Source organism: Arthrobacter sp. 05T423, from assembly GCF_056396245.1.
In genome coordinates this window covers 55,130-167,372 of sequence record NZ_JBFTLC010000003.1, presented here as the reverse complement: position 1 = coordinate 167,372, position 112,243 = coordinate 55,130, and the positions used below count along the sequence as shown (strand labels likewise).

At 66.6% G+C, this 112,243-nt stretch carries 103 protein-coding genes, 1 tRNA gene, 1 other RNA gene and 1 pseudogene (2 of these 106 cut by a window edge); 51 read left to right on the top strand and 55 right to left on the bottom strand.

What is annotated here, in order from left to right:
* The 8 genes from AC1DFE_RS04610 to AC1DFE_RS04575 form a co-directional block, all read left to right on the top strand.
* On the top strand, positions 1-709 hold the 3' portion of the coding sequence (locus AC1DFE_RS04610; RefSeq protein WP_476904770.1) for a mannitol dehydrogenase family protein. Its footprint begins 704 nt before the window's first position; 709 of the gene's 1,413 nt are visible here — the last part of the coding sequence; its start codon lies beyond the left edge, outside the window; its stop codon occupies positions 707-709.
* 203 nt (positions 710-912) lie between these two features.
* Entirely contained in the window at positions 913-2,736 is a 1,824-nt protein-coding gene (gene uidA / locus AC1DFE_RS04605; RefSeq protein WP_476904726.1) for a beta-glucuronidase, read from the top strand.
* Positions 2,737-2,792: 56 nt separating this feature from the next.
* A complete protein-coding gene (uidB, locus tag AC1DFE_RS04600) occupies positions 2,793-4,181 on the top strand; it encodes a glucuronide transporter (RefSeq protein ID WP_476904725.1) in 1,389 nt (462 codons plus the stop codon).
* A 32-nt stretch (positions 4,182-4,213) separates the two neighbouring features.
* Complete coding sequence (gene manD, locus AC1DFE_RS04595; protein ID WP_476904724.1) at positions 4,214-5,443, top strand: D-mannonate dehydratase ManD; 1,230 nt, start codon at positions 4,214-4,216, stop codon at positions 5,441-5,443.
* On the top strand, positions 5,440-5,976 hold the full coding sequence (locus AC1DFE_RS04590) for a gluconokinase (RefSeq protein ID WP_476904723.1): 537 nt from the start codon (positions 5,440-5,442) through the stop codon (positions 5,974-5,976). The genes manD and AC1DFE_RS04590 overlap by 4 nt, the downstream gene beginning before the upstream one ends.
* Before the next feature lie 90 nt (positions 5,977-6,066).
* On the top strand, positions 6,067-7,329 hold the full coding sequence (locus AC1DFE_RS04585; protein ID WP_476904722.1) for an FAD-dependent oxidoreductase: 1,263 nt from the start codon (positions 6,067-6,069) through the stop codon (positions 7,327-7,329).
* Between the two features lie 10 nt (positions 7,330-7,339).
* Positions 7,340-7,921: an orotate phosphoribosyltransferase gene (gene pyrE, locus AC1DFE_RS04580; protein WP_476904721.1), complete on the top strand. Its 582-nt coding sequence runs from the start codon at positions 7,340-7,342 to the stop codon at positions 7,919-7,921.
* Between the two features lie 154 nt (positions 7,922-8,075).
* Entirely contained in the window at positions 8,076-9,125 is a 1,050-nt protein-coding gene (locus AC1DFE_RS04575) for an alpha/beta fold hydrolase (RefSeq protein WP_476904720.1), read from the top strand.
* Here the strand turns inward: AC1DFE_RS04575 and AC1DFE_RS04570 are convergent.
* The gene (locus tag AC1DFE_RS04570; protein WP_476904719.1) at positions 9,122-9,952 is read right to left on the bottom strand and encodes an HAD-IIA family hydrolase; all 831 of its coding nucleotides are present in this window, start codon (positions 9,950-9,952) and stop codon (positions 9,122-9,124) included. The genes AC1DFE_RS04575 and AC1DFE_RS04570 overlap by 4 nt on opposite strands.
* Positions 9,953-10,004: 52 nt before the next feature.
* Here AC1DFE_RS04570 and AC1DFE_RS04565 point away from each other — a divergent pair, with 52 nt between their 5' ends.
* The 3 genes from AC1DFE_RS04565 to AC1DFE_RS04555 all read left to right on the top strand — a co-directional run bounded on the left by AC1DFE_RS04565 (position 10,005) and on the right by AC1DFE_RS04555 (position 12,495).
* Entirely contained in the window at positions 10,005-10,691 is a 687-nt protein-coding gene (locus AC1DFE_RS04565; RefSeq protein ID WP_476904718.1) for a TrmH family RNA methyltransferase, read from the top strand.
* 350 nt (positions 10,692-11,041) lie between these two features.
* Positions 11,042-12,061, top strand: coding sequence for a class II fructose-bisphosphate aldolase (gene fbaA, locus AC1DFE_RS04560; protein ID WP_476904717.1), 1,020 nt, complete (start codon positions 11,042-11,044; stop codon positions 12,059-12,061).
* Between the two features lie 2 nt (positions 12,062-12,063).
* Positions 12,064-12,495: a DUF3151 domain-containing protein gene (locus AC1DFE_RS04555; protein ID WP_476904716.1), complete on the top strand. Its 432-nt coding sequence runs from the start codon at positions 12,064-12,066 to the stop codon at positions 12,493-12,495.
* A gap of 137 nt (positions 12,496-12,632) precedes the next feature.
* Here the strand turns inward: AC1DFE_RS04555 and AC1DFE_RS04550 are convergent, their stop codons facing one another.
* Both AC1DFE_RS04550 and AC1DFE_RS04545 read right to left on the bottom strand, forming a co-directional pair.
* Positions 12,633-13,265 (bottom strand): uracil-DNA glycosylase family protein, encoded by a 633-nt coding sequence (locus AC1DFE_RS04550; protein WP_476904715.1) that lies wholly within the window; start codon positions 13,263-13,265, stop codon positions 12,633-12,635.
* A 221-nt stretch (positions 13,266-13,486) separates the two neighbouring features.
* The gene (locus AC1DFE_RS04545) at positions 13,487-14,698 is read right to left on the bottom strand and encodes a cobalamin-independent methionine synthase II family protein (RefSeq protein ID WP_476904714.1); all 1,212 of its coding nucleotides are present in this window, start codon (positions 14,696-14,698) and stop codon (positions 13,487-13,489) included.
* A gap of 405 nt (positions 14,699-15,103) precedes the next feature.
* Between AC1DFE_RS04545 and AC1DFE_RS04540 the strand changes: the two genes are divergently transcribed.
* The 5 genes from AC1DFE_RS04540 (at position 15,104) to AC1DFE_RS04520 (ending at position 19,339) form a co-directional block, all read left to right on the top strand.
* Positions 15,104-16,393 (top strand): adenylosuccinate synthase, encoded by a 1,290-nt coding sequence (locus AC1DFE_RS04540; protein ID WP_476904713.1) that lies wholly within the window; start codon positions 15,104-15,106, stop codon positions 16,391-16,393.
* A 251-nt stretch (positions 16,394-16,644) separates the two neighbouring features.
* Entirely contained in the window at positions 16,645-17,184 is a 540-nt protein-coding gene (locus AC1DFE_RS04535; protein ID WP_476904712.1) for a hypothetical protein, read from the top strand.
* Between the two features lie 103 nt (positions 17,185-17,287).
* Entirely contained in the window at positions 17,288-17,836 is a 549-nt protein-coding gene (locus tag AC1DFE_RS04530; RefSeq protein ID WP_476904711.1) for an RNA polymerase sigma factor, read from the top strand.
* Positions 17,833-18,612: a hypothetical protein gene (locus tag AC1DFE_RS04525; RefSeq protein ID WP_476904710.1), complete on the top strand. Its 780-nt coding sequence runs from the start codon at positions 17,833-17,835 to the stop codon at positions 18,610-18,612. Before AC1DFE_RS04530 ends, AC1DFE_RS04525 begins: the two co-directional genes overlap by 4 nt.
* A 301-nt stretch (positions 18,613-18,913) precedes the next feature.
* A complete protein-coding gene (locus AC1DFE_RS04520) occupies positions 18,914-19,339 on the top strand; it encodes a CoA-binding protein (RefSeq protein ID WP_476904709.1) in 426 nt (141 codons plus the stop codon).
* A gap of 27 nt (positions 19,340-19,366) precedes the next feature.
* Here AC1DFE_RS04520 and AC1DFE_RS04515 read toward each other — a convergent pair whose 3' ends face one another.
* Entirely contained in the window at positions 19,367-20,395 is a 1,029-nt protein-coding gene (locus AC1DFE_RS04515) for an isopenicillin N synthase family dioxygenase (protein ID WP_476904708.1), read from the bottom strand.
* Between the two features lie 45 nt (positions 20,396-20,440).
* On the opposite strand from AC1DFE_RS04515, the gene AC1DFE_RS04510 reads away from it, so the two are divergent.
* From AC1DFE_RS04510 to AC1DFE_RS04490, 5 genes are all read left to right on the top strand, one after another.
* Positions 20,441-20,845: an MmcQ/YjbR family DNA-binding protein gene (locus tag AC1DFE_RS04510; protein ID WP_476904707.1), complete on the top strand. Its 405-nt coding sequence runs from the start codon at positions 20,441-20,443 to the stop codon at positions 20,843-20,845.
* Positions 20,838-21,386: a DUF1990 family protein gene (locus tag AC1DFE_RS04505; protein ID WP_476904706.1), complete on the top strand. Its 549-nt coding sequence runs from the start codon at positions 20,838-20,840 to the stop codon at positions 21,384-21,386. The genes AC1DFE_RS04510 and AC1DFE_RS04505 overlap by 8 nt, the downstream gene beginning before the upstream one ends.
* Positions 21,387-21,399: 13 nt before the next feature.
* On the top strand, positions 21,400-22,023 hold the full coding sequence (locus AC1DFE_RS04500; protein WP_476904705.1) for a hypothetical protein: 624 nt from the start codon (positions 21,400-21,402) through the stop codon (positions 22,021-22,023).
* Positions 22,024-22,085: 62 nt separating this feature from the next.
* The gene (locus AC1DFE_RS04495; protein ID WP_476904704.1) at positions 22,086-22,403 is read left to right on the top strand and encodes a putative quinol monooxygenase; all 318 of its coding nucleotides are present in this window, start codon (positions 22,086-22,088) and stop codon (positions 22,401-22,403) included.
* Between the two features lie 23 nt (positions 22,404-22,426).
* On the top strand, positions 22,427-22,720 hold the full coding sequence (locus AC1DFE_RS04490; RefSeq protein ID WP_476904703.1) for a DUF503 domain-containing protein: 294 nt from the start codon (positions 22,427-22,429) through the stop codon (positions 22,718-22,720).
* Between the two features lie 81 nt (positions 22,721-22,801).
* Here AC1DFE_RS04490 and purL read toward each other — a convergent pair whose 3' ends face one another.
* The 3 genes from purL to purS are packed head-to-tail and all read right to left on the bottom strand — an operon-like array spanning position 22,802 to position 26,152.
* On the bottom strand, positions 22,802-25,129 hold the full coding sequence (gene purL / locus AC1DFE_RS04485; protein WP_476904702.1) for a phosphoribosylformylglycinamidine synthase subunit PurL: 2,328 nt from the start codon (positions 25,127-25,129) through the stop codon (positions 22,802-22,804).
* Positions 25,129-25,899 (bottom strand): phosphoribosylformylglycinamidine synthase subunit PurQ, encoded by a 771-nt coding sequence (gene purQ / locus AC1DFE_RS04480; RefSeq protein WP_476904701.1) that lies wholly within the window; start codon positions 25,897-25,899, stop codon positions 25,129-25,131. The genes purL and purQ overlap by 1 nt, the downstream gene beginning before the upstream one ends.
* 1 nt (position 25,900) lies before the next feature.
* Complete coding sequence (gene purS, locus AC1DFE_RS04475; protein WP_003798434.1) at positions 25,901-26,152, bottom strand: phosphoribosylformylglycinamidine synthase subunit PurS; 252 nt, start codon at positions 26,150-26,152, stop codon at positions 25,901-25,903.
* Positions 26,153-26,439: 287 nt separating this feature from the next.
* Between purS and AC1DFE_RS04470 the strand changes: the two genes are divergently transcribed.
* Together AC1DFE_RS04470 and AC1DFE_RS04465 are read left to right on the top strand one after the other, a co-directional pair.
* On the top strand, positions 26,440-26,700 hold the full coding sequence (locus AC1DFE_RS04470; protein WP_476904700.1) for a hypothetical protein: 261 nt from the start codon (positions 26,440-26,442) through the stop codon (positions 26,698-26,700).
* A gap of 124 nt (positions 26,701-26,824) precedes the next feature.
* Positions 26,825-30,124, top strand: coding sequence for a S8 family serine peptidase (locus AC1DFE_RS04465; protein WP_476904699.1), 3,300 nt, complete (start codon positions 26,825-26,827; stop codon positions 30,122-30,124).
* 197 nt (positions 30,125-30,321) lie between these two features.
* On the opposite strand, the gene AC1DFE_RS04460 is transcribed toward AC1DFE_RS04465, so the two are convergent.
* The 3 genes from AC1DFE_RS04460 to AC1DFE_RS04450 are packed head-to-tail and all read right to left on the bottom strand — an operon-like array spanning position 30,322 to position 32,310.
* The gene (locus AC1DFE_RS04460) at positions 30,322-30,714 is read right to left on the bottom strand and encodes a serine protease inhibitor (RefSeq protein WP_476904698.1); all 393 of its coding nucleotides are present in this window, start codon (positions 30,712-30,714) and stop codon (positions 30,322-30,324) included.
* Positions 30,711-31,667, bottom strand: coding sequence for a 3-methyladenine DNA glycosylase (locus tag AC1DFE_RS04455; protein ID WP_476904697.1), 957 nt, complete (start codon positions 31,665-31,667; stop codon positions 30,711-30,713). Before AC1DFE_RS04455 ends, AC1DFE_RS04460 begins: the two co-directional genes overlap by 4 nt.
* Positions 31,668-31,671: 4 nt before the next feature.
* A complete protein-coding gene (locus AC1DFE_RS04450) occupies positions 31,672-32,310 on the bottom strand; it encodes an SSI family serine proteinase inhibitor (protein ID WP_476904696.1) in 639 nt (212 codons plus the stop codon).
* A gap of 240 nt (positions 32,311-32,550) precedes the next feature.
* Here AC1DFE_RS04450 and AC1DFE_RS04445 point away from each other — a divergent pair, with 240 nt between their 5' ends.
* The 3 genes from AC1DFE_RS04445 to AC1DFE_RS04435 all read left to right on the top strand — a co-directional run bounded on the left by AC1DFE_RS04445 (position 32,551) and on the right by AC1DFE_RS04435 (position 35,751).
* The gene (locus tag AC1DFE_RS04445) at positions 32,551-35,010 is read left to right on the top strand and encodes a S8 family peptidase (protein ID WP_476904695.1); all 2,460 of its coding nucleotides are present in this window, start codon (positions 32,551-32,553) and stop codon (positions 35,008-35,010) included.
* 204 nt (positions 35,011-35,214) lie between these two features.
* Positions 35,215-35,409 (top strand): hypothetical protein, encoded by a 195-nt coding sequence (locus AC1DFE_RS04440; protein ID WP_410557714.1) that lies wholly within the window; start codon positions 35,215-35,217, stop codon positions 35,407-35,409.
* A gap of 132 nt (positions 35,410-35,541) precedes the next feature.
* Entirely contained in the window at positions 35,542-35,751 is a 210-nt protein-coding gene (locus AC1DFE_RS04435) for a hypothetical protein (protein WP_476904769.1), read from the top strand.
* A 95-nt stretch (positions 35,752-35,846) separates the two neighbouring features.
* On the opposite strand, the gene AC1DFE_RS04430 is transcribed toward AC1DFE_RS04435, so the two are convergent.
* The 5 genes from AC1DFE_RS04430 to AC1DFE_RS04410 form a co-directional block, all read right to left on the bottom strand.
* Positions 35,847-37,205, bottom strand: a complete 1,359-nt coding sequence (locus AC1DFE_RS04430; RefSeq protein WP_476904694.1) for an aspartate kinase — start codon at positions 37,203-37,205, stop codon at positions 35,847-35,849.
* A 115-nt stretch (positions 37,206-37,320) separates the two neighbouring features.
* A complete protein-coding gene (gene recR / locus AC1DFE_RS04425) occupies positions 37,321-37,920 on the bottom strand; it encodes a recombination mediator RecR (RefSeq protein ID WP_476904693.1) in 600 nt (199 codons plus the stop codon).
* A 128-nt stretch (positions 37,921-38,048) separates the two neighbouring features.
* A complete protein-coding gene (locus AC1DFE_RS04420) occupies positions 38,049-41,603 on the bottom strand; it encodes a DNA polymerase III subunit gamma and tau (RefSeq protein ID WP_476904692.1) in 3,555 nt (1,184 codons plus the stop codon).
* 32 nt (positions 41,604-41,635) lie between these two features.
* Positions 41,636-41,732, bottom strand: an RNA gene (ffs, locus tag AC1DFE_RS04415) — signal recognition particle sRNA small type.
* Positions 41,733-41,818: 86 nt separating this feature from the next.
* Complete coding sequence (locus AC1DFE_RS04410) at positions 41,819-42,142, bottom strand: hypothetical protein (protein WP_476904691.1); 324 nt, start codon at positions 42,140-42,142, stop codon at positions 41,819-41,821.
* Between the two features lie 155 nt (positions 42,143-42,297).
* Between AC1DFE_RS04410 and AC1DFE_RS04405 the strand changes: the two genes are divergently transcribed.
* Positions 42,298-42,385: transfer RNA gene (locus AC1DFE_RS04405), tRNA-Ser, on the top strand.
* A gap of 63 nt (positions 42,386-42,448) precedes the next feature.
* Here the strand turns inward: AC1DFE_RS04405 and AC1DFE_RS04400 are convergent.
* Positions 42,449-43,357: an oxygenase MpaB family protein gene (locus AC1DFE_RS04400; protein ID WP_476904690.1), complete on the bottom strand. Its 909-nt coding sequence runs from the start codon at positions 43,355-43,357 to the stop codon at positions 42,449-42,451.
* A gap of 283 nt (positions 43,358-43,640) precedes the next feature.
* On the opposite strand from AC1DFE_RS04400, the gene AC1DFE_RS04395 reads away from it, so the two are divergent.
* The 5 genes from AC1DFE_RS04395 to AC1DFE_RS04375 all read left to right on the top strand — a co-directional run bounded on the left by AC1DFE_RS04395 (position 43,641) and on the right by AC1DFE_RS04375 (position 49,790).
* Positions 43,641-44,828, top strand: coding sequence for an FAD-dependent monooxygenase (locus AC1DFE_RS04395; RefSeq protein WP_476904689.1), 1,188 nt, complete (start codon positions 43,641-43,643; stop codon positions 44,826-44,828).
* 162 nt (positions 44,829-44,990) lie between these two features.
* Positions 44,991-45,401 (top strand): hypothetical protein, encoded by a 411-nt coding sequence (locus tag AC1DFE_RS04390; RefSeq protein WP_476904688.1) that lies wholly within the window; start codon positions 44,991-44,993, stop codon positions 45,399-45,401.
* 110 nt (positions 45,402-45,511) lie between these two features.
* Positions 45,512-46,504, top strand: a complete 993-nt coding sequence (locus AC1DFE_RS04385) for an MIP/aquaporin family protein (protein ID WP_476904687.1) — start codon at positions 45,512-45,514, stop codon at positions 46,502-46,504.
* A 152-nt stretch (positions 46,505-46,656) separates the two neighbouring features.
* Complete coding sequence (locus tag AC1DFE_RS04380; protein ID WP_476904686.1) at positions 46,657-48,210, top strand: M23 family metallopeptidase; 1,554 nt, start codon at positions 46,657-46,659, stop codon at positions 48,208-48,210.
* A gap of 668 nt (positions 48,211-48,878) precedes the next feature.
* Positions 48,879-49,790, top strand: a complete 912-nt coding sequence (locus AC1DFE_RS04375; protein WP_476904685.1) for a phosphodiesterase — start codon at positions 48,879-48,881, stop codon at positions 49,788-49,790.
* A gap of 107 nt (positions 49,791-49,897) precedes the next feature.
* Here AC1DFE_RS04375 and AC1DFE_RS04370 read toward each other — a convergent pair whose 3' ends face one another.
* Both AC1DFE_RS04370 and AC1DFE_RS04365 read right to left on the bottom strand, forming a co-directional pair.
* Positions 49,898-51,484, bottom strand: coding sequence for a stealth conserved region 3 domain-containing protein (locus AC1DFE_RS04370; protein WP_476904684.1), 1,587 nt, complete (start codon positions 51,482-51,484; stop codon positions 49,898-49,900).
* A gap of 163 nt (positions 51,485-51,647) precedes the next feature.
* Positions 51,648-52,577: a Cof-type HAD-IIB family hydrolase gene (locus tag AC1DFE_RS04365; RefSeq protein WP_476904683.1), complete on the bottom strand. Its 930-nt coding sequence runs from the start codon at positions 52,575-52,577 to the stop codon at positions 51,648-51,650.
* A gap of 148 nt (positions 52,578-52,725) precedes the next feature.
* Here AC1DFE_RS04365 and AC1DFE_RS04360 point away from each other — a divergent pair, with 148 nt between their 5' ends.
* The gene (locus AC1DFE_RS04360) at positions 52,726-53,025 is read left to right on the top strand and encodes a type II toxin-antitoxin system VapB family antitoxin (protein WP_043417724.1); all 300 of its coding nucleotides are present in this window, start codon (positions 52,726-52,728) and stop codon (positions 53,023-53,025) included.
* Positions 53,018-53,692, top strand: coding sequence for a LytR C-terminal domain-containing protein (locus AC1DFE_RS04355; RefSeq protein WP_476904682.1), 675 nt, complete (start codon positions 53,018-53,020; stop codon positions 53,690-53,692). The genes AC1DFE_RS04360 and AC1DFE_RS04355 overlap by 8 nt, the downstream gene beginning before the upstream one ends.
* 30 nt (positions 53,693-53,722) lie before the next feature.
* Here AC1DFE_RS04355 and AC1DFE_RS04350 read toward each other — a convergent pair whose 3' ends face one another.
* Both AC1DFE_RS04350 and AC1DFE_RS04345 read right to left on the bottom strand, forming a co-directional pair.
* Positions 53,723-54,373, bottom strand: coding sequence for a TetR/AcrR family transcriptional regulator (locus AC1DFE_RS04350; RefSeq protein ID WP_476904681.1), 651 nt, complete (start codon positions 54,371-54,373; stop codon positions 53,723-53,725).
* Positions 54,374-54,518: 145 nt separating this feature from the next.
* Positions 54,519-55,238, bottom strand: coding sequence for a DsbA family oxidoreductase (locus AC1DFE_RS04345; protein WP_476904680.1), 720 nt, complete (start codon positions 55,236-55,238; stop codon positions 54,519-54,521).
* 167 nt (positions 55,239-55,405) lie between these two features.
* Between AC1DFE_RS04345 and AC1DFE_RS04340 the strand changes: the two genes are divergently transcribed.
* Positions 55,406-56,452, top strand: coding sequence for a glycosyltransferase family 4 protein (locus AC1DFE_RS04340; RefSeq protein WP_476904679.1), 1,047 nt, complete (start codon positions 55,406-55,408; stop codon positions 56,450-56,452).
* Between the two features lie 90 nt (positions 56,453-56,542).
* Here AC1DFE_RS04340 and AC1DFE_RS04335 read toward each other — a convergent pair whose 3' ends face one another.
* From AC1DFE_RS04335 to AC1DFE_RS04275, 13 genes are all read right to left on the bottom strand, one after another.
* Positions 56,543-57,019, bottom strand: coding sequence for a heme-degrading domain-containing protein (locus AC1DFE_RS04335; protein WP_476904678.1), 477 nt, complete (start codon positions 57,017-57,019; stop codon positions 56,543-56,545).
* Entirely contained in the window at positions 57,012-58,049 is a 1,038-nt protein-coding gene (locus tag AC1DFE_RS04330; RefSeq protein WP_476904677.1) for a Gfo/Idh/MocA family protein, read from the bottom strand. The genes AC1DFE_RS04335 and AC1DFE_RS04330 overlap by 8 nt, the downstream gene beginning before the upstream one ends.
* Positions 58,046-58,969: a TolB family protein gene (locus AC1DFE_RS04325; protein WP_476904676.1), complete on the bottom strand. Its 924-nt coding sequence runs from the start codon at positions 58,967-58,969 to the stop codon at positions 58,046-58,048. The genes AC1DFE_RS04330 and AC1DFE_RS04325 overlap by 4 nt, the downstream gene beginning before the upstream one ends.
* On the bottom strand, positions 58,969-59,829 hold the full coding sequence (locus AC1DFE_RS04320; RefSeq protein WP_476904675.1) for a 3-keto-disaccharide hydrolase: 861 nt from the start codon (positions 59,827-59,829) through the stop codon (positions 58,969-58,971). The genes AC1DFE_RS04325 and AC1DFE_RS04320 overlap by 1 nt, the downstream gene beginning before the upstream one ends.
* An 81-nt stretch (positions 59,830-59,910) precedes the next feature.
* A complete protein-coding gene (locus AC1DFE_RS04315) occupies positions 59,911-60,912 on the bottom strand; it encodes a sugar phosphate isomerase/epimerase family protein (RefSeq protein WP_476904674.1) in 1,002 nt (333 codons plus the stop codon).
* A gap of 2 nt (positions 60,913-60,914) precedes the next feature.
* Positions 60,915-62,138, bottom strand: a complete 1,224-nt coding sequence (locus AC1DFE_RS04310) for a Gfo/Idh/MocA family protein (protein WP_476904673.1) — start codon at positions 62,136-62,138, stop codon at positions 60,915-60,917.
* Positions 62,139-62,146: 8 nt separating this feature from the next.
* Positions 62,147-63,271 carry a Gfo/Idh/MocA family protein gene (locus tag AC1DFE_RS04305; RefSeq protein WP_476904672.1) on the bottom strand — a complete coding sequence of 375 codons (1,125 nt, stop codon included), beginning with the start codon at positions 63,269-63,271 and terminating at the stop codon, positions 62,147-62,149.
* The gene (locus AC1DFE_RS04300; RefSeq protein ID WP_476904671.1) at positions 63,268-64,020 is read right to left on the bottom strand and encodes a sugar phosphate isomerase/epimerase family protein; all 753 of its coding nucleotides are present in this window, start codon (positions 64,018-64,020) and stop codon (positions 63,268-63,270) included. Before AC1DFE_RS04300 ends, AC1DFE_RS04305 begins: the two co-directional genes overlap by 4 nt.
* 57 nt (positions 64,021-64,077) lie before the next feature.
* A complete protein-coding gene (locus tag AC1DFE_RS04295; RefSeq protein ID WP_476904670.1) occupies positions 64,078-64,971 on the bottom strand; it encodes a carbohydrate ABC transporter permease in 894 nt (297 codons plus the stop codon).
* Positions 64,971-65,945 (bottom strand): carbohydrate ABC transporter permease, encoded by a 975-nt coding sequence (locus AC1DFE_RS04290; RefSeq protein ID WP_476904669.1) that lies wholly within the window; start codon positions 65,943-65,945, stop codon positions 64,971-64,973. The genes AC1DFE_RS04295 and AC1DFE_RS04290 overlap by 1 nt, the downstream gene beginning before the upstream one ends.
* Positions 65,946-65,955: 10 nt before the next feature.
* On the bottom strand, positions 65,956-67,260 hold the full coding sequence (locus tag AC1DFE_RS04285; RefSeq protein ID WP_476904768.1) for an ABC transporter substrate-binding protein: 1,305 nt from the start codon (positions 67,258-67,260) through the stop codon (positions 65,956-65,958).
* A gap of 111 nt (positions 67,261-67,371) precedes the next feature.
* Positions 67,372-68,202 carry a hypothetical protein gene (locus AC1DFE_RS04280; protein ID WP_476904668.1) on the bottom strand — a complete coding sequence of 277 codons (831 nt, stop codon included), beginning with the start codon at positions 68,200-68,202 and terminating at the stop codon, positions 67,372-67,374.
* Positions 68,199-69,302, bottom strand: coding sequence for a Gfo/Idh/MocA family protein (locus AC1DFE_RS04275; RefSeq protein WP_476904767.1), 1,104 nt, complete (start codon positions 69,300-69,302; stop codon positions 68,199-68,201). The genes AC1DFE_RS04280 and AC1DFE_RS04275 overlap by 4 nt, the downstream gene beginning before the upstream one ends.
* 170 nt (positions 69,303-69,472) lie before the next feature.
* On the opposite strand from AC1DFE_RS04275, the gene AC1DFE_RS04270 reads away from it, so the two are divergent.
* The 4 genes from AC1DFE_RS04270 (at position 69,473) to AC1DFE_RS04255 (ending at position 73,938) form a co-directional block, all read left to right on the top strand.
* Positions 69,473-70,696 (top strand): ROK family transcriptional regulator, encoded by a 1,224-nt coding sequence (locus AC1DFE_RS04270; RefSeq protein ID WP_476904667.1) that lies wholly within the window; start codon positions 69,473-69,475, stop codon positions 70,694-70,696.
* A 77-nt stretch (positions 70,697-70,773) separates the two neighbouring features.
* Entirely contained in the window at positions 70,774-71,868 is a 1,095-nt protein-coding gene (locus tag AC1DFE_RS04265) for a Gfo/Idh/MocA family protein (protein ID WP_476904666.1), read from the top strand.
* 1 nt (position 71,869) lies between these two features.
* Positions 71,870-72,619, top strand: a complete 750-nt coding sequence (locus AC1DFE_RS04260; protein ID WP_476904665.1) for a ThuA domain-containing protein — start codon at positions 71,870-71,872, stop codon at positions 72,617-72,619.
* A gap of 125 nt (positions 72,620-72,744) precedes the next feature.
* Entirely contained in the window at positions 72,745-73,938 is a 1,194-nt protein-coding gene (locus AC1DFE_RS04255; RefSeq protein WP_476904664.1) for an MFS transporter, read from the top strand.
* A 209-nt stretch (positions 73,939-74,147) separates the two neighbouring features.
* On the opposite strand, the gene aceB is transcribed toward AC1DFE_RS04255, so the two are convergent.
* Together aceB and aceA are read right to left on the bottom strand one after the other, a co-directional pair.
* Positions 74,148-75,818 carry a malate synthase A gene (gene aceB, locus AC1DFE_RS04250; RefSeq protein WP_476904663.1) on the bottom strand — a complete coding sequence of 557 codons (1,671 nt, stop codon included), beginning with the start codon at positions 75,816-75,818 and terminating at the stop codon, positions 74,148-74,150.
* A 311-nt stretch (positions 75,819-76,129) separates the two neighbouring features.
* Positions 76,130-77,446 carry an isocitrate lyase gene (gene aceA / locus AC1DFE_RS04245; RefSeq protein ID WP_476904662.1) on the bottom strand — a complete coding sequence of 439 codons (1,317 nt, stop codon included), beginning with the start codon at positions 77,444-77,446 and terminating at the stop codon, positions 76,130-76,132.
* A gap of 164 nt (positions 77,447-77,610) precedes the next feature.
* On the opposite strand from aceA, the gene AC1DFE_RS04240 reads away from it, so the two are divergent.
* Positions 77,611-79,125 carry a helix-turn-helix domain-containing protein gene (locus AC1DFE_RS04240; RefSeq protein WP_476904661.1) on the top strand — a complete coding sequence of 505 codons (1,515 nt, stop codon included), beginning with the start codon at positions 77,611-77,613 and terminating at the stop codon, positions 79,123-79,125.
* Between the two features lie 71 nt (positions 79,126-79,196).
* Here AC1DFE_RS04240 and AC1DFE_RS04235 read toward each other — a convergent pair whose 3' ends face one another.
* Positions 79,197-79,544, bottom strand: a complete 348-nt coding sequence (locus tag AC1DFE_RS04235; RefSeq protein WP_476904660.1) for a hypothetical protein — start codon at positions 79,542-79,544, stop codon at positions 79,197-79,199.
* Positions 79,545-79,927: 383 nt separating this feature from the next.
* On the opposite strand from AC1DFE_RS04235, the gene AC1DFE_RS04230 reads away from it, so the two are divergent.
* Positions 79,928-81,676, top strand: coding sequence for a pyruvate dehydrogenase (locus AC1DFE_RS04230; protein WP_476904659.1), 1,749 nt, complete (start codon positions 79,928-79,930; stop codon positions 81,674-81,676).
* A 117-nt stretch (positions 81,677-81,793) separates the two neighbouring features.
* Here AC1DFE_RS04230 and AC1DFE_RS04225 read toward each other — a convergent pair whose 3' ends face one another.
* On the bottom strand, positions 81,794-82,150 hold the full coding sequence (locus tag AC1DFE_RS04225; RefSeq protein WP_476904658.1) for an iron chaperone: 357 nt from the start codon (positions 82,148-82,150) through the stop codon (positions 81,794-81,796).
* Positions 82,151-82,532: 382 nt separating this feature from the next.
* Here AC1DFE_RS04225 and AC1DFE_RS04220 point away from each other — a divergent pair, with 382 nt between their 5' ends.
* Genes AC1DFE_RS04220 through AC1DFE_RS04210 form a run of 3 tightly spaced genes read left to right on the top strand, consistent with a single transcriptional unit; the run spans position 82,533 to position 83,093 of the window.
* Positions 82,533-82,691, top strand: a complete 159-nt coding sequence (locus tag AC1DFE_RS04220; RefSeq protein ID WP_476904657.1) for a serpin family protein — start codon at positions 82,533-82,535, stop codon at positions 82,689-82,691.
* A gap of 19 nt (positions 82,692-82,710) precedes the next feature.
* Positions 82,711-82,899 (top strand): hypothetical protein, encoded by a 189-nt coding sequence (locus tag AC1DFE_RS04215; protein ID WP_476904656.1) that lies wholly within the window; start codon positions 82,711-82,713, stop codon positions 82,897-82,899.
* Positions 82,896-83,093 carry a hypothetical protein gene (locus AC1DFE_RS04210; RefSeq protein WP_476904655.1) on the top strand — a complete coding sequence of 66 codons (198 nt, stop codon included), beginning with the start codon at positions 82,896-82,898 and terminating at the stop codon, positions 83,091-83,093. Before AC1DFE_RS04215 ends, AC1DFE_RS04210 begins: the two co-directional genes overlap by 4 nt.
* 38 nt (positions 83,094-83,131) lie before the next feature.
* Here AC1DFE_RS04210 and AC1DFE_RS04205 read toward each other — a convergent pair whose 3' ends face one another.
* The 4 genes from AC1DFE_RS04205 to AC1DFE_RS04190 are packed head-to-tail and all read right to left on the bottom strand — an operon-like array spanning position 83,132 to position 87,151.
* The gene (locus tag AC1DFE_RS04205; protein ID WP_476904654.1) at positions 83,132-83,986 is read right to left on the bottom strand and encodes a hydroxymethylpyrimidine/phosphomethylpyrimidine kinase; all 855 of its coding nucleotides are present in this window, start codon (positions 83,984-83,986) and stop codon (positions 83,132-83,134) included.
* Positions 83,987-84,031: 45 nt separating this feature from the next.
* Positions 84,032-85,063: a TAXI family TRAP transporter solute-binding subunit gene (locus AC1DFE_RS04200; RefSeq protein ID WP_476904653.1), complete on the bottom strand. Its 1,032-nt coding sequence runs from the start codon at positions 85,061-85,063 to the stop codon at positions 84,032-84,034.
* Positions 85,056-86,486 (bottom strand): HAMP domain-containing sensor histidine kinase, encoded by a 1,431-nt coding sequence (locus AC1DFE_RS04195; protein ID WP_476904652.1) that lies wholly within the window; start codon positions 86,484-86,486, stop codon positions 85,056-85,058. Before AC1DFE_RS04195 ends, AC1DFE_RS04200 begins: the two co-directional genes overlap by 8 nt.
* Positions 86,483-87,151 (bottom strand): response regulator transcription factor, encoded by a 669-nt coding sequence (locus tag AC1DFE_RS04190; protein ID WP_476904651.1) that lies wholly within the window; start codon positions 87,149-87,151, stop codon positions 86,483-86,485. Before AC1DFE_RS04190 ends, AC1DFE_RS04195 begins: the two co-directional genes overlap by 4 nt.
* A gap of 333 nt (positions 87,152-87,484) precedes the next feature.
* Here AC1DFE_RS04190 and AC1DFE_RS04185 point away from each other — a divergent pair, with 333 nt between their 5' ends.
* Both AC1DFE_RS04185 and AC1DFE_RS04180 read left to right on the top strand, forming a co-directional pair.
* Entirely contained in the window at positions 87,485-88,888 is a 1,404-nt protein-coding gene (locus tag AC1DFE_RS04185) for an MFS transporter (RefSeq protein WP_476904650.1), read from the top strand.
* Positions 88,889-89,065: 177 nt separating this feature from the next.
* Positions 89,066-89,362: pseudogene (locus AC1DFE_RS04180) on the top strand (VUT family protein); the annotation flags it as partial.
* Between the two features lie 126 nt (positions 89,363-89,488).
* Here AC1DFE_RS04180 and AC1DFE_RS04175 read toward each other — a convergent pair.
* From AC1DFE_RS04175 to AC1DFE_RS04150, 6 genes are all read right to left on the bottom strand, one after another.
* Positions 89,489-90,463, bottom strand: a complete 975-nt coding sequence (locus tag AC1DFE_RS04175; RefSeq protein WP_476904766.1) for a type IV toxin-antitoxin system AbiEi family antitoxin domain-containing protein — start codon at positions 90,461-90,463, stop codon at positions 89,489-89,491.
* Positions 90,464-90,608: 145 nt separating this feature from the next.
* Entirely contained in the window at positions 90,609-91,937 is a 1,329-nt protein-coding gene (gene tgt / locus AC1DFE_RS04170) for a tRNA guanosine(34) transglycosylase Tgt (protein ID WP_476904649.1), read from the bottom strand.
* 33 nt (positions 91,938-91,970) lie between these two features.
* Positions 91,971-92,696: an SRPBCC family protein gene (locus AC1DFE_RS04165; protein WP_476904648.1), complete on the bottom strand. Its 726-nt coding sequence runs from the start codon at positions 92,694-92,696 to the stop codon at positions 91,971-91,973.
* A gap of 81 nt (positions 92,697-92,777) precedes the next feature.
* Positions 92,778-93,926 (bottom strand): DUF6707 family protein, encoded by a 1,149-nt coding sequence (locus tag AC1DFE_RS04160; RefSeq protein WP_476904647.1) that lies wholly within the window; start codon positions 93,924-93,926, stop codon positions 92,778-92,780.
* Between the two features lie 85 nt (positions 93,927-94,011).
* Positions 94,012-94,551 (bottom strand): NUDIX hydrolase family protein, encoded by a 540-nt coding sequence (locus tag AC1DFE_RS04155; protein ID WP_476904646.1) that lies wholly within the window; start codon positions 94,549-94,551, stop codon positions 94,012-94,014.
* Between the two features lie 142 nt (positions 94,552-94,693).
* Positions 94,694-95,422, bottom strand: a complete 729-nt coding sequence (locus AC1DFE_RS04150; RefSeq protein WP_476904645.1) for a VOC family protein — start codon at positions 95,420-95,422, stop codon at positions 94,694-94,696.
* A 120-nt stretch (positions 95,423-95,542) separates the two neighbouring features.
* Here AC1DFE_RS04150 and AC1DFE_RS04145 point away from each other — a divergent pair, with 120 nt between their 5' ends.
* Positions 95,543-96,151 carry a YdeI/OmpD-associated family protein gene (locus AC1DFE_RS04145; protein ID WP_476904644.1) on the top strand — a complete coding sequence of 203 codons (609 nt, stop codon included), beginning with the start codon at positions 95,543-95,545 and terminating at the stop codon, positions 96,149-96,151.
* A gap of 127 nt (positions 96,152-96,278) precedes the next feature.
* A complete protein-coding gene (locus AC1DFE_RS04140) occupies positions 96,279-98,009 on the top strand; it encodes a glycoside hydrolase family 32 protein (RefSeq protein WP_476904643.1) in 1,731 nt (576 codons plus the stop codon).
* Positions 98,010-98,110: 101 nt separating this feature from the next.
* On the opposite strand, the gene AC1DFE_RS04135 is transcribed toward AC1DFE_RS04140, so the two are convergent.
* The 4 genes from AC1DFE_RS04135 to AC1DFE_RS04120 all read right to left on the bottom strand — a co-directional run bounded on the left by AC1DFE_RS04135 (position 98,111) and on the right by AC1DFE_RS04120 (position 103,351).
* On the bottom strand, positions 98,111-99,274 hold the full coding sequence (locus tag AC1DFE_RS04135) for an ABC transporter ATP-binding protein (RefSeq protein ID WP_476904642.1): 1,164 nt from the start codon (positions 99,272-99,274) through the stop codon (positions 98,111-98,113).
* A complete protein-coding gene (locus AC1DFE_RS04130) occupies positions 99,271-100,863 on the bottom strand; it encodes an ABC transporter permease (RefSeq protein WP_476904641.1) in 1,593 nt (530 codons plus the stop codon). Before AC1DFE_RS04130 ends, AC1DFE_RS04135 begins: the two co-directional genes overlap by 4 nt.
* Positions 100,864-100,867: 4 nt before the next feature.
* Positions 100,868-101,914 carry an iron ABC transporter substrate-binding protein gene (locus AC1DFE_RS04125; RefSeq protein WP_476904640.1) on the bottom strand — a complete coding sequence of 349 codons (1,047 nt, stop codon included), beginning with the start codon at positions 101,912-101,914 and terminating at the stop codon, positions 100,868-100,870.
* 138 nt (positions 101,915-102,052) lie between these two features.
* Positions 102,053-103,351 (bottom strand): glycoside hydrolase family 76 protein, encoded by a 1,299-nt coding sequence (locus AC1DFE_RS04120; protein ID WP_476904639.1) that lies wholly within the window; start codon positions 103,349-103,351, stop codon positions 102,053-102,055.
* Positions 103,352-103,493: 142 nt separating this feature from the next.
* Here AC1DFE_RS04120 and AC1DFE_RS04115 point away from each other — a divergent pair, with 142 nt between their 5' ends.
* Positions 103,494-104,312 carry an SDR family NAD(P)-dependent oxidoreductase gene (locus AC1DFE_RS04115; protein WP_476904638.1) on the top strand — a complete coding sequence of 273 codons (819 nt, stop codon included), beginning with the start codon at positions 103,494-103,496 and terminating at the stop codon, positions 104,310-104,312.
* A gap of 47 nt (positions 104,313-104,359) precedes the next feature.
* Positions 104,360-105,574, top strand: coding sequence for an acyl-CoA dehydrogenase family protein (locus tag AC1DFE_RS04110; RefSeq protein ID WP_476904765.1), 1,215 nt, complete (start codon positions 104,360-104,362; stop codon positions 105,572-105,574).
* A gap of 96 nt (positions 105,575-105,670) precedes the next feature.
* On the opposite strand, the gene AC1DFE_RS04105 is transcribed toward AC1DFE_RS04110, so the two are convergent.
* Complete coding sequence (locus tag AC1DFE_RS04105; RefSeq protein WP_476904637.1) at positions 105,671-106,489, bottom strand: DUF1684 domain-containing protein; 819 nt, start codon at positions 106,487-106,489, stop codon at positions 105,671-105,673.
* A 168-nt stretch (positions 106,490-106,657) separates the two neighbouring features.
* On the opposite strand from AC1DFE_RS04105, the gene ppc reads away from it, so the two are divergent.
* Complete coding sequence (gene ppc, locus AC1DFE_RS04100) at positions 106,658-109,468, top strand: phosphoenolpyruvate carboxylase (protein ID WP_476904636.1); 2,811 nt, start codon at positions 106,658-106,660, stop codon at positions 109,466-109,468.
* Positions 109,469-109,637: 169 nt separating this feature from the next.
* Here ppc and AC1DFE_RS04095 read toward each other — a convergent pair whose 3' ends face one another.
* The 3 genes in view from AC1DFE_RS04095 to AC1DFE_RS04085 are tightly spaced (each overlapping or abutting the next) and all read right to left on the bottom strand, a layout consistent with a single transcriptional unit that may run on beyond the window.
* Positions 109,638-110,435: an ABC transporter ATP-binding protein gene (locus AC1DFE_RS04095; protein WP_476904635.1), complete on the bottom strand. Its 798-nt coding sequence runs from the start codon at positions 110,433-110,435 to the stop codon at positions 109,638-109,640.
* A complete protein-coding gene (locus tag AC1DFE_RS04090; RefSeq protein ID WP_476904634.1) occupies positions 110,428-111,558 on the bottom strand; it encodes a FecCD family ABC transporter permease in 1,131 nt (376 codons plus the stop codon). Before AC1DFE_RS04090 ends, AC1DFE_RS04095 begins: the two co-directional genes overlap by 8 nt.
* Positions 111,551-112,243: the 3' portion of an ABC transporter substrate-binding protein gene (locus AC1DFE_RS04085; protein ID WP_476904633.1), read on the bottom strand. The gene runs 441 nt beyond the window's last position; the window shows 693 of its 1,134 coding nt (coding positions 442-1,134); its start codon lies off the right edge, out of view; the stop codon is at positions 111,551-111,553. Before AC1DFE_RS04085 ends, AC1DFE_RS04090 begins: the two co-directional genes overlap by 8 nt.

Here is a 112,243-nt window from a genome sequence, read left to right as displayed (position 1 = left end):
CGGCTACCGCGACACCTCGCCGGTGGTGGCCGAGCCCTTCGCCAACTGGGTGCTCAGCGGGGACTTTCCCGGAGGCCGGCCACGATGGGAGGATGCCGGTGCCGTCTTCGTGGCGGACATCGAGCCCTATGAAAACCGCAAGCTGTGGCTCCTGAACGGGGCACACTCGCTGCTGGCGTACGCGGGACAGTTGCGAGGCCACACCACTGTGGCCGAGGCCCTGGCCGACCCGCCGTGCCGCGCGGCCGTGGAACGGTTCTGGGACGAGGCGGAAAGCAACCTGCACGGGCCGGAAGGAAACGGGCCGGACCTGCAGATTCCCGCCTACCGCGACGCCCTGCTGGCCCGCTTCGGCAACGCGCGCATCGCCCACCACCTGGCGCAGATCGCCATGGACGGCAGCACCAAGCTGCGGATGCGGGCGGTGCCGGTGCTGCAGGCCGAGCGTGCCGCGGGCAGGTCCGGGGCCGCAGCCGCCCTCATGATCGCCGCCTGGATGGATTTCACCGCCGCCGCCGCAGCGGTCCACGATCCACTGGCGGACAAGGTAGCCGCGGCAAACCGGCTCGCCTGCATGGAGGGAAGCAGCACAGAGCGCGTCCGTGCCCTGCTCGCCCTGGTGGACCCGGCCCTGGCCGGGGACGCCGCCGTCGTAAGCCTGGTGGAAGATCTGCGCGGAACGTTCGGGGAGCCGGCTGTCTCCCTGTAGCGCCTGCGCACAAGCGGCACTGCCCGGCCCCCGGACTCTGGGGAGCCGGGCAGTGCTGTTTCCAGGCAGCCTGCCGGGCAGCTGTTTTGTAAAAGATTCAAGGAATATTTGGCAACCGCTTGCCATTCGATTGCCAAGTGACTAGCATTACAACTAGAACCCCGCACGGCTCAGTCCGCAAAGACGCGATAGGACCCACAAAAATGCTCAAGCCCCAGGCAAACGAAACCCGCGAGCTGATCAACCTCGACGGTATCTACCGCTTCAAGGTGGATTTCGACCGCGCCGGGCACCGGCAGGAATGGTTCAAGGCCCCGCTGGCCACCAACCTGGAAATGGGTGTTCCCGCCAGCTACAACGACGTCTTCCCGGACAGGGCCATCCGCGACCACGTGGGCTATGTCTGGTATCAGCGTGAGGTACGTGTGCCGCGCGGCTGGGCAGGGGAGCGCATCCACGTTCGCCTGGACTCCGCCACGCACGAGGGCATGGTCTGGGTCAACGACATCCTCGTGGCCGAGCACACCGGCGGCTACATGCCCTTCAGCGCAGACATCACCGAGCACGTCGCGGCCGGCCAAGCGTTCCGGCTCACCATCGCCGTGAACAACGAACTCACCCAGGCCACCATCCCGCCGGGCACCATCACCGTCACGGAGGACGGCCGCAGGCAGCAAAGCTACCTCCACGATTTCTACAACTACGCCGGCCTGCACCGCAGCGTCTGGCTGTACAGCACGCCCAGCGTCACTGTGGAGGACATCACCGTGGTGACCGGCTTCGAAGGCACCGCCGGCAGGGTGGATTACCGCATCGCCACTGCGGGCGGCACCGGCGGCGAAGGCGTGTTGGTCACGCTCAGGGACGCCGACGGCGCCACGGTGGCTACCGCTGAAGGTGCCGCAGGGACCCTGGCGATTGACGGCGTCGTACTTTGGAAGCCCGGCGCCGCCTACCTGTACAGCCTGGCGGCAGAAATTTACGACGACGGCCGGCTGGCAGACACGTACACCCTGCCGGTGGGCGTCCGCACCGTCGAAGTCAGCGGCAAGGAGTTCCTCATCAACGGCGAACCGTTCTACTTCACCGGCTTCGGCATGCACGAGGACCACGTGACCGTGGGCAAGGGCCACAGCAACGCCCAGATGGTCAACGACTTCCAGCTCCTGGACTGGGTGGGCGCCAACTCGTTCCGCACCTCGCACTACCCCTACGCCGAAGAGGTCATGGAGTTCGCCGACCGGCACGGCATCGTGGTCATCGACGAGACCGCGGCCGTAGGACTGCACCTCGGATTCGGGGCCGTGTTCGGCGGCATCGCCAAACCCACGTACGTCGACGGAGGCGTGGACGCCAACACCGCCGCAAACCACCGCCAGGCCATCACCGAGCTCGTCGCCCGGGACAAGAACCATCCGTCCGTGGTGATCTGGTCCATCGCCAACGAGCCCAACGGCTCCGAGGAAGGCGCCCGCGAGTACTTCCAGCCGCTGGCGGAACTGACCCGGGAGCTGGATCCCACCCGTCCCGTGGGCTACGTCAACGTCATGTTCGACACCCCCGAGAAGGAAGTGCTGGCCGACCTCTTCGACGTGCTCATGCTCAACCGCTACTACGGCTGGTACCTCCACAACGGTGACCTCGAAACCGCCGAACAGGTCCTCGAGAAGGAACTGCGGGAATGGGAAGCCAAGTACGGCAAGCCCATGATCATGACCGAGTACGGTCCGGACACCATGCCCGGCTTCCACTCCATCTACGAACAGCCGTGGAGCGAGGAATACCAGGCCGCGTTCCTCGCCATGTACCACCGCGTTTTCGACCGCGTGGACGCCATGGTGGGGGAGCAGGTGTGGAACTTCGCGGACTTCCAGACCTCCAACGGCATCATGCGCGTGGACGGCAACAAGAAGGGTGTGTTCACCCGGGACCGCCGGCCCAAGCCCGCTGCCTTTGCCCTCCGGCAGCGCTGGACGGCGCTCGCCGGCACCAAGAACGTCAGCAGCAAAACCCTCACGAACCCCTAACGCTTTCCACATTCTTGCGCCGACCCCGGGCCGGCATCGGGTAAAGGAGCCCACTCATGAAAAAGCTGAACAAGCTCAGCATCATCGGCTACGGAGCCGGCGACGCCGCCAACAACCTCGCTTTCACCACCGCCACCATGTTCCTGCTGGTGTACTACACGGACGTCGCCGGAATCTCCGCGGCAGCGGCCGGGACCCTGCTCCTGGCCGTGCGTGTCTTCGACGCCTTCGCCGACGTTTTTGCCGGCCGGTTCGTGGACCGCTCGTACAGCAAACGGTTCGGCAAATTCCGGCCGTTCATCATGTTCGGTTCCATCCCGCTCCTGCTGCTCAGCGTGGCCACGTTCTCGGTGCCGCAGATCGGTGAATCGGGCAGCCTGCTGTACGCCTACGTCACCTACGCCGCCCTCGGCCTGGCCTACAGCCTGGTCAACATCCCTTACGGATCGCTGGCTGGCGCCATGACGCAGGATCCGGGGGACCGGGCCAAGCTCGGCTCCGCCCGCATGATCGGCGCGCTGCTGGTGGGCTCGTCCCTGGGTATCTTCGTGGCACCGCTGATCAAGCCGGGGGCCGCCGATCTGCAGGCAACGTTCACCAACCTCACGCTGGTGTTCGTGGTGATCGGCGCCGGCCTGTACTTCTTCACCGCCCTGACCGCCAAGGAGCGGGTGCACCGCGCCGTTCCCAACGTCACCTTCAAGCAGAGCATGGACACGCTCAAAGGCAACAAGCCGCTCCTGATGCTATGCCTGAGCTCCTTCTTCTTCCTCACCGGCTACCTTGCCCTGACCTCGGTGCAGCTGTACTACCTGCGCGACGTCCTGGGCAGGCTGGACCTGTACCCGGTGCTCTCCATCATCCAGCTGGTTCTGACCTTCGCGCTGTCGGCCTTCATGCCCAGGTTGGTCCGGACCGTCGGCAAGAAGCGCGTCTACATCGTCTCGTCGCTGGTCTCGGCAGCGGGCGGCGCCATCGTCTTCTTCACGCCGGCCAGCCAGGTGTGGATCGGCTTCTCCGGCCTGGTCATCAGCGTGACAGGTGTCCTCGCGGTGAGCATCGTGGTGTGGGCCCTGGAGGCCGACACCGTGGAGTACGGCGAATGGAAGACCGGCGTCCGCACGGAGGGCATCACCTACGCGCTCTTCTCCTTCACCCGTAAGACCGGCCAGGCCGTAGGCGGCGCACTCGCCGCGTATGCGCTGGCCTTGGGCGGCTACAAGTCCGGCGCCGCCCAGGCCGCGGACGCCGTGTTCGGAATCCAGGTGGCGGCCGGTGCGCTGCCCGCCGTCATGACCCTGCTGGGGGTGCTGGTCATGGCCAAGTACACGCTCACGGACGCCATGCACGCCCGGATCCTGGCGGACATCACAGCCCGCCGTGAAAGCGGCGATGCCCCCAAATCGCCCGGTGCCGCCCAGCAGCTCGCAGCGCCCACCAACTGACCTCTGACCCAGTCCATCCGAAAGGACCTGTTGTGAAAATCATTGCCGCGGAAGTCTTCGTGACAAGCCCCTCCCGTAACTTCGTGACCCTGCGGATCACCACCGAGGACGGTGTGACCGGCATCGGTGACGCCACCCTGAACGGGCGCGAGCTCGCCGTGGCCGCGTACCTGAAGGAGCACGTGGCGCAGCTGCTGATCGGGAAGGACCCGCACCGGATCGAGGACACCTGGCAGTTCCTGTACCGGTCCTCGTACTGGCGCCGCGGCCCGGTAACCATGGCGGCGATCGCCGCTGTGGACATGGCGCTGTGGGACATCAAGGGCAAGCTGGCCGGCATGCCGGTCTACCAGCTGCTCGGCGGGGCGTCCCGCAACGGACTGCGCGCCTACGGGCACGCCTCCGGTTCGGATATCCCGTCCCTGTTCGATTCGGTCCGCGAGCACCTGGAACTGGGCTACAAGTCGGTGCGGATCCAGACCGCCGTGCCCGGGATCAAGGCCGTGTACGGGGTGGCCGCGCAGGCCCAGGCCTCGGGGGAGCGGTACGACTACGAACCCGCCGGCCGCGGCACGTTCCCGGTGGAGGAGGACTGGGACACCCGCGCCTACCTGCGCCACCTGCCCACCGTGTTCGAGGCCGTCCGGAACGAGTTCGGCCCGGAACTGCCTTTGCTGCACGACGGCCACCACCGCATGACGCCCATCCAGGCTGCCAAGCTGGGCAAAGCACTCGAACCCTATGACCTGTTCTGGCTCGAGGACTGCACCCCGGCGGAAAACCAGGAAGCACTCCGGCTGGTCCGCCAGCACACCACCACCCCGCTGGCCATCGGTGAAATCTTCAACACCGTGTACGACTACCAGACCATCATCAAGGAACAGCTGATCGACTACGTCCGCGCGGCATCCACCCACTTCGGCGGCATCAGCCCGCTGAAGAAGGTCATGGACTTCGCCGCGCAGTACCAGATCAAGTCCGGCTTCCACGGCCCCACCGACATCTCCCCGGTCGGGTTCGCCGCGCAGCTGCACGTGGGCCTGGCCATCCACAACTACGGCATCCAGGAATACATGCAGCACTCGGACAAGACCAACGAGGTCTTCGAACAGTCCATGACCTTCACCGACGGCTACCTGCACCCGGGCGACAAGCCCGGCATCGGCGTCGAATTCAACGAGGAAGCCGCGGCCGCGTACCCGTACCAGCAGGCCTACCTGCCTTACAACCGCCTCGTCGACGGAACGGTCCACGACTGGTGAGCGGGTTCGCCCCGGCCGGCGGCCTCCGCGTGATCGTCATGGGCGTGTCCGGCTGCGGCAAGACCACAATCGGCGACCTCCTGGCCCGCGAGCTGGGGGTCCGGTTCCTGGACGGCGACTCGCTGCACCCGGTTGAGAATGTCACCAAGATGGCCGCCGGCACGCCGCTGACCGACGGGGACCGCTGGCCCTGGCTCGCGATCGTGGGCCGGGAACTGGCGGCCGCCGGCCCGCACGGGCTGGTCCTCGCCTGCTCGGCGCTGCGGAGCAGTTACCGGGACGCGATCCGGGAGCAGGCGCCGGACACCGTGTTCCTGCACCTGCACGGCAGCAAAGAGGTTCTGACCGCGCGGACCGAGGGACGGACCGGCCACTTCATGCCGCCCGCCCTCCTCGACTCGCAGTTGGCCACCCTCGAACCGCTGACGGCAGAAGAGGCGGGCGTGGTGGTGGACATCGCCGCACCTGTGGGCACCGTTGTCGAACAGGCGATGTCCGGTCTCGCCCGGTTCGGGGTCCGCGCAGCGAGCTAATCACAAGGCGGCAGCAGGGAGCGGCGAAGAGGCTTAAGTGTCCGCTTGCGCTCTGTTCGCATGTGGGCGGGGAGGCGTACCGTATGGCTCATGGAGAGTACAGGGTGCGCGGTGGTGGGCGGCGGGCCAGCCGGCATGATGCTGGGCCTCTTGCTGGCGCGGGCCGGCGTCGAGGTCACCGTCCTCGAAAAGCATGGAGACTTCCTCCGGGATTTCCGCGGCGACACCGTCCATGCCTCCACCATCCGGCTCATCGACGAACTCGGCCTCGGCGCCGAGTTCCGTGAGCTGCCGCAAAGCCGGCTGCGGAACGTCGCCTTCCCGACGCCCGGCGGCGGCCTGGTCACGCTGGGCAATTTCGCCGCGCTCCGGCCGCCGTACAACTACATTGCCATGATGCCCCAGTGGGACTTCCTGAACTTCCTTGCCCGCGCAGCCGAGCAGGAGCCCACGTTCACGCTCCTGATGGAGCATACGGCGACGTCCCTGATGTCCGACGGCGGCCGGGTCACCGGTGTCCGGTACCTGACCAAGGACGGCACGGAAGGTGCGCTCCGCGCGGACCTGGTGGTGGCCACTGACGGCCGGCACTCGGTGCTGCGGCAGGCGGCCGGCCTGAGATCTAAGGAATACCCGGTGCCTTTCGACACGTGGTGGTTCAAGCTCCCGCGCGCTGAATCGGAACAGGGGGAGGTAGCCGGGATTGTTCCCGCCTTCGGTGACCGCGCCGGCGTAATCGCCTTGTTCCGGGACACCTACTACCAGATGGGCTACTTTGCCCAGAAAGGCTCCGGAGCCCATATTCAGAGCGAGGGAGTGGAGCGGTTCCGGGAACGCATCGCCACGCTCCGGCCTGACCTTGCCGACCGGGTCGGTTCCATCCGGTCCCTGGACGACCTGCACTGGCTGGATGTCCGGCTGGACCGCCTGCGGCGCTGGTACGTCGACGGGCTGCTGTGCATCGGCGACGCCGCGCATGCGATGTCCCCGGCCGGCGGCGTCGGCATCAACCTGGCCATCCAGGACGCCGTGGCGGCAGCGGCCCGGCTTGCCCCTGCGTTGCTCCGCGGGAACGTCACCGTGCAGGATCTGGCGGCGGTGCAGCGGCGGCGGCTGCTGCCGACCCTGATCATCCAGTCTGTCCAGCGCTTCATGCACCGGGGCGTCTTTGTCCCGCTCTTTACCGGCAAGAGGTCCGGGGCGCCGCCGGCGGCGATGTACCTCGCCCAGCATGTGCCCGTCCTGATGCGGCTGCTGCCCCGGATGATCGCGATCGGACCCCTGCCCGAGCACGCGCCCGCCTTTGCCCGGCGCGTGGGCGCGGGGCCCGGCAAGGCAGCCGGCACCGACTAAACTGGAGCCCATGACTGCCACCCCGGACTCGCTTTCCAACTCCGCCGCCCGTGCCCGACTTCTGGAACTGATCAAGGAGCTCGCGGTTGTCCGCGGCAAGGTCATTCTGTCCAGCGGGGCCGAAGCCGACTACTACATCGACCTGCGCCGCATCACCCTTCACCACGAGGCCTCCAAGCTGGTGGGCCAGGTCATGCTGTCCCTGATTGACGACGCCGGCATCGACTTTGAGTGCGCCGGCGGGCTGACCATGGGCGCCGACCCGGTGGGCACCGCCGTCATGCACGCCTCCTCTGAGGCCGGCCGGGCAATCGACGCGTTCGTCGTCCGCAAGGCCCAGAAGTCCTACGGCATGGGCCGCCAGGTGGAAGGTCCCTCGGTCGAGGGCCGCAAGGTCCTGGTGCTCGAGGACACGTCCACCACCGGCGGTTCGGCCCTGACCGCCGTCGAAGGCGTTCGCAACGCCGGCGGCAACGTCGTGGCTGTCGCCGTCATCGTGGACCGCGACACCGGCGCCAAGGAAAAGATCGAAGCCGAAGCCGGTGTGCCGTACCTGTATGCGTTCAGCAAGGACGAGCTCGGCCTGAGCTGAGCTCCGCCTACCCTGATCGGGGGGCGGTAGCGGATCCTGGAGCGGACGACGGCGGGAGGCCCCGCCGTCGTCCGCTTGCTTTTTGGGTCGCAAGGCGTTGGGTCTGGGCCCGGCCGCTTGTGCTGCCCCGCTGGAGTGTGCCTAGGGTAGTTCAGTGCCATATGAAGGGGCCGCTGGCCAGACGGGCCAGCAGACGGCGCCGGGCTCAGAGGCTGCCCGGCTGCTTCGGCGCGCCGCCGAGCTGAAACGCTTCTCCCGCCGCACCTTCCTCACCGGCACCGGCGCGTCCGCCGTCCTCGCCGCGGACATGCTATTCACGCGGCAGGTGCAGGAGGAGAGGCAGGTCCACAAGATCCTCGTGGTCGAGGATGACTTCGCGCAGAGCTACTTCCCCCACGCCAGCTGGATCCTGTTCCCTGGCTACAAGACCAGCTGGGAAGAGGCCCAGTGGATTCTCAACTCGCTCCGCGGCAGCCTCCGGCTGCGCGGCCAGCTCGCGGCGGCCGGGTACTCGAACCTTGGGCTGGACATTGACCAGCTGGTCATCGCCGTGATCGAGCATGTCCGGGCGCACAACCTCACCACGCTCTACTTCTACGGCCACAGCTTCGGCGGCATGGTGGCGACGCAGGTGGCCGCCCGGCTGCTGGAGCTGCACGGTGTCAAAGTCGAGCTGATCTTGCTCGACTGCAGCCCCTACAGCAAGTTCGATGTGCTGGACCAGAGCTGGTTCGACGGCGTGGTGTTCCTCTACGAAAGCGGGTTCCGGGTTCCCTCCGTGCTGCGCGGGGGCTACGAACTGGGGGAGCGGGTGGTCCACAAGGACGAGCGCACGTGGCGCCAGGTCCTCGACCAGACGCTGGAACAGCTGTCCCCGATCGCCCCTTCCAGCGTACTGATCCAGACGGAATCCGCCTACATCTACCACTTCGACGCCACGCGCTTCGCGGGCCAGATCGGGGATACCCGCATGGCCTACATCGGAAATCCCAGTGACCAGACCGTCAACTACCGGACGGCCCGCGATTCCTGGGCGCACACGTTCGCCGCCAACATGGTCTCGGCCGACCGGCAGACCACCGGGGCGCTGCCGGCACACGCGAGCCCGGGCTGGAACCCGTTCGTGTACCGGCCCATCATCGAGGACCTGGAGAACCAGATCTTCCCGCTGCCCGGAGGCGGCGGGAAGATGACCCCGTTCTAGATCTGGTTTTTGAGGTCCGCCACGGAGGTCAGCACCTGGTTGGGGCGGAACGGATAGGAGGCGATTTCGTCGCGCTGCGTGATGCCGCTGAGCACCAGCACGGTGTGCAGCCCGGCCTCCATGCCAGCGATGATGTCGGTGTCCATGCGGTCGCCGATCATCGCGGTGGTCTCCGAGTGCGCATCGATCTGGTTCATGGCGGAGCGGAACATCATGGGGTTCGGTTTGCCCACGATGTACGGTTCGCGGCCTGTGGCCTTGGTAATGAGAGCGGCGATGGCGCCCGTGGCGGGCATCGGGCCGTCCTTGGACGGGCCGGTGGCGTCCGGGTTGGTGGCGATGAAGCGCGCACCGGCCAGGATCAGCCGGATGGCCATGGTGATTGCCTCGAAGGAGTACGTCCGGGTTTCACCGAGCACCACGAAGTCGGGGTTCTGGTCCGTGAGGATGAAGCCGGCCTCGTGGAGCGCCGTCGTAAGCCCTGCCTCGCCGATGGTGTAGGCGCGGTTGCCGGAGTCCGAGCCCTGCACCTGGTCCTTCAGGAACTGCGCCGTGGCCAGGGCCGACGTCCAGATGTTCTCCTCCGGTATTTCCAGGCCGGAGGCCCGCAGCCGTGCGGCGAGGTCGCGCGGCGTGAAGATTGAGTTGTTGGTCAGCACCAGGAAGCGCTTTGAGGTGTCCACCCAGCGCTGGATCAGTTCGGCGGCGCCGGGAACGGCCTGGTTCTCGTGCACCAGGACGCCGTCCATGTCGGTGAGCCAGCACTCAATGTCCTGGCCACTGCGGTACACGGCCGCCGATGTCTTTACCTTGTCCGCTTCTGCCATGTCATTCCTTCGCCGAGAGGTTTGCGTTCGGAGCCCAGTCTAGTGTTGAGGGGTGACGCAAACGCCCGGGACACCCGAACCCCAACCAGACCAATCCCACCCGGAACAGAACGGGACGCCCGAACCAAAGCCGGAGGTCGGCGTCGGGCCCTGGGAGGGCGAATGGCCTGCGGGCGACCACTGGGATCCTGACCTCCTGACGGACGGCGACCGCCGCAACGTCGTGGACAAGTACCGGTACTGGAAGCACGAGGCGATCGTCGCGGACCTGGATGCCAAACGGCACGACTTCCACATCGCCATCGAGAACTGGCAGCACGACCTAAACATTGGGACCGTGGTGCGGACCGCCAACGCGTTCCTCGCCAAGGAAGTCCACATCATCGGACGACGCCGGTGGAACCGCCGCGGGGCGATGGTCACCGACCGCTACCAGCACGTCCGCCACCACCCCACCGTGGATGACTTCGTGGCCTGGGCGCAGGGGGAGGGACTGGCCATCATCGGGATCGACATCTTCCCCGATTCCGTGCCGCTGGAAACCTACGAGTTGCCGCAGAAGTGCGTGCTGGTGTTCGGGCAGGAAGGTCCGGGGCTGACTCAGGAGGTCCACGAGGCGGCGGAGGCCACGCTGTCCATCGAGCAGTTTGGCTCCACCCGATCCATCAACGCGGGCTCGGCTGCGGCTATCGCCATGCACGCCTGGGTTCGCCGGCACGTGTTCGGCCAGCACGTCTGACTGCGCCGAGACCCGCACCGAGGCCAAGGACTTGGTCAGGGTTTCGCGGGGCATCCGGATGCCCCTCGGCGCAGGCCGGCCTGCCGTCATGGCTTGAGCGGGACTGGCGCATCGTCGGCAAGGTCCGGGCAGCGTTGCAGCGCCGCGGCTGGCGCGAGATGACGCTTCACGGCAGCCTTTGCGTCCGAGACTGCCGTGAAGTGCCATCTCGGTGCCAGCTGCAAGTGTTACCGGCCCCGGGTGACGCGAACCACGGCCCCTGCCAAGAAATGGCTAGGATGGTTCCTAGCCGACGAGGTTCACTCCAGGGTCAACGAAACCCACAGACGAAATTCGATTTAGGAGTCAGCATGCCCATTGCAACCCCCGATATTTATGCCGACATGATCGACCGCGCCAAGAAGGGCGGCTTCGCGTTCCCGGCCGTCAACGTCACCTCTTCGCAGACGCTCAACGCGGCGCTGCGCGGTTTCGCCGAGGCCGAGTCTGACGGCATCGTGCAGGTGTCCACCGGTGGTGCGGCGTACTGGTCCGGTGCCTCCACCAAGGACATGGTTGCCGGGTCGCTGGGCTTCGCCGCGTTCGCCCGCGAGGTGGCCAAGAACTACAACGTGAACATTGCGCTGCACACGGACCACTGCCCGAAGGACAAGCTGGACGGTTTCGTCCTGCCGCTGCTGGCCGCTTCCGAGGCCGAGGTCAAGGCCGGACGCAACCCGCTGTTCAACTCGCACATGTGGGACGGCTCTGCCGAGACGCTGGAGGAGAACCTGCGCATCGCCCGTGAACTCCTCGAGCGCACAGCGGCCGCCAAGATGATCCTCGAAGTGGAGATCGGCACGGTCGGCGGCGAGGAGGACGGCGTCGAGAACGAGATCAACGAGAAGCTGTACACCACTGTGGATGACGCGCTGGCCACGATCGAGGCCCTCGGTGCCGGTGAGAACGGCCGCTACATCACGGCGCTGACGTTCGGCAACGTGCACGGTGTGTACAAGCCGGGCGGGGTGAAGCTGCGTCCGGAGATCCTGAAGGACATCCAGGCCCAGGTCGGTGCCAGGATCGGCAAGGAGAACCCGTTCGACCTCGTTTTCCATGGCGGTTCGGGTTCCTCGGACCAGGAGATCGCGGACGCGGTGTCCTACGGCACCATCAAGATGAACATCGACACGGACACCCAGTACGCGTACACGCGTCCCGTGGCGGACCACATGCTCCGCAACTACGACGGCGTCCTGAAGGTCGACGGCGAGGTGGGCAACAAGAAGCTGTACGATCCGCGCGTCTGGGGCGCCTCCGCCGAGGCCGGCCTCGCAGCCCGCGTCGTCGAAGCAACCCAGCAGCTCGGCTCCGCCGGCAAGACCTTCTAGCCATGTCGGACGAGTTCCGCAGGAACCTCATGGGTCCTGAGCCCACGCTCCTGCCTGCCGAGACCGAGGTCTACGCGCAGCTGGAGTCGGGACAGGAAGCCCTGGACCTCGTGGAAAAGCACCCCACGTCGTCGCTGTTGTGGGCCGTGCTGGCCGAGGAGGCGTGGGCGGAGGGCCGCACCATCGACTCGTATGCCTATGCGCGGGTCGGCTACCACCGTGGCCTGGACTCGCTCCGCCGCAACGGATGGCGGGGCGTCGGGCCCATCCCGTGGGAGCACGAGCCCAACCGCGGCTTCCTGCGGGCGCTCTACTCGCTGGGCCGCGCGTCCGCCGCCATCAACGAGGCAGAGGAGCCTGAGCGCATCGAGAAGTTCCTGAACGACTCGGACGCCGGGGCCAAGGCTGCCATCGAAGGCGAGAACCTCAACTGAATTAAATACGACGGCGGGCGGTCACCTTCTCCAAGGAAGGTGGCCGCCCGCCGCTGCTTGAGTTGGGCCCACCCGCCTGGCAAGCTCGGCAAGGGAACGTTCCGGGCGGTGGCCCAAGCCCAATCAGCGAGTGCCTGTCAGCTGGCCTTCTGCAGGCCGGTGCGGGCCATGGCGTCGGCATAGGCAACCTGCATCTCGTCCAGGTACTGCTTCTGCCGCTCGGGGCTTCCGGCGAAGGATCGGCCGCTCAGCGAACGGACCTTGTAGGTCTTGAGCCCCCGACGCCACAGCAGCGGGACTTCGGTCTTCAGGAGCAGCTGGGCAAGGCGGTTGGCTTCGGTGCCGTGGGCCACGATGACCGAGGCACGGGGGACCAGGGCCAGAAATTTCAGCAGCGGCTTGAGGCCGGCCTGGATCTGGTCGGGGGTGAACTTGCCGTTCGGCTCATCCGGCGTGTGCCACGGGTGCACGTTCCACGGCATGATGTACTCCGGCCGCAGGCCAAGCTTCCACTGGAGGCCCAGCATGCGGGTGGCGGCGTCGTCGTCGCCCGGCATGATGAAGCCGGTGGGCGACGCGGCGCCGATGTTGGAGAAGAGGCTGATGATGCGGCATTCATCGACGTCGTGCGCGGGATCGACGTACGGCACCTGGGTGCCCGGCTTGGCGCTCTGCAATGTATCGCAGAGCTCATTGACAGCGGCAACGTTGGGCTCGTAACGGCGCCTTAGAAGCTGTTCATGGAAGGATTCGGTAGCCAGAGCGGTCATATGGTGCTGTGTCTCCTGCAGGTGGGTCGCGCCGCCGCGCCGCAGTCCGGCACGCCGCAGGCATGCCGTGTGCGGCGTGGTGAAAAATGAGGTGTGGACCGGTACACTGACCGGTCCTTCCCAGTTTAGCAAGACGTCCGAACCGCAACGCCCCGCCCCCGCGCGCCGCCGTGGCGGACTCGCGCGGGGAGGGGCCTGCAGGGCAGTAAATGAGGGCTAAATCACTTCCAGAGCCGTTTGGTGGCGATGCGTGCGCCTTCTCCAAGAGCCTCGAGTTTTGCGACGGCGATCTGTGGGTGGACTCGGCCGCCGAGGCCGCAGTCGGTGGAGGCGATCACGCTCTCGCGTCCCACGAGGTTGGCGAAGCGCTCGATCCGGTCTGCCACCAGTTCCGGGTGCTCCACGACGTTGGTGGCGTGCGAGACGACCCCCGGAATGATGACCCTGCCCTCGGGGAGCTTCGTGTCTTCCCAGACGCGCCATTCGTGCTCGTGCCGCACGTTGGCCGCCTCGAACGAGTAGCCGCCTGCGTTGATCTGCAGGACGGAGCTGATGATGTCGCCAAACGGAATGTCCGTGGTGTGGGGGCCGTGCCAGGATCCCCAGCAGACGTGCAGCCGGATCTGCTCCTCCGGAAGGTCGCGGAGGGCCCAGTTGGTGGCCTCGACCCGGAGCTGGATGAACTTGAGGTAGTCCTCGAGGCTGGGCTCCGGGTTGATCTGGTCCCAGCTCTCCGCCAGCGACGGGTCATCGAGCTGAACGGTCAGCCCGGCGTCGATGATGGCCTTGTATTCCTCCCGCATGGCGTCGGCGCAGGCGTAGACCAGTTCCTCTTCGGTCTTGTAATAGTCGTTGGCAACCCGTGCGCAGGAGCCTGGGGACAGCGACGCAACGAAACCCTCGGTGAGGCCGGCTGCCTGCATGCCGGTTTTGAGGTTGGCGATGTCCGAGGCCACGAGGTCCTGCCCGGTGTAGGTCAGCGGACCGGCGATCTTGGGCTGTGCAACGCTCTTGCGGTGGGCGAGGATCCCGGAGGAGGGGTCGCTGTAGGCGTCGTTGAACTTCTGCCTGTCCCGGCGGTCCGGGAAGGAGGTCAGGACGATCTTGCCCGGCGTGGAACGGTGCACCTCGGCATCGGCCCAGCGATCCACGTCGGTGGGCTCGAGGCCGCCGAGACGGGCGAACGAGTAGTTCCACCAGGCGCCGTAGTCGACGCTGCTGGACATCGCGTGCCCGTATTCGCCGTCGTTGGGGATGTCGATGCCCAGGTCCTTTTGGCGCTGGACGATGTCCACCACGGACGTTTCCAGAAGGTCCAGGAACTCCGGCGTGATTCCGTCGGCTTCCTTGGCTGCGTTGGCGGCGATGAGTTCCGGGGTGCGGGGCAGGGATCCGGCGTGGGTCACTCGGATGTGATCGGTATTCAGTGACAAGACAGGGTTCCTTTCCATCGGTCCTGGCAGTAGCACCTTTATGGACGGCAGGGGCGCGGGGCGCTGCCTTTCGTGGCAAGGTTGCTGCGGCGTCAGCGATCCAGGTCTCTCGGCCGCTCGGGATGGTTCACTCTCACTCAAGTCCGGGGTGCGAGGCAGAGGCAAATCGCGGGCGGAATGTGTCGCCGGAATCTGCCGCACGGGTGAAACACCAAAAGCCATACTTTTGACACCCATCCGCTAAACTTGGGTGGTAAGAGCCCCGGAACTCTTGCGTTCGTTCCCCGGTCAACGCCGCGGGTTCGGACGACGAATTCGGGGCATTCTCATGAACGGCGCCGACCTCCGGTTGAAGCACCTCGGTGATCAAGCCGGGCCAGGCCCGAACGAATGGGGGAGGATCCCATGCCAGCAATCGTGATCGTCGGAGCCCAGTGGGGCGACGAAGGAAAAGGTAAGGCCACCGACCTGCTTGGCGGCCGCGTCGACTACGTAGTGAAGCCGAACGGCGGCAACAACGCCGGGCACACCGTCGTCGTAGGCGGTGAGAAGTATGAGCTCAAGCTCCTTCCGGCCGGCATCCTCAGCCCCAACGCCGTCCCCATCATCGGCAACGGCTGTGTCGTCAACCTCGAGGCACTTTTCCAGGAGATCGACGGACTTGAGGCCCGCGGAGCGGACACCTCGAAGCTGCGCGTCTCCGCCAACGCCCACCTCGTGGCCCCGTACCACCAGGTGCTGGACAAGGTCACCGAACGCTTCCTCGGCAGCCGTGCCATCGGCACCACCGGCCGCGGCATCGGACCCACCTACATGGACAAGGTTGCCCGCCTGGGAATCCGTGTCCAGGACGTTTTCGACGAGTCAATTTTGCGCCAGAAGGTCGAAGGCTCGCTGCGCCAGAAGAACGAGCTGCTGGTCAAGATCTACAACCGCCGCAGCATCGAGGTGGATGAAGTGGTCAACTACTTCCTCTCCTTCGCCGAGCGCCTGCGCCCGCTGGTCATCGACAGCACCCTGGTGCTGAACTCGGCACTGGACGAGGGCAAGGTGGTGCTCATGGAGGGCGGCCAGGCCACCTTCCTCGACGTGGACCACGGCACCTACCCGTTCGTCACCTCGTCGAACCCGACAGCGGGCGGCGCCTCCGTGGGTTCGGGCATCGGCCCCACCCGCATCTCGCGGTCCATCGGCATCATCAAGGCGTACACCACCCGCGTCGGCGCCGGCCCGTTCCCCACGGAGCTCTTCGACGAGATGGGCATGTACCTGCAGAAGACCGGCGGCGAGTTCGGCGTCAACACCGGACGCCCGCGCCGCTGCGGCTGGTACGACGCCGTCCTGGCCCGCCACGCCTCGCGCGTGAACGGCTTCACCGACTACTTCGTCACCAAGCTGGACGTTCTCACCGGCATCGAACAGATCCCGGTGTGCGTGGCCTATGACGTCGACGGCGTCCGCCACGACGAAATGCCCATGACCCAGACGGAGTTCCACCACGCCAAGCCGATCTTCGAGTATTTCGAAGGCTGGACCGAGGACATCACCGGTGCCCGCACTCTGGCTGACCTTCCGGAGAACGCCCGGAACTACGTGCTGGCCCTCGAGAAGCTGTCCGGCACGCGCTTCTCCGCGATTGGCGTCGGCCCGGACCGCGACCAGACCATCGTGGTCAACGACCTGATCAACGACTGACGCCGGAAGCTCCGGCAACTAGAAACTCAACAAGCAGTTCCCGACGGCGGCGGATCACCTCACGGTGGCCCGCCGCCGTCGTCGTTGTTCCGTTCTTTTTTGGGGGTGATCACGCCCGTCCGAAAAAAGTTTCCGGGACCGCGTAACCTGCCGGGCCGCCGCTGCGATTACGTATATGTAAGCGCCGGGCAGGAGGTTGTCCCCCATCGGCCTCGGGCCCGGCCTTCAATCAACCAAAGGATTTTTTTCTGATGAAGAGTGTTAGCAAGACCACCAAGATTGCTGTCGGCGCCGCCATCCTCGCTGTTGGAGGTTTCTCCAGCATCGGACTGGCCAACGCTGCCCAGGTATCCAGCTCGCAGCATGCAGCGGTGTCCCCCGCTACGCCCGCCACGCCGGCCGTTCCTGCCACCCCCGAGGTTCCGGCAGTACCCGCCGTCCCGGCCACGCCGGCCACCCCGACGGTTCCGGCCGTCCCGGCCGCCAAGGCCAAGGCTGCCGGCGAAGCTGCGGACGCAGCCGACGCCGCAGTGGAAGCTGACAAGAACAACGCCGCCGCCACCGCCAACGTCTCCGCGGGGGACAAGGCTGCAGGCGTCAACGTGAACGCTGCAATCCCCGCCACCCCCGCTGTTCCCGGCGGCGCCGGCGTTCCGGCCACGCCGGCCGTTCCTGCCACCCCGGCTGTGCCGAACGTTGCGGACCACGTCGCCAAGCCGGCCGTGCCGTCCGTCGCTGCAGACGCTGACGTCAAGGCTGACGCTGCTGCCGACCTGCCCGCCGGCAAGTAATACACAGCACGCGAAACAGGTCGTCCCCCGAATAGGGGCCTGAGGTGTGCGGCGGCTAGGCTTACTACCGCCGCACACCTGCAGTAAAGGGAAGGACAGCTCCTTGGCAGCTCAGCTGACCGATGACGAATTGTCAGCAGCCCTTTCTGGCGACCCCTCCGGCTTCAGCGCCGTCTACAGCGTCATTTCCCCCGCCGTCCTGGGCTACTTCCGGGCCCGCGGCGTGGATGACGCCGAAGCCCTCACCCAGGACGTCTTCGTCGATGTCCTCCCCAAGCTCAGCAACGTCAGGGGCGGCCACTCAGGCCTGCGGACATTCATCTTCTCCGTGGCCCACGCCCGGCTCGTGGACTACCGCCGCCGGTCCGCAAGAACGCCGCAGCTCACCGAATTCGATCCGCTCCAAGATGACCGGCTGTCGAATTCCGCCGAGGACGAGGTCCTTGGTTCCCTCGGTGGAGTAACTTCTGCACTGTCCATGCTCAACGATGACCAGCGGGAAGTGCTGGTCCTGCGGATCGTCGCGGACCTTTCGGTGGAACAGGTGGCCGGCATCATGGACAAGACCCCCGGGGCCATCAAACAGCTTCAGCGCCGCGGACTCATAGCCCTCCGCGAACTCGTCAAGGAAAAGGACCACGCAGCATCATGAGTGTCACGCCGGCAGGCCGCGAAGAAGGAGCGATCCAGGCGATCCTCCTGGATTCCGGGCTCGAAGACGACGCCGATCTCCGCAGGTCCCTCGAAGAACTGCGCGGGTTCGCCCAGGACTCCGCACCCGAACCGCGCGCAGATGTCGCCGCACTACTCACTGGCGGGGCATCCTCGGAGGGCATATCAGCCCACGACGCAACCGTTCCAGGCCCCTCCATGCGGCGCGCATCCAACGTTGCCAGCCTGGAACTGCACCGCCGCAACCGGCAGCGGCGGATGGGCATCGTGGTGGGCGCCGCAGTGGTCGGTGCCATGGGGCTTGGGGCCGGCGCCGTCGCGGCCTCCAGCGAGGACTTCCGCAATAGCGTGGGCCATGCGGTCGTGCAGATCTTTCAGCCTGCCAGCGAGACTACGGCGCCAACGCCAGTGCCCACATCGCCAGCCGATATTCCGGCGGATCCGGCGCCAACTGTTGCTGCACCCAAACCATCGGTCACGGGAACGACTGTTTCGCCGTCGGCACCTGCGACGCCGGCCCCAGCGGGTCCGACGTCCTCAAATACTTCGTCAAACCCATCGGGAGCGAGCGGTTCCGCAGCTTCCCACGGAGCGGCGAAGAGCCAGACACCGACGCCCGGCCGCCCCAGCCAGCTGCCCACAGTCCCCGGAACGGGCGCCGCTCCCAAACTTCCGGCCAAGCCTCTGCCGGCAGTGCCCACACTGCCGGCCGCCGTACCGACCGTCCCGGCCAAGCCGGTCCCCGGCACACCCTAGAGGTAGCAGCCGAGTTTTTGTGCATTTGTTGGCCCCAAACGGCCGCTGAAGTCGCGGTACGTGGACAAAAACTCCCTGCGGACCCGGCCGCTTAGACGGGCCGTACGTGCGGCAAAGAAGTTTTTGAAAAAGTTTCGGACTCGGCGTAACCCTTTGGGGCGCCCCGTCGATTACCCAAGTGAGAGTGCCGGGCCGGAAGTTGTCCCCCATCAAATTCCAGCCCGGCATTTTTATGCCCTCTCCCGCCCGCATCCGATTATTCGGAAATGCTGCGAAATCACCGCAGGCGTAGAGTTGGGCCATGGCTCAAGAAAACGATCCGGCGGACATTGACCGACTCATGCGAACGAAGGGCACCTGGGCAATTGTCGGCCTGACGCGGAATGAATGGCGCTCGGCGTATGACGTCTCGCTGTATGTCCGTGACCGCATGGGCATGGAGATCATCCCGGTCAACCTGCCGGGCGACGACGTGCACGGGGAGAAGGGGTACCGGTCCCTCACCGAGATTCCGGCGGCGAAGCATCCGATCGACGTTGTGGACTGTTTCGTCAATTCGCAGAAGGTCGGGGCAGTCGTCGACGAGGCCATCGCAGTCGGCGCCAAGGCAGTGTGGCTGCAGCTTGGTGTGTTCGACGACGCAGCCGTTGAGCGCGCGAAGGCCGCCGGGCTGGACGTCGTCGTGAATTCCTGCCCGGCCCGCGAAGGGTGGCGCGTGGGCATTTAGCCCGGCAGACTTGGGTGAAGGCGCGTGTTAGGGCTTCATCAGCCCAGGATAGTGTCGCTCGGTGACATCAGGGTGGGCGCGCATCCGGCCCTTGAGCATGTTCAGGCCGAACGAGGCAAGCATCGGGTTGGACGGGTCGTCTGAAATGCCGCGCGCCTGCGCCTTGAGTTCTGCCGGGAGGGGTACCGGATCGATCACGGCATCAAGCCGGGGTGACCAGAAGAACGGCACGGAGTAACGGTCCACCCCCGGCGGCGGAGCCTTGACCCGGTGGATGGTGGCGGCCAGATAGCCCTCGGTGGCCACTTCAAGCATTTCGCCCAGGTTCACCACCAGCGCCTCAGGCGTGGGTTGCACGGGGACCCACGCGCTGGCGCCCGGCGGCAGCACCTCAAGCCCGCCCACCTCATCCTGGAGCAGGAGCGTCACAAATCCGTAGTCCGCGTGTGAGCCGACTCCTTGGTCCCCGGCCGCTTCCACAACCCCGCCGACGTAATGGACCAGCTTGCCCATCCAGGCCGGGGCGTCCCTGAAAGGTTCGTCGAAGTGGTCCTCCGGCAGCCCGAGGGACACGGCGATGGCCCGCATCAGCTCGGCCCCCACCCCGGACATGAGCTCGGCCCAGGCCATCGCCGCCTGCTTCAGCTCCGGCATTGACTCATCAGGCCACACGTTGTTCCCCTGGAGAAGCCAGTACGGCTGCTCGGACGGATAGTCCTTTACGGGCTCCCGGTTGGGGGAAAAGTCGATCTGCTCGCGAGCATCCGCCCTTCCCTGGGTGACCTCCGTGCCCATCCGGGTGTAGCCGCGGAAATGCGGGGACAGACGGTTGTCGAGCTTCATGCGTTCTTCGAGGGGCAGATCGAAAAAACGCTTGATGGTCGCCAGCAGCTCCTCGGCCTGGCCGGGGGCACCGCCATAGCCGATGACCTGGAAGAACCCGACCCGGTGCGTGGCATCGCGGAGTTGCTCAATGAATTCCGGACTGAACGAACCGTCGGACCGGCGGGCGGAGCCGAGATCCAGTACAGGTATGGTCTCCTGGACAGCTGCCATGTTCGCAGACTAGCACCGCCCCGAAAGGGTTTGTAGGCTCGCTGCATGGATCCATCCGAACTGAGAACAATCTGCCTGTCTTTTCCGGGCGCCTTCGAGGATTTCCCGTTCGGCCCCGAAACGTCGGTCTTCAAGGTCAGGGCGGCGGTGTCCGGCGGGACGCGGCAGGAGGCCAAGATGTTCGCCGCATCCGCCATGGATCCGGACGACTGGTCGGTGAGCCTAAAGTGTGAGCCTGCCCTGGCAGAACAGCTCCGGGCCGTTCATCCGGAAATCACCGGGGCTTGGCACATGAACAAGACGCACTGGAACGGCGTCCGGTTGGATGGGGCCCTCCCGGACGACATGGTCCGGGACATGGTGGAGGACTCTTACGACCTCGTGGTCGCCTCGCTGAGCCGGAACCAGCGGGAGCAGCTTGGCTGGGCCAGACAGGTGGGACATGACTGAAAAGCGGCTGGCCCGTGGTTCCCTCAACTATGCGCAGATCGGCGCCACCGAGCACGGCGGGTCACCGGCAGGCTACCGCCGCGTGGCATCCCGCACCTTTCTCGGAGAAGGGGCCGGCGTCTACCGCCGCGTTGCCGCCGGGATTCTGGCCTGGGAGCTGCAGCGGAGATCTGGCCTTCGGGTCCGGACCGAGTCCGACGTCGTCGTTCCCGGCGCGCGCGTGGTGAGCGGCTTCGGCATCGGGCCCTTCCGCCTCAACGCCCCCTGTGAGGTGGTGTGGGTGCACCGTCCCGTGCCGGGCGGCGGACCGCAGTCCGCCGGCTTCGGTTACGGCTCCCTGCCGGGCCATCCCGTGCGGGGCGAGGAGTCGTTCGAGGTGGAGATCGACGCCCTGGGCCGGGTCTACCTCGGCGTTACGTCGTTCAGCCGGCCGTCCAACTGGTTCTACGCGGCGGGCGGCGCGCTGGCCCGCCGAGCGCAGCGCCTCATGACTTCCCGATACATTGAAGGTGCACGCCAACTCGCCGCAGGTGAAAGCTGATCAGGAGAGGTACATGCTGGACCAAAAGAGCCTTGACCTATTGTGGAACTTCGAGGATCCGAAGCTGTCCGAGCAGCGTTTTCGGGATGCGCTGGCTGACCCCCGGTACGACGCCGACGAGCGGGCCGAGCTTTCCACGCAGCTGGGGCGGGCCATCGGCCTCCAGGGCCGCTACGAAGAGGCCGATGCCCTGCTCGACTCGATTGACGGGGACGAGCCGACGGTTGGTGTCCGCGTTCTGCTGGAGCGGGGGCGGGTCCTGAACTCGAGCGGGCACGCGGCCATGGCGGTGCCACTGTTCGAGCAGGCGGCCGAGCTCAGTGACCATCTTGGCGAGGAGTTCCTGGCCGTGGACGCGCTGCACATGCTGGCTATCGCAGACTCTGCCCACGCGGAGCTCTGGACCCGGAGCGCGCTGGAGTACGCCTCCACTGTCCGCGATGAGCGCACCAAACGCTGGATGGTGGCGCTGCACAACAACCTGGGCTGGACGCTGCACGGCGCGGGCCGGCTCACCGAGGCACTCGTGGAGTTCCAGCTCGCCGAGCAATGGGCGGAACGGGTCGGGACCTCGGCCCAGCAGAAGTACGCCCGCGAGGCCATCGAGGAGTGCGAGCAGGCGCTGTCCGCCCACTGACTGCGCGCCCCCGGTGTCCGGCTCGATTGGGCTCTAAACCACCCACCAACGGAAGGAATCCCGTGATATTTATTGTCGTCAAGTTCAAGGTCAAGCCGGACTGGTCCGACAAGTGGCTCGGCCTCGTTGCCGGCTTCACCGAGGCCACCCGTCAGGAGCCCGGCAACCTGTGGTTCGACTGGTCCCGCAGCGTGGACGACTCCAACGAGTTCGTCCTCGTCGAAGCGTTCAAGGACGATGCCGCCGGCGACCACGTCGACAGCGCCCACTTCAAGAAGGCCATGGCAGACATGCCGCAGGCCCTCGCTGAGACCCCGCGGATCATCAGCCGCCAGCTCGACGGCGAAGGCTGGGACTCGATGGGAGAACTCACCATCTGAGCCCCAGTCGATAGCATTACGGCATGTGGATCGGCTGGATTGAGTTCGACATCCTCCTCGGCGACGTGCACAGCCTCAAAGAGAAGCGCTCAGTCGTGCGGCCGCTGCTGGCCGAGGTCAAACGGCGCTATGACGTCTCCGTGGCCGAGGTGGGGGACCACGAACAGTACCGCCGGACGAGGATCGGCGCCGGGCTTGTCGCCGCGGACCGGGCGCACCTCGTGGAGGTGCTCACCGCCGTCGAACGCTTCGTGGCCTTCCGCCCCGAACTGGAACTGCTGAGCGCCCGGCAGCGTGAGCTCCACAGCGAGGATTAAACCAACGCGGGGTCACTTCGCGCCCAATCCCGGGGGATTATTGGGCGGGAAGTGAGCCCGCGTTGGTAGTTCCTGGCCCTGTTAGCCGAAGTACTTCGGCAGGGTGGCCTGGTGGGCTTCGCGGAGTGAGTCCAGCGACAAGGTGTCCACGCCGTTGATCTCCAGCTGTCCGCTGGCTGCGTCCACCACGCCGATGCGCAGGTGCTCGAAGCCGCGGGCGGTGCACATATCCTTGAAGCGGACCTCCTCGGAGCGGGGAACGCTGACGACGGCGCGGCCCTGCGTCTCGGAGAACAGCGCAGTGAACAGGTCAACGCCGTCCCGGTCCAGGACGTCCTGCAGCGCGATCCGGGCGCCAACGCCGTAGCGCAGCGACGCCTCCACGAGGGCCGCGGCAAGGCCTCCCTCGGAGAGGTCGTGGGCAGAGTCCACCATGCCGTCGCGGGACGCGTTGATCAGGATCTCGCCCAGCGCGCGTTCGGCCTCGAGGTCAACCTTGGGAGGCAGTCCGCCGAGGTGGCCGCGCAGGTTGGACCATTCCGAACCGTCCAGCTCAGCTGCCGTGGTGCCCAGCAGGTAGATGGCCGCGCCGTCTTCCCGCCAGCCCGACGGCGTGCGGCGGGCGACGTCGTCGAGCTTGCCCAGCACTGCCACCACCGGAGAGGGGTGGATCGGCGTGGTGCCGGTCTGGTTGTACAGCGAGACGTTGCCGCCAGTGACCGGGATGCCCAGCACCATGCAGGCATCGGAGAGCCCGCGGATAGCTTCGGCCAGCTGCCACATGACGTCCGGGTCCTCGGGGGAACCGAAGTTCAGGCAGTCGCTGACAGCCATCGGCACGGCGCCGGAGGTGGCCACGTTGCGGTAGGCCTCGGCCAGCGCAAGCTGGGCGCCGTGGTACGGGTCCAGGTAGGTGTAGCGGCCGTTGGCGTCGGTGGCCAGGGCCACACCCAGACCGGATTCCTCGTCCACGCGGACCACGCCGGCGTCGTCCGGGAACGCCATGGCGGTGTTGCCGCCGACGTACCGGTCGTACTGGTTGGTGATCCAGGACTTGTCGCACATGTTCGGCGAGGCAACGAGTTCGGTGACGGCCTTGGCCAGTTCCGCCGGGGCGGCGGGGCGGCCGGCGTCCTGCACGGAACCGGTGAATTTGTCGGCCTGGACGCCGTCCTGCCACTCCGGGCGGGCAAACGGGCGGTCGTAGACCGGACCGTCGTGCGCCACGGTGCGCGGGTCGACGTCGACAATGACTTCGCCTTCCCACGTGATGATCAGGCGGCCGCTGTCGGTCACCTCACCCAGCCAGGCGTACTCCACGGCCCACTTGCCCATGACGGCTTCGAACGCGTCGACGTTCTCCGGCGTCACCACGGCCATCATGCGTTCTTGGGACTCGGACATCAGGATCTCGCCCGGGGTCAGGGTGGGGTCGCGGAGCAGGACAGAGGTCAGCTCGACGTTCATGCCGCCGTCGCCGTTGGAAGCGAGCTCGGACGTGGCGCAGGAGATGCCTGCGGCGCCGAGGTCCTGGATGCCCTCAACGAGCGAGCCCTTGAACAGTTCAAGGCAGCACTCGATCAGGACCTTTTCGGCGAACGGGTCGCCCACCTGGACGGCGGGCCGCTTGGAGGGCTTGGTGTCGTCGAAGGACTCGGAGGCGAGCACGGAGGCGCCGCCGATGCCGTCGCCGCCGGTGCGTGCACCGAACAGCACCACCTTGTTGCCCTTGCCGGAGGCGTTGGCGAGGCGGATGTCCTCGTGGCGCATGACGCCCACAGCCAGGGCGTTAACCAGCGGGTTGCCCTGATACACGGAGTCGAAGACCATCTCGCCGCCGATGTTCGGCAGGCCCAGCGAGTTGCCGTAGCCGCCAATGCCCGCGACCGCGCCGTGCATGACGCGGGCGGTGTCCGGGTGGTCGATGGCGCCGAAACGCAGCGGATCCATCACGGCGACCGGGCGGGCGCCCATGGAGATGATGTCGCGGACGATGCCGCCGATGCCGGTGGCGGCGCCCTGGTACGGCTCAACGAACGACGGCGAGTTGTGGGACTCAATCTTGAAGGTCACGGCCCAGCCGTCGCCCAGGTTGGTGACGCCGGCGTTTTCGCCGATGCCCACCAGCATGTCCTTCTTCATTTCGTCGGTCACCTTCTCGCCGAACTGGCGCAGGTGGTTCTTCGAGGACTTGTAGGAGCAGTGCTCGCTCCACATCACGGAGTACATGGCGAGTTCCGCGCCGGTCGGGCGGCGGCCCAGGACCTTGACGATCTCGTCGAACTCGTTGCGCTTCAGGCCCAGCTCGGCCCAGGGAAGCTCGGTGTCCGGCGTCTTGGCCGCGTTCTCGACGGTGTCGATGTTGAACTTCTTGGTCTCGGTGATCGAGCTTGAAGAGATCTCGGTCATTAGTTCGCTCCCACAATCTTGTTCAGTACCGAGGTGAAGAGACCGAGTCCCTCGGTGTCGGACCCGCCGATACCGTCCAGCGATTCGGGACCGAAGCCCACTTCCACGGCGTGCTCCGGGTGCGGCATGAGGCCCACCACGTTGCCGGCGGCGTTCGAGATGCCTGCAATGTCGCGGCGCGAGCCGTTCGGGTTGAAGCCCACATAGCGGAACACCACGCGGCCCTCGGCCTCGAGGGCGTCCAGGGTCTTCTCGTCCGCGATGTACTGGCCGTCCTGGTTCTTCAACGGCACCGTGATCTCCTGGCCCGCGGCGTAGTCCGCGGTCCAGTAGGTGCTGTTGTTCTCCACCCGCAGCACCTGGTCGCGGCAGATGAACTTCAGGTGGTCGTTCTTGATCATGGAACCGGGCAGCAGGTGCGACTCGGTCAGCAGCTGGAAGCCGTTGCAGATGCCGAGCACCGGCAGCTTGGCGTCCGAGTTGGCGGCGTCGATGATCTTGGACATCAGCGGGGCGAAGCGTGCGATCGCGCCGGCGCGCAGGTAATCGCCGTAGGAGAATCCGCCCGGGAGAATGACGGCGTCGACGTCGCCCAGTTCGGAGTCGCCGTGCCAGAGCTCCACGGGCGTGCCGCCCGCGAGCCGGACAGCACGGGATGCGTCGCGGTCATCCAGGGTTCCGGGGAAAGTGACGACGCCGATCTTTGCACCTGCGAGGCGCGGCTCGGCGGCGACGGCGACTGCCTCGCCGATCAGGGGAAGTTCAGTCATCTCAGGCCTCGACGACCTCGACGTTCACGACGTCCTCGATCACGGGGTTGGACAGCAGGGTCTCGGCGGCATCGCGGGCCTGGGCCAGGATGTCCTCGGTCACCTCGCCGTCAACGGTCAGTTCGAAACGCTTGCCCTGGCGTACAGAGCTAAAGCTGGTGAAGCCCAGGCGGGGGAGTGCTCCCACGATGGCCTTCCCCTGCGGGTCCAGAATCTCGGGCTTGGGCATGACGTCGACAACGATCCGGGGCATCCGGTAACTCCTGTGCGTGTGCATTGGGTAAGGGCGCAGCGGAGTGGTGCCGTCTCACGCCGTTCCTGAAGGTGCCTGGCTGGTTCAAATGGCACGGCATTCAAATGCATGACATTTAAATCGGCACGGCATTCTTTTGGCACGGTATGGACGGGCGCTCCGCGAGCTTGCATGCCTATTCTACCGGCCGCAGCGCCCCACTCCGTATTCGGTGCGGCGGACGCCGGAGTGGGGGAAGGACGACGCCGGCTCTGGCCCGCCGCGGGCAGGCTCAGTAGGATTGCGGAATGGCTGAGAAACCGAAATCCGTCCTGTTGCCGGTGATGGCCGTTGCCGTATTTGCAGGCCTCGGGAGGATGGTGTTCCAGAAGATCAAGGCCGACCGTGCGGCCCGCCAGAACGCTCTTGGGCAGGAAGGTGTCGGCCACGGCCGCGTTGGCCGGGGCACTGTTGGCCGGGGCACTGCCGGGCGGGACCGGGTGGCCGGACCCGTGGACGAGAAGACTCGCCAGTGGATCAGCGAGGTGGTCCGCACGCCGCGGCAGTAGGCCGCCCGCGACCGGTCAGATACTTTCACTTGCCAGCGGCGGGTGCCCTTCCGGGCGCCCGCCGCTGTTTGTGATGGCGCTGTCGAACGGAATGACAAAAAAGTAAATTCCCGGTTTGTGCGCTATGTCATATGCGGCTCTCAGTAGGTACTGTGGGGATCGGTCGACGATTGCTGGGATCGACAGGACCTGTCATCTTCACGTGTCGTTGCCGCCTGCGCCCGGCAATGTAGCCGGGGCTGTTCCTTATGAAAGGTTCAAACCACTCGTGAAATCAGCAGGAAAAAGCTTCTTCCGAAGCCGGGGGGCCCGGAAAGCGGCGGCACTGGTTGTCGGCTTGCCTTTGCTCCTATCGTCAGCCGGCGCGCTGCCGGCAGCCGCGGCGCCGTCGCAGCTGGCGGCCCCCGCCGCACAGCAGAAGAAAGTCCAGCCCAATGAGTACTCGGCCGGCCGTTACATAGTGGTCCTGTCGGAAAAGCCGGCGGCCACTTACGAGGGCGGCACGCCGGGCCTGCAGGCCACAAAGCCGCGGTCGGGCCGCAAACTCGACGGGAACCGGGCAGAGGTGCGCAAGTACCAGGCCCACCTGGAGGCGAAGCAGTCCGCGCTGGCCGAGCAGGAAAACGTGCAGATCAGGCGTAAATACACGGCCGCGCTCAACGGATTCAGTGCCACGCTGACCGCCGACCAGGCCGTGAACCTGGCGAAAAACCCCGGGGTCCTCGCGGTGGCACCCGACACCCAGCAAGCCCCCGACTACTCCACCACGGACTTCCTCAAGCTCAGCGGCGCCAAGGGCACGTGGAATAAGCAGTTCGGCGGCAAGGCGGGCGCCGGCAAGGGCGTCGTAGTGGGCGTCATCGACTCCGGCTACACGCCAGGCAGCCAGTTCTTCGCCGGCAAAGCGGTTGCACCGCTCAAAGGCAACCCGCAGGTAGGGGTTCCCTACCGCACCGGCGGGGGCAAGATCGCGATGCTGAAGGCAGACGGCACCACCTTTGAGGGCGAGTGCCAGAAGGGCGAAAAGTTCAACGGACAGGCCTGCAACTCCAAGGTCCTGAGTGCCAGGTACTTCTCCGACGCCTTCGAGGATTCCGTGTCCAAGCAGGACCGGGCGCCCGAAGAGCTGATTTCGCCGGTGGATGTGGGAAGCCACGGAACCCACACGGCAAGCACCGCCGCCGGCAACGCCGACGTGGAAAGCTTCGTCGACGGCCGCAGCTTCGGCCTGACCGGGGGCATCGCGCCGGCCGCCAAGCTTTCCATCTACAAGATCTGCTGGGAGGACAACGATCCCAACACCGGCGGCTGCTACACCTCGTCCGCCGTCGACGCCATCAACCAGGCCGTGCTTGATGGAGTGGACGTCCTGAATTATTCGATCTCGGGCACCACCTCCACCACCACGGACCCGGTGTCCATGGCGTTCCTCTCCGCCGCCTCAGCCGGCATCTTCGTGGCCACCTCTGCGGGCAACTCGGGACCCGAAGCCAGCACCGTGAATCACGGCGAGCCGTGGGTCACCACCGTGGCGGCCAGCAGCTTCTCCCAGGAACTGCAGGGCACCGTGGAGTTCTCCGACGGGAGCAAGTTCCGCGGCGCCAGCATCATGAACCGTGAGGTTGCCGGCGCAGGCGTTGTGCTCGCCGCCAACGCAGCATCCGCACAGGCCGCCGACCCTGCCCTCTGCGCCCCCGGCTCACTCGATCCCGCCAAGATCGCCGGCAAGGTGGTGGTCTGCGACCGCGGCGTCTACGACCGGGTCGCCAAGAGCGCCGAGGTTGCGCGTGGCGGCGGGGCCGGCATGATCCTCGTCAACCTGACGCCATCATCGCTCGACGCCGACAAGCACTCCGTCCCCACCGTGCACGTGAATCCTCCCGCCACGGAGGCCATCAAAGCGAAGGTGACGGCGAACCCGGCCATCAAGGTTTCCCTGGTCAACAAGGACACCACGGGACTGCCCGCCGAGGCACAGCCGCAGATCGCCGGGTTCTCCTCCCGTGGACCCCTCCTCGCTACGGACTCCGACCTTTTGAAGCCTGACGTCGCCGCGCCGGGAGTCGCAGTCCTGGCCGGCGTCTCGCCGATCGGCGCTGGGGGCGACGAGTTCGGATTCATGTCCGGCACATCCATGGCCTCACCCCACGTGGCCGGCTTCGGTGCCCTTATCCTGGGCAAGAACCCGCAATGGTCCCCTGCCGCGGTGAAGTCCGCCATGATGACCACCGCCAGCGACATCAAGCTCGCGGACGGCAGCAAGAACACGGACGTCCTCGCCACCGGCGCGGGGCAGGTCGATCCCGCCCGAGTCCTGGATCCGGGGCTGGTGTACGACGCCACCGCCGACGACTACCTGCGGTTCATCCAGGGAACCGGCATGGACCTGGGCATCAAGGACCTTGGCAGCACGCGGCCCCGGGACATGAACGTTCCATCCTTCTCGCTCGGAAACCTGGCCGGCAGGATCGAGGTCATCCGCACGGTGACAGCGCTCACGCCAGGCGTGTACAGCGCCAAGGCCAGCGTGCCGGGGGTGAAGGTCACCGTGACGCCGTCTATCCTGTCCTTCAACGCGGCCGGTGAGAAGCGGACGTTCAAGGTGGCCTTCGAAAACCAAAGCGCCAAACTGGCTGAGTTCGCCACGGGTTCGCTCACGTGGCAAGGGGCCAAGAAGACTGTGACATCACCGATTGCGGTCCGGCCGCAGTCTGTGGTCGCTCCCAAGAACATCGCGTTTACCACCCAGGGGGCGGACGGTACCGGGAACATCAGCATCGTCTCGGGCTCGAACTCGCCCACGAACGTGACGCTCGACGGGCTGTCGAAGGCAGACTCCTCGGCCATCGAGCTGGTTCCCGGGCCCTTCCGGTACGAGGCGGACGCCTCGAACTTCGTCAAGACTGTTGAAGTGCCGGCCGGAGCCCCCTTGGCCAAGTTGTCCGTGATTTCGGCGGATGAGAACGCTGACTTCGACATGGTGGTCATTGCCCCGGACGGGCAGGCCATTGTGGTCGCCACTTCCTCGGCGAGCGAGTCTGTTTCGATTCCCAACCCTGCTGCCGGTACTTACCAGATGTTCGTGAATCTCTACGACAGTCCCAACCAACAGGCAACCAAGGCATCGGTGGATGCTGCGGTCCTGGGGGCGAATGAGGGCAACGCCACCGTGACTCCTGATCCCGTCCGCCTCACGAATGGGACCACCGGCAAGCTCGCCCTCACCTGGAAGAACCTGGCGCCCGGCTCGTACATTGGACGGATCACCTTCGACGGGGCCAGTTCCCCGACGTTCGTGAACGTCGTGGTGGCGGAGCGCGGCGCCGTCGGGGTTGCACCGGCTTCGGAAGATCCGAAGAAAATGAAGGAACAGGGGAAGGTCCAGAACGAGGACCTGACGCGGTCACCGGATAACTCCGTCTAGGAAGGTCCCGGAACCGGGTTCCCGGCAGGGCCCCAAAGCGAAGGCCGGCGGGCGTGGCGCAATAAGCCAAAGTCCCGCCGGCCTTGGCCGTGCGCTGGTTGGAGTTTTTGTCCAGATAATGGCCGCTAAACGCCCCGCAAGTCGCGATATGTGGACAAAAACTCTTCCTGGGCCGCGGCCAATGATGTCCGGGCGGCTCAGACGGCGCCGGTGGACCCGGCCACGCCGCCCAGCAGCGGGGACAACGCCCGCCACCTGGCAATCTCACAGCCGTCCGTCAAGGAAAACCGGGAGTTCACCGTGCGGCCGTTGAAGGTGCCGGTGACCACGGCAACCTGGGGGCCGCCGTACTGCTGGGTGCACAGCTTGGGTGGGCCCGGTTCCGGGAAAAAAATCCGTTCGCCGAAGCGGACGACGGCGGCCATCGCCGCCGGGGGATCCGGCAGCGTGGATTCGACCAGTTGGCCGGAACGGCTGACGAGGACGAAGACTTGCTCCGGTCCGCCCGGCGCGTGGCTGAGGGCGACGGTCAGCTCCAGTTCCGCGTCCACTTCCAGGTCCGGGTCCGGGGATCCAGATGCACCGCTCATCGTTCCGCCTCCGGACCGAGGCCCTCGAAGAGCGGAGCCAGCGCGGACATCATCCGCCCGCGCAGTGCCTGGGCCTCGGCCGAGAATGCCCGCTGTTGCTCCACGTACGCCGCCTTGCCAGCAGGCGTCTCAATCGGAATGGCCGGGTAACCCCAGCCGGTGAGGTCGTAGGGGGAGGCCTGCATATCCATCACACGCACCCGCCATGACAACTCGAAGCAGTCCATGACGAGTTCGCTCGGCAGCGCCGGAGTGAGCTTGTATGCCCACTTGTAGAGGTCCATGTTGGCGTGCAGGCACCCGGGCTGCTCCATGGTCCTCTGGTTCTCCCGGCTGGGGGACAGCTCGTTAAGGGGCACAGCGTCAGGTGTGTAGAACCGGAACGCGTCGAAATGGGAGCAGCGGATCCTGTTATCCTCAACCACCTTGTCCGTGCCCGCGCCGCCGAGCCGCAGCGTGAGGTACTCGTGGCGCAGCTCGAACTTCTCCTGCCGATAGACCATGGCCCACTCATGCAGGCCGAAGCAGCCGAACTGAGCCGGCCGTGCGGCGGTGCCAGCGAGGATGATCCGGGCAAACAGGACTGCTTCGCGCCGTTCTGACAGGAAAGCCTCCCTGTCGAACGCCACTGCGGTGCTGCCGGGCGGCAGGCCCGCCCGGGCGAGTTCACCGCCGTCGAGCGCCCTGTAGTACTTCCAATCCTGGCGGGCGGCAGCCGCCGTTCCGCAGAGCACCACACCGTCTCCGGGATGCCACCGCAGCAGCTGGCCGGGTTTCTGCGTGTAATACGTGAAGAGGAAATCCTCCACGGGATGCTTCCGCCCGGTGGAGCGGCGGCCAAGGTAGGGGTCGGCGTAGCGGCGCGCCCGGCGCACATGCGCAGCTTCCCGTTCCCGCCAGTCGGCAGGGGAGAGGACCCGGGCAACGGGAATCGTCAATGCGGTGCCTGCCATGGTGCTAAAGCGCCCCGCCTGCAGCGCCGAGGATGTCCTTGGCGGCGTTCCAGGCTCCGATCTGGCAGCCGTCCCGCAGGGCAAAGGAAGTCTCCACCGGGGTGCCATTAACTTCGCCGGACACACTGGCCACTTGCGGACCTCCGTACTGCTGGGTGCAGGAGATGCCCTTGGGCGGGGTGGCCCGGTTCAGGATGGCTGCGTTGTTCTTCAAGGCCGAGCACGCTGCGGCTGCGTTGGGATGCTGGCTCTCTGCCATCGCTGTGCCGCCCTTGCAGACCAGCGTGTAGTTGACGGCCTTTCCGTCCTTCGCGGCTTTGACCGTGATGGACAGCTCGGCATCGCCGGCACCGGATCCGGACGGCAACGGAGAAGCGGAAGGGGGTGCCGGCGCAGGGACCGTCGTTTCGGCGTCGGGCGGTGTACTGCTGGGCGCCGGGGTACCGGGAGTGCCCGTGCCTGGCGTCTCCGTGCCCGGAGTTCCGGTGCCGGGGGTCTCCGTGCCCGGAGATGAGGTCCCGGGCGAGCCGGTGGTGGCCCCGGGTGAGGCCGAAGGCTGGCCCGTTCCGGTGTTCGGGGTGCAGGCCGCGAGACCGCCCGTCGCAGCGAGGGCGAGCAGCACAGAAATCAGTTGCTTGCGCATGCCGGGTCTCCTCAAGTTTTTCCCATTCTACCGTCGGGGGCGCCCGCGGTCCGGAACGGAGGGATAACGGTACCCGGCAATTGCTAACGGAAGGGTATCGATTCTTCGGGGCGTCCGCGGTATCTTTTCTGACATCAACCGGTGCGCGGCACAACCATATATTGATGACGCCCAGGGGGGCAGAGCGTCCAGTTCGTGGGACCGACGGTCTACAGGTCCTGAACCAAGGAAGGCATCCCCATGATCCCTCATCAATCCACTACCCGCCCCGGACGCAGCAGGCTGCCGGCTGTTTTCGCCATAGGCCTTGCCATGGTCATCGGCCAGGGCCTGGCCGCGCCCACGGCCGCCGCTCCGGCGCCGGCCACGGCCCAGCCTGCAGCTTTCCAGCCAACCGCAGCCCAACTGGCCGCAGCCCGGACACCAGCATCCTCGCCGCTCGACGACGACCACTACATCGTGATGCTCAAGGACAAGCCGCTGGCCACCTACTCCGGCGGAGTGGCCGGCATCCCCGGCACGGCGGTGCCGAAGGGAAAGAAGCTGAACCCCTCCGGCCCCAACTCGCGCAAATACGACGCCCACCTGAAGGCCAAGCAGCGGCAGGCGGCGGCATCCACGGGTGTGACCATCAACAGGAGCTACACCCTGGCGCTCAACGGCTTCAGCGCCGTCCTGTCCGCGGCGCAGGCCAAGGCGCTCGCCGGTGACCGCGACGTGCTGGCGGTGGTCCCGGACAGCATGCGCAAGCCGGACTACTCGAGCACCGACTTCCTCGGGCTGCCCGGCGGCGACGGCGTGTGGGACCAGCAGTTCGGCGGCACGGACGAGGCTGGCAAGGGCATCGTCGTGGGCATGGTGGACACCGGCTACACACCCGACAACCCGTTCTTCGCCGGTGACCCGGTCGATCCGCTGTCCGGCACACCTGACGTTGGCGAACCGTACCGCCTGCAGGGCAACGTGATCGCGATGCGGAAGGCCAACGGCGGCACTTTCGTGGGCGACTGCGTGGCCGGCGACGGGTTCGACGGCACCGAGTGCAACAGCAAGGTCATTGGCGCCAGGTTCTACGACAAGGCGTACAAGGCAGCGGTCCCCCCGCAATTCCGGTCCCCGAGCGAGAAGTTCTCGCCGCTGGACGTTAGCGGCCACGGGTCCCACACCAGCAGCACCGCGGCAGGGAACAGCGGTGTCACACAGACGGCAGGGGGCCGGGACTTCGGCAAGAGCTCAGGCGTTGCGCCGGCGGCCAAGATCGCGGTCTACAAGGTCTGCTGGGAGGGTGCCATTCCCGAGGCTACGGGGTGCGTCGAGTCGGATATTCTCAACGCCATCCAGGACGCCGTCCTCGACGGCGTAGACGTGCTGAACTTCTCCATCTCGGGCAACAACAACTCCACTGTCGACGCCGTTTCACTCGCGTTCCTTAACGCCGCGGCCGCAGGGATCTTTGTGGCCGCTTCCGCCGGCAATTCCGGCCCGACGGCCTCGACCGTCAACCATGCCGGCCCCTGGATCACCAGCGTGGCCGCCTCGACGTTTGACAACACGCTGCGCGGAACCGTGGAACTGTCGGACGGCAGCAAGTTCGCCGGCGCAAGCGTCATGGGCAGCGAGGTGGACTCCAAGCCGATCGTGCTGGCCGTGGACGTCAAGGCGGCCGCCGCCCTTGCCACAGATGCGGCGCTGTGCGCGCCGAACTCGCTGGACCCGGCCAAGGTTGCGGGCAAGATTGTGATCTGCGACCGCGGCGTCGTGGCCCGCGTTGACAAGAGCGCCGAGGTCAAGCGCGCAGGCGGCGTTGGCATGGTCCTGGTCAACCTGACCCCGGGCTCGCTCGACGCCGATCTGCACAGTGTGCCCACGGTGCATGTGGGCGACCCGAAGGTCAAGGTTTTGGTGGCGGCAACTCCGGGCATGACGGCAAGCCTCAAGGCGACCGACACCACCGGGGCGGAACCCCCGCCGGTGCCGCAGATCGCGGAGTTTTCTTCGCGCGGCCCCACGCTGGCCGCCAACGGAGACCTGCTCAAGCCTGACGTTGCGGCTCCCGGCGTGGCAGTACTGGCCGCTGTTTCACCGATCGGCTTCAAGGGCGAGAACTTCGGCTTCCTGTCCGGCACGTCAATGGCGTCGCCGCACATCGCCGGCTCGGGAGCGCTGCTGCTGGGCAAGCACCCGAAATGGTCCCCGGCGGCTGTGAAATCCGCCATCATGACCACCGCCTACGACCTGGTCAACGCAAAAGGCGCCGACGTGCATGACGTTTTTGCCCAGGGCGCCGGCCATGTTGATCCCGCCCGGTTCGACTCCCCGGGCCTCGTCTACGATGCCGGCATCAGCGACTGGATGGGCTTCCTCCAGGGACAGGGAATCAACCTTGGCGTGGCACCCATCGCAGCCAAGGACGTCAACCTTCCCTCCGTGGCGCTTGGGGCCATGTCTGGCAGCCAGACGGTCACGCGCAGGGTCACCGCGGTGACGGCAGGAACGTACAGTGCGGCGATCACCCTGCCAGGCATTACCGCGACCGTCAGCCCGGCAGAAGTGACGCTGGCCGAGGGCGAAAGCGCCACGTTCACCATCACATTTACCACCGCCGGGGCTCCCCTGAATGCGTACTCCACCGGATCCCTGACCTGGACGTCAGGAGATAACACGGTCCGGTCGCCGGTGGCGGTGCGGCCGGTGCCGTAGTGCAACTCCTCCCCGGACGGACGACGCCGGGACTCACCGCTCGTGGTGAGTCCCGGCGTCGTGCTTCAGCTGCTGGGGGCAGTCGGAGCTGTGCTGCAATTCGAGCGATCGTTAGTGCACGAATCGTTCGTGTATGATTGACGGTGGCAGTAGTCCCGAAATGGAGTGGATACCGTGGCAAAAGAGAACGGCGCGCAACGGTTCATGCGGGCTACCGGCAAGCTCAGGGCGGTCTTCGGCCCCGCCAACAGGAGTTCGCTGGTGCACGACATGACGGAGGAGAACCGCAGGCTGCTCGCCCAGCGTGAGGCCGAGACGCAGCAGTGGGAAACCATTCACCGTCCGGACGGCAGCACCTACGTGGTGCCGCGCAACCCCGACGACAAATCCCTGCGCTAGCAGCCGGTGAGTTGGCCTCGCTGAACCAGTGCCCGGCGCGGGTTCTTTTTTGGTGTCCCGGCGTAAAATGAGGGCACTGGCAGTCGAAGGGCAGATGCTCTCCGCCTTCAAGCAGGGAAGGGGGTGGAACTTGTGGCACATGTGCTTGCTGGCTTCATGAACCTGACGGACCGGCTCCGGTTCGTATTCGGCCCTGCCGCCGTAGGCGATTCAGCTACGCCGGTGGTTCACCTGCATGACGATTATGAGCACGCTTCCGAAGATGACTTGGCCCAGTTCGAGGTCGAGACTGACTCAGAGGGGCACCACTACGCTGTCCGCAAGGGCGACCAGGATAAGTGACCATGCCCCCAATGAAGTGAAGAAGCCCGGTGCGCGTGAGCGTACCGGGCTTCTTTCTGCACTGGCTGGAACAGTGCGTGGCCTAGCGGCGTGGTTCAGCGGCCGGTGCCGCCGTAGACCGTGGCTTCTGACTCGCTGTCCAGGTCGAATGCCTTGTGGATGGCACGGACGGCGTCATCGAGCAGGTCTGCATGGGTCACTACCGAAATGCGGATTTCGGAGGTGGAGATCATGTTGATGTTGATGCCCGCGGCTGAGAGGGCCTTGAAGAAGGTGGCGGAAACGCCCGGGTGGGAGCGCATGCCGGCGCCGATCAGCGACAGCTTGCCGATCTGCTCGTTGTACTCGATGCTTTCGAACCCGACCTCGGATTGCGCGGCACGGAGGGCGGCCAGGGCGTCGGCGCCCTCGACGATGGGCAGGGTGAAGGAGATATCAGTCCTTCCGGTGCCGTGCGTGGAGACGTTCTGGACGATCATGTCGATGTTCGAGTGTGCGTCCGCGATGACCTGGAAGATCGCGGCAGCCTTGCCGGGAATGTCCGGAACACCTACAACGGTGACCTTAGCTTCCGAGCGGTCGTGTGCAACACCGGAGATGATTGGCTGCTCCAAGGCAACTCCCTCTTGAGTCGTGATCTTGTCATCGGCGCCGGGCAGGACCCAGGTGCCTTCGTTCTGGCTGAACGAGGAACGGACATGCAGCGGCACGCCGAACCGCCGGGCGTATTCGACGCACCGGAGGTGGAGGATCTTGGCCCCGGAGGCGGCCAGTTCCAGCATCTCCTCGCTGGAGATGCGTTCGATTTTCTGGGCTGACGGAACGACGCGGGGGTCCGCCGTGTAGATGCCGTCAACGTCGGTGTAGATCTCGCAGACGTCAGCCTCGAGGGCGGCGGCAAGGGCTACTGCCGTCGTGTCCGAACCGCCGCGGCCGAGGGTGGTGATCTCGTTGGTGGAGCGGCTCATGCCCTGGAAGCCGGCGACGATGGCAATGTGCCCCTTGTCCAGGGCGGTGCGGATCCGGTGCGGGTCGACGTCGATGATCCGGGCCTTGCCGTGGATGCCGTCCGTGATCATGCCGGCCTGGGAGCCCGTGAAGGACTGCGCGGACGCACCGAACTTGTTGATGGCCATGGCCAGCAGCGCCATGGAGATGCGCTCACCGGCGGAGAGGAGCATGTCCATCTCGCGGGCCGGGGCTGAATCGGTGACCTGGGCGGCAAGGTCAAGGAGCTCGTCGGTGGTGTCACCCATCGCGGAGACGACGACGACGACTTCATTACCGGCCTTCTGGGCGTCGACCACGCGCCTCGCCACGCGCTTGATGCCGTCAGCGTCAGCCACCGAGGAGCCGCCGAACTTCTGCACAATGAGCTGCGTGGTGACAGCAGTATCTGCGGGCAGCTCCTGCGGCCGCTGTTCAGTTTTCACGTCGGTACTGGGCATACTCATGCGTGCACCCTCACTGGATCAAATTGGAGTTCTGGAGGCCAGGCGGCCCTACGGCACGGCGGCATACCCAGTTTATCGCTGTGGTCCGTCCGCTGGAGAATTGTGACCCCTGCAGTCAGCTGAGGGCGTTCCGGCGGCCCTCGAAGGCCCTGCCCAGGGTGACCTCGTCCGCATATTCGAGGTCCCCGCCAACGGGCAGCCCGGAAGCGAGCCGCGTCACTGCGATCCCGATGGACTGCAACATCCGTGCAAGGTAGGTGGCCGTCGCCTCGCCCTCAAGGTTCGGGTCCGTGGCGATGATGATCTCCTGGACCGCACCGTCACTGAGCCGGTTGAGGAGCTCGCGGATCCTCAGCTGTTCCGGGCCCACCCCGGCGATCGGGTTGATCGCTCCTCCGAGCACGTGGTACCGGCCCCGGAACGATCGGGTGCGCTCCACCGCCAGCACGTCCTTGGATTCCTCCACCACACAGATGATCGAGGGGTCCCGCCTCGGGTCGCGGCAAATGTTGCACAGTTCCTGCTCGGTCACGTTCCCGCAGGCGGCGCAGAACTTGACCCGTTCCTTGACGGTGGTGATCGCCTCCACCAGCCGCTTCATATCCTGGGGGTCTGCCTCCAGGATGTGGAACGCCAGACGCTGCGCGGACTTCGGCCCCACACCGGGGAGGCGTCCGAGCTCGTCGATCAGCTCCTGAACTGCACCCTCGTACACTATTCCTCGATTGCTTGGTTGAATGGTGGCCGGCGCTTACCAGATGGGGCGCCGGGACGTCGGGGGCGGCCTGCCGTCCCCGGCCCCTCGCTTAGGCCGGGAGCCGCGTCAGGCCGCGGAGCCGCCGCCTAATACCGGGGCACCAGCGGGCTGCCGTCCAGTGACCGTTCTTCGATAAGCTTTCCGCCCAGAATACGCTCGACGGCGGCGCGGCCAAAGACGCCCGACTCCTCGATGGTTTCGTCATCCGCGCTGGGGATGTCCTGCACGTATGCCGCCGGTTCCTCGACGCTCCGGGCAGGCACCTTGGCCCGGCCCGCCTCAGCCTCCGGACTATTGGACAGCCTTTGGTAGAGACTCATCTTGCCCCTGGCGGGGGCCTCGGCTGCCGGTGCCGGGGCGGTGGGTCGGGCGGCGGCAACCGCGGGTCCGGCCTGCACCGCGGGTCCGGCCTGCACCGCGGGTCCGGCCTGCACCGCGGGCGCCGAGCCCGATGCGAACACCGGAACCCGGACCTGGGCGGCGTCCTTGGCCGCGGTCACGGCCGGCGCCCGGACACCCTGGGTTGGCGTTGGTGCCCCGTACTCCTGGGTGGCAGCCGCCGGGGTGGATGCCATGGCGTAGGCGGGTGCGAACTCGGGGGCACCGCGCTCGGCAGTCTCCGGGGCGCTCTCAACCGGGGCGCTCACAGCCACGGGGCCCGCAGCCGGGGCGCTCTCAACCGGGGCCGCGGGGCTCTCAGTCAGGGCATGGGACGGCTGGTGTCCGGCCGCGATCCCGCCGGTGTTCGGCGGCTGGGCGGCCGCGGGCGGATAAACAGGCGCAGCGGGCCTGGTCGCCTCCTCGTCGCGTTGGTCGGCAGCCGGGCCAGAGTACTTGCCCACGTTGCTGTCAGACCCGAGAAGCCACACGCCGGGTGTCTGCTCCACAGCGCGGGACCACGGATCAGCCGAGGCTTCGGGAGCCGGCTGGCGTCCAGCGGGTGACGGATCAGGAGTTCCCGCACGAGATTGCGGCGCCGGCGGCGCGGACTTAACGGCCGGACGGGCCGCCGGTGCCGGCGAAGGTTCAGAGCGGGCCTGCGACTGGCGCGAGGGCTCCCAATCCATGGGAGGTTCTTCGTCCAGCGGAGGCGCGTCCTCGTCCAGCGGAGGGCCCCAGTCATCGTCCGGATAGGAATAGTCACCGGCCTGCTGCTCCGGGCCGCGTGCCGCAGCCTGCACGGATGCGGAGGCGGGTGCAGCCGGCTGGGGGGCGGGAGCCTGTGAGGCCATGGGCTGCGTGGCAGTTGGCTGTGGGGTGGGCTGGTCGGAGGAAGCGGGCGGGGCATCGCCGAATGCTCCACCAGCGCCCTGGACGCCGCCGACGGATGCGGCGGGGGCGGCCGTGTCCGGCCGGGACCCCGTAATCGTTGGCCCGGACCACGTAGGCGTGGAGACTTCCGGAGCCTCCGGCGCTGAAGGCGAGGCATGCCCAGCCGCGGGCGCGCCGGACGAAACTGGCGGCGCCACAGTACCTGCGGCCACGGGATCTGCCGCCGCAGCGACTGTTACAGGAGGGCGCGCCGCGGAGGGGTCCGCCTGTCCGGAGCCTGATCTTCCAGAGCCACCCGGGGTGGGGGCCAGGCCCCAGTCCGCGTCAGTGGTGGTGGCCGGAATGTCCTGGCTAGTAAGCGCTTTTGGGTTTGGCTCAGAGCTCGCTGAGCTGCCGGCGCCTGCCACGGCGGTGATCTGGCAGTCGATGCCGATCGTCTTATGGATGGCCTGGCGCAGATTTTCGGAGTGGTCGGCCCTGCCGAAGGCGCCGGCCAGCCCGGAGGTGCTGAAGACGAGGGTCAGGATCTGGCCGTCGAACTGGCCCACTTGGGCGTTTGGTTCCACGAGCGCCCACGTGCTCCGCTTGATCTTTGCCAGGGTTTGCAGGACCTCGGGCCAGGCACGGCGCAGTACCTCCACGTCGCCCCCTGCCTTGGCGGGAGCTGTGGCGGGGGGCGCCTGCCGCTCGGGGGAGGACGGGGCGGGTGCCTGCGGCGCTGCCTGCGCTGATGCCGGCTCCGTGCGCTGAGCCGGTTCCGGCCGCCGGGCGGCCGCCGCTGCCGGCGAAGCCGCGGGACGCTGGGAGGCAGATTCCCGGCTCTCACTATGTGAATCCGGGGCCGGCCGGCGGTCACGTGCTGCGGCGTCATCCATGGGCCAGTCCCCGGTGGTGATCCGGGGCGAGGCCAGTGCTTCCCGTCCAGAAGTCCCCTGCGCGGCCGCTGCACCCGGAGCCGCGGCTGAGGCCTGGATGCTGGGCGCGCCCTGTATCTGCGGCGCCTCTATCTGCGGGGCGCCTAGTGCCGGAGCGGACTCGGGAGCCGCTTCAGTGGGAGCGGCCGGAGCAGAGGAGGCGGCCGGAGCATAGGACGCCGGAGCGCCCTGGGCCGGAGCGCCCTGCGCAGGCGCGGCAGAGGGCGCAGCCGGGGAAACCGGGGCGGGCGCAGCCGGCGTAACGGCAGCGCCCGCGTCGGACCCGGCATAGTTCAGGCGCCGCTCCACGCGGTCGATCCGGGCAGCGATGCCGCGTTCGGTCTGCTCGGAGCTGGGCAGCAGGATGCGGGCGCAGAGGAGTTCCAGGTGCAGACGCGGCGACGTGGCCCCCGTCATCTCCGTCAAAGCGGTGTTGGTGACGTCGGCTGCACGCGAGAGCTCAGCCGCGCCAAGGTTGTGTGCCTGGTTCTGCATCCGGGCAATCTGGTCGGCCGGCATGCCGCGAAGGATTGCCTGTGCGCTTTCGGGCATGGCCTGGACGATGATGAGGTCGCGGAAGCGCTCCAGCAGATCCTCCACGAAGCGGCGGGGATCGTGGCCCGTCTGAATGACGCGGTCCACGGCCCGGAAGACCGTGGCGGAATCGGAGGCGGCGATTGCTTCGACGACGTCGTCCAGCAGCGAGGCATGCGTGTAGCCGAGGAGCGCTACCGCGAGCTCGTAGTCGAGGCCGTTGGGTCCGGCGCCCGCCATGAGCTGGTCCAGCACGGACAGAGAGTCACGGACTGAGCCCGCACCGGCACGAATCACCAGCGACAGCACGCCGGGGGCTACCGGGACGTTTTCCTGGTGGCAGAGCTGCTCGAGGTACGCCATGAGCGGCTCCGGCGGCACCAGCCGGAACGGGTAGTGATGCGTGCGTGACCGGATGGTCCCGATGACCTTGTCTGGCTCGGTGGTGGCGAAGATGAACTTGATGTGTTCCGGCGGCTCTTCGACGATTTTCAGCAGGGCATTGAAGCCCGCCGAGGTGACCATGTGGGCCTCATCGATAATGAAGATCTTGTAGCGGTCCCGCACCGGAGCGTACGTGGCCCGTTCGCGGAGGTCACGGGCGTCGTCCACGCCGCCGTGGCTGGCGGCATCGATCTCGATGACGTCCAGGGAGCCTGCTCCGCCGCGGGCCAGTTCGACGCAGCTGGGGCAGACGCCGCACGGGGTGTCCGTGGGGCCCTTCGCGCAGTTGAGGCAGCGGGCGAGGATGCGGGCGGAAGTGGTTTTGCCGCAGCCACGCGGGCCAGAGAAAAGGTAGGCGTGGTTGACGCGGTTCTTGCGCAGGGCCGTCATCAGCGGCTCCGTGACATGTTCCTGCCCGATAACGTCCGCGAACGAGTCGGGCCGGTATCTGCGGTAAAGGGCAGTTGTAACAGTCACAGGGAAAACCTACCTATAGGGACTGACATTAAATAAGAGACCCCTCATGCACCCGCCAGAGCCCATCTACCCTTGCTACCTTCCGGTCCTGGGGGAGTTCAACAGGATGACGCCACATGAGGGGCCGTCAGATACTTTACCCGAAATTTGGACGAGGCCCGAATCGGCTCCGGTACGCCGGCTGAGGGCGCCGGCGAGGTCTCACCGGCACCGTCTCATCGGTACCCATCCACGGGCCAGCTCATGAACGCCGGCTCCTCATAGGGGTGCGTTGCCCGCAATGCCAGCACGACGGCGTCGAGCACGTCCTCTTCCACGATGCACTCGATCCGGACCTCGGAAACCTCCTCCGGCACGCCTGCCGTGCCGATGTAGGGCCGGGCGCCGGGCAATGGCGTGAAGCGCCCCGTGCCGGGCGATGTGAAGGAGCAGTGCGAATAGTCGCCCAGCCGGCCGGCGCCGGCGTCTCCGACAGCGGTGAGTACCGCGTCGGCGTGGGAATCAGGAACATAAACCACGAGCGCATGCAGCTGGGACATGGCACCATCCTGCCATTCAGTTCCGGGTCTTCCGGCCCTCAGCCGCCCTGGCGCAAAGCCCCTGACGATGCCCCGCGACCGTCCCGGATTCGGCCGATTGGGAGATGCCGGAAAGTTCAGGTATTCTAGTATCTGCTTTTGGTTCAAGAGCAGCTGGAGAATTCGCCTAGCGGCCTATGGCGCACGCCTGGAACGCGTGTTGGGTTAACGCCCTCGGGGGTTCAAATCCCCCATTCTCCGCCACGGAAAACCCGGTCCTGACTGTGTCAGGACCGGGTTTTTTGTTTCCCCGAGTTGCGGTAGCGGTTACGTCACGCCCAACCTCTGAAGCCGCTCCCCGGCTGCGAGCCGGCTTGGGCTGGCCGGACCCAGTGCGAGACGGACGACGGCGAGGGTGGCCCGGGCGGTCAGGCCCACCGGCAGCGGCAGGGGTCCCAGCCGGGCAGTATGCAGCCCCAGCAGGCGCCGGTATTCAGGCTCCAGACTCAGGACGGCGGCTTCGAACAGCACGCGGTAGCCCGGCTTCAACAAAGGGTGAAGGGGCGGATGCCGGATGAACGCAACTGTGTCGGCGACCCGTTCGTCGCAACGAAGAGTGCCGGCGGCAAGCCGCTCTTCGAGCTCCTGGACGAGATCGGCTTTGCTGGCCGGCGGGAACTCCACGCCCATGAGCCTGCCGGCCTGCGCCCATTCGCGGACGTAGGCGTCGGGGCCGCCGGGAATGGACCCGCCCCACAGTTCGTGCGCGCGGAGAAACGAGTCCGTGAATGTGATGTGCACCCAGCGGAGCAGTTGCGGATCGTTGGCGGAGTACTTCCTGGCGGTGCCGCCGCCGTCGACGTACTTTCCGGATACGGACTCGTGCAGCCGGACCACCCTTGTGGTTGCCGCCTGGGCTTCGGCCGTGGACCCGTAGGTGAGGGCGTGAATCCATGCTGTGGTCCGGGCCAGCCGGCCCAGCGTGTCCTCACGGAAATTTGAATGGTCGTGCACTCCCGCGAGGACGCCAGGGTGAAGAGTCTGCATCAGCAGGGCCCGGATGCCGCCGATGATGGTGGGCACGCCGCCATGGACGGCCCACACGGCAGAGCCGGGCAGGAAGTACCCGGCGTCGTCACCCAGGGCAAACTTCCGGGCCCAGTCCGGCAGTGCATCCGGGCTGCCCGTCAGCGTGCGCTTCAGTTCCGCCTGCCATTCCTTCAGGAAATTCCGCATGTTCCATTCTCGCGCGCCAGAGCCGGACGAATAAGTGGGGGAGCCGCCTCATTTTTCGTCCGCGCCCGGACTTGCCGGCCACATCGGGGGATCCAAGTAGTGGGCGTACCGCCGCTACAAGTCGAGTAGTCCATACGCTTGTTGCCCAAAGCAACCGGTTGATAAGGTGGCAATCTGCAGCGGGTACTGGACGGATTGTAGCCATGGAAGATACTTCGGCGGTGGGTTCGGGTCCTCAAACGAGGCGAGTTCGCCGTCGTCTTTCGTCCGAACGGTTCCGGACGTGAAAGCCATCGTCGTCGGGGCAGGCATCGCAGGGCTCGTAGCAGCACGCCAACTGGGACTTGCCGGCTGGGATGTCGACCTTCTGGAGAAGTCCCGGGGGCCCCGTCCCGACGGTTACATGATGGACTTCTTCGGGCCCGGTGTAGAGGCATCTGAGAAGATCGGGCTCTATCCGCGCTTGGCCGCGGCGGCCTACCACGTCGAAGCAGCTGAGTACGTCGACGACACCGGACGCACCACCTCACACCTCGATTACGGGAAATTTTCCCGCTTTGCCGGCGGAGCAGTCCTTACCCTCCTGCGCCCCGACATGGAACGCGCGGCCCTGGCCGCCCTGGGCGATGTTCCATCAGGCCGTATCCACGTTCACTACAGCGCGCCTGTCTCACGTGCATGGACCGATGGTGACGGCGGACACGTGAGCGTCAGGGGTTCCGCGGACGCCTGGCGCGGCGCAGACGTCCTCATCGGGGCAGACGGCATCCACTCGGAGGTACGCAACGGCGTATTCGGCCCCGAACGCGACTACCTGCGACCTCTCGGCATGCGCGCTGCCGCGTTCATCGCTTCCGACGTCCAGCTGCACGAGCGCTTTCGTAACCGTTTCATGCTTACCGACAGCATCGGCCGAATGGCGGGGTTCTACAGTCTTCGTGCGGACGAGGTGGCGGTCTTCCTGGTCTACAGGGACACGGCAGGACCCTTGGAGGACGTAGGGGCTCAGACTCTCCGGGAGAGGCTACGGCGCGAATTCAGCGGTCTCGGCGCCTCGGTAGACCAGCTTTTGGAACTCTGCCCGGAGCATCCGTACGACGACGTTGTGGCACAGGTCGTCATGCCAAGCTGGCACACGGGGCGTGCGGCATTAGTCGGCGACGCCTGCGGAGCGGTGTCGCTCCTGGCGGGCCAGGGCGGCTCCCTCGCGATTGCAGGGGCCACACTCCTTGGCGAAGTCCTCGGTCCTGTGGCCTCACCACAGGGCATCGCGCCTGCCCTCCATGCCTTCGAACAGCGTTGGCGGCCGGTGGTCGAAGTCGCACAGGCTTCCGGGAGGCGCGCTGCCTCGACCTTCCTCCCCGCCGGCCGTGCCCAGCGCTTCCTTCGGCGGTGGATCATCCGGGCCGCCGACGTGCCGGGAATCGACCGTCTGGTGGCCCGGCAGATCATCCGCACGATCGCCAAATAATGTCAGCCCGGGCTGGCGCCGGCATGTGTGGCCCCGGGCGGTGCACTCTTCCCGAAAGGCGGCCTCCGGCAGGAGCCGGCGGCCTGTTGCGACTCGCTGCACCTCGATAAGATAAAAGTACGCTTTTGGTGGTGCAGCGATTCGTCAGCGAAAGGCAAGATCATGACGGACAGCAGCGAATTTGAAGATCCTACGGATGAATCGGCTCCTGAGGTAAAACCCGAGGAACCCGAGCTCCGCGGCAGGTACGTCAAAGGCGACTACGGTGCCGCCGGGGTCGAACGCGGCCGCCATGCGGACGACGAGGAGGGCCAGTACAGCCAGGGGGACTTTGGCGAGGCCGGCAGGGAGGGCGGCCTGCCCGAACCGCTCGGCAGCAAAGCCAAGGAAGCCGGCCGCTTCGTGCGAGGCGACTATGACGCAGCAGGGGCCGCCGGTCCGAGAACAGCCGAATCCGAGATAGGCCGGTACACAGAAGGCGATTACGGGCGCGAAGGAACCGTTGGCCCCACGCGCAAGGCCGCCAAGGGAGCGGATAAAGCCCCCGGGCCAGACGAGGAACCCACCGCATAGTGGTTTCCCGCCGGTACCGGCCTTACGCCTTCCGCGCCCTGCCAAAGACTCGTTTTACCCGTTCACGATTCTCCGTATCGTGAACTTGCGGCCGAAGGAGGCCCTTTCAAATGAGTGAGATCAGCCCGATAAGAACTGCGGTCAGGAATGGCAGCGGCCTCAAACAACTCGGTGGCACGTGGGGTGAGGTACTCGCGGAGTTCCTCGGCACGTTCGTGTTGATTTCCTTTGGCGACGGAGTGGTAGCAATGGCCGTCGCCAGCCTGCCGGGTTCTGGACGGACGGCGACACCGACAACGATCTTCATGGCCGCAGGCGACTGGCTGCTGATTACATGGGGATGGGCGCTGGCCGTCGCTCTTGCGGTTTATGTGGCCGGCGGGGTCAGCGGTGCCCACATCAACCCTGCCGTGACACTGGCTTTTGCGGTCCGCCGGAAGTTTCCGTGGAACAAGGTTGGTCCGTACATCGTGGCCCAGGTGGTCGGTGCCTTCGCTGGAGCCGCTTTGGTGTACCTCACCTACCATGACGCCATCGACGCCTTTAACAAGGCTGCGGGTACGGGCAGGGCCGATCCTAAGGGGCTGGCCACGTATTCGATTTTTGCCACGTTCCCGGCGCCGTATTTCAACGGCAACCCGACCGGACCGCTGATCGACCAGATTGTCGGTACGGCTTTTCTGGTGATGTTCGTCGTGGCCATCATCGATTTGCGCAACACTGCCGTTAAGGCCAACTTGGGCCCGTTCATGATAGGGCTGGCGGTGGCGGCCATCGGCATGTCCTTCGGCGCGAACGCCGGATACGCCATCAACCCTGCCCGCGACTTTGGCCCGAGGTTGCTGGCCTGGCTCGCCGGCTGGGGACAGACGGCGTTGCCCGGCACTGTTGACGGGGCCTTCAGCTGGTACTTCTGGGTCCCGATTGTGGGTCCGCTGATCGGCGGAGTGATTGGCGTGCTGATTTACGACTGGTTCATCGGGGACGTACTCTACGCCAAGGCGCGGTTGGCGGAGCCCACACCGCCAGGCCGCGCCGGTGACCAAACAACAGGTGACCAAGCGCCGCCGACTGCGGAACAAGGAACTGCGGCCGAAGCTTAAGTGCAGTCCTCGGAATTCCGATAAATAGCCTATAAAACCAGAGCGCGTGGCCCCCCAGTTTTAGGGGTTTCGCCGTGCTTGGGCCTGTGGCCACAATGGAGGACACGCTCGTCGAGATAGGAGTTTGGCGGGTACCAATCCAGGAGAATTCTGTGGCAAATCATGGGGGACACAAACACGCACCGAGGGTGATCGGCCCAGGCCGGATCGCCCTGCGGAGCCTTTCCGCGGCGGTGGTTGTTGGCTTCTCCGTCTTTGCCTTCGGATTCCAGGGTCCGGCCGCCTCCATCCAGCAGCCCGTGGCAGCTGCAATCCCGGTTGCTCCTCCATCCGGCGTCGTCGGGCCGGAACTCCTCGATCCGGACACCACTCCGCCCGGCTACGCCATCAGCGGCTCCGGTATCGCGGCGCCGGTGAAGGCCCCCACAGGCCGCACCGTGGCCGACACGACCGTCAACGCGAGCAAGGCAAGCAAAGCCAAATCTCCCGGAGTAGCCTCCACCGCGCTTAAGCGGCCCGGGGCAGGTTTCCTGATGGCACCCCTGGAAGTGCTTAATCCCAGCTCCCCGTTCGGCCAGCGGCGCAGCCCGATCACCGGCGAACTGGGAGAGTTCCACTGGGGCCAGGACTTCGCCGCGGCCTGCGGCACCCGCGTCTACGCTGCCGACTCGGGCGTGGTCCGGGCCGCGGGCTGGCACCCCTGGGGCGGAGGCAACAGGGTGGAGATCGACCACGGCAACGGCCTGATCACCACGTACAACCACCTGCAGGGCATCGCCGTCGAGAAGGGCGACCACGTGCGGGTAGGCGAGATCATCGCAGAGGTGGGCACCACCGGATCCTCCACCGGATGCCACCTGCATTTCGAGGTCATCAAGAACGGACAGCACGAGGATCCGATGAAGTGGACCCTGCTGCCCATCCGGCAGACCGACCAACTGACACCCGCCGTGTTCACCAGCTTCGAAGGGGGCGCCGTCAGCACTTACGGGTGGGCGATCCCCAACATCCCCGGCAACATCGGGCCCGGCAACACTGCTGACGGCCTGACGCCGGTAACTGCAGCCGCGGTTGCCCACCCGCGCCGCGCACAGACAGCTGCGGCGCGGCCCACGTTGCTCTCCAGTGCGTCGTCCTCCGGTCCGTCGACCTCCCGTCCGCCGGCAACGCCGACTCCGACGCCGACCCCCACCCCGACGCCGAAGCCGGCGCCGCCCGTGACGGCCAAGCCCAAGCCAACGCCCAAGCCGACGCCCACGCCGGCTCCGGCGCCGACCCCGACACCGCCGGCCCCGACACCGCCGGCCCCCACGCCGACACCGACTCCCACTCCGCCTGTTGACGCGGCTCCCGTTGACCCGGTTCCAACGGACCCGACACCCACCGAACCGCCAGCCCCCGTCGATCCGCCGCCAGCCGACCCGACGCCCACCGATCCGGCCGTGCCCTCCGCCCCGATCCTGAATTCCGAACCGGCCCCAACGGAAGCCGCGCCCGTCGGGACCGCCCCTGTGCCCGCTACCGATCCGGTTCCCACGCCGGCAGCCACCGAAACCACGGTTCCGGCCGTGCCGGCACCGGCGCCCACCTCGGTACCGGCGACCCCGACTTCGCCAGGTGTCTCGCCCACTCAGGCCGCGGACGCGGCGGCGGCGAAGGCAGCAGCAGAAGCAGCTCCAACGGCGGAGCCCGCGGCGGCGCCGTAAGAGCTGGCGAGCGGCCGCCGTCGGGCTGTTCGTGTCTGGTAAACCCAAAAGGTAGGAGGTCCAGGGAATGCAACGGAGTACACAGCCGTTGTTATTAGTGACAGCCATGCACCCGGCGAGAGAGCACGATGTGACTTCCCTCCAAAAGATTCCGCCGGCACCCGACGGAACCCATCCGGGTTCCGGACGCCCTGTAGGCGATGCGGTGCAGGCGGCGGATACGTCCCCAGACTGCGGATGTACGGGCTGTACCGGATCCGCCGGACGGCTGGCCTGCCCGGCGCCCCCGCGCGCCGTCGTCCTTCTTTCTAACGGCCCCCGGCAAGGTAGGCCGGGCACGTTCCGGAAGAGTATTCCACCCGGAACGGCCAGGGGCAGTTCCCCATTCTTCTCTGCGGCGAAACTGCCGGGCACATAGCCCACTGTCCGTCAGGGACTGGCGGAATGCGGCAACCCAAACAAAGCGCGGCAATTAACGCAGCGGCCATCGGGGGAAGGCCGTGTAAGGAAACGAAAGCGAGGAAGGTAGCCCGAAGGCGGCGGCGGTGTTGTAATTTTTCGACATGCCACCTCCCGTTTCCCCTTAGTTTGCTTCTTATCTGGTTGGATGGAACGTACTGAGAGGGACACAGGAGGCGCCCCGCTTCCTAACTACCACGAAGGCAGCAATGGAGCTCATCGAGGCCGAGCACCCCCGGCCACGCCATTTTCTACTCCACCTGAGTGACCCCCACCTGCTGGGTGGTCCAGATCCCTTGTACGGCGCAATTGACAGCGAAGCCCGCCTGATCCAGCTCTTCGACGAGGTTCAGGCCTCCGGCGCGCGCCCGGAAGCCGTGATTTTCACTGGCGACCTGGCCGACAAGGGCGATCCCGAGGCCTACGCCAAGCTCCGCGCAATCGTGGAGCCCGCGTGCCGGGATCTCGGTGCCCAGGTCATCTGGGCCATGGGCAACCACGACAACCGCGCCAACTTCCGGGCGGCCCTGTTCGGCCAGCCGGGCAACGATGATCCCGTCGACCACAGCTACTACGTCAACGGCCTGCGGGTCATCACCATGGACACGTCCGTGCCCGGCTACCACCACGGCGAACTCAGTGACAACCAGCTGGACTGGCTCGCCGGGCAACTGGAAACTCCCGCGCCGGACGGGACGATCCTGGCACTGCACCATCCGCCCGTTCCGTCGGTGCTGGACCTGTCCGTGCTGGTGGAGCTCCGTGACCAGGCGTCCCTGGCAGCCGTGGTCCGGAACTCGGATGTCCGCGCCATCCTCGGCGGCCACCTGCATTACTCCACGACGGCGAGCTTCGCCGGCATCCCCGTCTCCGTCGCCTCAGCCACGTGCTACACCCAGGACCTGAACGTTCCGGTGGGCGGCACCCGCGGCCGCGACGGCGGGCAGGCCTTCAACCTGGTGCACGTCTATGAGCACACTGTGGTGCATTCCGTGGTGCCGCTGGGCTCCACTCCGACCGTGGGCGAGTACGTCAGCCCCGAGGAGACGGAGCGCCGCCTGGCGGCGGCCGGGATCCGCATTCCGGAAGGGGCCAAGCGTCCCGTGTTCACCCGGAAGTAACCGCCCCGGCCGGAGGCTGCTTTCCGCCAAAGAAAACCCCCGCCGGATCTGAGCAGGTCAGATCCGGCGGGGTTTTCTGTGATTCAGGAGCTTACTTTTCCCCGAGCTTACTTTTCCCAGGGCGCCTTGATGGGGTAGTACTTTTCCAGGAAGTCGGTAACAAGCTCGGCCCGTTCGTCGGCCGGAACCTCCGGGAAGCTGCCGTCATTGAGGCAGAAGAAGTCCATGTTGCGTTTGGTCAGCAGCTTGGGCAGGTACTTCAGGCCCGACCGGAGCGTCGTGTCCACGTACCGCACCTTGGCTGCCGTCTGGGTCACTGCCCGGCCGGTCAGCAGCGCGTAGTAGTGGTAGAAGGAATTCGTGACAGAGATGTTGTCTGCGGCACGGAACGTGCTGGCGGCGGTGCTTGCGAACTCCGCCGGGAACTCCTGCTCCATCTGGGCCACGACGCTCCGCCGCAACGGCGCCGCAGAGTGCTCCAGGTGGCGGGTGGTGATCCGGCCAAAACGGTTCCAGAGCAGCTTGCGGTTGACGCGGGCGGCGTTCTCGAAGCCGCTGCGTTCGGCATCGTTCTCGCCGAGGCCGATGCGCGTCTCCGCCTCGATGAATTTGGTGATCCCGCCCGGAGTGAAGAACATGTCCGGGCCCACAGGCCGACCGAAGAACATGTCGTCGTTGGAGTAGAGGAAGTGCTCGGAGAGACCCTCGATATGGTGCAGCTGGCACTCCACGGCCTGCGAGTTGTGGGTTGGCAGCACTGACGGGTCCGCGAAGAACTCTTCGCTCCGGACGATGGTCACGGATGGATGGTCGGCCAGCCATTCGGGTGCGGGGGAGTCCGTGGCGATGAAGATGCGGCGGACCCAGGGTGCGAACATATACACAGACCGGAGCGCATACTTGAGCTCGTTGATCTGCCGGTAGCGTGCCTCGTGGTCGTCGCCCTCACCCAGGACAGCCCCTGCCATCCTGGCCCGGCGGGCGGCGATGTATTCCGGCGACGTGCCGTCCACCCACGAGAAGACCATGTCGATGTCGAAGCTGATATCGCTCGCGTGGTCAGCGAACATGTTTTCGATGGTGGGCCAGGTGTGGCCGTAACGCTCCACCGTTCCGCGGACGGCGTCGTGGGCCATCATGGTGCGGCGGGTCAGGGAGTTCTCGATCGGCAGGATCACTTCGCTGCCCAGGAAGCTCCACAGCTCCACCTGGACGCCGGCGGACGCACCGAATTCGAAGCCGCCCTCGGGCTCAACCCGCGGGCGGTACAGCCGGAAGATGCGCGCCTGCCGGTTCACGGAGAGTTCGCCGTCGGCCACCAGGACGGACGTCTTCTTCTTAGCGTCCACGGTCATGGAGTAGAACGGCTCGTTCCGGCAGGCGTCAACGAGGGCGGACCGCAGCTTCTTGCGGTCCTTCCAGTCGAGGGCGACCACGGGACGGTCGTTGTTGCCCCGGACCAGCAGGTAATCCAGCCCGGCCCCGTCCAGCACGTTCCGCAGGAAAAGCAGGTCCTCCACCATGGCCTGGTAGGGCGTCCGGGTGTCGTTGATCAGCGCATACCGGCCTGACCGGCGAATGACGTCGGGCCGGTGCTTGAGGCGCGCCACAGCCGCCGGCGACGTAGCTTCCGCGAGTGCGGGTACGTCCTCGGATGCCTGACCGCCGTAGTAGATGTCGTCCTGAACCGTCACATCGGTAATGGTGTTTCTCCCATGCTGCTAGGGGTGAAGTCTTACTTGCATGATAGTCCTGCCCGGAAAACATACAGGGCAGGCGGCCTGGCCGTGGGCGGGCCGTCCGCGCAGTTTCCGTTCCGCAGGGACTGTGCCGCGGCGCCCGTGACTGGCCCGGGGCTTAGCCGGCGAGCGCCTGCCGCCAGCTGGACAGGAACGCTGCCCCGGCGTCGTCGTGGATGACCGTTTCCTGCAGACCCAGGTCCGCGGCGGTGAGGACATCGTAGGGCTTGACCGGGACGCCGTCCGCAGGACGGACATCGACGTGCTTCACGGCGTGGTCGTTGTGGTGCAGCCAGTCGGCCATGGCGTAGTCCGTGCGGGAATCGCCAACCGTCCGCCAGGCCTGCGGCGTGATGCCCTGGGCCGCCAGCAGCTCCACCGCGCGGCTCGCGCCCAGGTCCTTGCCCAGCCGCACCGATTCAATGTCCGTGGAAATGATGGTGGGGTCCACGCGGTAGTCGATCTCGTCGTCGGAGTTCGGTGCGTGGTGTTCCAGCCGCACTACGCCCAGGCCGTGGCGCTCCATCAGCTCGATGGCCTCGGCATCAAACAGCTTCTGCTCGGCGAGGTACTCACTGCTGGGCACCTCAATGTGTTGCTCCACCGACACCATGGCGCGCTTCGTTTCATCGAAGAACATGTGGGACGAGTAGTCCTCAGCCACCATGCGCCGGATATCGTCGCCGTAAGCTGACGGCACCGCAAGCTCATGGTCCACGTGGACGGGCCCGGGACCGGCGGCCGTGTAACTGAACCACACCGCGCCTTTTTCGCAGATGGCGTGGATCAGCATCCCGCCCGGCATGCCGGCAGCGATCATGGGCTCCATGACCTGCTCGCGGATGAAGGTATCCGAACGCCCGGTGTTGAAAATGACCGGTATTCCGGCGTCCGCGAGGGCCACCAGGTCCGCAATGATCTCCGGTTTCACATCCCTGGTAACAGGGCTGGCGACCGGGCCGTCCACGTCCAGGAGGAGGGCCAACACCGGGGCCGACGGCGTGTGGGCGCCGAACCGGGTGGCGGGGTTCGCTGAAGGTGCAGTCATGGCTCCATTCTGTCAGCCGGCACCGGCCAGTCTGCCCAGACCGCGGGCGGCGGCCCGGATGTGACACATAGTTACTGTTTGGCTACAACCTCCCGCGGCGCGCTGATCCCACATTCCCTTGAACCGGCCAGTTGCTTACGCTTGCAGAGTGATATTCAAAGCTGTGGGCGAGGGACGCCCTTACCCCGACCATGGTTTCAGTACCCCCAAAGACTGGGCGGCGCTTCCGCCCCGTCCAGTCCGGCTGGATGAACTTGTTACCACCAAGCGGACCCTGGACCTTGAAGCGCTCCTTGCCGAGGACTCCACTTTCTTTGGAGACCTGTTTCCCCACGTGGTGCAGTACCAGGGCACCCTCTATCTGGAGGACGGCCTGCACCGGGCGGTAAGGACGGCACTCCACCAGCGCACCGCCATACATGCAAGGGTGCTCGTCATCGATGGCTAGAAAATCCAAAGACCTGACCGTTCTCCACGGTCACCGCGTGGTTACCGGCCCCGAGCTCAGGGCCACGTTCGTCGAGGACGACGAAAACTCGGAGAACTCCGGCCGCCTGCGCCGCCGGATCCTGCACGGCGTGGTGCTCGTGCTGCTGCTGGGCCTCATCGTCGCTGGGATCATGGGTGCGATGGGTGTGATGAGCGGGCAGATCAAGTTCCCCTCCGCCATCCAGGCCCAGCAGAACTCGTCCGTTTGCCCGGCCACGACCTTCGACTACACGCCGCCCGCCAAGGTCAAGGTGAACGTCCTCAACGCGACGAGCCGTAACGGGCTGGCGAAGGCGGCAGCCAATGAATTCAAGGCCCGGAAGTTTGTTGTCGGCAATGTGTCCAACACGCAGACCGGCTACCGTGGCGTGGCGGCCGTCGTCTCGGGGGCTGCCGGACAGTCGGCGGCCTTCACCGTCCAGCGGAATCTGCCGGGCTCCGATTACTTCCAGGACGGGCGCAAGGACGCCAGCGTGGACGTGATCCTGACCAGCGACTACCGCGGACTGGTCAAGCCGCAGCTTGTTGACCAGACACCTGGCCAGCTCAGCTGCCCGCGGGAAAGCCGGCGCGTCGCGGACGATTCGCAGTGGCCGGTCATGCCCACCCAGGGCGCCAAGCACTGAGCCTGCCGGCCCTGGCCGGCCGGCTGATGCCTAGCCGGCCGTAGCGGCCGGCGGCTGCAGGCGTACGGGGTGGCCGCCGTCGTCGAACCTCGCCCCGGCGCCCAACTGGATGAACCGGACGGTCCGCGCGACCCTTTCCTCCAGGTCCTCTGACGCGTCGCCCCCGCGGGCGGCGCTGGAAGAGAGGGTGCCGTGGATCAGCTGCGCCTGCTGCAAGGGATCGGCCGCCGGAAAAAAGCCCTGGTCCATGCCGTCGCGCAGAATGTCCTGCAGCATGTCGCTGAGCCCGCCCACGTGGTCGGCCAGCTTGGCGAACGACGCCGGCGAGAGGACAGCGCCCATGGCCGGACCCGGCGGCAGGTGGCGGCGGCTGAGATCCTCCACCTGGGCCCGCACGTACAGGGCCAGCCGGTCCACCGGGTTGTCCAGCCGGGCCAGCGACTCGCGCAGCCCGGTCAGGAACCGTTCCGTCTCGACGAGGGCGTAGGCGATCAGCAGCTCTTCGATGTCGGCGTAGTAGTTGTAGACAGCCGTGCGGCCGATCCCTGCATGCCGGGCGACGTCCGTCATGGTGAGCCCGGGCAGCCCGTGCGAGAAGAGAAGCTCACCGAACGCGTTCAGGATGCGGCGCTGGGTCTCGGCGCGCTGCGCAGCGTTGCTGGGGGCCGATATCCGGGGCATAGGGACACTTTACCGCGATCTGTCACCAAACTGTTCCGAGTTTTTGTCCAGATAATGGCTTCTAAACCCCCTTCAGGGGACGATGTCTGCACAAAAACTCGTCGGTCCCGGTTCAGCTATTGCCAGAACTCGTCGGCCCGGGACCTCAGACGGGGCAGCCGTCCGGGCCGCACGCCTCGGCACCTGGTTTGTCCGCGGCCCCGGGGTCGTTGCCGACCATCACCAGCGGGTGCGCCTCCTGCCACGCCTGCTCGAGGGCCATGCTGAAGCTCGCCGCGGGCTGGGCTCCGGACAGTCCGTACTTCCGGTCGATCACGAAGAACGGAACACCGCTGATGCCCAGGGCGCGGGCTTCGGCGAAATCGCGGCGGACGTCGTCGGCGTACTTGTCGGTGCTGAACAGTTCGGCGATGTCGTCGTTGGCGAGGCCCAAATCCGCGCCAACCGACGTGAGGTAGTCGGGGCTCCCGATGTCCTTGCCGTGCTCGAAGTGGTCGCTGAGCAGGCGCTCCTTGGCCGCGTCCTGCTTGCCGTGCGCGGCAGCCAGGTGGATCAGCCGGTGGGCCGTGAAGCTGTTGGCAACCACGACGGCGTCAAACCGGTAGTTGAGGCCCTCGCCTTTGGCCTGGGCTGCTACATGGTCGAACATCTGGGTGACTTGGTCGGCGGCCATGCCCTTGCGCTTGCTTAGGTAGTCCAGTTCCGTGCCGTCGTAGTGCTCGGGCACGCCCGGGTCCAGCTGGTAGCTGCGCCATTGCACCTCCACCTGGTCGCGGTGCGGGAACTCGGCAAGGGCGGCCTCGAACCGGCGCTTGCCGATGTAGCACCAGGGGCAGGCGATGTCAGACCAGATCTCAATCTTCATGCCTGCAACAACTCCGGCGCTGCCCCAGGCATTCCTGCCGGGACAGTTGCTTTGGTCACGTGGCTCGTCCCTTATCGGAGGCGGGGGACTGTTGCCTCAAGGCAGGACCGGCCATATTGTTTGGATTAGCTCCCGGCGGTCCGGCCGTACGTATGTGGGAGGCACAAGTGCGCATTGGTTTGATATCGGCACCATGGATCCCCGTTCCACCGCCCGGGTACGGCGGTACGGAGCGGGTGGTGGACAGCCTTGCGCGCGGATTCGCCGAAGCCGGGCATGAGGTCCTGCTGGCAGCACCCTCCGACAGCACCTGCCCGGTTCCGCGGGCCCCGGGGATGCGCCCCTCGGAACCGTCAGATATGGGGTTGGCGCTGTCGGAGCTGAGCCACATCATCAGGGCGTACGACGGCATGGCCGGCATGGACATCATCCATGACCACACGATGAGCGGACCGCTGTACGCCCATCGGCCGGCCGGGATTCCGGTGCTCACCACCATCCACATCCGCCTGGCGGCGCAGGCCACCGATCTGTACAGCGCCATCGGGAAAACGACCGGCATCATTGCCATCTCCCGTGACCAGGTCAGCCGTTCGCCCGACGTACCGGTGACGAAGGTGATCCACCACGGCATGGACGTGGCAGCCGTTCCCGTCGGCCGGGGGAACGGCGGCTACCTCTGTTTCGTCGGACGGCTGTCCCCGGACAAGGGCATTCTGGAAGCAATCCAGATCGCACGTGCCGCCGTAATCCCGCTGCGGATCAGCGCCAGGGTCCAGGGACCCGAGGAGCAGAGCTATTTCGACGACGTCGTCAGGCCGGCGCTGGGGCCCGATGTGGAGTTCACGGGACCGCTGTCCGACGCCGAAAAATACGAATTTGTGGGCGGTGCGCTCGCGTTCCTGAATCCGATCCAGTGGCCCGAACCGTTCGGGCTGGTGATGATCGAGGCGCTCGCCACCGGAACTCCTGTGGTGGGAACCCCTGCCGGTGCGGCTCCGGAAATCGTGGAGCACGGAGTCACGGGTTACCTCGGCAGCGTCGACCAGCTCGCCGGGTTCGCCGCCCAGGCCGGCGGCCTTAGCCGGGAAGCCTGCCGAGCCTCGGCGGAGCAGCGCTTCAGCTCGGCCCGCATGGTGGCCGAGCACATGGCGCTCTACGAACAGATCCTCGCCGGACAGATCGCGGAACAGTGGGCTCGGCGGCCCGGGTAGGCCCGGGCGTTGCTTCGAGTTTTTGGCCAGGTAATGGCCCCAAAGGCCCGTCAGCGGGTGAGATCTGGACAAAAACTCCAGCGGTGGAGCTTAGCCGGTGGCCGTCCGGAGGTACTCCCTGATGCTGTCGACCACCAGCCGGTGGTCCTCGTCAGAGGACAGCCCGGACACCGTTACGGCGGCGACGACGCCGGCCCCGCGGACCCGGATGGGGAACGAACCGCCGGCCAGCGTGTAGTCCTCCGAAGCGAGCCACCCGCCCTGTGCCGGGTCGAAGTCCTTGGACGCGAACTCCGCGGAGAGCAGGGAGGTGCTGCGCTCGAACCGCAAGGTGCTGGCAGACTTGCGGCGGATCCACTCCTCCTGGTCGGCGGTTGCCCCGGGCAGGACGCAGCGGAAGAGAACCACGTTGTGCCGCCGGATGTCTATGGCAACACCATGTCCCGAGGCAATCGCCTGGTTGGCAATGAGCGAGCCGAGGTTCCATGCATCGTGGTGGTCGAATCCGGGGAAGACGAGTTCTTCCTCGTGCAATTGCAGTTCGCCGACGCAGGACCGGTCAGTCATCGGGGGTCCCCTCCGGCGCGGTGTCGGCGTCGTACTTGAGTCCGACCTGGCGGCGGATCTCGTCCATCGCAGCCATCACGGCCACGCTCTCGCCCGGGGGAAGAACCGTGCCCGCGGTGAGGCCAGCCCGGATGAGGCGTTCCATCTCGGCTGCCTGGTACTGCATCCCCCTGCTGGTCTCCGGCTGGTTGAACCGCTCCAGGACGTTTCCCTGGCTATCGAACCGGGTGAAGGGCGTGGGGTTGTACCAGGTGGGTTCGATGTCGATCCATCCCTCCGTCCCGACGATGGTGGCCCGGTTGCTGGATGCGGTGTCCAGGGCGCAGTCCACGAGCGCCTGCTGTCCGTCCGGGTACTCGAAGATTGCTGCCGTTTGCCGGTCCACGCCGGTTGCCGTCATGGCGGCGCTGGCCCGGATGTTGTCAGGTGCGCCCAGGACGTCGAAGACAAACGACACGGGGTAGATGCCGAGGTCCAGCAGGGCTCCGCCGCCCAGGGCGCGGTCGTTGAGCCGGTGCGCGGGATCCTTGGGAAGGTTCTGGTTGTGGCTGGCCGTGACCTTCCGGATCTCCCCGAGTGAGCCCTCGGCGATGATCTCGCGGAGGCGGGCCATGTGGGGGAGGAAGCGGCTCCACATGGCCTCCAGCACCACAAGGCCCTTGGCCTCGGCCAGCGCCACGATCTCCTGCGCTTCCCGGGCGTTGACGGTGAAAGGCTTCTCCAACAGCACGTGCTTGCCGGCGTTCAGGGCGAGCAGCGCGTGGGCGTAGTGAAACGTGTGAGGCGTGGCGACGTAGACGACGTCGACGTCGGGGTCCGCAACCAGTGCGCCGTAGCCCTCGTGGGACGTGGGAATCCCGAACTCTTCGGCGAAGCGGCGGCTTGATTCCAGCGTGCGGGAGCCGACGGCCTGGATAGTAAAGCCATTGTCGAGTAGGTCCTGCGCCTGCATGCCTGCGATCCATCCGGGGCCGAGGATTCCCCAGCGGATGGGGTCCTCGGGCGTGCGGGCGGGGGAGTAGTTGGTCACGTGCTTAGTCCTTTGCGGGGGTTGGAGTCGGCGATCGGGTACGCCACGTACGCGAGGCGGGCGGAATCCGGGGCCCAGCTGTTGACGTTCAGCGTCCCCTGCCCGCCGAAGAGCGGCCACGAGTGCAGCGGCGCTGCCCAGTCGTCCGTGGAGACAAGCACGACGTCGACGGGCAGGTCCGCAGGGTGCCCTTCCGTGCCGCTGGGGAAACGGATGTAGCTGGCCAGGCGGCCGTGCGGGGACAGATGCGGGAACCAGTCGACGGTGTCGCTCTTAAGGAGCCGCTCGGCGTCGTGGTTATTGGTGCCGTTGGCGGTGCTGCCGGCGGCGGCACGCACGCGTGCCAGCTGCGCGTGGCCGGGCTGGCTGGTGAAAGCCTCCGTGTTGAAGTACAGCCATTCGCCGTCCGGGGAGTACTCGGGACCGTCGCAGTGGCCGTTGACGCTGATGGGTGTGGAGGCGCCGCCGCCGGCCGGGATGGTCATGAGCCTGCCCGGCCGGGTGAAATCGCCGGCCTCCATGCCGACGTAGGCCAGTTCCTGGCCGTCCGGGCTGACGCCGTGGAGGAAATGGAAGGAGCCGTCGTCCTTGGTGATGCGGGTGGCCCGGCCGCCGCGCAGGGCTGCATGGTAGATGTGGCCGTCGTTGGCCGAGAGGAAGATGTGCTCGCCGTCGGGGTCGAGGACGTGGTCGTTGTTGAGGCCGGGGATTCCGATGAGCGGGACCTGGCTGAGGCTCCGGCTGGCGAGGTCGAACGTCCACAGCTTCCCGTCGCCGTTGAGGACCAGGGCCGCGCCGTCGAGCGTCCAGTTGGGCGCTTCCAGGAGCAGGTCCTTCGTGGTGAAGACAAGTTCGCGTTCTCCGGTGACGGAGGCAATCCAGACCTCACACTGCTGGCCGGGCTGAAGGGCGCGGATCATTAGGCGTTCCTCGCGGTTTCGGTGTTCAGTTCCCGGATGCGGATGTTCCGCCACCGGCATTGTGCGCCCTTTCCCCAGCGGGTTTCGCCGAACATGGCGTCGTTGTCGTGCACCTCGAGGGCGATGTGCCCCCGGTCGCCGAGCACTCCGAAGATAGCCTCGGGATCGTAGTTGGGGGACTCCAGCGTGGCGGTGTCCAGCTCGGCTATCTTGAGGCCGTTGACCCAGGTGGTGATCACAGGCATCGGCCCGACGCAGCGGATCAGCAGTTCGTTCCAGTCGTCCCAGCGCCACACGTCCAGGAAATCCCCGACGGCGGCGGCATGGGTTAGGCGGGACAGCTTTTCTTCCGTGACCGGTTCCACCGAGGTGGCCGGGTCATCGGCGACGAGCCCGGTCGGCCAGCCGTCGTCGTCGTACGCCGCATCGATGGCGAACGGAACGGCCGAAAAGCTTGCCAGGCCGTTGCCGAAGAAGCCGCCGATGCCGCCGGACGGGCGGTGGTCCACGAGCACCTGGAACCCTTCCCAGCTGTCCCGTCGCCGCCGGATCATCACGCCCGTGTCGGCCGGCCAGTCCGGACGCATTTCGAGCACCAGCTCGAAGTCGCCGAACGCCTGGTCGCTGACAAGGTAGCCGCCGTAGCCGCTGCCGGGGGTGTCCTGCTCGCCCACCAGGACGCCGTCTTCCACGAACCAGTGCGCCGGATGCTTCTCGGGTTCCACCGGGCGGGCGAGGCCCAGCTGGTCGAAGTGCTCCAGCACTGACGGCCCGCCGGGATAGACGGTGCCGTAGATCCGCGGTGCCGGATGCCAGCCGGCCAGGCTCAGGCCGTCGAAAATCGGGACGAACTCGTGCATCGGTGCAATTCCTTTGGTGGTCCGTGGAAGTGGGGCGGTGGAGGGGTGGATTCGGAAGCGGGTCCGCGGGTCCGTGCCGGGTCAGTCCTTAGTGCTGAAGGCGGCGTCGAAGCTGGTTTGGGATGCCGGGAAGTCGAATTTCTTCAGCGCTGCGAGGGCTTCGGGGGCGCCGTGGAGGCGGTCCATGCCGGCGTCTTCCCATTCGATGGAGATGGGGCCGGTGTAGCCGATGGCGGTGAGGGCGCGGAAGGAGGATTCCCAGGGGACGTCGCCGCGGCCGGCGGAGACGAAGTCCCAGCCGCGGCGGGGGTCGCCCCAGGGCAGGTGGGAGCCCAGGACGGTGTTCCGGCCGGTGGGGCGGAGCTTGGTGTCTTTGCAGTCCACGTGGTAGATCCGGTCCTTGAAGTCCCAGATGAAGGAGACGGGGTCGATGCCCTGCCACATGAAGTGGGAGGGGTCCCAGTTCAGGCCGAACGCTTCGCGGTGGCCGATCGCTTCGAGGGTGCGGACGGTGGTCCAGTAGTCGTAGGCGATCTCACTGGGGTGGACTTCGTGGGCGAAGCGGACGCCGTTTTCGTCGAAGACGTCCAGGATGGGGTTCCAGCGGTCCGCGAAGTCCTGGTAGCCGGCGTCGATGACCTTCTCCGGGACGGGCGGGAACATCGCGACGTACTGCCAGATCGAGGAGCCGGTGAACCCGACGACGGTGTCCACGCCCAGGGCCTTGGCGAGCCGGGCGGTGTGTTTCATCTCCTCGGCGGCGCGGGTGCGGACGCCTTCGGGGTCGCCGTCGCCCCAGACCTTGGTCCCGACGATCGCTTCGTGGCGGAAGTCGATCGGGTCATCGCAGACGGCCTGGCCTTTGAGGTGGTTGGAGATCGCCCAGACTTTGAGGTTGTACTTCTCGAGCACGGCGAGTTTGGACTCGACGTAGCCGGGTTCATCCCAGCGCCAGGCGTCCAGGTGGTCGCCGGAGACGGCGATTTCCAGGCCGTCGTAGCCCCAGCCGGAGGCGAGGCGCGCGACTTCCTCGAACGGGAGGTCGGCCCACTGGCCGGTGAACAGGGTGTACGGGCGGGGCATGGTCAGGCTCCTTCAGTGGAGGTGTCGGTGGTCGGGGTGGCGGCTGCGGCGCCGGTAGGCTGGACGAGCTGGATGGTGGCGCTTTTCGCCGCGGCGGACTCCTCGACGGCGGCCAGGACGCGCTGGACGGCGAGCCCGTCCTCGAACGACGGCGACGGCGGGGTCCCGGCGTCGATGGCGGCCAGGAAGTCGCGGATCTGATGGGTGAAGGTGTGTTCCCAGCCGATCACGTGGCCCTGTGGCCACCACGCGCCCATGTAGGGGTGAACGGGTTCGTTGACCAGGATCCTCCGGAAGCCCTGCTCCCGCACGGGAACCGTGGCGTCCAGGAAACCGAGCTCGTTCAGGTCCTCCAGGTCAAAGAGGATGGTGCCCTTCTCACCGTAAATCTCCAGTTTCAGGGAGTTCTTCTGACCGGTGGCCACCCGGGAGACCTCGACTGAGGCGATGGTCCCGGAGGCGAGGGACAGCGTGGCCCAGGCGGCGTCGTCGACCGTCACATCTTCCAGACCGTGGCGGCCGGGACGCTGCCGCGTGAAAGTATGCAGCCGGCCGGAGACCTCGGTGACGGCGTCGCCGAGGAGGAACAGCACCTGGTCGATCGCATGGGAGGCGATGTCACCGAGGGCCCCGGACCCGGCGGTTTCCTTGTTCAGCCGCCAGGTCATCGGCGACTCCGCGTCGGCGAGCCAGTCCTGCAGGTAGGCCGCGCGGACGTGCCGGACGGTGCCGAGCCGGCCCTCCGTGATCAGTTCCCGGGCCAGGGCCAGGGCAGGCACGCGGCGGTAGTTGAACCCCACCATCGACTGCACGCCCCTGGCCCGGGCCGCCTGCGCCGCGGCGGTCATGGCCTCGGCCTCGGCGAGGGTGTTGGCCAGTGGCTTCTCCACGAGCACGTGCTTCCCGGCTTCGAGGGCGGCGATGGCGATCTCGGCGTGCATCCAGCCCGGGGCGCAGATATCGACGATGTCGATGTCGTCCCGTTCCAGGACGGAACGCCAGTCCGTGGCGGACTCGGCCCAGCCATACTTGGCTGCGGCCGCGTCGACCTGCCCGGCGTCCCGGCCCACGAGCACTTTCTGCTCGAAGGCCGGGACATCGAAGTAGGACGCGACGTTCCGCCACGCGTTCGAATGGGCCTTGCCCATAAACGCGTAACCGATCATTGCCACACCCAAAGGGCGGTTGGCACCCGGCGGTGTGCCGGGGGATTCGTGGGAAGTCATTAGTATTCCTAGAGGGTGGGGGCGGTGGGGTTCCAGTCCTCGGGGAGGGCTGCGGACGCTGGGGCGGAGCTTTCGACGTCGACGAATGTACCGGATTCCACGGACTCGGAGATCGAGACCATGGTGTCCAGGACGTGGTAGGCGAGGTTGCCGGTGGCACGGTGCGGAACGCCGGCGCGGATGGAACGGGCCATGTCCAGCACGCCCATGCCGCGGCCGTTGGCCGGGCCGGTCGCCGGAACGGTGGTCCAGTCCTCGTCGCCGGCGCGCCAGAGCCTGATGTCGCCGTCGAAATAATTGGGGTCCGGGAGTGAGATGGTGGCTTCGGTGCCGGTGATCTCCACGAATCCCATCCGCTGGCGCGGCGATTCGAACGAGAAGACGCTGTGCGAGGACTGGCCGCCCTCGAACTGGGCCATCGCGGAGACGTGCGTGGGGACGTCCACGGTGAATTCCTCGCCGGCCTTGGGCCCGGAGCCGATGACGCGGACTTCCTTGGCCTTGGATCCGACGGCGGCCACCTTGCGGATGGAGCCGAACGTCTGGACCAGCGCGGTGAGGTAGTACGGGCCCATATCGAACAGCGGCCCGGCGCCGTACTGGAAGAGGAATGCCGGGTTCGGGTGCCAGGACTCCGGTCCGGGGGTCTGGAACGTGGTCATGGCGGTGAGCGGCGTGCCGATGTCCCCGCGCTCGATGAGCCGGCGCGCGGTCTGCAGCCCGGCGCCGAGGAACGTGTCCGGCGCCGTGCCGAGGCGGATGCCCGCGGCGTCGGCCGTCTTCAGCAGCCCGAGACCCGATTCGCGGTCCAGCGAGAACGGCTTCTCGGTCCAGACGTGCTTGCCGGCGTTCACCGCCGCCGTCGCGACCTCCACGTGCGCGGCCGGGATGGTCAGGTTAACGATGATTTCGACGTCGGGATGGTTCAGTGCCGCGTCAACACCGCCCCACTCCGGGATGCCGTATTCCTTCGCCCGCGCCTCGGCCGCTTCCTCGAAGAGGTCGGCGACGACGAGGACCTTCAGGTCCGGGAAAACGGTCAGGTTGTCCAGATACTGCTTGCTGATGTTTCCCGCGCCGATGACGCCGACGCCGACCGGTCCGCGGCGGGAAGACGGGCTGGAGTTGCTCATGCCTGTGCTCCTTCGGTGGCCTTCGCGGAGTTCAGGAAGGCAAGCGACTGGGTGATGCCGTCGAAGATGTCCCCGGAGTAGTCATCGAATTCCACGACGCCGACTTCCAAAGACTTTGCCGCGCCGATAACGTCCCAGACCGGGATCTTGCCCTGGCCGGCCGGCTGCTGCGCTTTGGTGTCAGTGTTCAGGGGGCCGTCCTTGATGTGGATGAACTTCACCCGGTCACCCAGTTTGGTCAGGATCTCCACAGGGTCCTGGCCGCCGACCGCAACCCAGTAGGTGTCCACTTCCAGGACCAGCTCGGGGTCCAGCAGCCCTTCGAAGTACTCCAGCGCGGTCTGGCCCTCGATGCTGGACTCCAGCTCCCAGGCGTGGTTGTGGTAGCCCACACGGATGCCGTATTCGGCGCCCTTCTTCGCCGCGGCGTTGAGCTTGGCCGCGGTGGCCTGGATGGTCTCCGCGTCCTGCCAATGCTCGGCCGGAAGGTACGGGTCAATGACGGTGGTGATGCCGAGCTCCTTGGCGGCGGCGAAGATTTCGTCCTGGTCCTGGCTCAGCAGCGGCGCGTGGCCGGACGGGGCGGTCAGGCCGTTCTCCTTCAGCGCGGCGCCGAGCTCCTTGGCCGTGGCCACGAAGTTGTAGGGCTCAACCTGCGTGAAACCGATCTCTGCCACCTTCTTGATGGTGCCGGGCAGGTCCTCCTGGATCGCGTTGCGCAGGGTGTACAGCTGGAGTGAGTAAGACATGTCGTTCCTTTGCGGGAGTTGGTTTGTTCTCGAAAAAGGGTTTGCGGTTCAGGACGGCTAGCGGCCGGCGAGGGATCCGCCGATGCCGCCGACGCTGAAGTATTTGTTCAGGGTGGCGAAGACGATGATGGGCGGGAGCATCATGATGACGGCGAGGGCCATGACGCCGGACCAGTCGGTGTTGTTTTGCTGGAAGAAGGACTGCACGCCCATGGGGAGGGTGAAGATTTCGTTGGAGCGGAGGAAGACGATGGCGACGAGGTAGTCGTTCCAGGCGAGCAAAAAGGCGAAGATCGCGGTGGAGAGGATGCCGGGCAGGCTGTTCCGCAAAACGACTTTGGTGAAGGAGCCGAAGACGGAGCAACCGTCGATCCAGGACGCTTCCTCGATGCTGATCGGGATGGAGTCGAAGTAGGCGGCCATCATCCAGGTAGCCACGGTCATGGTGGAGCCGACGTAGATGATGATCAGGCCCATGAGGTTGTCCACGAGTCCCATGGTGGCGAACAGGATGAACAGCGGCACCACGGAGGTGATGATGGGCAGGGACTGCATGACGAACAGCAGCAGGGAGTACCCGGAGACGGCTTTGGAGCGGCCGCGGGAGAGGACATAGCCGGCAGGGGCGGCGACCACTACGGACACCACCAAGGTGGAGATAGTGGTGATCAGGCTGTTCTGCAGCCAGGTCGCGGCGAGGGTCTTGGAGAACACGTTGCCAATGTTCTCGAAGGTCAGGCCCGTGGCGGTGCTGTTGGGTCCGGGGGTGAAGGCCAGGAGCACGGTGACCATGATGGGCACCAGGACGATCGCGGTGATGGCCAGGATCAACGCGAAGCGCCACCACCGGCCGCGCATGCCGGCCTCGGAGAGGACGCGCTTGTTTTTGGCGGGCCCGGTGATGCCGAGGGCGGGGCCGGTTTCGGGGTGGGCGTGGAGGACTGCGCTCATTATTCGACGCTCGACTTTCGGATCTGGCGGTAAAGGAGAACGGAGACGACCACGAGGGTGAGGGTCATGAGGAAGGCGATGGCGACGCCGGGGCCGGTGGCGAAGTCCTGGAAGACGGTGCGGTAGGCCAGGACCACCAGGGAGGTGGTGGCGTCCACGGGCCCGCCGCCGGTGAGGAGGTAGATGGTGGGGAAGTCGTTGACGCAGAAGATCGTCATCAGGATCCAGGAGATGTAGGTGGAGCGGGCGATCAGCGGCAGGGTGATCTGGGTGAACTGCTGGAAGTGGGTGGCGCCGTCCATGCTGGCCGCTTCATAGACGGTGCCGTCCACGGAGGCCAGGGCGGCGGAGATCATCATCATCATGAAAGGGAAGGACACCCAGACCTTGAAGATCATGACCATGACGGCGGCGAGATGGGGGTCGGCGAGGAAGAGCGGGGTGCCCAGGCCGAGGTTGCGGAAGATGGAGGGGATGAGGCTGTCCGGAGTGGCGACCAGCCAGTTCCAAGCAGTGGAGGAGACCACGATGGGGACCACCCAGGGCAGGAGCAGCAGGACCTTGAAGGTGCCGCCGGCGGGGATTTTGGTGCGCAGCAGCAGGGCAAGGCCCAGGCCTACGAGCCAGGAGCCGAAGACGCCGACGATGGTAAACCACAGGGTGAACTGCGCGGCTTTCCAGAACGCGGGGGAGGACAGGACGGTGGTGAAGTTCTCGACGCCGACGAAGTTGCCGGTCTGGATGAGGTTGCCGTCGTGGGTGGCCTGCACGCCGGCGTAGACGAGCGGGTAGCCGTGGATCAGGACCAGCAGGACCACGGAGGGGATCAGGAGCCAGAAGAACGTCCTGGTGGTCTGCGCCGAGAGTTTGCTCTTGCGGTTGGCACCCGTGGTCCGGGGCCCGCCCCCGGACCCGCCGGGCGCGAGCCCCTTGCGGGCCCGGGACAGCCCGGACTGCGTCGTAGTGGAAGACATGGCGGAAGGCCTACTTCTTCAGGACTGACTTGAGGCCTGACTCGAAGGCCTGCAGGGCAGTCTTGGCATCGGTCTTGCCGGTGAGGATGGTCTGCGTGAACTGGTTCAGGGCCTGGCCGCCGTCAAGGACCGCCAGATCGGCGCTGAGTGTGTTGCCCTGGGCAGCGAAGGTCTTCCCGATGGGCTGGTATTCCTTGACGATCTTGACGTTGTTGGGGTCCTGCTTGAACTCGGGCAGCTCCGTGATGGACTTGAATACAGGAAGGGCGTTCATCAGCTTCTGCCGCCACAGTTCCTTGATCTGTCCCAGGTAGTACACCAGGAACGCCTCGGAGGCCTCCTGCGAGGGGGTGTTGGTGTACATCATGATGTTGTTCGGGAAGATCAGCGCGGCCTTGTCACCGTGCGGTCCGGCCATGGGGCTGGCAACCACGAGGTCCCCGGAGGTGTCACCCACGCGCTCCGGAACACCCAGGGTCAGCATGCCGAACGCGGCCTTCTTGTCCTTCCACTGGGCGTTGAGGTTGTCCGTGGTGTAGCTGACGGCAGCGGGATCGATGACGCCGTTGGAGACCAGTTCCAGCAGGAACTCAATGGCCTCGACGTTGCGGTCGTTCATGACGTCCAGCTGGCCGTCCTTGGTGAAGACGCCTCCGCCGTTGTTGAGCATCATCATGATCATCAGGTGGTTGCCGATGTTGTTGCCCGCGCCGGAGCCAGTGGCAAAGCCCGCGGCGCCAATGTTCTTCATCGCCTTGCCGGCCTCGAGGAGCGAGGCCCAGTCCTTGGGCACATCCACCCCTGCCTTTTCGAACAGGGACTTGCGGTACCAGAGCGGCCGGATGTCCAGCTGCCACGGAACAGCCACGTAGCCCTTGCCCGTCTTGAACGGCTCCAGGACGCCCGGCAGGAAGTCGTCGAACTGGCCGTTCTTCTTCAGCTCATCGACCACCTTGTCCGCGTACGCGATCTGCCCCTGCTGCTCGAACTGGAAGGCCTGGAAGCCGCCGCCGGTGGACACCGCGGGACCGGTCTTGGACGCCACAGCCGAGGAGAACGTCTGGTAGAAGTTGTTCCACTGAATCAGCTGATATGAAGCCTTGCTGCTGGCTCCGGAGAATCCTTCGGTGATCTTCTTGGCGGCGTCGTTGTAGGCGGGGGTTGCCCACGGCATGTCCCAGAACTTGACCGTCCCGCCGGCTCCACCGCCACTTTGGGTTGCCGAGCCGCCGCCGCATGCGGCCAGAAGGGGAGCGGACGCAGCGGCGGCGGCGAAGCCGAGGAATCCCCGGCGGGAAAAGGCGGAGGATGCCATGGAGGGTTTAGCAGACACGGTGTTTCCTTTCAGGAACGGGCTGCTGAGTGCCCGTTCCCTTCTCGACGATGAGTGGATTGGTAACGCTGGAAATGCTGAGGAAGAAACTGTCTAGTCGGTGAGCTGGCTGAGGAGAGACATGGCCGCCGTGAACTGCGCCAGATCGTTGGCCGGGTTACCGGACGTGATGTGCGAGTGGGCCCTGGCCCAGCTGGTCCGGTGAGCCGATTCGTAAAGGGTGGGAAGCGTCGTCGCTCCCCCTGCAGTGACGGCGCGGACTTCGGCCGGCCATGCCGCCGCGGGGTCCGGGAGGACGACGACGGCGCTCCCGGCGGAGGTCAGGATGGAGACGCTGGCGGTGGCCGGCAACGCCGAGCTCATGATGCCCTGCAGCGCCGCGGGTGCACCGTTGGGAAGGACAGCGGCCACGGTGTAGCCGTTGGGGCTGCGCTGGATCATCCGCAGGTCTCGCAGCTCAATGCCGCACTGCACAACCACGGCGAACTGTTCCGTCAGCAGCTGCAGGGGCTCGGTGCCGGGCGGTGCCACGGCAACCGAGTCCAGCAGCATGGCGTCGCCGACCGCTCCGGCTAGAACACTGTGGACGCTGTCGCTGGACCCGGCAATGGCGGCATTTCCGGCCCAGCGCTGGTCCAGGACCACTGCCGACCCTGCATCTGCGGCGGCTGCGGCCAGCAGGTCCACATCCTCGGGCACCGGCGAGGAGACTACGACGCCGCGGGCGCCGCTGCGGATCGCTTCGGCTGCGCGCTGCGTCCAGCCTGCGTGGCCGGCGACGGCGATGACATCGGGAACATGGCCCTGGGCCGCGGAAGTGCCTGCTGCCGGAGCGAAGGAAAGGGGGAGGGAGGCGGCGGCGGCGGCCACGGCTCCCGCCGCCTCGGCCTGCGGGTCCGCGTACAGGGACAGCTGTGCGCTCATGCGCTGACCTCCTCGGTTGCGATTGCGCCGGTGGGGCTGGCGGTGCGGGCGCCCACGAGGCCGACGGCGGCGTCGGCGATGGACAGGGCAAACTCAAGGTCATGTATGAGCGTTTCGGCCGACGGCGGCTTGCCGGTGCCGTTGGCCAGTTCGGCCAGCTTGCGCCATTCCCCTTCGTAGCCGTTGTGGCCGTAGGGGCCCAGGAGCAGGGTCTGCCCCGCCGTCCGGAGCTGGGCGGTGGCGGAGCCTGCGTGGACATAGGAGGGGGTGAAGTCGATCTTCAGTGCAGCGTCGTCGCCGATGGCTTCGAACACCCATGCCGGTTCCCAGGTGGCGTTCATCGCGGCGCGCAGCTCGATGGATACGGCACCGGCGCGCAGCGAAATGACGTAGCCGAAGGGGAGGGCGATTTCGGCGTGGAGGACTTCCACGGAGGCAAAGTCGGGGGTGAAACGGCGGACCAGCGGCAGGTCATGGATGGCCAGGCCCATCACGCCGCCCCGGAGCATGGCCTTGATGACCTCGGGGTCGGTGGCGTCCTGCTCCGGCATGGGAACCCGGCCTACGATCTCTGTGGCGAAGTCCTCAAAGCGCGGGTTGGGCGGCAGGACGATGGAGGAGCGGATGGTGTGGACCTGCTCGGGCAGGTCCCCCCAGGCCGCCTCGGCTGCGAGCCAGCCCGGGTCGAAGGTGTGCATCGCGCCCACAATGATGGGGACGCCGGTTTCGGCCGAGACGGCGGAGATGCCGGCAGCTTCCTCCCCGGTCATCGCGAAGGGCTTCTCACAGAGCACCGCTTTCTTGCCGGCCCGGCAGCAGGCGATGACCTGGGCGGCATGGAACTGGTGCGGGCTGCAGATCGCGACAATGTCCACGCCGGGATCGGCCAGCAGTTCCTCCATGCTGGTGCTGAAGCGTGCGCCGACCCTGCCTGCGACGGATTCGGCCACGGCCGGATCCACGTCCATGATGTGGCGCACCTCCAGAATGTCGGTGAGTCTGGCCAGGGACGGAAGATGGATTGCCTGCGTGACAGGCCCCGCGCCCAGGATGCCGACGCCGAGAGGCGCCGCTGTTTGGTACTGGCTCGACAAGGTCATTACCTCTTTGTAATCGCCGGAAAAGCTTTGCCCGCCGCAGCGCCATTCGGTGATGCGGCTCACAGCTCAACCTAGAACCACTTTTGACGACCGTCAAGCAAAAGTCAGAAAGTTATCGACATTCTTTGTGTCCTGTGACACTCAGAAGCATTCGTGCTATCACTGAATCCATGAGTCCACGAACGGGAAATGGCCAGACTGCGGAACCGGTTGCCGCCGACGGCACGGGCAGCCTGTCCCGCGCCGGCGATCTGTTTCAGCTGCTCCGCGACGGCAGGGCGCGGACCCGGGCCGAGCTGGCGCTGACCACGGGACTCGCACGGTCCACGGTTGCTTCCCGCATTGACGCGCTAATTGCCTCCGGACTGGTGGGCCCCGCAGGGGAGGCGACATCGAGCGGCGGCAGGCCGCCGTCGCGCTTTGCCTTCAAGCCGGCCGCCCGCGCAGTGCTGGCTGTCGACGTCGGTGCCACCCACGTGATCATCGCGGTCACGGACCTGGGTGGAAACATCCTCAGCGAGCGGCGGCTGGCGCAGGACGTGGCCGAGGGGCCGGAGGCAGTGCTGGGCCGGATCGTGACCGAGGCAACGTCACTGCTGGCGGAGACGGGGCGGACCATGGAGGATCTTGCCGGCGTCGGGATCGGCCTGCCGGGGCCCGTGGAGCACGCCACCGGCAGGCCGGTGAAGCCGCCCATCATGCCCGGCTGGGACGGGTTCGACGTGGTCAGCTACGTCCAGCGTTCGTTCCCGGTCCCGGTGCTGGTGGACAACGACGTGAACATCATGGCCCTGGGCGAACGCACAGCGCACTGGCCGGAGCACGACAACTTCCTGTTTATCAAGGTGGCCACCGGCATCGGGGCCGGCATCATCAGCAACGGTGAATTGCAGCGCGGCGCCAATGGCACCGCCGGCGACCTTGGCCACGTCCGCGTGCCCAGAGGCGATGACGTCCTGTGCCGGTGCGGGAACTACGGTTGCCTCGAGGCGCTGGCGTCCGGCCCTGCCGTGGCGCGGGCACTGGCGGCGCAGGGCGTGGAGGCAGAGAGCGGGGCCGACGTCCTCGGCCTGGTGGCCGGGGGCAACCTGCAGGCGATTCACGCCCTGCGCCAGGCCGGCAGGGACGTGGGCGACGTGCTCGCCACGGTGGTGAACCTCCTGAATCCCTCGGTCATTGTGGTGGGCGGAAGCCTTGGCCAGGCGGGCGAGCACCTCATGGCGGGGGTGCGCGAAGTGGTCTACCGAAGGTCGCTGCCGCTTGCCACAACGCATCTTCGCATCGGCCTGTCCATGGCGGGCGGCCAGGCGGCCGTGCTGGGCGCGAGCCAGATGGTCACCCAGCATGTCCTGTCACCGACGGTCATAGAAGCCACGCTGCAGGCCACGGGCTAGGCGCGCTTACTGGCTAGCMGCGCTGGGGCCGCTGCAAGAAGACCAACTTTCACATCCAAGCGAAACGGAGTCTTGAATTGAGTACGCACAAGCACGCACCCCTGAGGGTTGGCGTCGTTGGGATCGGCTGGGCCGGCCAGCAGCACATCGAGGCCTACAAGAACATCGACGGCGTGGAACTGGTTGCGGTCGCCGCGATGGAAGAGGACCTGCTTAAGAGCATTAAGGACGAGTACAGCGTCCCAAACACGTTTGCGCGCTGGGAGGACCTGATCGAGCTCGACGGGCTCGACGCCGTCAGTGTGGCAGTGCCCACCTTCCTGCATGCCCCGATCGCCGTGGCCGCCCTGGAACGGGGGCTGCACGTCCTGAGCGAGAAGCCGCTGGCACGCAACGGCGAGGAAGGCCTCCGGATGGTGGAGGCGGCGCGGAAAGCCGGCCGCGTCCTGGACGTGGCCTTCAACCACCGCCGCCGCGGCGACATCCAAAAGCTGAAAGGCATCATCGACGACGGCGAACTCGGCCGGCCGTACTATGCCAAGGCTTCGTGGCTCCGGCGTCAGGGGATCCCCATGCTGGGCAGCTGGTTCACGAACCCGGCGCTGGCAGGCGGCGGCCCGCTGGCCGATATCGGCGTCCACGTCCTGGACTATGCCCTGCACCTGCTGGGCGAACCCAAGGTCATCTCCGTCTCGGCGTCGACGCATTCGGAGCTGGGCCCCCGCGGTCTGGGCGGCAACGCCCGCTACACCGCCATGAAGTCCTCCCACAAGTTTGAGGTGGAGGACTTCGCCTCGGCGTTCATCAGGCTGGAAGGCGGCGGCACGCTGATCCTCGAAGCCGGCTGGGCAGCCTACCGGGACGAGGATGACCTGATGGACTTCACCGTCTACGGCACCGACGGCGGCGCGGAACTCCGCGCCGTCGGAGCCTCCAACGTGCCAGTCGCAGATGTCCGGATCTTCAAGGAAAAGGACGGCGAGAACGCCGACTATGTGGTGGTGGCGGAGCCGGGCCGGGCGCACCAAGCTGTGGTGGAGGACTTCGTGGACGCCGTCCGCGGCGGCGAGACCGCCTGGGGAGCCCACGACGGCTCACTCGCCCTGACCCGTGCCCTGGTGCTCGACGCCTGCTACAAATCCGCCCTCGAACAGCGTGAAGTGAGGCTCTGACATGACCGAAAAACTCAACATCCTGGTCTGGAACGAAGGCGTCCATGAGGCGAACAACCAGCCCGAAACCATGGCTGAGATGTACCCCAACGGCATTCATGGCGCCGTCGCCGACGGACTGAAGGGCTTCTACCCGGATTCAAGCATCACCACGGCCACGCTGGCCGATCCGGAGCACGGGCTCTCCGAGGAGACCCTCGCCGCCACCGATGTACTTCTGTGGTGGGGGCACGTTGCCCACGGTGACGTCAGCGACGAGGTGGTGGAACGGGTCCAGCGGCATGTCCTGGGCGGCATGGGCCTGGTCGTCCTGCACTCCGGGCACTTCGCCAGGATCTTCACCAGGCTGCTCGGCACCACGTGCTCACTGAAATGGCGCAACGAGGGCGAGCGGGAACTCGTGTGGACCGTGAAGCCCTCGCATCCGATCGCCGCCGGGGTGGAAAGCCCCATCGTGATCCCGAAGCAGGAGATGTACGGCGAGCTGTTCGACATTCCCGAGCCCGACGACCTCATCTTCATCAGCTCCTTCGAAGGCGGCGAGGTATTCCGCTCGGGCGTGACGTTCACACGCGGAAAGGGCCGGATCTTTTATTTCAGCCCGGGCGACCAGGAGTACCCCGTGTACCACCAGCTGCAGATCCGGCAGGTGATCGCCAACGGCGTGGGCTGGGTGGCGCAGCCTGGCCGGTTCCGCGAGGCTCCGGGCGTCAGCAACGCCCCGCGCGACTGGTTCCTGAACACCCACTGAGCGCGAACCGATCCGTGGGGGCTCCCGGGCTCCCGCTGACTTTTCCGCCGTCAGGGGCGCCGCATGATAGCAATGAGGGTGATGAAACCCCTTGCCCGCTTCCAGCACCCCGACGTCCGCGCCCCATGAGGGACACGATCGGAACGAAGGTTCCCCGCAGCTGGATCCTGCTCGCGTGCATCGGACTTATTGCCCTCAACATGCGGGGCCCCTTCGTGGCGGTGGCCCCGGTCCTGGGCCCGATGCAGGACGAGCTGGGGTTCTCGCCTGTTGAGCTGGGCCTGCTGACCGGCATCCCGGTACTGTGCTTCTCCCTTGCGGCGCCGCTTGCCTCACTCGCCGGGCGCCGGCTTGGCGCAGAAATGGCCATCACGCTCACGCTGGCGGGCGTCCTGGCTGGCGTGGCGGTCCGCTCGGCCGGCGGCGGGGCGATGGTGATGGCGGGTACGGTCATCCTCGGCCTGGCCATCACCGTGGGCAACATCGCGGTGCCGCTGATCATCCGCCGGGACTTTTCGCCGCGGCGCCAAGGGACTGCCATGGGCATCTATACGGCTGCCTTGAACGTCGGCTCGTTCATTACGTCCGTGGTTACGGCGCCGCTGGCAGGGTGGGCCGGCTGGAGGGCTTCCATTGCCGCCTCGGCGGCGTTCGCCATTGCGGCCGTGGGCTTCTGGATCTTCGCGACCGGGCGCCGGGCCTTCCTGCCCGCGGCGGATGACGGCTCCGGCGGGCCAACGGCCGCCGGCCGCCCGGCGTCGCGATGGATCACGGTGGGCCTCACAATCGGCTTCGCCGGGCAGGCCATCTCCTATTACGGCGTGACCGCCTGGCTGCCCACCCTGCTTGCCGATGAACTCGGCATGGCGCCGGCAGCCGCGGGCGCAGGTTCCTCCCTGTTCCAGATCATGGCGATCGCTGGCGGCCTGGGTGTGCCGCTCGTGGCCAGGTTCGCCAGTACGACGGCGGTTGCGGTCACCTTGGGCGCCATGTGGCTGACCGTTCCGCTGGGGCTGCTGTTTGTTCCCCAGCTGTGGTGGCTGTGGTCTTCGCTCGGGGGAGTGGCGCAGGGCGGGGGCATCACGCTCATCTTCATCGCGATCATCAAGCTCGCCCGGGACCAGGCGTCCGCGGGCCGGATGTCGGCGATCGTCCAGGGTGTGGGCTACGGCGTCGCGGCGCTGGCTCCGACCGTGGTGGGCTACGTCCACAGCACCTCGGGCAACTGGTCCGTGCCGCTGCTGGTGATCCTCGGCTCCGTGTTGGCGTTCTTTGTTTCAACGACCCTGTCCGTGCGGAAGGTGCCCCGGCAGCGTTAGGCCGGGACCCGCCGTCGTACGTTCCTTGAACCTCAAAGCGCGAACTGGCAGCTGACGCCCTCAAACCTGTGTTTTCGGGTCATCAGCTGCCAGTTCGCGCTTCAAGGTGGTTCCGTTGCCGGGCCGCCTCCCCGGCCTTCGGGGGTGCCTGTTGCGAAGGGCATGGCGGCCCGGCGGACGGAAATCTGGGCCTGCTTAGACAGCGATGGCTAAGCGGCCACGAGCTCGTCCTCGATGGCCTCGGCCGTGGCGTCGATGCCCTCGCGTGCTTCGTGCAGGTACCGGGCGTAGGCGGGAACCGTGAGGAAGCTGGGGAACTTGTCGCTCAGGGTGACCTCCTCGAAGATGTCCCGGGCGTCGGTAAAGCGGTCGCCGTCGAAGCGCTCCAGCCGGGCGAACTCCTCGTCCAGCATCTCCTCCACCCATTCCCGGCTGATGATCTCGCCGTGGTCGGTGATGGCGCGGGAGTAGATCCACTGCCACAGCTGGGAGCGGGAGATCTCCGCGGTGGCGGCGTCCTCCATCAGGTTGTGGATGGCAACGGCGCCGTTGCCGCGCAGCCAGGATTCGATGTAGCGGATGCCCACCTCGATGTTGTTCCGGATGCCCTGTTCGGTGATGGTGCCCTGTGTGGCGGCGACGTTGATGAGGGCGCGGTCGTCGGGAGTGACGTCCTCACGCAGGCGGTCCAGCTGGTTGGGCTTCTCCCCGAGGACGTTGTCGAACACCTCGCGGCACACGGGTACCAGGTCCGGGTGCGCCACCCAGGAGCCATCGAAGCCGTCGGCTGCCTCGCGGGTCTTGTCCGCGCGGACCTTCTCGAAGGCGTTGGCGTTGGCGGCCTCATCCTTGCGGTTGGGAACAGCGGCGGCCATGCCCCCAATAGCCATGGCGCCGCGCTTGTGGCACGCGCGCACCAACTGTTCGGTGTAGGCCCGCATGAACGGGGCAGTCATGGTGACCTGGCCGCGGTCCGGCAGGACGAAGCGCGGTCCGCGGGTGCGGAAGTTCTTGATCAGGGAGAAGATGTAGTCCCAGCGGCCGGCGTTCAGGCCTGCGGCGTGGTCGCGGAGTTCGTAGAGGATTTCTTCCATCTCGAAGGCGGCGGTGATGGTTTCGATCAGCATGGTGGCGCGGATGGTGCCCTGCGGGATGCCGAGCAGGTCCTGGGCGAGGATGAAGATGTCGTTCCAGAGCCGGGCTTCGAGGTGGTTTTCGATTTTCGGCAGGTAGAAGTACGGGCCTTTGCCCTGAGCCAGGAGGCGGCGGGCGTTGTGGAAGAAGTACAGGCCGAAGTCCACGATGCCGCCGGCGATCGCTTCGCCGTTGATGAGCATGTGCTTCTCGGGCAGGTGCCAGCCGCGAGGGCGGACCACGATGGTGGGCAGGTCCTCGGCGGCCTTGAGCTTGTATTCCTTGCCTTCGGGGGAGGTGAAGTCGATCCGGCGCTCGAGCGCGTCGGTGAGGTTCAGCTGGCCCTGGATGACGTTCCGCCACGACGGCGTGGAGGAGTCTTCCATGTCCGCCAGCCACACCTTGGCGCCGGAGTTCAGGGCGTTGATGGTCATCTTCTTGTCGACCGGTCCGGTGATTTCCACGCGCCGGTCTTCAAGGCCCGGTGCCGGCGGAGCTACCCGCCAGTGCGGATCGTTGCGGACGGACTCGGTCTCCCGCAGGAAACGCGGGTCCTGGCCCCGGGCGATGTCGTCCCGCCGTGCCCGCCGTGCCCGCAAAAGTTCCTGCCGCCGGGCCGCGGTCGCCTTGTGCAGCTGGGCAACGAAGGCCAGCGCATCCGGAGTAAGAACCTCGCCCTGCCGGCATATGGGCTGCGCGGTCAAAGTAATCCCATTGATCGTGAAGTTGTCCGTGAAGCTGTTCATTTCAAATCTCTCCTCAGAAGAAGCAAGTTGACGGCGGTGAAGCGGGCGGTGCCGGGAGGGCCGAAAAAGGCAATCCTCCGCGTGCTATTCCCCATCCCCGCCATGGGCCTCGCAGAGCTCGGCCGGGCGGGGGACAGGGCCCCTTTTACGCACGCTTCCGGATCACCTTTCCCGGCCCGAGGCATGGGCACCTGCGTGCCGGCCGCCGTCGTGCCTTCCGGTGAGCGATGTTGACAGCTCACCTTTGGGCTGGAGGGGCCCACAGCCGCCGGGTTCCCTCGCGAGCTTGCGAGCGGAGGGGCGGCCGGGGATTAGTGGAATTGGCCCTCTTCGGTCGATCCGACCAGGGCGAGGGTGGATGCGTTCGGGTTGAGCGCAGTTGCGATGTCGTCGAAGTAGCCGGTGCCGACTTCGCGCTGGTGCTTGGTTGCGGTGTAGCCGCGGGATTCGGAGGCGAATTCCTTCTCCTGGAGTTCGACGTAGGCGCTCATGCCTTCGCGGGCGTAGCCGTGGGCGAGGTCAAACATCGAGTAGTTCAGGGCGTGGAATCCGGCCAGGGTGATGAACTGGAAGGTGAAGCCCATGGCGCCAAGTTCACGCTGGAACTTGGCGATGGTGGCGTCGTCCAGGTGCTTGCGCCAGTTGAACGACGGCGAGCAGTTGTAGGAGAGCATCTGGTCCGGGAACTCGGCCTTGACGGCCTCGGCGAACTTGCGGGCCAATTCCAGGTCCGGGGTGCCCGTCTCCATCCAGATGAGGTCGGAGTACGGGGCGTAGGCCTTGGCGCGGGCGATGCAGGGTTCGATGCCGTTGCGGACCTTGTAGAAGCCTTCCGGGGTGCGTTCGCCGGTGATGAATTCCTGGTCCCTCTCGTCGACGTCGGAGGTGATCAGGGTGGCTGCCTCGGCGTCGGTGCGGGCGATGACGACGGACGGGGTGCCGGCGACGTCGGCGGCCAGGCGGGCCGCGTTCAGGGTCCGGACGTGCTGCTGGGTGGGGATGAGGACCTTGCCGCCGAGGTGGCCGCACTTCTTCTCCGAGGCGAGCTGGTCCTCCCAGTGCACACCGGAGGCGCCGGCCTGGATCATGGACTTCATCAGCTCGTAGGCGTTCAGCGGACCGCCGAAGCCGGCCTCGGCGTCGGCGACAATCGGGACCAGCCAGTCCTCGACGGTCTGGACACCTTCGGAGAACTCGATCTGGTCTGCGCGCAGGAGGGCGTTGTTGATGCGGCGGACCACGGTGGGGACCGAGTTGGCCGGGTAGAGGGACTGGTCCGGGTAGGTGTGGCCGGAGTTGTTCGCGTCCGCGGCAACCTGCCAGCCGGAGAGGTAGATGGCGCGCAGGCCTGCCTTGACCTGCTGCACGGCCTGGTTGCCGGTCAGGGCACCCAGGGCGTTGGTGTACTTGCCTTCCTTGTGCTCCTCGGTGAGCTGCTTCCACAGCTTCTCGGAGCCGCGGCGGGCCAGGGTGTGCTCTTCGGAGACCCGGCCGCGGAGACGGACGACATCCGTTGCCTTGTAGTCACGGGTCACACCTTCCCAGCGCGGGTTGGCAGCCCACTCGAGCTCCAGTGCGGCGGCCTGCTGTTCGGGCGTCTGCTGGGTGGGCTCAAATGCTGCAGTCATCTTTGTCTCCTTGTTAGCTCCCGGGCCATTCCGGGTGATGGTTTCCGGGCCGACCTTCGCTGCGCCTTTGCAGCTGCGGCCGGCTTTTCCGGTGGTGTTTCTTTCCGTGACACCTACTTTTCTGCACTTTGAAAGACCTTTCTAGGGGGAAACGCTGGAAAGAAATGCACTTCTTCACGTATTCTTCAGAAATGTCGCCTTCAAGCTGGAACAGGGAAGTTTCACAGCCGTCGTCACCGCAGTCGACGGCGGAACTGGACGTTATCTCGCTCGGCCGCCGCGTGCGCCATCTGCGCAAGCAGGCGGGACTTACGCTGGATGACCTGAGTGCCGCCGTCGGAACCGCCCCGAGCCAGTTGAGCCTCATTGAGAATGGCAAGCGGGAACCCAAACTCGGCTTGCTGCAGCACCTGGCAACGGCGCTCAACGTCAGCATCGACCAGTTGCTTGGAGCCGAACCGCCCAGCCGCCGGGCAGGCCTGGAAATCGAGCTCGAGCGCTACCAGCGCGGACCGCTCTACGAGTCGCTCAACCTGCCCAAAATCCGCATCAGTTCGCGGTTGCCGATGGACGTCCTGGAGGCACAGGTCGGGCTGCTGCACGAGCTCGAACGCAAGATGAACGAGCAGGTGGCGACGCCGGAAGAGGCCCGCCGCGCGAACGGCGAGCTGCGGGCCATGATGCGCGAGCGCGGCAACTATTTCCCGGAGTATGAGGCGGAGGCGCAAAAGGTCCTCAAGGGGGTCGGCTACACCACTGGTCCACTCAGCCAGCACGTCATTGCCGACATCGCTGAGAACCTCGGTTTCAGCCTCCATCACGTGGGCGACCTGCCCCATTCCACGCGTTCGGTGACCGATTTGAAGAACCGCAAAATTTACCTGACGCAAAGCGAACGGCAGGACCACGACCCCCGGTCCGTGCTCCTGCAGGCACTGGGCCACTATGTCCTGGGCCATGAAACGCCCCGCAACTACGGCGATTTCCTTGCGCAGCGGGTGGCCACGAACTATTTCGCGGCCGCGCTCCTGCTCCCGGAGCAGGCCACCGTTGAATTTCTGCAAAAAGCCAAGGCAGCGAAGGAAATCGCGGTCGAGGACATCAGGGATGCCTTTGCCGTGTCCTATGAAACCGCCGCCCACCGTTTCACCAACCTGGCCACCAAGCACCTGGGCATCACCACCCATTTCCAGAAGACCCACCAGAGCGGGATCATCTACAAGGCTTACGAGAACGACGGCGTGAACTTCCCGCAGGACCACACGGGCGCCATCGAGGGGCAGCCGTCCTGCAAGGCCTGGACCTCCCGCGCCGTGTTCGATGTGCCGGACAAGTTCAGCGCCTACAGCCAGTACACGGACACGCCGTCGGGCACGTACTGGTGCACCGCCCGCACGGACCGGTCGGCCAGCGGGCATTTCTCGCTGAGCATCGGCGTCCCGTACCAGCACGTGAAGTGGTTCCGGGGACGGGAAACGACGGCCCGGGCAACGTCCAACTGCCCCGACCCCACCTGCTGCAAACGGCCGCCGGCTGCGCTGGCATCCGAGTGGGCGGGCAACGCCTGGCCCTCGGCCCGGGCCCACTCCCACCTGCTGGCGGCCATGCCCCCGGGCGCCTTCCCAGGCGTGGACGAGACCGAGGTCTACACGTTCCTGCAGGCGCACTCGGGAAGCTGACCGACGCGCAAGCGGATCCTGCCGGTTTTTCGGTAAGGCTGCGGCAGTTTTCCCAGGCTGTCCAGTGACGCTCACGCACTCTTGCTGGAGGCCAGGCGACTGCTTCCGGCTCGCGTGCGTCGCCACCCCACGGGGAAGAATTCTTCGTTGAGAATCCCGTGATAGAGCACGTCATGCAAAACCCGGTGGCTTTCGTCGGTGCCGGACCAGCGGCCCGTATCCCTCAGAAAGTGCATGTATTCAAACAGCACGGCAGAGAAAAAGGATGCGAGGTCAGCATCACGCTCATTGAGTAACCCCACATGTTCAGCGATGAGTCCGGGGTCCATGGCGGTCACTGCGGCGCCGCCGGAGAGCTCGGCGTAAATCGGAAAGAACGCTTGCAGTTGCGCCAGGACGGGAAGGATGTCTGGCAACATCCCGTTCTTCCGGCGCCAAGTCACGAATGCGAATAGGGAACCCACTTCCTGGTCGCCTTGGTTCAAAGCAAGGCAAGCTGCTCTGGTGGCGGTCTTCCCGGCAGGGTGCCCGCTCCGGGACTTCCGTCTTGCAAGCCGGCGGCGGCGGGATTTGTTGGCCAAGATCAATCCTCACTGTGGTTTGTTGGAGAGGCTGAATGCCTTTCCAACAACGCTATGAGTGGGGACCCCCGGCCTCAACGGCGGGTCTGCCGTATGTGGAAACCGGTCCGGAGCAGCCCACCGCCCGAACGCAGCCAAACACCAACCTGAAACCCGCGCCAAGCTAAGCGGACTATATTGGCCCTGTCAGCCCACCCATCCGATTGCGGGAGCGTGCACCCATGGCCAAGGAACTTGCCACCCAGCTCATCCAACAGCTCCAGGCTGCCGGCGTCCAACGGATCTACGGAATCGTCGGGGACAGCCTCAACCCGATCGTCGACGCCGTACGCCAGACGGGCGGCTCGCAGCAGGGAGGCATTGACTGGATCCATGTCCGGCACGAGGAAGCCGCTGCCTTCGCCGCCGCGGCGGAGGCCCAGCTGACCGGAAAACTTGCCGTGTGCGCCGGCTCCTGCGGGCCCGGCAACCTGCACCTGATCAACGGCCTGTACGACGCCAACCGCTCCGGCGCGCCGGTTCTGGCCATCGCCTCGCACATCCCGAGCAAGCAGATCGGCAGCGGCTTCTTCCAGGAAACCCATCCGGACCGGATCTTCAACGAATGCTCCGTTTACTCGGAGCTCATCAGCACGGCCGAACAGGCGCCGCGGGTGATGCACAGCGCCATCCAGCACGCCGTCGCCTTGGGCGGCGTCGCCGTCGTCACCCTTCCCGGCGATATCGCCGGGCTGGAGGCCACCGGCGAGACGCCGGCGCCGGCGAAGTTCCGGCCCGCAACCCTGACCCCAGACGCCGAAAGCGTCGGGGAGCTCGCGGATGCCATCAATGCGGCCGGCAAGGTTGCCATCTTCGCCGGGGCGGGCACGCAGGGAGCCCATGACGAGGTGATCGCGCTCGCGGAACTGATTGGCGCGCCGATCGGGCACACCCTGCGGGGCAAGGACTTCCTGCAGTACGACAATCCGTACGACATCGGCATGACCGGGCTGCTGGGCTATGGCGCCGCGGCGGAGGGGATCGAGGACGCGGACCTGCTCCTCCTGCTGGGCACCGACTTCCCGTACGACCAGTTCCTGCCCGGAACCCGCACCGCCCAGGTGGACCGTGCGGCGCACAGGCTGGGCCGGCGGACCGACGTCGACATCGCCGTCCATGGCGACCTGCTGCCCACGCTCGCTGCACTGATGCCCCTCCTGGCGCCGAAGAAGAGCCGCCGCTTCCTCAACCAGATGCTCAAGAAGCATGACCGCCTCATGAACAAAGCCGTCAGCGCCTACACGCGTAAGGTGGAAAAGAAGCAGCCGATCCACCCGGAATACGCGGCGTCCCTGCTGGACCAGGTGGCTGCCGCGGACGCAGTTTTCACCGCGGACACCGGCATGTGCAACGTGTGGACCGCGCGCTACATCAACCCGTTGGGCACGCGCCGACTGATCGGCTCGTACCTGCACGGCTCCATGGCCAACGCGCTGCCGCATGCCATTGGCGCGCAGCTGGCTTACCCCGGCCGCCAAGTCATTTCGGTGTCCGGCGACGGCGGGCTGTCAATGCTGCTCGGCGAACTCATCACGGTTGCCGCGCACCGGCTGCCGGTCAACGTGGTGGTCTTCAACAACTCCACCTTGGGCATGGTCAAGCTGGAGATGCTGGTGGATGGCCTGCCGGACTTCGGCGTGGATGTGCCCGATGCCGACTACGCCGCAGTGGCCCGCGCCCTCGGCTTCCATGCCGTCAGGGTCACGGATCCCGCCCGGATTGAGGATGCCTACCGTGAGGCCTTCTCCCATCCCGGGCCGTCGCTGGTGGAGCTCATCACGGATCCGAAGGCGCTGTCGATCCCGCCGAAAATCACCGGCTCGCAGGTCCTGGGGTTCGCCACCGCCATGTCGAAGGTGGTCCTGAACCGTGGTGCCGGCGAGGCAGTGAGCATGGCCCGCAGCAACCTCCGGAACATTCCGCGGCGGTAGTGAGCGCTCAGCGGTAGGTGCGCCGGGCGGACGGTGCCCAAGACGGCCGGCGGGCTTTCCCGCCGTCGTCCGCTCCCGCCGTCGTACGCGTTCAACGGCGGGCAGCACTGACGGCGGTTACCGCATGCTGCGTTCGACGGCAAGCAGCGCCGCCGTTCTTTCGATGAGTCCGTAGGGGATAGGCTTGCCGAGGGGAAACTTGAGCGTGCCCTTGGCGGACCGGAAGGGCGCTATCTCAGCCTCGAAGGCGTCGTCTCCTGACGGCACCGGATACACCGAAATATGGTGGGCCCACCCAGCGAAATACACCACCTGCCTGCCGTCGAGGGTGACCGTGGGGATGCCGTAGCTGATCGCTTCGCCAGAGCCAGGCACGGCCGCGCGGCATCGGCGCCAGACCTCCCGGAGGACATCCTGCACGTCGGTGGGAAACTGCGCGATGTACTCGTCCACGCTGTCGAAATGCCGGGCCATGAGACGCTCCTTCGCGATCCACCGGGATGCCTCGAGGATACGCCAGCGCTGCTCTGTGGAGGTGGACGGGTAACCGTGACCGGCCAGGCATCGTTACTGTCGGACCCCACTGGTTGACTGTGGGCATACGGTGTTCTCCGGGTGAGCCGGGGACTGCAATGAACAGGATTCGAATGGCCAAGATGGTGGCGGCCCAGGCCGCGGTCGCACTGGCGGCGCCACGTTCGGCCGCGGCGCCGGGATTGCTCAAGGCCGACGGCGTGGAGCGGGCTACGGTGGATGGCACCGCTTACGCCGCAGAATACCGCGCGTTCCGGGACTCCGCCCTTGGGCTCGGACACGCATTGCTAGCCGACGGCGGGAACGGTTCAGGCGGGAAGTGGTGTCCTCGCCCAGCAGCCTGCTGGTTGCGCTGGCGATGCTCCGTGCCGGTGCGTCCGGAGAGACGGCTGCGGAGCTGGACGCCGTGCTGGGTCTTCCCCAGGACAGGCCCGATGAGGCCATGAACGCGCTGCTCGGCAGCCTGGCAGACCCCTTTTGACCCGGGCTCCACGTCGGACGTGCCCTTCACCCTCGCCGACGGCGAGCAAATCGACGTCTCCGCCATGCACAACCTGCTGGAGCTGAAGTACGGGGAAGGTGCCGGTTGGCGGGGCGTGGACCTCCCCTACGCTGAGGGCTTCGTGATGCGGCTGGTCCTGCCGAAGGCCACCGATTCCTCTGCCTTATCGGGCCGCAACAGCTCATGAATATCGCGGATGCCCTGGACGCCGCGCCCCTGCAGGCAGTGCAGGTCCAGCTGCCCCGCTGGGACCACAGATGCAGCTTTGATCTGCGCCAGGTCCTGGAAGCCGCCGGACTGCAGAAGACCCTGAAAACCACTGAGGACTTCGACGGCCGTTCCACTACCAGATGGTGCACATTGAAACCGGCCTCCCGCTGATCATGGGAACCGTGGCTGACCCCCGCTCCTGAGGGGGTTTAGCGCGGGCCGCCCTGCCAGAGGGCATCGAACGGGGCACCGGAGGCCACGCGGTTGCGGATGCCCGCGGTCACGAAGTCCTTTGCGGTCCGGGCTGCCTCCAGCGGCGTGGCTCCCTTGGCCAGCTCGGCCGTCACCGCAGCAGCGAGCGAGCAGCCGGCGCCGGAGACGGCCACCTCGCCCACCTTCGGCGCCGTCAGCACCTCAAGGGTCTCGCCGTCGTAGAAGACGTCGACGGCGTCGGGACCGGACAGCCGCACGCCGCCCTTGGCCAGCACCGCGGCTCCGCTCAGTTCGTGGATCCGGATCGCCGCGGCCTTGAGGGATTCGACGTCGGTGATCTCCAGTCCGGACAGCGACTCGGCCTCGAAGTGGTTGGGCGTGACGAAGGTGGCTAGAGGCAGGATCTGCGCCTTGAGCGCCTGGTCCGTATCCAGCGCGTGGCCCGGCTCCTGGCCCTTGCAGATCAGTACCGGGTCCAGCACCACGTTGGCGAATGCCCCAGGGGACAGTGCGGCGGCCACCGTTGATATGGTGGCCGGGCTGCCCAGCATGCCGATCTTCACGGTGTCCAGCACGGAAGGTGCGCCGGAAGCGGCACCGTAGGCCGCCGTCGTCGCCTCCAGCTGGTGCGCGATGACTTCCTGGTCCACGGGCACAAAGCGGTGGCTCCAGTCATTTTTCGGGTCGAACGAGACGATGCATGTGAGGCTGGCGATGCCAAAAACCCCGAGTTCCTGGAACGTCTTCAGGTCGGCCTGGGCTCCGGCGCCGCCGGTCGCCTCCGATCCGGCGATGGTCAGGACGACGGCGGGAACGGGAGCGTGAGGGTCCTTGGAGGTCACTGAAGTCATGTCTCCATGATGCCAGCTGCCCAGGCCGAGGCAGGGCAGGGGGCTCTAGCCGTGCAGGGTGCGATAGGCCGACGCCGCGGCGGGGTGCAGCGGCACGCCTGCGGTGTTGATCAGCGTTTCCAGACTCAGGAACTGCACGCCGAGGCTGGACCGGGGGATAAGTTCCCGGGCTTGCCCCACCAGCAGTTCGACGGTTCTTTCCACAATGCGGTCGTCCAGGTCCTCGCGGCACAGGAGAAGGTTGGCCACGCCCACTGTCCATGCACCTGTGACTCCCTCGTAGCTGTTCTCCGGGATCAGGACCCGGTCGTAATAGCCGCCGTATCGCGCCCGCGTCTCCCGGACCAATGCCGACAGGTCGATTAGTGCGAGGCCTGCCTCCTTGTTTGCGGCGGTGATCGCGGCTGTGGGTACACCGCCGGACCAGAAAAGGGCGTCCACGGACCGCGCTGTGAGGGCCGCGAGTCCGTCGTTCAGCCCCAGGTTCACTTCCTTGAGTGGGCTGCCCGCGGCGGCATTTCCAGCGGCGCTTCCAGTGGAGGGCAGCCCGGATGCCGCGATGATGCGGTGCGCCGTCAGGGACGTACCCGAGCCAACCTCTCCGATGGCTGCGGTCTTCCCGGCAAGATCCGCGAAAGTGCGGATGCCACTGTCCCTCCGCACCAGGCAGTGGACGTAGTTTTCGTAGACCTTGCCCAAAGCGACCATCCCGACGGCCGCCGAGGACGGCGTCGCCGCTGGTGCTTTCGCCGTCTGCTGCGCCGCAGCATCAGCCAGCGCCACCGCGAAAGTGGCGTCGCCGGCGAGGAGCCGCTGAATGTTCTCCAGGCTCCCGCCGGTCACCTGCGGTATGGCCGTACCCACCACTCCGTGACGCTGGAGTGACTCCGCCAGGAGTGTTGAAAACTCCAGGTAAAAGCCGCCGGGCTCGCCCCCGGCCACCGTTACCGTGCGCCCGCGATCGTCCGGCGTGCAGGCACTGACGGCCGGCAGCAGAAGTCCGGAACCCATGGCCAGCCCCGCCCGGATGACCGACCGGCGGGACGGAAACGCATACCCGGTGCCGGCGTCAGCCATGCGGGGACTCCTGCCCGGGCTTCAGTTCGGGAAACTCTATCCGGGCAAGGAGTCCGTGCGGAGACCGCTCCTCAAGCAGCAGCCGGGCGCCGTTGGCCTCCGCGAGCCTGTCCACGATGGTCATGCCCAGGCCGTTCCCCGGGATCCCCTTGTGCCGGGGAGAACGCCAGAACCTGCCGGTGGACGCGGCCCGTTCGACGGCGGAAAGTCCGGGTCCGTCGTCGGACACCTCGATCGCCAGACCTCCCGGCCACGGGCGGACCGCCACGGAGATGCGGGCGGCCGGCGCGTACTTGATGGCGTTGGTGAGAAGCTCACCAACCATGTGCGCCAGCTCGTCCGGACGGCATGCCAGCTGGAGCGGAGTCTCCGGCTGCGCCTCAAGCACCAGTGATGCCCCGCTGCTCCGGGCGGCAGGCGCCGCCCGTTCCACTTCCTCCTGCAGCACGGGAAACGGATCGATGAGATCAGGCTTCCGACGGGAATCCGGGCGCACGGCGCTGCGGGCCGAGCCTTCAAACGCCTTGTGCTCGGCGGCAGCGAGTTTCAGTACGCCGTCCAAGAGCTCTTCGACGCGTTCCAATTCTGCCACTACCCCCGCGGCGGCGGCCTGCTGCCGGTCTGTTTGCAGTTCGAGCTGCAGCAGGTCGATTCTCAGACGGAGGGCGCCTACGGGGTTTCGCAGCTGGTGGGACGTGTCCGCGATCAGCTGTCGCTGCGAGTCGATGCTTGCGGTGACGGTTTGTGCCATCGCGCTGAAGGACCGGCTCAGCTCCCTCAGTTCAGGCGGGCCGTCCGCGGGCAGTTGGCTGCTCCTGCCCGTTGCCTCCAGTTCCGTCACCGCTGCGTTCAGGCGATGAACGGGGCGCAGCACCCACCCGGTCAACCGGGCGGCCGCCAGGAGGAGCATTGCTTCCAGCACCGCCGCCGCCAGTCCGACGACAAGCCACCGGTCCCGCAGTTTCTGCCGCGCCGCATCCAGCTTGACCTCCAGGACTGCTTCGCCGAGTACTTGGCTGGCGGTGCCGAACGACCTGGAAATCACCTCCGAGCCGCTGCCCAACGGTTGAAGGGTGGGAAGGTCAGTGTCGCTGACGTTCAGGCTGGCCCTCGAAACCGCGTCCCGGACCTCTCCCCTGTCCTCGCTCAAACCGCCCGAACGCAGCGTGCCCTGCTGCAACCGGACGAGGATCCCTTCGCCGTACAGTCGGGAGTATCCGTCCATTTCCCGCTGCAGCTGGGCGGAATCGCCATCCAGCGCCGCATCGTAGGCCACCTGGGCGAACCGGTTGAGGGCAGCGTTGCGGTTGATCTGCACCTCCTGGGTGAGCTCCCGGCTCGCGGAGGACAGAATGGCGCCGGCTGCAGCGACCACCACCAGGACGGAAAGCAGGCTCAGGATGCCCAGGACGCGGAGTCTCACGCAGGGTTTCCCTCAACCCGGTAGCCGACGCCGCGGACGTTGATGATGAACCCCGGCAGCTGGAGCTTCGCCCGCAACCCGGTGAGGTGGACATCAAGTGACCTCGAGGACGCAAGGAAGGCATCGCCCCAGAGGGCGTCCAGTATTTGTTCGCGCGTGACCACGGAGCCCGCATGGCGGACCAACAGGGCGAGCAGTTGGAATTCCGTGGGCGTCAGGGACAGCACCCTGGAACCGACGGCGGCCACCCGGCGGTCCAGGTCGACGTCGAGGTCCCCGAGCACGATGCTGTGATGCTGCCCGTCGCCGTGGCGGCCTGTGCGCCGGGTGACGGCTTCGATCCTGGCCAGCAGTTCCACAAGTTTCACGGGCTTGACCAGATAGTCATCTGCACCGGAGCGCAGTCCCAGGACCACGCTGCGCTCATCGTCCCGGGCCGTGAGGATCAGAATCGGGCAGGCCGTCACCTGGCGAAGCTTCCGCAGCACGTCAAGGCCATCGAGGTCAGGAAGGCCCAGGTCCAGCAGGATCACTTCGAACCGCCGGTGGACCAGGAGGGCATCGGCCCCGCGGGCGACTCTGGTGGCCTTGTGCCCGGCGGAGACCACGGCCGCGTCGAGGGCGGACGCCATGGCGTCGTCGTCCTCGACGATGAGCACTTCCATTGCACGTTCCTTAGTAGGTTGTTCTTTTTGGTCCTTCGTCCGCAGCCCGTTTGGAGACTACCTCCTGCAAGGGATTTTAGCCGGCCGCCGCTGTTCCTCCACGGGGTCGTCCACCGGCAACAGGCCCTGCTTCCAAACGGGCCGGAAACCTAAGGAAGTGTTAGGAAAAGCCGCCTGGCTTAGCCTGTGCCGTGGATCACGAATAGTTTGGATGGAGTCCTTTGCTTCAGGGGCCCGTCGCCGCCGACGGGGAACCGCGGTTCAGACGGCACGGACATCAAGCAAAAACCCATCGGTTGCCGACGGCGGCGCCGGATCCAGGAAGGTTCATTGATGAGCACCCAACTGACCGAGTCGGCCCAGACGAGGAAGGCCGTAGGCAACATCCTCAAAGGCTCCGCCGGCAACCTCGTGGAGTGGTACGACGTCTACATCTACACGGCGTTTTTGGCCTACTTCCAGCCCCACTTCTTCAACTCCAAAGACCCGCTGCAGGGCGCGCTGGAAGGCATGGCGGTCTTCGCCGTCACGTTCCTGATGCGCCCCATCGGCAGCTGGTTCTTCGGCCGCTATGCCGACCGCAAGGGCAGGAAAGCAGCCCTGACGCTCAGCGTGACCATGATGTCGGCGGGATCGTTCTTCATTGCCATCCTGCCCACCAAGGACGTGATCGGCGTGTGGGCGCTGGTTCTGCTGGTCTTCGCCCGCCTCGTCCAGGGCTTCTCCGTGGGCGGCGAATACGGCACCAGTGCTACCTATATGTCCGAGGCGGCGACGGCGAAGCGCCGCGGATTCTTCTCCAGTTTCCAGTACGTCACCCTGGTTGGCGGCCAGATGCTGGCACTGCTGGTCCTCGTGGTCCTGCAGAACACACTGGGCAAGGAAGCGCTGTCCGAATGGGGCTGGCGCGTTCCGTTCGCCGTCGGCGGCGTGGCCGCCCTGGTGGTCTTCTGGCTCCGCCGCTCAATGGAGGAAACGCTGTCCACGAGCCAGGCTGAAGCGGCCACTGCGCCCGTTGCAGGCGAGGCCCAGCCGGGAACCATGAAGCTGCTGCTGACCAAGCACTGGAAAGCCCTGCTGATCTGCATCGGCGTGACCCTGGGCGGCACGGTGGCGTTCTACACGTACACCAACTTCATCCTGAACTTCATGAACAACACCAGCGGCATCCCCAAGGAAACCACCTCGGTGATCAACTTCTGGGCGCTGTTCATCTTCATGCTCCTGCAGCCGGTCTATGGCATCATTTCGGACAAGATCGGCCGCAAGCCGCTGCTGCTGTGGTTCGGCATCGCGGGCGTGCTGTTCACCTGGCCGCTGATGTCCACGCTGGCCGGCACCAAGGATCCCATGATCGCGTTCCTGCTGATGATGGGCGGACTCCTGATCGTGGGCGGCTACACCTCGATCAACGCCCTGGTGAAGGCCGAGCTGTTCCCGGCATCCATCCGTGCGCTTGGGGTCGGCCTCGGCTACGCGCTGGCCAACTCGATGTTCGGCGGCACCGTCCCATTGATCGGCGCCGCATTGCAGAAGTCCGGTCAAGTGGAAGTCCTTTTCACTTACGTCACCGTGGCCATTGGCATCTCGCTGCTGGTGTACATCTTCGCGCTGAAGAATAAGAAGCCCACGCACCTGGACCGCGAGCAGGGCCACGCCTGGTCCGGCACGGCTGCGTCCAGCGCCCCGGCGGGCGCCGTCCGCAAGGATGACGACGACGACTTCGTCAACGCCTGACCTCCAGTAACGGACAACCACGCAACGCACGACGCGGGTGGCGGCATCGCGGTGACCTTTGGGTCTCCGGGGCCGGCAGCCCGCCGTCGTCGTTCTCGGGAATGCGGCAAGCCGGGTGCCGCACTCCCGGTGCCGGCAAAAGCGGGACAATAGAAAGCGGCGCCAAAATTCGCCTCGGTGGGTTCCCCCTACTTGGGCATCATGCTCGCGGTCACGGCTGTGGTGCTGATCCTGTCCAACATCGGTGCCTCCAAGGGCGTGGCATTCGGTCCAATCATCATGGACGGCGGCTTTTTCCTGTTCCCGCTGGCGTACATCCTGGGCGACGTCATCAGCGAGGTCTACGGCTTCAAGGTGGCCCGGAAGGACATCGTCACCACGTTTGCCCTGTCCGTCTTCGCGTCGCTTTGCTACTGGGTGATCATCGCGCTTCCCGGTTTCGACGACGACTTCGGCACCGCCAAGCAGGCCGCCTCGAAGGCGCCATCTTCCCGTGACGACCCTGGCCATCGGCTGGATCAAGAAGCGCGAACCAAGCTACGCCTAGTCCGGCTCTGGGCCGCTTCGACGGTTCCCTGCCCGTTCGACGTTCCGCAACGTCTAACGGGCAGGGGACCGTCGAAACGGTGTGGGCCGTGTACCATCCGATCCCGCCTCCAGCGCCCGAAGCAGCCGGTACTTGAACTCCTGTTCCCGAAACAGGTCCTTCCACTCGACCCGGACGAAAATCCACCCCTGCTCCATGAGCGCCTTTTCTCGTCGGCGCTCCTCGAATACGACCTCGCTCGTGGGCCGGTAATCGAAGTACTTTGTCTTGCCATCGAACTCCAGAGCAACCTTTCGCCTGGGCCATGCAAAGTCCAGACGGTGCTCGCCCAAGGATGTCCGCACCACGTATTGGAGCTCGGGCGGCGGAATCCTGAGCCTGTGGATGAGTTCCCGGGTCAAGCTCTCACCGGCAGATTCGGAGCGGGCATCCACCAACTCCAGTGCCCGGCGCAATGCTACAACCCCGTTACGGCCCGCCAACGCGGTGCAGTAGTCGCCCAGCAGGTGCAGGTCAGCCCCCAGACGGGCGGCGTGGTCCACCAAGATCAGCGCTTGCCGAACGTTGAACAGCAGGCAACAATCCACCACGGTCCGCTCCAGCGAGGTGCACGGCAGACCGTCCACGAAAGTCAATTCCCGGCTGCCCAGTTGCCTGGTGTGAGCCACCACGCCGCGCCCGTGGGAGACAACGGACGGGCATCCCGCCTGGGTCAGATGGACCATATCATCGACGCCCCACAGATGGAGCCTCTGCAGGCTGGCGCCAGAGGTGTGGCTGTAAACGAAGCCGCCGGCCGACGTCGTCCGTGTACCATGCGCATGGGCGAAAATCAGCTGGCGACGGCGGCCTGCGGCGTTCAGGCCCGTCCACCAGCTACCTCGCGCATAGCAGCCGCGGCGCACTCGGATGAGGCTGCCTTCGCGAACCAGTTGGGCGATTGCCCGCGAATTCTGGCCGTACTGCAGGAGCTGGTCTGTGCGCCAGAGGTTCTCCTTCACGGGCAATGCAGGGACACGTAAGTTCATCTCTCCACCATGGCCACGGCAGTGACGGAGGCACAGAGACTCCCGCTCCTATGTGGAGAACGCCGCTTCGACGGTTCCCTGCCCGTTCCACGTTCCGCGACGTCTAGTGCGCAGGGAACCGTCGAAGCGGCGCGCCGGGAGCCCCCTAGGAGTAGTAGCGCCCCAGGGTTTCAGCCTTGAACTCAAAGAAGTTGCCGGACTCGATGGCCAACCGGGCGTCGTCCACCATCTTCACCACGAAGCGCTCGTTGTGGATGGAGATGAGCGTGGCGGAGAGCATCTCCTTGGCCTTGAACAGGTGGTGGATGTATGCGCGCGAGTAGTTCAGGCACGCGTAGCAGTCACAGCCGTCCTGCAGCGGTCCGAAGTCGCGCTTGTACTTGGCGCCGGAGAGGTTGAAGCGGCCGTCGGGCGTATAGAATGCCGAGTTCCGGGCCACGCGGGTGGGGGAGACGCAGTCGAAGGTGTCGGCGCCGTTCTCGATGGCCGTGAAGATGTCGTCCGGCTCGGAGATGCCCAGCAGGTGCCGCGGCTTGTTCTCGGGCAGTTCCTCGTTGCACCAGCGCACGATGGTGCCCAGGTTCTCCTTCTCGAGGGCACCGCCGATGCCGTAGCCGTCGAACGCCATGGCGCCGAGGTCCCGGCACGCCTTGCGGCGTAGATCCTCGTACTGGGCGCCTTGGATCACGCCAAACAGCGCCTGGTACGGCTTGCCCACCCGCTCAGCTGTCAGCCGGAAGTGTTCCTCGAGGCAGCGGACCGCCCACAGCCGCGTTCGCTCCAGCGACTCCTCCTGGTATCCCCGCGAGTTCTGCAGCGTGGTCAGCTCATCGAAGGCGAACATGATGTCCGCGCCGATCTGGTGCTGGACCTGCATGGAGATCTCGGGTGAGAAGCGGTGGCGGTCCCCGTTGAGGTGGCTCTTGAACCACACTCCGTCTTCGTCCACGTGGGCCAGGCGTTCCTTGCCAGCAGCCACCGCGTCATCAGGCCCCGATTGGTCAACGGACTTCATGTCGATGACCTTCTTGAACCCCGACCCGAGGCTCATCACCTGGAAGCCGCCGGAATCCGTGAAGGTGGGGCCGGGCCAGTTCATGAACGCGCCCAGGCCGCCGGCCTCGTCGAGGATCTCCGGACCGGGCTGCAGGTACAGGTGGTAGGCGTTGGCCAGCAGTGCCTGGGCGCCGAGGTCGGCCATGGATTCGGGCAGCACCGACTTCACGGTGGCCTTTGTTCCGACGGCGATGAAGGCCGGCGTCTGGATCTCGCCGTGCGGTGTGGTGATGGTGCCGGTCCGGCCCAGGAACCCGCCTCCGTTGGCGGCCTCCTGCCCGGGACCGGGGCGGCATGTTTCGGTGAGACGCTTGCCCACGCGGAAGGAAAACTCGGACTGGCGGCCGGCCGGCTCCGGTTCGCGCACCTGTTCAGGCGCCGGTGCAGGAGGGGAAGACGGTTCAGGATTGGCTGGCACGGTTCAAGTGTGCCAGCTAACAGCGGGGAACCCTCACTGGATGGGTTCTGATGTGGGGTAGTTCTCAGAGCGCCAGTCGTCCCACAGCGAGCGGATCGTTTCCATGCTGTGCGCGCCGAGATCGTACAGCGAGAGGATCACCATGGAGCCGCCGTCGGGCCTTTTCTCGGGGATCACAGGCTGGTCAGCCACGATCAGCAGGCCCTCACCGTGCTCCGCGTAGCTGTGCACCGTGAGTCCCACCTGGTGGTTGGTCTTGTGCCAGACCCTGCCAGAGACCTCCTCGCCGGTGCCGAGGGTGAGCGAATACTCTTCGCCGGCGGCGGGGATATCCTTCAGCCCGAGTTTCTCGATGGCGGAGCCGCCTGAGCCCGGGACGGAGAAGAAGCAGGTGCGGCGTTGGCCGTGGGGATGGCGCTCCAGTGCGAACCGCAGCTGCTGCAGGAAGATCAGCCACCCCTGCGTGATGTCCTCGTCCCATGCGGCCCATTCCGAGTTGTGGTCCACTCCGGCGCGGGTCACGCTGACCTCTGTACCAGTGGGCACCGCCTTCAGAGTGAAGACGTCGCCGCCGTTGACCGTCAACGTGGTGTGGTCCGGCCCTTCAACAACGTTGCTGCTGAAGTAGATCTCATTGATTTCTGCCGCCAAATCGTCGGCTTCCCAGCCATGCCACTGCGCGACTTTCGACGGTTCGCGCAGCATGGTCCAAACCTGTGGCGCGTCCGAATTGATCACAACGCTGAGATTGTTCGTCATGGCCTGAATCTACAACTAGGGGCGCAGCAGGGGCTAGAGGAATTTCCGGCGGGAAACGGGACGGACGTACCGCCAAGCCGCTTAGCCCCGCACGGACTCCAGTTCGTTGGCAATCCGCCGTTCCAGCTCCGACCCGCTGATGGTCTGCGACCCGCCGTGGGCGCGCAGGAACAGCAGCGATTCGAGGCGCAGCAGGCGCCATTCGCGCTCAGCCTCGTGGTTGGAGTTGTCGATCGACCGGAAAATCTCTTTGTCGTACAGGTTCGGCTCGTTCAGCAAGCGCTGCCGCACCCGGGCCTGCATCCGCGCCTTGAACGGATCCGTCTCCTGGTTGTCCGGCGCCCGGAGCAGCTTTTCGTACACGGCGGCCCGGTCCTTGTGCCCCGTCTGGCGGCACACGTAGCTGGACAGCGCGAGCGACGCCTCCACCGAAGCCCAGCGGCCCGGGTTGCCGTCGAAGGGCAGCACGTTCAGCAGGTCGGCCACCGTCAGGGCAGCCTCGGCGTCCTTGAGCATGATGAACAGCTCATGCGCGAGGTCGCTCAGGTCCTTCAGGCAGCTGCCGGATTTGGTGTTGATGCCCTTGACCAGCTTGTCCGCCAGCAGCTGGACGCCCACCGAGTCCGGATGCGCCTCGGCCACGGCCTCCACCACGGACTCGGGGGTTCCGGAAGGCTCCGGAATCAGGGCCAGGTCTTCGGCGCTGGGGCCAATCACCACCGGGGTGGTGGCCGGCAGCGGAGGTACGACGACGGCGGGAGGCCGCGTCCGCGCGGGCGGCACGGCGGCCCCGTTCCCCACTGCGGAGTTCCCCACTGCGGAGTTCCCCACTGGGGAGTTCCCCACTGCGGAGTTCGCCACAACGGAAAGGGGAGCGCCGGCGTCGGACGCCTGGGCGTCCGACGGTTGGGCAGTGCCGTCCACGGCGCCGTCGACGCTGGCGCTGACAGCAGGGCTGGTGACTGCGTCGTTGACGGCATCTTCCGATGAACCGGACTCACGAACCGGCGGCACCGGGATCCGCACGGACGAGAGTGCAGCGATGCGCAGTGTTCCGCCGCCGGTGAGGGTCGCAAGGATGATGGCCGGGCTGCCGAAATCATCGTTTTCGACTTCCACGGAGTGGATTTCCGCGGACCTCTCTCCGTCCGGCAGGAGAAGGTGGTCGCCCGCCCGCAGAGAGCCCGCCTGCTGTTCACGGTAGGTCTTGGCAGCTGCAGGGTGGTTCATCGGGAGTCCTTAAGTTCTCTTGCGGTCCGCCCAACAGTCTACAAAGGAGAGGGTGCGAAGTCGGGGAGGCGCGGGCGCCCGGGCGTCACCCGCCGACGCCGGCGTAGGCCAGGGCCTGGCGCACCAGCGCGCCGCGGCCGCCGCTGAACTCGAGCTGAACGCCGTCGCTGAGCACTTCCTGCGGCGTCATCCAGGTCAGCTCCAGGGCGTCCTGGCGGGGGTCGCATTCACCCGTCACGGGAATGATGTAGGCCAGCGACACGGCGTGCTGGCGGTCGTCGGTGAAGCCCGTGTGCGAGGGCGCGGGGAAGTATTCGGCCACGGTGAACGGCACGGGGCTGATGGGGAGCTGGGGGAAGGCCAACGGGCCGAGGTCCTTTTCCATGTGCCGGAGCAGGGCAGCGCGGATGGTCTCGCGGTAAAGCACCCGGCCGGAGACGAAGGAGCGGACCATGGTGCCGTCCTCGTCCGCCTGCAGGAGCGTGCCCACCTCATTGACGAAGCCGAGCGGATCCAGCCGGACCGGCACCGCCTCCACATAGACCATCGGAAGCCTGCCTCGGGCTTCGAAGAGATCTTCGTCCGAGAGCCAGCCGGGGTTGGGGTCAGGGGTGCGCACGTTCATGAGTCATTTTTACCCCATCGCCACAGGTCCGGCCGCCGAGGCGTGAGATACCGACACTTAGCGGCGGCCAAAGCGACGAGATCCCACCACTCGATTTGGCGCTGCCCTCGCCCGTCCGCTACGACGGGCGCCGGGCCGTACGCTATGACGGGCGCCGGGCCGAGATCCAGATGGGTGCCCGCCCTGCCGCCGCGCCGCCGTTGTCCGGGTGGGCCACGTGCAGGGTGCGTCCGAAGGCCTCCTCGGTGAGCGACACGTCGTGTCCCGCCACGCTGAGGCGGTCGCGCAGGGCGCCAAGGTCCCCGCCGTACTCGAACCCGAGCCCTGCGTGCGCCGGGCCCGTGCCGGGGCGCGCCATCAGCACACCGCCGTTCTTGGCCGTGAAATCGGCGGTTTCGTCGTCGTCCGGGACCGGCCGGAACCGTGCGCCGATGTCCCGCAGTGCCTGGGCCGCCGCCGTCACATCCTCGCTGAACCAGACTTCCACGACGGCCAGGGCAGGATCCGCATCCGCACAGTTAGCCCCGTGGGCGGCTTTGTCGGCGAAGAAGCTGAAGCCGTCCGCGCCAGTGATCCGGCAGGAGTCGCCGTGGGCCGCCTGGACGAGTTCGGCGGAGGAGGTGTCCGATTCCGCGCCCGACTGGTTGGTGCGCCGGGCAAATTCCCCGAGGTCCCCGACCTCCACGCCAAAGTGCGTGACGCCGTCCTCCAGTGCGCCGGCTTCGGCCTGGTGCAGCGCCAGCCGGCCCGCGCCGGCGTCGTACTCCCGCCAGGAGCCCTGATCGGTGGACTTGATCATCCCCAGATCGGTGAGGAGCCGTTCCCAGGGTTCAATCCGGGACGTGAAGTGGATGGGACGGACACGAAGCATGCTCTCTCCTCGAACTCGAAACACCTGGTTCCCGAAAACGGCGCCGATATGGCCATGATGCCACGTCTTGAATCACGAAACACGGGGTGAATCACGCAGCTCTGCAGGCAGAATAGGCGCATGGCCGTTGAACTCGAGGAACTGCTGGTGCCTGATGCCGCCGCGTGGCGCACGTGGCTGGAGTCCCACCACCACGACAGCCCCGGCGTCTGGCTGGTCCTGCACAAGAAGGGCGGCAACGTCACCGGACTCGATTACGACGCCGCCCTGGACGAGGCGCTTTGCTACGGCTGGATTGACGGCCAGGTCAAGAAGCGCGACGACGGCAGTTACCTCCAGCGCATGACCCGCCGGGGTGCCAAAAGCCCCTGGTCGGAACGGAACGTCGGCCACGTGGCCCGCCTAGAGGAGGCAGGGAAGATGACTGCCTCGGGCCGCGCCGCCGTCGACGCCGCCAAGGCGGACGGCCGCTGGGAGGCCGCCTATTCGGGACAGGCGGCGGCGGAGGTCCCGGCGGACATGGCCGCAGCCATCGCCGCCGTGCCGGAGGCGCAGGCCATGTTCGATGTGCTCACGTCCGTAAACCGCTTTGCGCTGATCTACCGCACCAACTCGGTCAGGCAGGCCTCCACAAGGGAGCGCAAGATCGCCGGCTTCGTTGAGATGCTGGCGCGCGGCGAGACGCCGTATCCGCAGAAGAAGCGGCCGGTGCAGAATCCCGCAGGTTGAGTCCCGCACAATTCCGCTGGGTTGAGCCTGTCGAACCACGTGTGCGTGGCCCCCAGTATCCGGGCGCCCGGTCAGGAAAGGGCGCCCGCGCTAAAATTGGTGCCAACTCCCAACACGAACGGCGGACATGCAGCGGTATTCCCTACGCACGCTGGGCCACCGCGGGCGCTGGATTGCGGTGGCCGTGGCACTGGCTCTGGTGCTGGCCGCGGCTGCGGTTATCGGCTTGGCCGGGCGTTCGGGGGACGGCGGGACGCAGGGCGGTTCCGGACCCGAAACCGGCGGCACCCAGAGCGCACCCGCGAAGTCGTTCAGCCGGCCGGAGGGCGCCTCGCAGTTCCGGCCCTCCTATCACCTCACTCCCGCGAAGGAGTGGATGAACGATCCGCAACGGCCTTTCCTGCTGGACGGGGTGTGGCACTACTACTACCTCTACAACGCGGACCATCCCGAGGGGAACGGCACGGAATGGTTCCACGTCACCAGCACCGACCTGGTGCACTGGAAGGACGAAGGCGTTGCCATCGCGAAGTTCAAGAACGGACTCGGGGACATTGAGACGGGCAGCGCCGTGGTGGACCAGGACAACACCGCCGGCTTCGGCAAAGGCTCGGTGGTGGCCATCATGACCCAGCAAGACAAGGGCGTGCAGCGGCAGTCCCTGTTCTACTCCACTGACAACGGCTACACGTTCAAAGCCGCCGACGGGAATCCGGTCATGGAGAACCCCGGCGCGCAGAACTGGCGTGATCCCAAAATCATCCGCGACGAGGCCCGCGGGCAATGGGTCCTGGCCTTGTCCGAGGGTGAGAAAATCGGCCTGTACACCTCGAAGAACCTCAAGGACTGGCGCTATGTGTCCGGGGTCGAACGGAAGGGCCTGGGGATCCTCGAATGCCCCGACCTCTTCCAGTTGGACCTCGACGGCGACCCCGCTAAGCGCACCTGGGTCCTGGCCGCCAGCGCGAACGGCACCGCGGAAGGACGGACCACCGGGGTGGCCTATTGGACCGGAACCTTTGACGGCACCACGTTCACCCCGGCGGACGACAAACACCAGTGGCTCGACGCCGGCGCCGACTTCTATGCGGCCGTCACCTGGGACGATCCCCGGCTCCCGGAAAACGAACGGATGGCGTCCCGCCACGCCATCGGCTGGATGAACAACTGGACGTATGCCCGGCAGCTGCCCACCACCGACTGGCAGGGCGGTGCAGACTCCATCGTCCGGGACATCCGGCTGAAGACCGTGCAGGGCCGGCCCACGCTCGTCTCTGCCCCTACAGCGGCCCTGTCTGCGCTGGAGGGCGATGCAAAGACGATCGGCAGCAGGGCGCTCACCCGGGAGGGCACCGGCGCGCTCCCGGCGCCCACGGGCGGTGCCTACCGGCTGGACGTGACCCTGGAACGTGCAGCGGGCGACGACGGCACGGAAGCGCTGCTGAAACTCGGCAGCGGCGGGGCGGACTACGCCACCGTTGGCTACAACTTCGAGGCGGGCACGGCCTGGGTGAGCCGGGCTGCGGTGGTACCCGGCGCGGAAGCCCTGGGGCCCGTGTTCACGGACCGGAGGAGCGTGCAGAGTCCGCCCCGCGGCGGGAGCGCCACGGGAAACTCACCGGACCAGGGCAACTCAGCTGGCCGGGGCAACTCACAAGACCGGGGAAGCGTGCAACTGACCATCTTCGTGGATTATTCGTCCGTGGAGGTCTTCGTGAACGGCGGGGAGCAGACCCTGACGTCCGTGGTCCTGCCGCGGTCGGGGCAGCCGGCGCTCAGCGCCGCGACCGCCGGCGGAAACCTGACCCTGAAGTCGTTCAAGTACACCCCGCTGGCCACCGTGCTGACGGAACGCTGATATGTAGACCCAACGCCACGCCAGTCGGAGCGGCGCGCTAAACGCGCCGTGCCGCCGCGGCGCTGCATCCAGCGGCATGCCGGCTGGCACCCCGCAGAACCTCAGGTGGTCTCGATCGCGAACGCCACGGCTTCCCCCACCACGCGCAGGCAGAGCTCCGTGCCGGGCTGGGCGATGGACGCGTTCCAGTGCCGGATGGTGATGACTTCGCCGCCGCCCGGGTAGCGGTGGTCGGGCATGGCGCCGGCCAGCTTGGGCGGCACGGCGAGCTTGAGCCGCACGGTGGTCTCGGGGCCGAAGTAGTCGGTGTCCACCACCACGCCGCGGATGGGCCCGTCCTCGGCAATCCGGATCTGCTCCGGACGCAGCATGAGCTGGACCCGGCCCTGCGCCGGCGGCCGCCGGACGGGGATCCCGCCCAGCGAGCAGGTGGCCAACGAGCCCTCCATCCACGCGTCGAGGATCACGGCGTCGCCCAGGAATTCGGCCGTGGCGCGGTCAGCGGGCCGGGTGTAGACCACGAACGGGTTGCCGATCTGTGCCAGCTTGCCGCCCCGCATGACGGCCACCTGATCCGCAAAGGACAGTGCCTCGGCCTGGTCGTGGGTGACCAGGATGGTGGTCACTCCGGCCTCGTTGAGTACCTTGGCCACGGCCCGCCGGGTGGCTACCCGGAGCCCGGCGTCCAGGGCGGAGAACGGCTCGTCCAGCAGCATGAGTTCGGGTTCGCGGGCCAGCGCCCGGGCCAGGGCGACACGCTGCTGCTGCCCGCCGGAGAGCTGGTGCGGCCGGCGCTTGGCCATGGCCGTGTCCAGGGACACCATCTCGAGTAGTTCGTTGACCCGGGCGTTAACCGCGCGCCGCCCGCCGTCGAGCTTTGAGGCACTGAGGCCGAAGGCGATGTTCTGCCCCACGGTGAGGTGCGGGAACAGGGCGCCGTCCTGGGCCACATAGCCGACGTGGCGCTTGTGGGCCGGCATCCACACGCCGTCGCCCGCCACCGGGGACCCGTTCAGCGAGATGCTGCCGGTGCCGGGGTGTTCGAAGCCGGCGATGAGCCGGAGCAGGGTGGTCTTGCCCGAACCTGAGGGGCCCACGATCGCGGTGGTGCCGCCCTTGGCCACGGACAGGTTCACGCCCTTGAGGACGGCCTGCGAGCCGAAGTTCTTGGTGACGGCGTCGATCTGCAGATGGCTGTTGGTGCTCGGCGCCACGGACGGTGAGATCCGCGGTTCCGGGAGCCTGGACGGGGATTGTTCGGTCACTGTCCCGCTACTTTCTTGGACTGCTGGAAGAGCAAATAGGTCATGGGCGCCGAGATCACGATCATGAGCAGGGCGTACGGCGCCGCGCCGGCGTAGTCGATTTCGCTGCTCTTGCTCCAGAACTCGGTGGCCAGGGTCCGGGTCCCGTTGGGGGAGAGCAGCAGCGTGGCGGTCAGCTCGTTCGCGATGCCGAGGAAGACCAGTGCCGCCCCGCCGGCCGCAGCCGGGGCGGTGAGCCGGAGCGTCACGCGGATGAAGGACAGCAGCGGAGGCGTGCCCAGGGCCTGGGCCGCCTCATCCAGTTCCTTGGGCGCCTGGGCCAGGCCGGCACGGATGTTCACCAGCGCGCGCGGCAGGAAGAGGAGGATGTAGGCCGCCACCAGGACGCCCGCCGTCTGGTAGACGTTCGGGAGCAGCCGGATGCTGACCGTGACGAAGGCCAGGGCAACCACGATGCCCGGCATGGAGCTGGTGACGTAGTTGGAGAGTTCCAGCGCCTTGCTGAACCAGCCGGCATGCCGAACGGCGAGGTACGCCATGGGGAAGGCGACGATGGTGGTGGCCGCGGCGCCCGCCAGCCCGTACAGCAGGGTTTGCCACAACGCCGGAACGAATTCGTCGGCCGCCCAGATGTCCGCGCCGCCGGCAAAGATCCAGCGGAGCACAAACAGCAGCGGCAGCCCGAAGGCCAGCAGGGTCAGCGCGAGCAGTGCCAGCTGGGCGGGCAGTTGGTAGACGTGAAGGGGCAGGCGCAGTGCCCTGGCCTGGACACCGGAGCCTACGCGGGCGTACCGGGCGGTGCCGCGGCTGCGCACCTCGACCAGGAGCAGGATCAGGCAGAAGAACACCAGCACGCTGGCCAGCATGGTGCCTGCGGTGCCGTTGAAGGTGGACTGGTACTGCACCATGATGGCGGTGGTGAACGTGTCGAACCGTATCATCGCGAAGGCGCCGTACTCGGCCAACAGGTGCAGAGCCACCAGCAGCGCGCCGCCCGTCATGGCGATCCGGAGCTGGGGCAGGACCACCCGGAAAAACGCCCGCCAGGCGCCCAGGCCCAGGGACGCCGCCGACTGCTCCACGGCTGGATCCAGCCGGCTCAGCGTCGCGGCGGCCGGAATGTAGACCAGGGGGAAGTATGAGAGCGTGGCAATGAGCACGCCCGAGAACAGGCCGTGCAGGGACGGCACCGCGGAAACCCACGCATAGCTGTTGACGAACGCCGGGATGGCCAGCGGGGCCGCAAGCAGCACGGCCCACACCTTCTTCCCGCGCAGCGTGGTCCGTTCCACGAGCCACGCGCCGCCCACCCCCAGGATGAGGCACAGCGGCACGGTGAACAGGATCAGGAGCACCGTGTTGAGCAGCAGCTCGCCGACGCGCGGGCGGACGATCAGTTCGAAGGCAGTGTCCCAGCCCGTGGCCGCGGTCATGACCGCGACGTAGCCGAGGGGGACGAGGGAGAACAGGGCGATGAGCACCGCCATGAGGGCCACCGCGGAAACGCCGAAAGGCGGGCGGGGGCGCTTGCCCCGGCCCGCCGTCGTCGTGCTTCCGGATGTCTCCGGCGCCGATACTTGCGTGGTCACAGAATTACAGCAGTCCTGCCTTGGTCATGAGCTCGGTGACCTTCGCGGAGTTCAGCTTGGCGGGGTCCACGGTGGGGGCCTCGAGATCCTTGATGGGAACCAGCTTTTCGTTGGCGGGGACGCCGGACGCGATGGCGTATTCGAAGGAGGTGCCCTTCTGGAGGATTTCCTGGCCCTTCTTGCCGGTGATGAACTTCAGGAAGGCCTGGGCGTTGTCAGCGTTCTTCGAGGACTTCAGCACGCCGCCGCCGGAGACGGACAGGAACGCGCCCGGGTCCTGGTTCTTGAAGTAGTACGGCGTGACGTTCTTGGAGTTCTCGCCCGTCTTCGCCTGGTCGCCGTAGTAGTAGTAGTGGTAGATCAGCGCGGCGTCGATTTCGCCGGCGTTCACTGCCTTCATGGCCGTGCTGTTGCCCTTGTAGGCGGTGGAATTTTCCTTCATGCCCTTCAGCCAATCCTCGGCAGCGGCCTCGCCCTTGAGCTCTACGAGGGCGGAGACGATGGCCTGGAAGTCGGCGCCGGTGGGGGAGGCGCCCCACTTGCCCTTCCACTCAGGCTTGGCCAGGTCCAGCATGGACTTCGGCAGCTTGTCCTCGGAGATCTTGTTCTTGTCGTACACCAGGACGGTGGAACGGGCGGCAATGCCGGTCCACTTGTTGGTGCTGGGACGGAAATCGGCCGGAACCTGGGCGACGGTGTCCTTGTTGACGTCGGCGAACAGGCCGGCGTTCTCCACCTGCGCCATTGCGGGGGAGTTTTCGGTGAGGAAGACGTCCGCCGGTGAGGCCGCGCCTTCCTGGACGATCTGGTTGGACATCTCGGTGTCGTCACCCTGGCGGAGCGTCACCTTGATGCCGGTTTCAGCGGTAAACGCGTCCACCCATTCCTTGGTGAGGCTTTCGTGCTGGGCGTTGTAGACCGTGATCTCGCCCTTGGAGGCGCCGGCCGAGGACGAGGCGGCCGGAGTGGTGCTGGAGCCGCAGGCGGAGAGGCCCAGGGCTGCGGTGGCGGCGATCGCGATGCCGGCCAGCGCGTTGGTGCGGATCTTCATCGGGTGCTTCTTTCTGCAAAAGTCTGGTGGGCCAGGCCCGTCGTGAGCCGGGGAAGTTAGGGGAAGCTCACTCGAAAAACTGTAGGTTAGCCAAACCTAAGCACCAAGCGACAAGGGCATTAAGTGATGAGGATCACATCAATTACGCAACTGTTGCGTGCCGTAATTCCCGGATCCGTCCGTGCCCGCTGCAGCGGACGCTGCGGCCTCGAGTGCCAGCCAGGCCTGAAGCTGGGTGGAAAGTTCGACGGCGGCGCCCGGCGGATAAGTCTCGGCCGCCGGCCGCCGGGGTTCGGAGGAGAAGACCGGGTCCCCGGCCCGGCCGTGCCGGGCCAGCGGTTCCCCGGCCGCAATCAGCCGCCGGCCGGACCACAGGGCCCCGGCGGTTCCGGTGACCAGCCCGGCGGCAGTGGTCCGGACGTCCTGCGGCAGCCGCCGGTCGGTCGCGGCGAGTGCGAGATAACGGGTGAGGATGCCGGTGAACAATCCACCGTCGCCGGTTCCTTCGCAGCGGAGGACCGTGCTGTCGGCAGGGCGGGGGGTGTTGCCGGGGTCTGTTTCGTTGGCGGGCGTCGTGCTGCCTTCGGCGGCCGGCAGGGTGAGGTGCGTCGCCACTGCCCGCACCACGGTGGCCGCGCGTTCCAGGTTGGCGGTGCCGCCGAGCTCCAGCAGGGCGCCCAGGACCGGGCCCTGGTTGTAGCTGTAGATGGCGTCCTCCAGTACGGTCTCCCCCGTGCTGCGGATCCGGATGCCGTCCAGGTAGAGCCCGCGGGCGGGATCGAACAGCCGCGCATCCAGCCAGTCGAGCAGGGCCTGCGCCTTGGCGGCATTGCCGGTGCGTGCATAGTAGAGCGCCACCGGGGCGGTGGCCGCGGTGTTCTTGAAGTCCCGTTTGGTGCTCCAGAACGTGCCGCCGCCCAGGTCCTCAGTGGATGCCGTGTCGAACTGCAGCGTCAGGCTCTTGCGGATCCTCTCCTGCCGTCGGGGGCTGGGCCGGCGGCCCGCCTCGGCCAGCCGTTCCAGCCGGAGTGTGGACAGGGCCAGCCAGGCCATGTCGTCGTAGTAATGGTTGACGAACGTCAGGAAGTTCCGCAGCCGGATGCCGGTGACCAGCCGCGAAGCGAGCTGGCCCGCGCTGGGTCGGGTGCCGCCGTCGAACTTTTCCGGCTGCCTGCCCGCCCTCCCCAGTTCGCGCAAACCCGCGTCCACCAGGCAGTCGAGGTAATGCGCCTGCCACCAGTAGTGCCACGGGCGGCGGAGATTCTCGATGCGGCCGGAGGGGCGGGCGGTGGCTGCGATGTGCGTCCCGGGCAGGAAGTACAGCCGCTGGCCGAACAGGTGCGTCACCGACCTTGCGGCCACATCGGCCCGCTCTGCCCAGTTCGTTGCGGAGCCGGGGAGGGCGTTCGGTGTGGCGTCGGCATCTGGCTGGGTCATGCGGCCAGCCTAGCGAACCGGCAGCCTGACGAAAGCTGCGGCGCAGGGTGCATCCACCGCCCATTTCAGTTAACATTCACTAACTAATGTTCGCGGCCTGAATCCGGACCCGCGTCAACCGGTTCCGCATCAAGGAGGATGTATGGACATCGAAGGTTCCGTCGCGCTGATCAGTGGCGGCGCATCAGGACTGGGCGCGGCCACGGCCCGGCGGCTGTTCGACGCGGGAGCTTCGGTGGTTCTCGCCGACCTTGGCTCCTCGGCCGGTGCCGCCTACGCCGACGAGCTGAACGCGCGTGGTGCGAGGAATGGTGTAGGCCGCGCGACGGCAGTCCCCAAGGCGGTTTTCGTCCCCGCGGACGTGACCAGCGAGGAGCAGGTGCAGGCCGCCGTCGACGCCGCCGTCGGTCTGGGACCATTGCGGATCGTGGTGAACTGTGCTGGCATCGCCACACCGGGCAAGGTCCTGGGGCGCGACGGCGTGCTGCCGCTGGAGGCCTTCCAGCGCGTCATCCAGGTCAACCTGGTGGGGACGTTCAACGTGGTCCGGCTGGCTGCCGCCGCGATGGCCGCCACCGAGCCCGCTGTCACCGAGCTGGGCGGGGAGGAGCGCGGCGTCATCATCAATACCGCCTCGGTGGCCGCGTTTGACGGGCAGATCGGCCAGCCTGCCTACGCTGCATCGAAGGGCGGCGTGGCCGCCATGACCCTGCCGCTGGCCCGCGAACTCGCGCGGTCGCTGATCCGTGTGGTGACCATTGCGCCCGGCATTTTCGAGACCCCGATGATGGCCGGCCTGCCGCAGGAGGCGCAGGAGTCACTGGGCCGGCAGGTGCCGCACCCGTCCCGCTTGGGCCGTCCCGCCGAGTACGCCAATCTCGCCGCGCACATCGTGGAGAACGCCATGCTCAACGGCGAAACCATCCGCCTCGACGGCGCCATCCGGATGGGCCCAAAGTGAGCGGCACCCAAGTGCGTGGCACCCAACTGGGCAGCACAACGCCGGCGATGCCCGCCGTCGACACCCTGCCCACCGCAGACTTTTTCGGCTACGAGTCGTTGCTCAGCGCCCCCGAGCAGCGGAAGCTGGGCGAGCTTCGGGAGTTCCTGGCCGCGGAGATCGCGCCGTATGCGGGGGACTGGTGGAACAAGGCCGAATTCCCGGCGCACATCCTCCCCAAGCTCGCCGCCTTGGAGCTCAGCACGCCGGCACAGCGCGGCTACAGCCACCTTTTCGCCGGGCTGGTGATCGCGGAAATGACGCGCGTTGACACCTCCATCGCCACATTTTTCCTGGTCCACCACGACCTCTTCGTCGAGTCGCTCTACCGGTTCGGGTCCGAGGACCAGCGGAGCCGGTACCTCGATGACGCCTCCAACCTCAGGACCACCGGGGCGTTTGCCCTGACCGAACCGGATCACGGCTCGGACGTGGCCGGCGGCATGGAGACCCGGGCGCGCCGGATATCGAGTATCACCGGAGAAGCCGACGACGGCGGCGACTGCTGGGTGCTGAACGGCGCCAAGCGGTGGATCGGCAACGGGACGTTCTGCGACTACCTGCTGGTGTGGGCGCGGGACGAGGCCGGCGGCGCGGTCCGCGGCTTCATCGTGGACGCGAGCCTGCCTGGGGTGAGCCGGAGCCGGATCGAGAACAAGATCGCCCTGCGCACCGTGCAGAACGCTGACATCGTGTTCGAGGACGTGCGCGTTTCCGAGGCCGACCGCTTTGCCGGCATCGGCAGTTTCGAGGACACCAACGAACTGCTCCGCGGTTCACGCATCATGGTTGCCTGGCAGGCGGTGGGGCAGCAGCTGGCGGCGTTCGACGTCACCCGGCAGTACGCCGTCGAACGCCAGCAGTTCGGCCGTCCGCTGGCGCGGTTCCAGCTCATCCAGCAGCAGCTGGTGTCCATGCTGGGCAACGCCGTGGCGAGCATGGGCATGATGGCCCGGATCGCGCAGCTGCAGGAGCACCGGCAGTTGCAGGAGCACGGCGCCGGGATGGCGCAGGTGGCGCTGGCCAAGTCCTACACGTCGGCGAGGATGCGCGAAACCGTGGCGATGGGCCGGTCCATTCTGGGCGGCAACGGCATCGTGACGGACTACCGGATGGCCAAGATTTTCGCCGACGCCGAGGCCATCTACACCTACGAGGGCTCGTACGAGGTCAACGTGCTCATCGTCGGGCGGGCAGTCACGGGCGTCTCGGCAATCGCCTGAGCTTCCTCCCAAGCCAAGAGCGGAGCGCGAACTGGCAGGTAATGCCCGCAAATCTCCTTTTTGAGGGTATTACCTGCCAGTTCGCGCTTGGCGGGCTCAGGAAGCGGGCTGTTTCTCGCCGGCTTCGATCCGGGCGTCGAGGCTGTTGTTTTTCACCGGCATGGGGCAGGTGCCGTAGGGCGTGAAAGCGCTGGGATAGTTGATGGCGCGGTTGAAGTCCAGGACCACGGAGCCGTCCGGCCGGGGGCGGGCGGTGGACACCTTGCGCCACTCGTCGGTCGTTTCGCCGTTCGTCTCGTCGTGGAACGTGACCGTTAATGCGCCGAGCTTCTCCGCCTCGGCATGGAGCCGGTACTCGTGGTCCTTGCCGGGCAGCCTGAACACCAGCTCGCCCACGCTGCGGTGCACCCCGTCCACCAGCGGGTTGGCCGTGGAAATGGGCACATCAACGGGCTCGGGGTAGGCCTCGAACCTGGCCTGGACCGCAAGGTCGGGCCGGTAATCAAAGGTGGGCACGCCGTCGAAATCGGTGAACACCGGCGACTGGGAATCCCGGGTGCGGATCGCATACCTGTCCGCGCGCATCGCCAGCTCCACCACCACCTGCCGGCCGTCCGCGCCGCCGAACTGCACCCACATGAGCGACTCCTCGTCGGCGAGCCGCGCCGTGACTGTCCCGTCCACTGGCTCCCCGGTCTCCACGAACGTCAGCCCGTCGGACGCCGCGGCGGTGAGCGTCGCCGTCGTGCTGTCCGCCGACCACAGCCCGGGGACGAGGTCGACGGCGGCCGGCCGGCTTTCCAGCCACTGGAACGACGTGAGTGTGAGCCAGCCGTGTTCGGCTGCGAGTGCTGTGTTGCGGCCTTTACGGAAGCGGAGCCAGCGCTCCACCTGGGCGTTTGCTGCGGTGCTCATCTGTCCTGCATACAGCGACCGGCCGCTCCGGTTCAAGGCCGCGACAACATCTGAGACATATTCCCGGCTGCCGCCGGCTGCGGGTAACATCCCATAGGAACAGTAACCCGGCTCACAGTATCCAGCGCAGTGTACGAGCCAAAGTCGAACACTCGAAAGATAGTTTCCATGGCTGACACTGCAATGAATTCAGAAACAGATCTCGCCGCCGAACTCCGCGCGGACGTGCGCCGAGTCTCCACCTTGCTGGGCGAGTCCCTGGTCCGCCAGCACGGCCCCGAACTCCTTGAGCTGGTGGAGCAGGTGCGCCTGCTCACCAAGGAATCCAAGGAAGCCGCCCGTGGCGGCGCGGACGCGACGGGCCCGTGGAGCGCGCAGGACGTCGTCGCCCAGGTCCGCGAGCTGCTCGCCTCCCTGCCGCTAGAGCAGGCGACCGACCTGGTCCGTGCCTTCGCCTTCTACTTCCACCTCGCCAACGCTGCCGAACAGGTCCACCGGGTCCGCGGCCTGCGCACGCGGCAGGAGAAGGAAGGCTGGCTGGCGAAGGCTGTCGAGGACATCGCGGGGCAGGCCGGCCCGGCGGTGCTGCAGGAAGTCGTCAACGAACTGGATGTTCGCCCGGTCTTCACCGCGCACCCCACCGAGGCCTCCCGCCGTTCCGTGCTGGACAAGATCCGCAAGCTCTCGGATGTCCTGGCCAAGCCCACTGAGGAAGGCACCAGCGCACGGCGCCGGCAGGACCGCCAGCTCTCGGAAATGATTGACCAGATGTGGCAGACGGACGAGCTCCGCCAAGTCCGGCCCACTCCGGTGGACGAGGCCCGCAACGCCATCTACTATCTCAACAGCATCCTGACGGACGCGCTGCCGGAGATGCTCACGGATTTCTCGGAACTCCTCGGCCAGCACGGCGTCTCGCTTCCGGCGCAGAACGCCCCAATCCGGTTTGGGTCCTGGATCGGCGGAGACCGGGACGGCAACCCCAACGTCACCGCGGCCGTCACCCACGAAATCCTGCAGCTCCAGAACCAGAACGCGGTGCGGATCAGCATCGCCATGATCGACGAGCTCATCTCGATCCTGTCCAACTCCACGGCCCTCGCCGGCGCGGACCAGGCCCTCCTCGATTCGATCGACGCCGACCTCGCGAAGCTGCCCGGCCTGGACCGCCGCATCCTGGAACTCAACGGCCAGGAGCCCTACCGGCTGAAGCTGACCTGCATCAAGGCCAAGCTCATCAACACCGGCAAGCGGGTCGCCGCGGAATCGAAGCACCAGCCGGGGCGCGACTACACCTCCACCGAGGAACTGATCGGCGAACTCGAGCTGCTGGAACTGTCCCTTCGCAACCACTCGGCGTCCCTCGTCGCGGATGGCGCCCTGGCACGCGTCCGCCGCGCGATCGCCTCCTTCGGCCTCCACCTTGCCACCCTCGACATCCGCGAGCACGCCGATCACCACCATGACGCCGTCGGACAGCTCATGGACCGCCTCGGCGGTCCCGGCATCCGCTATGCAGAACTGACCCGGGGCGAGCGCCTCGAGGTCCTGAGCGCGGAGCTCGCGTCCCGCCGTCCGCTGTCCGGCCACCCGATCAAGCTCGACGGCGCCGCTGACGGGACGTACGACGTCTTCCGTGAGATCCGCCGCGCCCTGCGCACGTACGGTCCGGACGTCATCGAGACCTACATCATTTCCATGACCCGCGGAGCCGACGATGTTCTGGCCGCGGCGGTCCTGGCACGCGAGGCAGGCCTGGTCAGCCTTTTCGGCGACGCCCCGTACGCCAAGATCGGTTTCGCGCCGCTGCTGGAGACCGTCGAGGAGCTGCGTGCCTCGGCTGAGATCGTGGACCAGCTGCTGTCCGACCCCTCCTACCGCGAGCTGGTCCGGCTGCGCGGGGATGTCCAGGAAGTCATGCTCGGCTACTCGGACTCCAACAAGGAATCCGGCGTGATGACCAGCCAGTGGGAAATCCACAAGACCCAGCGCAAGCTGCGCGACATCGCCACGAAGCACGGCGTCCGCGTGCGCCTGTTCCACGGCCGCGGCGGTTCGGTGGGCCGCGGCGGCGGACCCACCTACGACGCCATCATGGCGCAGCCGAACGGCGTCCTTGAGGGCGAAATCAAGTTCACCGAACAGGGTGAGGTCATCTCGGACAAGTACTCCCTGCCGGAGCTTGCCCGCGAAAACCTGGAACTGTCCCTTGCGGCCGTTTTGCAGGGCTCGGCACTGCACCGGACCCCGCGCACGTCGGACGACCAGCGCGAGCGGTTCGGTCACGTCATGGAGACCATCTCCGACGCCGCGTTTGCCCGCTACCGCAGCCTCATCGACCACCCGGACCTGCCCGCGTACTTCCTGGCCTCGACGCCGGTGGAGCAGCTCGGTTCGCTGAACATTGGCTCCCGCCCGTCCAAGCGCCCGGATTCCGGTGCTGGGCTCGGCGGCCTGCGCGCCATCCCGTGGGTGTTCGGCTGGACCCAGTCTCGGCAGATCGTGCCGGGCTGGTTCGGCGTCGGCTCCGGGCTGAAGGCAGCACGGGACGCAGGCAACTCGGCGCAGCTCGTGGAGATGATGCATGGCTGGCACTTCTTCCGCTCTGTGCTGTCCAACGTGGAGATGACCCTCGCCAAGACGGACATGGAGATCGCGGGATACTACGTGGACACCCTTGTCCCGGTGGAGCTGCACCACCTCTTCCGCGCCATCCGCGAGGAATATGAACTCACCGTCGCCGAGATCCAGAACCTCACCGGTGAGAACGTGCTCCTGGATGCCCAGCCCACGCTGAAGCGGTCCCTGGAAATCCGCGACCAGTACCTCGACCCGATCAGCTACCTCCAGGTGGAACTGCTCCGCCGTGTCCGTGCCGAGGGTGCCAGCATTTCCGGCGCCGAGATCGACGAGCGCCTGCAGCGGGCCATGCTCATCACCGTCAACGGTGTAGCTGCAGGCCTCCGCAACACCGGATAACCCGTACTGCCCCCAACGCTCTCTCACCTTTCACCGGTTTTTCCCCAACGCTCTCTCACTCCCGTGGGAGAGCGTTGGGGTTTGGGCGGCGGGATGTGAGAGAGCGTCCCGGAAAAGCCGCAGGACGTGAGAGAGCGTTGGTGGAATTGTTGCGAAAAGTGAGAGTGCGTCAGTTGCCGTAGTGCACCACGATGGTCCGGCGGGTCGTGCTGTTGTTGGGCGAGTCGGGCGAGTCGGAGGAGTCAGGGGTGTCAGGGGAGTCGGCCCCGTCGTCGGAGTAGGCCAGGGTGCTTACGCGCACCCCGTACAGGGCCGACAGCTCGGCGTCGGTGAGGAGCTCCGCGGCCGGCCCGGTCCGCACGCTGCCAGAGCCCAGCAGGACCACGCGGTCGGCCAGGTGCAGGGCATGGTCCGGATGGTGGGTGCTCAGGAGCAGGGCCATGCCACCGGCCATCAGTTCCCGCAACAATGTCAGGACGCGTGCCTGGTTCTTGAGGTCCAGGCCGGTGGCGGGCTCGTCCAGCACCAGGATGGGCGAGCCGGCGGCGATGGCCCGGGCGATCAGCACCAGCTGCTGTTCGCCGCCACTGAGCGTGGGGAAACGCCGGTCCCGCAGTCCTGCTGCGCCCACCCGCTCCATCGCCTCCAGTGCCGCGCTGCGGTCCGAGGGCCCGGGCGTCCGGAACACGCCGACATGCCGTGCCCGCCCCATCAGGACCATGTCCAGCGCCCGGTAGGCAAAGGCGCTGCCGTGGGCCTGCGGAACGTAGCCTGCGCTCTCGCTCCGCCGCACGGCTCCCTCCTGCGGGTCCAGCAGACCGGCCGCACAGCGCACCAGCGTGGTCTTGCCGCTGCCGTTCGGGCCCAGCACGGCGGTGGCGGTTCCCGGCGGCACGTTGAAGCTGACGCCGCGGAACACCCAGTCCCGGGGCGAGTATCCAAAGCCCACGCCGTCGAGTTCAAGCACTGTCCCAGACCTTGTCCCGGTTCCGGCGCAGGAGCAGGAAGAACACGGGGGCCCCGATCAGCGCCGTGAGGACGCCCAGCGGGATCTCCCCGGCGGTGGCGGTGCGGGCGATGGTGTCCACCAGGACGATGTAGGCGCCGCCGAGCAGGAAGGACACGGGCAGGAGGACGCGGTGGTCCGGTCCCACCCACATCCGGGCCAGGTGCGGGATCACCAGGCCCACCCAGCTGACAGCGCCGCTGACCGCCACGGCCCCGGCCACCATCAGCGCCACGGCCACGAGCACCACCCAGCGGAGCGGGCGCGGGCGCACACCCAGGGCCGCCGCGTCCTCGTCGCCGAGGGACAGCACGTTGATCCGCCAGCGCAGGGCCAGGAGGACGGCGGCTCCGCCGAGGACGGGGACCACGGCCACCGCGACTTTGGCGAAGGTGGCCGTGGACACGCTGCCCAGCAGCCAGAAAACGATGGCGGGCAGCGTGGTGTTGGGGTCCGCAATGTACGTCACCAGCGCGACCAGGGCCGAGAAGAAGGACCCGGTGACCACTCCGCCGAGCACGATCATGAGCATCGGCGTCCCGGCGCGGCCCGAGGTGATCAGGAGAAGGGTCCCAAGGGCCAGCAGCCCGCACGCAAAGGAGCCGCCAACCAGGAGGAACGGGCCCAGCGCGAGCAGCAGTGCCAGGGCACCGCCGAAGGATGCGCCGGCGGAGACGCCGATGATTTCGGGGCTGACCAGGGGGTTGCGGAAAATCGCCTGCAGGGCCGCGCCGCCGATCGCCAGGCCGCCGCCCACCAGCAAAGCGAGCAGGACCCGCGGCAGCCGGACCAGCAGCACCACGTTTTGTTCAGTGCCGCTAGCCTGGATCGGGATCGGAGCGAGCTGTCCGGTCAGGATCTGGACCACGTGGTCCAGCGGCACGCTGTACCGCCCCACCGCCATTGCCAGCAACGCCACCGCGGCGAGGAAGCCGGCACTGAGGGCGACGGGAACGACGACGGCGGGCTCCCGCCGTCGTCCCAGCGCGTCCCTCCCGGCCGAGGCCGGACCCGCCCGGGGCAGTGCCGGCCGCGCCGGCCGGACCCGCCTTCCCAGGCGCGGAGCACCGGCCTCATCAAGCATTGAACTGCCGGTAGTTGGCGGACTGTCCGTTCTCCGTGGTCCAGAGAATCTTGTCCAGTTCACCGTCCGTGAGTTCGTGGTTGTACAGGAACCTGAAGTATTCGGAGGCCTTGCTCCGCACCGCCGACTTCTCCTGCGGGAAGGCGACGTCGCCGAGCCAGTGCCACATCAGCGGCGACTCCTGCCCGGGCGGATCCCAGCGGTAGCCGCCCAGCGGGACCTTGTACACGCGCCTCGAGCGGACCGCGGATACTGTCTGCCACACCGGGTCCGAGTAGACGTCCTGCGGCATGGCGGCGTCGAAGTTGCCCAACAGGATGACCTCGGGGTCCCAGCGCAGGACCTGTTCGATGTCCACGCCCACCATCCCGGAACCGGACAGCGGATCCTTGCCGGTTGGCGGGTTTGAGCCTCCCACTAACTTGATGTAGAAGTCGTTGTAACTGTTGGCGCCGGCAACTTTGAGCCCGCCCGTGAAGCGGTTGAAGTAAAGGATGCCCGGACCTTTGGATGCGCGCCCGGCCGCCAGTGACTTGACCTCGGCAAGCTCCTGGTCGCTGCGTGTTTTGAGCTCGGCGGCACGTTCGGGCTTGCCCAGCATGGCGGCGAACATGGCCGCCCACGCGTCCACATCCTCCTGCGTGCCGGAGTTTTTCAACCCCAGAACCTGAAGTCCGGCCTTCTC

Coding starts and splice junctions, on each gene's coding strand:
- ppc (WP_476904636.1), top strand. CDS start 106,658: ATGGCTGACACTGCAATGAATTCAGAAACAGATCTCGCCGCCGAACTC.
- AC1DFE_RS04185 (WP_476904650.1), top strand. CDS start 87,485: ATGAGCACCCAACTGACCGAGTCGGCCCAGACGAGGAAGGCCGTAGGC.
- AC1DFE_RS04235 (WP_476904660.1), bottom strand. CDS start 79,544: ATGTTGCCAGACATCCTTCCCGTCCTGGCGCAACTGCAAGCGTTCTTT.
- AC1DFE_RS04440 (WP_410557714.1), top strand. CDS start 35,215: ATGCGGGCTACCGGCAAGCTCAGGGCGGTCTTCGGCCCCGCCAACAGG.
- AC1DFE_RS04295 (WP_476904670.1), bottom strand. CDS start 64,971: ATGAGCGCAGTCCTCCACGCCCACCCCGAAACCGGCCCCGCCCTCGGC.
- AC1DFE_RS04205 (WP_476904654.1), bottom strand. CDS start 83,986: ATGACTTCAGTGACCTCCAAGGACCCTCACGCTCCCGTTCCCGCCGTC.
- AC1DFE_RS04430 (WP_476904694.1), bottom strand. CDS start 37,205: ATGAGTATGCCCAGTACCGACGTGAAAACTGAACAGCGGCCGCAGGAG.
- AC1DFE_RS04445 (WP_476904695.1), top strand. CDS start 32,551: ATGATCCCTCATCAATCCACTACCCGCCCCGGACGCAGCAGGCTGCCG.
- AC1DFE_RS04350 (WP_476904681.1), bottom strand. CDS start 54,373: ATGCCCCGGATATCGGCCCCCAGCAACGCTGCGCAGCGCGCCGAGACC.
- AC1DFE_RS04175 (WP_476904766.1), bottom strand. CDS start 90,463: ATGAACTTACGTGTCCCTGCATTGCCCGTGAAGGAGAACCTCTGGCGC.
- AC1DFE_RS04210 (WP_476904655.1), top strand. CDS start 82,896: ATGAATATCGCGGATGCCCTGGACGCCGCGCCCCTGCAGGCAGTGCAG.
- AC1DFE_RS04255 (WP_476904664.1), top strand. CDS start 72,745: ATGAGGGACACGATCGGAACGAAGGTTCCCCGCAGCTGGATCCTGCTC.
- AC1DFE_RS04240 (WP_476904661.1), top strand. CDS start 77,611: ATGCACTTCTTCACGTATTCTTCAGAAATGTCGCCTTCAAGCTGGAAC.
- fbaA (WP_476904717.1), top strand. CDS start 11,042: ATGCCCATTGCAACCCCCGATATTTATGCCGACATGATCGACCGCGCC.
- AC1DFE_RS04280 (WP_476904668.1), bottom strand. CDS start 68,202: ATGAGCGCACAGCTGTCCCTGTACGCGGACCCGCAGGCCGAGGCGGCG.
- AC1DFE_RS04105 (WP_476904637.1), bottom strand. CDS start 106,489: ATGAGCACCGCAGCAAACGCCCAGGTGGAGCGCTGGCTCCGCTTCCGT.
- pyrE (WP_476904721.1), top strand. CDS start 7,340: ATGACTGCCACCCCGGACTCGCTTTCCAACTCCGCCGCCCGTGCCCGA.
- AC1DFE_RS04525 (WP_476904710.1), top strand. CDS start 17,833: ATGAGTGTCACGCCGGCAGGCCGCGAAGAAGGAGCGATCCAGGCGATC.
- AC1DFE_RS04460 (WP_476904698.1), bottom strand. CDS start 30,714: ATGAGCGGTGCATCTGGATCCCCGGACCCGGACCTGGAAGTGGACGCG.
- AC1DFE_RS04125 (WP_476904640.1), bottom strand. CDS start 101,914: ATGAAGATCCGCACCAACGCGCTGGCCGGCATCGCGATCGCCGCCACC.
- AC1DFE_RS04385 (WP_476904687.1), top strand. CDS start 45,512: ATGAGTGAGATCAGCCCGATAAGAACTGCGGTCAGGAATGGCAGCGGC.
- uidB (WP_476904725.1), top strand. CDS start 2,793: ATGAAAAAGCTGAACAAGCTCAGCATCATCGGCTACGGAGCCGGCGAC.
- aceB (WP_476904663.1), bottom strand. CDS start 75,818: ATGAACAGCTTCACGGACAACTTCACGATCAATGGGATTACTTTGACC.
- aceA (WP_476904662.1), bottom strand. CDS start 77,446: ATGACTGCAGCATTTGAGCCCACCCAGCAGACGCCCGAACAGCAGGCC.
- AC1DFE_RS04160 (WP_476904647.1), bottom strand. CDS start 93,926: ATGAACCACCCTGCAGCTGCCAAGACCTACCGTGAACAGCAGGCGGGC.
- AC1DFE_RS04335 (WP_476904678.1), bottom strand. CDS start 57,019: ATGACTGACCGGTCCTGCGTCGGCGAACTGCAATTGCACGAGGAAGAA.
- AC1DFE_RS04450 (WP_476904696.1), bottom strand. CDS start 32,310: ATGCGCAAGCAACTGATTTCTGTGCTGCTCGCCCTCGCTGCGACGGGC.
- AC1DFE_RS04510 (WP_476904707.1), top strand. CDS start 20,441: ATGGATCCATCCGAACTGAGAACAATCTGCCTGTCTTTTCCGGGCGCC.
- AC1DFE_RS04300 (WP_476904671.1), bottom strand. CDS start 64,020: ATGTCTTACTCACTCCAGCTGTACACCCTGCGCAACGCGATCCAGGAG.
- AC1DFE_RS04230 (WP_476904659.1), top strand. CDS start 79,928: ATGGCCAAGGAACTTGCCACCCAGCTCATCCAACAGCTCCAGGCTGCC.
- AC1DFE_RS04315 (WP_476904674.1), bottom strand. CDS start 60,912: ATGCCCCGCCCGTACACCCTGTTCACCGGCCAGTGGGCCGACCTCCCG.
- AC1DFE_RS04535 (WP_476904712.1), top strand. CDS start 16,645: ATGAAGAGTGTTAGCAAGACCACCAAGATTGCTGTCGGCGCCGCCATC.
- AC1DFE_RS04270 (WP_476904667.1), top strand. CDS start 69,473: ATGAGTCCACGAACGGGAAATGGCCAGACTGCGGAACCGGTTGCCGCC.
- AC1DFE_RS04320 (WP_476904675.1), bottom strand. CDS start 59,829: ATGCACGAGTTCGTCCCGATTTTCGACGGCCTGAGCCTGGCCGGCTGG.
- AC1DFE_RS04540 (WP_476904713.1), top strand. CDS start 15,104: ATGCCAGCAATCGTGATCGTCGGAGCCCAGTGGGGCGACGAAGGAAAA.
- AC1DFE_RS04165 (WP_476904648.1), bottom strand. CDS start 92,696: ATGACGAACAATCTCAGCGTTGTGATCAATTCGGACGCGCCACAGGTT.
- AC1DFE_RS04155 (WP_476904646.1), bottom strand. CDS start 94,551: ATGAACGTGCGCACCCCTGACCCCAACCCCGGCTGGCTCTCGGACGAA.
- purQ (WP_476904701.1), bottom strand. CDS start 25,899: ATGACTGAACTTCCCCTGATCGGCGAGGCAGTCGCCGTCGCCGCCGAG.
- AC1DFE_RS04345 (WP_476904680.1), bottom strand. CDS start 55,238: ATGAAGATTGAGATCTGGTCTGACATCGCCTGCCCCTGGTGCTACATC.
- AC1DFE_RS04570 (WP_476904719.1), bottom strand. CDS start 9,952: ATGGCAGAAGCGGACAAGGTAAAGACATCGGCGGCCGTGTACCGCAGT.
- AC1DFE_RS04515 (WP_476904708.1), bottom strand. CDS start 20,395: ATGGCAGCTGTCCAGGAGACCATACCTGTACTGGATCTCGGCTCCGCC.
- purL (WP_476904702.1), bottom strand. CDS start 25,129: ATGACCGAGATCTCTTCAAGCTCGATCACCGAGACCAAGAAGTTCAAC.
- AC1DFE_RS04285 (WP_476904768.1), bottom strand. CDS start 67,260: ATGGCATCCTCCGCCTTTTCCCGCCGGGGATTCCTCGGCTTCGCCGCC.
- AC1DFE_RS04140 (WP_476904643.1), top strand. CDS start 96,279: ATGCAGCGGTATTCCCTACGCACGCTGGGCCACCGCGGGCGCTGGATT.
- AC1DFE_RS04400 (WP_476904690.1), bottom strand. CDS start 43,357: ATGCGGAATTTCCTGAAGGAATGGCAGGCGGAACTGAAGCGCACGCTG.
- AC1DFE_RS04505 (WP_476904706.1), top strand. CDS start 20,838: ATGACTGAAAAGCGGCTGGCCCGTGGTTCCCTCAACTATGCGCAGATC.
- AC1DFE_RS04190 (WP_476904651.1), bottom strand. CDS start 87,151: ATGGAAGTGCTCATCGTCGAGGACGACGACGCCATGGCGTCCGCCCTC.
- AC1DFE_RS04375 (WP_476904685.1), top strand. CDS start 48,879: ATGGAGCTCATCGAGGCCGAGCACCCCCGGCCACGCCATTTTCTACTC.
- AC1DFE_RS04305 (WP_476904672.1), bottom strand. CDS start 63,271: ATGAGCAACTCCAGCCCGTCTTCCCGCCGCGGACCGGTCGGCGTCGGC.
- AC1DFE_RS04555 (WP_476904716.1), top strand. CDS start 12,064: ATGTCGGACGAGTTCCGCAGGAACCTCATGGGTCCTGAGCCCACGCTC.
- AC1DFE_RS04310 (WP_476904673.1), bottom strand. CDS start 62,138: ATGACTTCCCACGAATCCCCCGGCACACCGCCGGGTGCCAACCGCCCT.
- AC1DFE_RS04150 (WP_476904645.1), bottom strand. CDS start 95,422: ATGCTTCGTGTCCGTCCCATCCACTTCACGTCCCGGATTGAACCCTGG.
- AC1DFE_RS04120 (WP_476904639.1), bottom strand. CDS start 103,351: ATGACCCAGCCAGATGCCGACGCCACACCGAACGCCCTCCCCGGCTCC.
- AC1DFE_RS04410 (WP_476904691.1), bottom strand. CDS start 42,142: ATGTCCCAGCTGCATGCGCTCGTGGTTTATGTTCCTGATTCCCACGCC.
- AC1DFE_RS04355 (WP_476904682.1), top strand. CDS start 53,018: ATGGCTAGAAAATCCAAAGACCTGACCGTTCTCCACGGTCACCGCGTG.
- AC1DFE_RS04110 (WP_476904765.1), top strand. CDS start 104,360: ATGCCCGCCGTCGACACCCTGCCCACCGCAGACTTTTTCGGCTACGAG.
- AC1DFE_RS04325 (WP_476904676.1), bottom strand. CDS start 58,969: ATGATCCGCGCCCTTCAGCCCGGCCAGCAGTGTGAGGTCTGGATTGCC.
- purS (WP_003798434.1), bottom strand. CDS start 26,152: ATGCCCCGGATCGTTGTCGACGTCATGCCCAAGCCCGAGATTCTGGAC.
- AC1DFE_RS04490 (WP_476904703.1), top strand. CDS start 22,427: ATGTGGATCGGCTGGATTGAGTTCGACATCCTCCTCGGCGACGTGCAC.
- AC1DFE_RS04275 (WP_476904767.1), bottom strand. CDS start 69,302: ATGACCTTGTCGAGCCAGTACCAAACAGCGGCGCCTCTCGGCGTCGGC.
- AC1DFE_RS04290 (WP_476904669.1), bottom strand. CDS start 65,945: ATGTCTTCCACTACGACGCAGTCCGGGCTGTCCCGGGCCCGCAAGGGG.
- AC1DFE_RS04550 (WP_476904715.1), bottom strand. CDS start 13,265: ATGACCGCTCTGGCTACCGAATCCTTCCATGAACAGCTTCTAAGGCGC.
- AC1DFE_RS04520 (WP_476904709.1), top strand. CDS start 18,914: ATGGCTCAAGAAAACGATCCGGCGGACATTGACCGACTCATGCGAACG.
- uidA (WP_476904726.1), top strand. CDS start 913: ATGCTCAAGCCCCAGGCAAACGAAACCCGCGAGCTGATCAACCTCGAC.
- AC1DFE_RS04390 (WP_476904688.1), top strand. CDS start 44,991: ATGACGGACAGCAGCGAATTTGAAGATCCTACGGATGAATCGGCTCCT.
- AC1DFE_RS04225 (WP_476904658.1), bottom strand. CDS start 82,150: ATGGCCCGGCATTTCGACAGCGTGGACGAGTACATCGCGCAGTTTCCC.
- AC1DFE_RS04090 (WP_476904634.1), bottom strand. CDS start 111,558: ATGCTTGATGAGGCCGGTGCTCCGCGCCTGGGAAGGCGGGTCCGGCCG.
- AC1DFE_RS04465 (WP_476904699.1), top strand. CDS start 26,825: ATGTCATATGCGGCTCTCAGTAGGTACTGTGGGGATCGGTCGACGATT.
- AC1DFE_RS04585 (WP_476904722.1), top strand. CDS start 6,067: ATGGAGAGTACAGGGTGCGCGGTGGTGGGCGGCGGGCCAGCCGGCATG.
- AC1DFE_RS04115 (WP_476904638.1), top strand. CDS start 103,494: ATGGACATCGAAGGTTCCGTCGCGCTGATCAGTGGCGGCGCATCAGGA.
- AC1DFE_RS04500 (WP_476904705.1), top strand. CDS start 21,400: ATGCTGGACCAAAAGAGCCTTGACCTATTGTGGAACTTCGAGGATCCG.
- AC1DFE_RS04470 (WP_476904700.1), top strand. CDS start 26,440: ATGGCTGAGAAACCGAAATCCGTCCTGTTGCCGGTGATGGCCGTTGCC.
- AC1DFE_RS04365 (WP_476904683.1), bottom strand. CDS start 52,577: ATGACTGCACCTTCAGCGAACCCCGCCACCCGGTTCGGCGCCCACACG.
- AC1DFE_RS04455 (WP_476904697.1), bottom strand. CDS start 31,667: ATGGCAGGCACCGCATTGACGATTCCCGTTGCCCGGGTCCTCTCCCCT.
- AC1DFE_RS04145 (WP_476904644.1), top strand. CDS start 95,543: ATGGCCGTTGAACTCGAGGAACTGCTGGTGCCTGATGCCGCCGCGTGG.
- AC1DFE_RS04260 (WP_476904665.1), top strand. CDS start 71,870: ATGACCGAAAAACTCAACATCCTGGTCTGGAACGAAGGCGTCCATGAG.
- AC1DFE_RS04200 (WP_476904653.1), bottom strand. CDS start 85,063: ATGGCTGACGCCGGCACCGGGTATGCGTTTCCGTCCCGCCGGTCGGTC.